108 protein-coding genes and 1 tRNA gene (2 of these 109 only partly in view) are annotated in these 112,929 nt (G+C 67.5%); 57 read left to right on the top strand and 52 right to left on the bottom strand.

Translation table 11 applies throughout. The features are described 5' to 3' along the window. From dgcN to coaA, 5 genes are all read left to right on the top strand, one after another. Positions 1-145 carry the end of an N-acetyltransferase DgcN gene (gene dgcN, locus A3OK_RS0113875; protein WP_019905488.1) on the top strand. It extends 878 nt beyond the left edge of the window, so 145 of the gene's 1,023 nt are visible here — the last part of the coding sequence; the start codon falls outside the window, past its left edge; it ends in the stop codon at positions 143-145. Continuing rightward, complete coding sequence (dgcA, locus tag A3OK_RS0113870) at positions 142-1,131, top strand: N-acetyl-D-Glu racemase DgcA (protein ID WP_019905487.1); 990 nt, start codon at positions 142-144, stop codon at positions 1,129-1,131. Before dgcN ends, dgcA begins: the two co-directional genes overlap by 4 nt. 191 nt (positions 1,132-1,322) lie before the next feature. Further along, entirely contained in the window at positions 1,323-2,099 is a 777-nt protein-coding gene (hisF, locus tag A3OK_RS0113865; protein ID WP_026597267.1) for an imidazole glycerol phosphate synthase subunit HisF, read from the top strand. Positions 2,100-2,217: 118 nt separating this feature from the next. Then, positions 2,218-2,541 (top strand): phosphoribosyl-ATP diphosphatase, encoded by a 324-nt coding sequence (locus A3OK_RS0113860; protein ID WP_019905485.1) that lies wholly within the window; start codon positions 2,218-2,220, stop codon positions 2,539-2,541. Positions 2,542-2,606: 65 nt separating this feature from the next. Then, complete coding sequence (gene coaA, locus A3OK_RS0113855; protein WP_026597266.1) at positions 2,607-3,596, top strand: type I pantothenate kinase; 990 nt, start codon at positions 2,607-2,609, stop codon at positions 3,594-3,596. Between the two features lie 6 nt (positions 3,597-3,602). Here coaA and A3OK_RS0113850 read toward each other — a convergent pair whose 3' ends face one another. From A3OK_RS0113850 to A3OK_RS0113840, 3 genes are all read right to left on the bottom strand, one after another. Further along, positions 3,603-4,151, bottom strand: a complete 549-nt coding sequence (locus A3OK_RS0113850; protein ID WP_019905483.1) for a c-type cytochrome, methanol metabolism-related — start codon at positions 4,149-4,151, stop codon at positions 3,603-3,605. Between the two features lie 78 nt (positions 4,152-4,229). Next, positions 4,230-4,772 carry an RNA 2',3'-cyclic phosphodiesterase gene (gene thpR / locus A3OK_RS0113845; protein WP_019905482.1) on the bottom strand — a complete coding sequence of 181 codons (543 nt, stop codon included), beginning with the start codon at positions 4,770-4,772 and terminating at the stop codon, positions 4,230-4,232. A gap of 4 nt (positions 4,773-4,776) precedes the next feature. Then, complete coding sequence (locus tag A3OK_RS0113840) at positions 4,777-5,400, bottom strand: arylesterase (protein WP_026597265.1); 624 nt, start codon at positions 5,398-5,400, stop codon at positions 4,777-4,779. 150 nt (positions 5,401-5,550) lie between these two features. On the opposite strand from A3OK_RS0113840, the gene A3OK_RS0113835 reads away from it, so the two are divergent. The 4 genes from A3OK_RS0113835 (at position 5,551) to A3OK_RS0113820 (ending at position 10,358) form a co-directional block, all read left to right on the top strand. Beyond that, complete coding sequence (locus A3OK_RS0113835) at positions 5,551-6,246, top strand: ABC transporter ATP-binding protein (RefSeq protein WP_019905480.1); 696 nt, start codon at positions 5,551-5,553, stop codon at positions 6,244-6,246. A 93-nt stretch (positions 6,247-6,339) separates the two neighbouring features. Continuing rightward, entirely contained in the window at positions 6,340-8,916 is a 2,577-nt protein-coding gene (locus tag A3OK_RS0113830; RefSeq protein WP_019905479.1) for an ABC transporter permease, read from the top strand. A gap of 326 nt (positions 8,917-9,242) precedes the next feature. Continuing rightward, positions 9,243-10,010: a Bax inhibitor-1/YccA family protein gene (locus tag A3OK_RS0113825; RefSeq protein ID WP_019905478.1), complete on the top strand. Its 768-nt coding sequence runs from the start codon at positions 9,243-9,245 to the stop codon at positions 10,008-10,010. A 90-nt stretch (positions 10,011-10,100) separates the two neighbouring features. Continuing rightward, positions 10,101-10,358, top strand: coding sequence for a hypothetical protein (locus tag A3OK_RS0113820; RefSeq protein ID WP_155912021.1), 258 nt, complete (start codon positions 10,101-10,103; stop codon positions 10,356-10,358). A gap of 9 nt (positions 10,359-10,367) precedes the next feature. Here A3OK_RS0113820 and A3OK_RS0113815 read toward each other — a convergent pair whose 3' ends face one another. Then, positions 10,368-10,742, bottom strand: coding sequence for a DUF2794 domain-containing protein (locus tag A3OK_RS0113815; RefSeq protein WP_019905476.1), 375 nt, complete (start codon positions 10,740-10,742; stop codon positions 10,368-10,370). Positions 10,743-11,341: 599 nt separating this feature from the next. On the opposite strand from A3OK_RS0113815, the gene bluB reads away from it, so the two are divergent. Both bluB and A3OK_RS0113805 read left to right on the top strand, forming a co-directional pair. Further along, positions 11,342-11,968: a 5,6-dimethylbenzimidazole synthase gene (gene bluB, locus A3OK_RS0113810; RefSeq protein ID WP_245259357.1), complete on the top strand. Its 627-nt coding sequence runs from the start codon at positions 11,342-11,344 to the stop codon at positions 11,966-11,968. 188 nt (positions 11,969-12,156) lie between these two features. Then, a complete protein-coding gene (locus A3OK_RS0113805; protein ID WP_019905474.1) occupies positions 12,157-12,672 on the top strand; it encodes a L,D-transpeptidase in 516 nt (171 codons plus the stop codon). Between the two features lie 8 nt (positions 12,673-12,680). Here the strand turns inward: A3OK_RS0113805 and A3OK_RS0113800 are convergent, their stop codons facing one another. After that, on the bottom strand, positions 12,681-12,899 hold the full coding sequence (locus tag A3OK_RS0113800; protein ID WP_019905473.1) for a DUF1674 domain-containing protein: 219 nt from the start codon (positions 12,897-12,899) through the stop codon (positions 12,681-12,683). An 86-nt stretch (positions 12,900-12,985) separates the two neighbouring features. Between A3OK_RS0113800 and A3OK_RS0113795 the strand changes: the two genes are divergently transcribed. Beyond that, entirely contained in the window at positions 12,986-14,383 is a 1,398-nt protein-coding gene (locus A3OK_RS0113795) for an RsmB/NOP family class I SAM-dependent RNA methyltransferase (RefSeq protein ID WP_019905472.1), read from the top strand. 8 nt (positions 14,384-14,391) lie between these two features. Next, positions 14,392-15,534 (top strand): hypothetical protein, encoded by a 1,143-nt coding sequence (locus A3OK_RS0113790; RefSeq protein ID WP_155912156.1) that lies wholly within the window; start codon positions 14,392-14,394, stop codon positions 15,532-15,534. A 24-nt stretch (positions 15,535-15,558) separates the two neighbouring features. On the opposite strand, the gene A3OK_RS0113785 is transcribed toward A3OK_RS0113790, so the two are convergent. Next, entirely contained in the window at positions 15,559-16,083 is a 525-nt protein-coding gene (locus tag A3OK_RS0113785; protein WP_019905470.1) for a hypothetical protein, read from the bottom strand. 399 nt (positions 16,084-16,482) lie between these two features. On the opposite strand from A3OK_RS0113785, the gene A3OK_RS0113780 reads away from it, so the two are divergent. The 3 genes from A3OK_RS0113780 (at position 16,483) to A3OK_RS0113770 (ending at position 21,368) form a co-directional block, all read left to right on the top strand. Next, positions 16,483-18,267, top strand: coding sequence for a heparinase II/III family protein (locus tag A3OK_RS0113780; protein ID WP_019905469.1), 1,785 nt, complete (start codon positions 16,483-16,485; stop codon positions 18,265-18,267). 74 nt (positions 18,268-18,341) lie between these two features. Then, positions 18,342-19,940, top strand: coding sequence for a bifunctional phosphoribosylaminoimidazolecarboxamide formyltransferase/IMP cyclohydrolase (gene purH / locus A3OK_RS0113775; RefSeq protein ID WP_019905468.1), 1,599 nt, complete (start codon positions 18,342-18,344; stop codon positions 19,938-19,940). 72 nt (positions 19,941-20,012) lie between these two features. Then, complete coding sequence (locus A3OK_RS0113770) at positions 20,013-21,368, top strand: DUF2252 domain-containing protein (protein WP_245259356.1); 1,356 nt, start codon at positions 20,013-20,015, stop codon at positions 21,366-21,368. 202 nt (positions 21,369-21,570) lie between these two features. Here A3OK_RS0113770 and A3OK_RS0113765 read toward each other — a convergent pair whose 3' ends face one another. The 7 genes from A3OK_RS0113765 to A3OK_RS0113735 all read right to left on the bottom strand — a co-directional run bounded on the left by A3OK_RS0113765 (position 21,571) and on the right by A3OK_RS0113735 (position 32,731). Next, positions 21,571-23,358, bottom strand: coding sequence for an MFS transporter (locus A3OK_RS0113765; RefSeq protein WP_051092926.1), 1,788 nt, complete (start codon positions 23,356-23,358; stop codon positions 21,571-21,573). A 335-nt stretch (positions 23,359-23,693) separates the two neighbouring features. Then, complete coding sequence (locus A3OK_RS0113760) at positions 23,694-25,388, bottom strand: cation acetate symporter (protein ID WP_019905465.1); 1,695 nt, start codon at positions 25,386-25,388, stop codon at positions 23,694-23,696. Then, positions 25,385-25,693 carry a DUF485 domain-containing protein gene (locus A3OK_RS0113755; RefSeq protein WP_019905464.1) on the bottom strand — a complete coding sequence of 103 codons (309 nt, stop codon included), beginning with the start codon at positions 25,691-25,693 and terminating at the stop codon, positions 25,385-25,387. Before A3OK_RS0113755 ends, A3OK_RS0113760 begins: the two co-directional genes overlap by 4 nt. Positions 25,694-25,930: 237 nt before the next feature. Then, complete coding sequence (acs, locus tag A3OK_RS0113750; protein ID WP_019905463.1) at positions 25,931-27,880, bottom strand: acetate--CoA ligase; 1,950 nt, start codon at positions 27,878-27,880, stop codon at positions 25,931-25,933. Positions 27,881-28,049: 169 nt separating this feature from the next. Then, positions 28,050-28,340, bottom strand: a complete 291-nt coding sequence (locus A3OK_RS0113745) for a hypothetical protein (protein WP_019905462.1) — start codon at positions 28,338-28,340, stop codon at positions 28,050-28,052. Between the two features lie 98 nt (positions 28,341-28,438). Next, positions 28,439-29,740 (bottom strand): ABC transporter substrate-binding protein, encoded by a 1,302-nt coding sequence (locus A3OK_RS0113740; protein WP_245259355.1) that lies wholly within the window; start codon positions 29,738-29,740, stop codon positions 28,439-28,441. 156 nt (positions 29,741-29,896) lie between these two features. After that, positions 29,897-32,731 carry a histidine kinase dimerization/phospho-acceptor domain-containing protein gene (locus A3OK_RS0113735; protein ID WP_196805438.1) on the bottom strand — a complete coding sequence of 945 codons (2,835 nt, stop codon included), beginning with the start codon at positions 32,729-32,731 and terminating at the stop codon, positions 29,897-29,899. A gap of 301 nt (positions 32,732-33,032) precedes the next feature. Here A3OK_RS0113735 and A3OK_RS0113730 point away from each other — a divergent pair, with 301 nt between their 5' ends. From A3OK_RS0113730 to A3OK_RS0113720, 3 genes are all read left to right on the top strand, one after another. Continuing rightward, entirely contained in the window at positions 33,033-33,521 is a 489-nt protein-coding gene (locus tag A3OK_RS0113730) for a phasin (RefSeq protein WP_019905459.1), read from the top strand. Positions 33,522-33,957: 436 nt separating this feature from the next. Beyond that, on the top strand, positions 33,958-34,113 hold the full coding sequence (locus tag A3OK_RS24340) for a hypothetical protein (protein WP_196805497.1): 156 nt from the start codon (positions 33,958-33,960) through the stop codon (positions 34,111-34,113). Between the two features lie 194 nt (positions 34,114-34,307). After that, entirely contained in the window at positions 34,308-34,601 is a 294-nt protein-coding gene (locus A3OK_RS0113720; RefSeq protein WP_081631252.1) for a hypothetical protein, read from the top strand. A gap of 95 nt (positions 34,602-34,696) precedes the next feature. On the opposite strand, the gene A3OK_RS0113715 is transcribed toward A3OK_RS0113720, so the two are convergent. The 6 genes from A3OK_RS0113715 to A3OK_RS0113690 all read right to left on the bottom strand — a co-directional run bounded on the left by A3OK_RS0113715 (position 34,697) and on the right by A3OK_RS0113690 (position 39,770). Then, positions 34,697-35,350, bottom strand: coding sequence for a L,D-transpeptidase (locus tag A3OK_RS0113715; protein WP_026597258.1), 654 nt, complete (start codon positions 35,348-35,350; stop codon positions 34,697-34,699). A gap of 110 nt (positions 35,351-35,460) precedes the next feature. Then, positions 35,461-36,267: a transglutaminase family protein gene (locus A3OK_RS0113710; protein ID WP_026597257.1), complete on the bottom strand. Its 807-nt coding sequence runs from the start codon at positions 36,265-36,267 to the stop codon at positions 35,461-35,463. A gap of 71 nt (positions 36,268-36,338) precedes the next feature. Beyond that, entirely contained in the window at positions 36,339-37,259 is a 921-nt protein-coding gene (locus tag A3OK_RS0113705; protein WP_036302835.1) for a transglutaminase family protein, read from the bottom strand. A gap of 122 nt (positions 37,260-37,381) precedes the next feature. Continuing rightward, a complete protein-coding gene (locus tag A3OK_RS0113700; protein ID WP_081631251.1) occupies positions 37,382-37,981 on the bottom strand; it encodes a response regulator in 600 nt (199 codons plus the stop codon). 234 nt (positions 37,982-38,215) lie between these two features. Continuing rightward, the gene (locus A3OK_RS0113695; RefSeq protein ID WP_019905452.1) at positions 38,216-39,361 is read right to left on the bottom strand and encodes a transglycosylase SLT domain-containing protein; all 1,146 of its coding nucleotides are present in this window, start codon (positions 39,359-39,361) and stop codon (positions 38,216-38,218) included. Positions 39,362-39,693: 332 nt separating this feature from the next. After that, positions 39,694-39,770 (bottom strand) — tRNA-His (locus A3OK_RS0113690). 259 nt (positions 39,771-40,029) lie between these two features. Between A3OK_RS0113690 and A3OK_RS0113685 the strand changes: the two genes are divergently transcribed. Next, on the top strand, positions 40,030-41,829 hold the full coding sequence (locus A3OK_RS0113685; protein WP_245259437.1) for a chloride channel protein: 1,800 nt from the start codon (positions 40,030-40,032) through the stop codon (positions 41,827-41,829). A 98-nt stretch (positions 41,830-41,927) separates the two neighbouring features. Here A3OK_RS0113685 and A3OK_RS0113680 read toward each other — a convergent pair whose 3' ends face one another. Beyond that, positions 41,928-43,289, bottom strand: a complete 1,362-nt coding sequence (locus A3OK_RS0113680) for an MFS family transporter (protein WP_019905450.1) — start codon at positions 43,287-43,289, stop codon at positions 41,928-41,930. A 438-nt stretch (positions 43,290-43,727) separates the two neighbouring features. Here A3OK_RS0113680 and A3OK_RS24800 point away from each other — a divergent pair, with 438 nt between their 5' ends. After that, entirely contained in the window at positions 43,728-44,192 is a 465-nt protein-coding gene (locus A3OK_RS24800) for a hypothetical protein (RefSeq protein WP_019905449.1), read from the top strand. Then, entirely contained in the window at positions 44,159-44,575 is a 417-nt protein-coding gene (locus A3OK_RS24795) for a DUF1236 domain-containing protein (RefSeq protein ID WP_019905448.1), read from the top strand. The genes A3OK_RS24800 and A3OK_RS24795 overlap by 34 nt, the downstream gene beginning before the upstream one ends. Positions 44,576-44,805: 230 nt before the next feature. On the opposite strand, the gene A3OK_RS0113670 is transcribed toward A3OK_RS24795, so the two are convergent. Further along, positions 44,806-45,096 carry a hypothetical protein gene (locus tag A3OK_RS0113670; RefSeq protein WP_019905447.1) on the bottom strand — a complete coding sequence of 97 codons (291 nt, stop codon included), beginning with the start codon at positions 45,094-45,096 and terminating at the stop codon, positions 44,806-44,808. Between the two features lie 207 nt (positions 45,097-45,303). Between A3OK_RS0113670 and A3OK_RS0113665 the strand changes: the two genes are divergently transcribed. Beyond that, a complete protein-coding gene (locus A3OK_RS0113665) occupies positions 45,304-46,320 on the top strand; it encodes a helix-turn-helix domain-containing protein (RefSeq protein ID WP_019905446.1) in 1,017 nt (338 codons plus the stop codon). 56 nt (positions 46,321-46,376) lie between these two features. Here A3OK_RS0113665 and hrcA read toward each other — a convergent pair whose 3' ends face one another. Continuing rightward, positions 46,377-47,474 carry a heat-inducible transcriptional repressor HrcA gene (gene hrcA / locus A3OK_RS0113660; protein ID WP_019905445.1) on the bottom strand — a complete coding sequence of 366 codons (1,098 nt, stop codon included), beginning with the start codon at positions 47,472-47,474 and terminating at the stop codon, positions 46,377-46,379. 269 nt (positions 47,475-47,743) lie between these two features. Between hrcA and A3OK_RS0113655 the strand changes: the two genes are divergently transcribed. Beyond that, positions 47,744-48,673, top strand: a complete 930-nt coding sequence (locus A3OK_RS0113655) for a glutaminase (protein WP_026597254.1) — start codon at positions 47,744-47,746, stop codon at positions 48,671-48,673. A 10-nt stretch (positions 48,674-48,683) separates the two neighbouring features. On the opposite strand, the gene A3OK_RS0113650 is transcribed toward A3OK_RS0113655, so the two are convergent. Then, on the bottom strand, positions 48,684-49,409 hold the full coding sequence (locus A3OK_RS0113650; RefSeq protein ID WP_026597253.1) for a YafY family protein: 726 nt from the start codon (positions 49,407-49,409) through the stop codon (positions 48,684-48,686). Between the two features lie 76 nt (positions 49,410-49,485). On the opposite strand from A3OK_RS0113650, the gene A3OK_RS0113645 reads away from it, so the two are divergent. Further along, entirely contained in the window at positions 49,486-50,088 is a 603-nt protein-coding gene (locus A3OK_RS0113645) for a glutathione S-transferase family protein (RefSeq protein ID WP_026597252.1), read from the top strand. Positions 50,089-50,214: 126 nt separating this feature from the next. Here the strand turns inward: A3OK_RS0113645 and A3OK_RS0113640 are convergent, their stop codons facing one another. Then, on the bottom strand, positions 50,215-51,255 hold the full coding sequence (locus A3OK_RS0113640; RefSeq protein WP_019905441.1) for a glutamine synthetase beta-grasp domain-containing protein: 1,041 nt from the start codon (positions 51,253-51,255) through the stop codon (positions 50,215-50,217). Between the two features lie 495 nt (positions 51,256-51,750). Between A3OK_RS0113640 and A3OK_RS22750 the strand changes: the two genes are divergently transcribed. From A3OK_RS22750 to A3OK_RS0113615, 5 genes are all read left to right on the top strand, one after another. Continuing rightward, positions 51,751-52,068 carry a hypothetical protein gene (locus A3OK_RS22750; protein WP_019905440.1) on the top strand — a complete coding sequence of 106 codons (318 nt, stop codon included), beginning with the start codon at positions 51,751-51,753 and terminating at the stop codon, positions 52,066-52,068. Positions 52,069-52,189: 121 nt separating this feature from the next. Then, positions 52,190-52,903 (top strand): ribonuclease PH, encoded by a 714-nt coding sequence (gene rph, locus A3OK_RS0113630; protein WP_019905439.1) that lies wholly within the window; start codon positions 52,190-52,192, stop codon positions 52,901-52,903. Continuing rightward, a complete protein-coding gene (rdgB, locus tag A3OK_RS0113625; protein WP_019905438.1) occupies positions 52,900-53,535 on the top strand; it encodes an RdgB/HAM1 family non-canonical purine NTP pyrophosphatase in 636 nt (211 codons plus the stop codon). Before rph ends, rdgB begins: the two co-directional genes overlap by 4 nt. 184 nt (positions 53,536-53,719) lie before the next feature. Further along, a complete protein-coding gene (gene hemW, locus A3OK_RS0113620) occupies positions 53,720-54,898 on the top strand; it encodes a radical SAM family heme chaperone HemW (protein WP_026597251.1) in 1,179 nt (392 codons plus the stop codon). Positions 54,899-54,914: 16 nt separating this feature from the next. Then, on the top strand, positions 54,915-55,745 hold the full coding sequence (locus tag A3OK_RS0113615; RefSeq protein ID WP_019905436.1) for a DMT family transporter: 831 nt from the start codon (positions 54,915-54,917) through the stop codon (positions 55,743-55,745). 12 nt (positions 55,746-55,757) lie between these two features. Here the strand turns inward: A3OK_RS0113615 and A3OK_RS0113610 are convergent, their stop codons facing one another. Beyond that, a complete protein-coding gene (locus A3OK_RS0113610) occupies positions 55,758-56,960 on the bottom strand; it encodes a penicillin-binding protein activator (protein ID WP_019905435.1) in 1,203 nt (400 codons plus the stop codon). Positions 56,961-57,188: 228 nt separating this feature from the next. Here A3OK_RS0113610 and rsmI point away from each other — a divergent pair, with 228 nt between their 5' ends. Together rsmI and A3OK_RS0113600 are read left to right on the top strand one after the other, a co-directional pair. Then, positions 57,189-58,151 (top strand): 16S rRNA (cytidine(1402)-2'-O)-methyltransferase, encoded by a 963-nt coding sequence (gene rsmI / locus A3OK_RS0113605; protein ID WP_019905434.1) that lies wholly within the window; start codon positions 57,189-57,191, stop codon positions 58,149-58,151. Next, positions 58,138-58,530, top strand: a complete 393-nt coding sequence (locus A3OK_RS0113600) for a YraN family protein (RefSeq protein ID WP_026597250.1) — start codon at positions 58,138-58,140, stop codon at positions 58,528-58,530. Before rsmI ends, A3OK_RS0113600 begins: the two co-directional genes overlap by 14 nt. A gap of 74 nt (positions 58,531-58,604) precedes the next feature. Here the strand turns inward: A3OK_RS0113600 and A3OK_RS0113595 are convergent, their stop codons facing one another. Continuing rightward, positions 58,605-58,994, bottom strand: coding sequence for a response regulator (locus A3OK_RS0113595; protein WP_026597249.1), 390 nt, complete (start codon positions 58,992-58,994; stop codon positions 58,605-58,607). Positions 58,995-59,286: 292 nt separating this feature from the next. On the opposite strand from A3OK_RS0113595, the gene A3OK_RS0113590 reads away from it, so the two are divergent. Genes A3OK_RS0113590 through A3OK_RS0113580 form a run of 3 tightly spaced genes read left to right on the top strand, consistent with a single transcriptional unit; the run spans position 59,287 to position 62,077 of the window. Beyond that, a complete protein-coding gene (locus A3OK_RS0113590) occupies positions 59,287-60,174 on the top strand; it encodes a glycine betaine ABC transporter substrate-binding protein (protein ID WP_019905431.1) in 888 nt (295 codons plus the stop codon). Positions 60,175-60,227: 53 nt separating this feature from the next. Then, positions 60,228-61,355, top strand: a complete 1,128-nt coding sequence (locus A3OK_RS0113585) for an ABC transporter permease subunit (protein ID WP_019905430.1) — start codon at positions 60,228-60,230, stop codon at positions 61,353-61,355. After that, positions 61,352-62,077, top strand: coding sequence for an ABC transporter permease subunit (locus A3OK_RS0113580; protein WP_155912020.1), 726 nt, complete (start codon positions 61,352-61,354; stop codon positions 62,075-62,077). The genes A3OK_RS0113585 and A3OK_RS0113580 overlap by 4 nt, the downstream gene beginning before the upstream one ends. Before the next feature lie 4 nt (positions 62,078-62,081). On the opposite strand, the gene A3OK_RS0113575 is transcribed toward A3OK_RS0113580, so the two are convergent. The 6 genes from A3OK_RS0113575 to A3OK_RS0113550 all read right to left on the bottom strand — a co-directional run bounded on the left by A3OK_RS0113575 (position 62,082) and on the right by A3OK_RS0113550 (position 67,585). Then, positions 62,082-63,302, bottom strand: coding sequence for a L,D-transpeptidase (locus A3OK_RS0113575; protein WP_019905428.1), 1,221 nt, complete (start codon positions 63,300-63,302; stop codon positions 62,082-62,084). Between the two features lie 113 nt (positions 63,303-63,415). After that, positions 63,416-64,258 carry an extensin family protein gene (locus tag A3OK_RS0113570; RefSeq protein ID WP_036302829.1) on the bottom strand — a complete coding sequence of 281 codons (843 nt, stop codon included), beginning with the start codon at positions 64,256-64,258 and terminating at the stop codon, positions 63,416-63,418. Between the two features lie 178 nt (positions 64,259-64,436). Further along, entirely contained in the window at positions 64,437-64,628 is a 192-nt protein-coding gene (locus tag A3OK_RS0113565; RefSeq protein WP_019905426.1) for a hypothetical protein, read from the bottom strand. Positions 64,629-64,750: 122 nt separating this feature from the next. Beyond that, positions 64,751-66,076 (bottom strand): ATP-binding protein, encoded by a 1,326-nt coding sequence (locus tag A3OK_RS0113560; protein ID WP_245259435.1) that lies wholly within the window; start codon positions 66,074-66,076, stop codon positions 64,751-64,753. Positions 66,077-66,228: 152 nt separating this feature from the next. After that, positions 66,229-66,954, bottom strand: a complete 726-nt coding sequence (locus A3OK_RS0113555) for a response regulator (protein ID WP_019905424.1) — start codon at positions 66,952-66,954, stop codon at positions 66,229-66,231. Position 66,955: 1 nt separating this feature from the next. Next, positions 66,956-67,585 carry a helix-turn-helix domain-containing protein gene (locus tag A3OK_RS0113550; RefSeq protein ID WP_245259354.1) on the bottom strand — a complete coding sequence of 210 codons (630 nt, stop codon included), beginning with the start codon at positions 67,583-67,585 and terminating at the stop codon, positions 66,956-66,958. Positions 67,586-67,794: 209 nt separating this feature from the next. Between A3OK_RS0113550 and A3OK_RS0113545 the strand changes: the two genes are divergently transcribed. The 3 genes from A3OK_RS0113545 to A3OK_RS0113535 all read left to right on the top strand — a co-directional run bounded on the left by A3OK_RS0113545 (position 67,795) and on the right by A3OK_RS0113535 (position 69,570). Further along, positions 67,795-68,682 carry a branched-chain amino acid aminotransferase gene (locus A3OK_RS0113545; RefSeq protein WP_019905422.1) on the top strand — a complete coding sequence of 296 codons (888 nt, stop codon included), beginning with the start codon at positions 67,795-67,797 and terminating at the stop codon, positions 68,680-68,682. Positions 68,683-68,780: 98 nt separating this feature from the next. Beyond that, positions 68,781-69,026 carry a DUF3072 domain-containing protein gene (locus tag A3OK_RS0113540; RefSeq protein WP_019905421.1) on the top strand — a complete coding sequence of 82 codons (246 nt, stop codon included), beginning with the start codon at positions 68,781-68,783 and terminating at the stop codon, positions 69,024-69,026. Between the two features lie 292 nt (positions 69,027-69,318). After that, positions 69,319-69,570 carry a Flp family type IVb pilin gene (locus tag A3OK_RS0113535; RefSeq protein WP_155912019.1) on the top strand — a complete coding sequence of 84 codons (252 nt, stop codon included), beginning with the start codon at positions 69,319-69,321 and terminating at the stop codon, positions 69,568-69,570. A 37-nt stretch (positions 69,571-69,607) separates the two neighbouring features. Here A3OK_RS0113535 and A3OK_RS22745 read toward each other — a convergent pair whose 3' ends face one another. The 5 genes from A3OK_RS22745 to A3OK_RS0113510 all read right to left on the bottom strand — a co-directional run bounded on the left by A3OK_RS22745 (position 69,608) and on the right by A3OK_RS0113510 (position 74,881). Further along, positions 69,608-70,447 (bottom strand): DUF937 domain-containing protein, encoded by an 840-nt coding sequence (locus tag A3OK_RS22745; RefSeq protein ID WP_019905419.1) that lies wholly within the window; start codon positions 70,445-70,447, stop codon positions 69,608-69,610. Positions 70,448-70,565: 118 nt separating this feature from the next. After that, the gene (locus A3OK_RS0113525) at positions 70,566-72,023 is read right to left on the bottom strand and encodes an MATE family efflux transporter (RefSeq protein ID WP_019905418.1); all 1,458 of its coding nucleotides are present in this window, start codon (positions 72,021-72,023) and stop codon (positions 70,566-70,568) included. Next, complete coding sequence (locus A3OK_RS0113520) at positions 72,016-73,908, bottom strand: monovalent cation:proton antiporter-2 (CPA2) family protein (RefSeq protein ID WP_019905417.1); 1,893 nt, start codon at positions 73,906-73,908, stop codon at positions 72,016-72,018. Before A3OK_RS0113520 ends, A3OK_RS0113525 begins: the two co-directional genes overlap by 8 nt. Positions 73,909-74,063: 155 nt before the next feature. Then, entirely contained in the window at positions 74,064-74,354 is a 291-nt protein-coding gene (locus tag A3OK_RS0113515) for a DUF1127 domain-containing protein (RefSeq protein ID WP_019905416.1), read from the bottom strand. 233 nt (positions 74,355-74,587) lie between these two features. Beyond that, positions 74,588-74,881 carry a DUF1127 domain-containing protein gene (locus A3OK_RS0113510; RefSeq protein ID WP_019905415.1) on the bottom strand — a complete coding sequence of 98 codons (294 nt, stop codon included), beginning with the start codon at positions 74,879-74,881 and terminating at the stop codon, positions 74,588-74,590. A 155-nt stretch (positions 74,882-75,036) separates the two neighbouring features. Here A3OK_RS0113510 and A3OK_RS0113505 point away from each other — a divergent pair, with 155 nt between their 5' ends. Beyond that, positions 75,037-76,434, top strand: a complete 1,398-nt coding sequence (locus tag A3OK_RS0113505; RefSeq protein ID WP_019905414.1) for a PLP-dependent aminotransferase family protein — start codon at positions 75,037-75,039, stop codon at positions 76,432-76,434. A gap of 94 nt (positions 76,435-76,528) precedes the next feature. Beyond that, the gene (locus A3OK_RS0113500) at positions 76,529-77,755 is read left to right on the top strand and encodes an acyl-CoA dehydrogenase family protein (protein WP_019905413.1); all 1,227 of its coding nucleotides are present in this window, start codon (positions 76,529-76,531) and stop codon (positions 77,753-77,755) included. A 76-nt stretch (positions 77,756-77,831) separates the two neighbouring features. On the opposite strand, the gene A3OK_RS0113495 is transcribed toward A3OK_RS0113500, so the two are convergent. Then, positions 77,832-80,309, bottom strand: coding sequence for a TonB-dependent receptor (locus A3OK_RS0113495; RefSeq protein ID WP_026597245.1), 2,478 nt, complete (start codon positions 80,307-80,309; stop codon positions 77,832-77,834). Between the two features lie 493 nt (positions 80,310-80,802). Between A3OK_RS0113495 and ispH the strand changes: the two genes are divergently transcribed. Then, a complete protein-coding gene (gene ispH, locus A3OK_RS0113490; protein WP_019905411.1) occupies positions 80,803-81,795 on the top strand; it encodes a 4-hydroxy-3-methylbut-2-enyl diphosphate reductase in 993 nt (330 codons plus the stop codon). Positions 81,796-81,874: 79 nt separating this feature from the next. Next, the gene (locus A3OK_RS0113485) at positions 81,875-82,840 is read left to right on the top strand and encodes a homoserine kinase (RefSeq protein ID WP_019905410.1); all 966 of its coding nucleotides are present in this window, start codon (positions 81,875-81,877) and stop codon (positions 82,838-82,840) included. 137 nt (positions 82,841-82,977) lie between these two features. On the opposite strand, the gene adh is transcribed toward A3OK_RS0113485, so the two are convergent. Both adh and A3OK_RS0113475 read right to left on the bottom strand, forming a co-directional pair. Next, positions 82,978-84,498 (bottom strand): aldehyde dehydrogenase, encoded by a 1,521-nt coding sequence (gene adh / locus A3OK_RS0113480; protein WP_019905409.1) that lies wholly within the window; start codon positions 84,496-84,498, stop codon positions 82,978-82,980. A gap of 199 nt (positions 84,499-84,697) precedes the next feature. After that, the gene (locus A3OK_RS0113475; RefSeq protein ID WP_019905408.1) at positions 84,698-86,137 is read right to left on the bottom strand and encodes a serine hydrolase; all 1,440 of its coding nucleotides are present in this window, start codon (positions 86,135-86,137) and stop codon (positions 84,698-84,700) included. 297 nt (positions 86,138-86,434) lie between these two features. Here A3OK_RS0113475 and A3OK_RS0113470 point away from each other — a divergent pair, with 297 nt between their 5' ends. From A3OK_RS0113470 to A3OK_RS0113460, 3 genes are all read left to right on the top strand, one after another. Then, a complete protein-coding gene (locus tag A3OK_RS0113470; RefSeq protein ID WP_019905407.1) occupies positions 86,435-87,022 on the top strand; it encodes a hypothetical protein in 588 nt (195 codons plus the stop codon). 297 nt (positions 87,023-87,319) lie between these two features. Further along, complete coding sequence (locus A3OK_RS0113465; protein ID WP_245259434.1) at positions 87,320-88,489, top strand: multidrug effflux MFS transporter; 1,170 nt, start codon at positions 87,320-87,322, stop codon at positions 88,487-88,489. Between the two features lie 227 nt (positions 88,490-88,716). Further along, positions 88,717-89,241 carry a DoxX family protein gene (locus A3OK_RS0113460; RefSeq protein ID WP_026597244.1) on the top strand — a complete coding sequence of 175 codons (525 nt, stop codon included), beginning with the start codon at positions 88,717-88,719 and terminating at the stop codon, positions 89,239-89,241. A gap of 10 nt (positions 89,242-89,251) precedes the next feature. On the opposite strand, the gene A3OK_RS0113455 is transcribed toward A3OK_RS0113460, so the two are convergent. Continuing rightward, positions 89,252-90,652 carry an MFS transporter gene (locus tag A3OK_RS0113455; RefSeq protein WP_019905404.1) on the bottom strand — a complete coding sequence of 467 codons (1,401 nt, stop codon included), beginning with the start codon at positions 90,650-90,652 and terminating at the stop codon, positions 89,252-89,254. A 302-nt stretch (positions 90,653-90,954) separates the two neighbouring features. Here A3OK_RS0113455 and A3OK_RS0113450 point away from each other — a divergent pair, with 302 nt between their 5' ends. The 5 genes from A3OK_RS0113450 (at position 90,955) to panE (ending at position 95,425) form a co-directional block, all read left to right on the top strand. After that, positions 90,955-91,839 carry a DUF3313 domain-containing protein gene (locus A3OK_RS0113450; RefSeq protein WP_019905403.1) on the top strand — a complete coding sequence of 295 codons (885 nt, stop codon included), beginning with the start codon at positions 90,955-90,957 and terminating at the stop codon, positions 91,837-91,839. A 131-nt stretch (positions 91,840-91,970) separates the two neighbouring features. Next, a complete protein-coding gene (gene guaB, locus A3OK_RS0113445; protein ID WP_019905402.1) occupies positions 91,971-93,464 on the top strand; it encodes an IMP dehydrogenase in 1,494 nt (497 codons plus the stop codon). Positions 93,465-93,474: 10 nt separating this feature from the next. Beyond that, a complete protein-coding gene (locus A3OK_RS0113440; protein WP_019905401.1) occupies positions 93,475-93,894 on the top strand; it encodes an MAPEG family protein in 420 nt (139 codons plus the stop codon). Between the two features lie 25 nt (positions 93,895-93,919). Continuing rightward, positions 93,920-94,351: an MAPEG family protein gene (locus tag A3OK_RS0113435; RefSeq protein ID WP_019905400.1), complete on the top strand. Its 432-nt coding sequence runs from the start codon at positions 93,920-93,922 to the stop codon at positions 94,349-94,351. 135 nt (positions 94,352-94,486) lie between these two features. Continuing rightward, the gene (gene panE, locus A3OK_RS0113430; RefSeq protein WP_019905399.1) at positions 94,487-95,425 is read left to right on the top strand and encodes a 2-dehydropantoate 2-reductase; all 939 of its coding nucleotides are present in this window, start codon (positions 94,487-94,489) and stop codon (positions 95,423-95,425) included. 27 nt (positions 95,426-95,452) lie between these two features. Here panE and A3OK_RS24335 read toward each other — a convergent pair whose 3' ends face one another. Further along, entirely contained in the window at positions 95,453-95,623 is a 171-nt protein-coding gene (locus tag A3OK_RS24335; protein WP_019905398.1) for a hypothetical protein, read from the bottom strand. A 123-nt stretch (positions 95,624-95,746) separates the two neighbouring features. Between A3OK_RS24335 and A3OK_RS0113420 the strand changes: the two genes are divergently transcribed. The 3 genes from A3OK_RS0113420 to guaA all read left to right on the top strand — a co-directional run bounded on the left by A3OK_RS0113420 (position 95,747) and on the right by guaA (position 99,758). Then, a complete protein-coding gene (locus A3OK_RS0113420; protein WP_026597243.1) occupies positions 95,747-97,123 on the top strand; it encodes an RsmB/NOP family class I SAM-dependent RNA methyltransferase in 1,377 nt (458 codons plus the stop codon). After that, positions 97,123-98,082, top strand: a complete 960-nt coding sequence (locus A3OK_RS0113415) for an alpha/beta hydrolase (RefSeq protein WP_019905396.1) — start codon at positions 97,123-97,125, stop codon at positions 98,080-98,082. The genes A3OK_RS0113420 and A3OK_RS0113415 overlap by 1 nt, the downstream gene beginning before the upstream one ends. A 119-nt stretch (positions 98,083-98,201) precedes the next feature. After that, positions 98,202-99,758 (top strand): glutamine-hydrolyzing GMP synthase, encoded by a 1,557-nt coding sequence (gene guaA / locus A3OK_RS0113410; RefSeq protein ID WP_019905395.1) that lies wholly within the window; start codon positions 98,202-98,204, stop codon positions 99,756-99,758. 68 nt (positions 99,759-99,826) lie between these two features. Here guaA and A3OK_RS0113405 read toward each other — a convergent pair whose 3' ends face one another. After that, entirely contained in the window at positions 99,827-100,810 is a 984-nt protein-coding gene (locus A3OK_RS0113405) for an aldo/keto reductase (protein WP_019905394.1), read from the bottom strand. A gap of 98 nt (positions 100,811-100,908) precedes the next feature. Here A3OK_RS0113405 and A3OK_RS0113400 point away from each other — a divergent pair, with 98 nt between their 5' ends. Further along, positions 100,909-101,805, top strand: coding sequence for a LysR family transcriptional regulator (locus A3OK_RS0113400; protein WP_019905393.1), 897 nt, complete (start codon positions 100,909-100,911; stop codon positions 101,803-101,805). A gap of 128 nt (positions 101,806-101,933) precedes the next feature. On the opposite strand, the gene A3OK_RS24600 is transcribed toward A3OK_RS0113400, so the two are convergent. Together A3OK_RS24600 and A3OK_RS0113390 are read right to left on the bottom strand one after the other, a co-directional pair. Continuing rightward, positions 101,934-102,143: a hypothetical protein gene (locus A3OK_RS24600; protein WP_019905391.1), complete on the bottom strand. Its 210-nt coding sequence runs from the start codon at positions 102,141-102,143 to the stop codon at positions 101,934-101,936. A gap of 39 nt (positions 102,144-102,182) precedes the next feature. Next, positions 102,183-103,352 carry a hypothetical protein gene (locus A3OK_RS0113390; RefSeq protein WP_019905390.1) on the bottom strand — a complete coding sequence of 390 codons (1,170 nt, stop codon included), beginning with the start codon at positions 103,350-103,352 and terminating at the stop codon, positions 102,183-102,185. Between the two features lie 108 nt (positions 103,353-103,460). Here A3OK_RS0113390 and A3OK_RS0113385 point away from each other — a divergent pair, with 108 nt between their 5' ends. The 3 genes from A3OK_RS0113385 (at position 103,461) to der (ending at position 106,307) form a co-directional block, all read left to right on the top strand. Next, positions 103,461-104,066, top strand: a complete 606-nt coding sequence (locus A3OK_RS0113385) for an NnrU family protein (RefSeq protein WP_019905389.1) — start codon at positions 103,461-103,463, stop codon at positions 104,064-104,066. A gap of 103 nt (positions 104,067-104,169) precedes the next feature. Continuing rightward, positions 104,170-104,883: a tetratricopeptide repeat protein gene (locus A3OK_RS0113380; RefSeq protein WP_019905388.1), complete on the top strand. Its 714-nt coding sequence runs from the start codon at positions 104,170-104,172 to the stop codon at positions 104,881-104,883. A 65-nt stretch (positions 104,884-104,948) separates the two neighbouring features. Beyond that, positions 104,949-106,307, top strand: coding sequence for a ribosome biogenesis GTPase Der (gene der, locus A3OK_RS0113375; protein WP_019905387.1), 1,359 nt, complete (start codon positions 104,949-104,951; stop codon positions 106,305-106,307). A 3-nt stretch (positions 106,308-106,310) separates the two neighbouring features. Here der and A3OK_RS0113370 read toward each other — a convergent pair whose 3' ends face one another. The 7 genes from A3OK_RS0113370 to alr form a co-directional block, all read right to left on the bottom strand. Further along, complete coding sequence (locus A3OK_RS0113370; protein WP_019905386.1) at positions 106,311-107,435, bottom strand: carboxylate-amine ligase; 1,125 nt, start codon at positions 107,433-107,435, stop codon at positions 106,311-106,313. A gap of 110 nt (positions 107,436-107,545) precedes the next feature. Continuing rightward, on the bottom strand, positions 107,546-107,953 hold the full coding sequence (locus A3OK_RS0113365) for a dihydrofolate reductase (RefSeq protein ID WP_019905385.1): 408 nt from the start codon (positions 107,951-107,953) through the stop codon (positions 107,546-107,548). Positions 107,954-108,066: 113 nt separating this feature from the next. Continuing rightward, positions 108,067-108,810 (bottom strand): SDR family NAD(P)-dependent oxidoreductase, encoded by a 744-nt coding sequence (locus tag A3OK_RS0113360; RefSeq protein ID WP_019905384.1) that lies wholly within the window; start codon positions 108,808-108,810, stop codon positions 108,067-108,069. A gap of 8 nt (positions 108,811-108,818) precedes the next feature. Continuing rightward, the gene (gene purF / locus A3OK_RS0113355) at positions 108,819-110,309 is read right to left on the bottom strand and encodes an amidophosphoribosyltransferase (RefSeq protein ID WP_019905383.1); all 1,491 of its coding nucleotides are present in this window, start codon (positions 110,307-110,309) and stop codon (positions 108,819-108,821) included. Between the two features lie 179 nt (positions 110,310-110,488). Next, the gene (locus A3OK_RS0113350) at positions 110,489-111,088 is read right to left on the bottom strand and encodes a CvpA family protein (RefSeq protein WP_019905382.1); all 600 of its coding nucleotides are present in this window, start codon (positions 111,086-111,088) and stop codon (positions 110,489-110,491) included. Positions 111,089-111,267: 179 nt separating this feature from the next. Next, the gene (gene radA / locus A3OK_RS0113345; protein ID WP_019905381.1) at positions 111,268-112,698 is read right to left on the bottom strand and encodes a DNA repair protein RadA; all 1,431 of its coding nucleotides are present in this window, start codon (positions 112,696-112,698) and stop codon (positions 111,268-111,270) included. Positions 112,699-112,836: 138 nt separating this feature from the next. After that, positions 112,837-112,929, bottom strand: partial view of an alanine racemase gene (alr, locus tag A3OK_RS0113340; RefSeq protein ID WP_081631249.1) — the 3' portion only. Its footprint extends 1,017 nt past the window's final position; only the last 93 of its 1,110 coding nucleotides appear in the window; its start codon lies beyond the right edge, outside the window; the stop codon is at positions 112,837-112,839.

The raw sequence follows: 112,929 nt of genomic DNA, 5'->3' as shown, positions 1-112,929 counted from the left end.
ATCGCTCGGCGAGGACGAGGCGCGGACCCTGCTCCAGGACCTCACCCGCGAGCATGGGCTGCCCACCACCGATCCGGTGCGTTTCGGCGTCGACGGGATCATCGACCGGATGCTGGCGGAGTTTCCCGCCGGGAGCGCCGCATGACCCGCCGCCTCACCGTCGCGGTGGAGCGCTTCCCGATCGCGGGCGCCTTCACCATTGCCCGCGGCAGCCGCACGGAAGCGGTGGTGGTGCTCGCCACCATCGCGGACGAGGCGGACGGCCATGTGGGACGCGGCGAATGCGTGCCTTATCCGCGCTACGGCGAATCCCCGGAGAGTGTCTGCGCCCTGATCTCCGAACAGGCCGGTGCCATCGCGTCCGGCGCCACCCGCACCGACCTGCTGACGCTGATGAAGGCGGGCGCCGCCCGCAACGCCCTCGACTGCGCCCTGCTCGACCTCGAGGCCAAGCAGCTCGGCCGTCCGGCCTGGGAGATCGCGGGCCTCAGCCCGCCGCAGGTCGCGACCACGGCCTACACGCTGAGCCTCGGCACGCCCGAGAGCATGGAGGACGCCGCCCGTTCCGCCGCCCATCGTCCGCTGCTCAAGGTCAAGCTCGGCGGTGAGGGCGACCCGGCGCGCATCGCCGCCGTGAGGCGCGGCGCGCCGGATTCACGCCTCATCGTCGATGCCAACGAGGCGTGGCGGGCGGAGACCATCGAGGCGAACCTCGCCGCCTGCGTGGCGGCGGGCGTCGGCCTGATCGAGCAGCCGCTCCCCGCCGGGGAGGACGACCTCCTCGCGCACATCCCCCGGCCGATCCCGATCTGCGCCGATGAGAGCCTGCATGACCGTGCCGGTCTCGACGCCCTGAGCGACCGCTACGACGCCATCAACATCAAGCTCGACAAGGCCGGTGGCCTCACCGAGGCGGTGATGCTGGCGCACGAGGCCAAGGCGCGGGGTCTCTCGCTGATGATCGGCTGCATGGTCGGCACCTCGCTCGCCATGGCCCCGGCGATGCTGCTCGCCCATCACGCCGATTACGTCGACCTCGACGGCCCCCTGCTGCTGGCGCGGGACCGCGAACCGGCCCTGCGCTTCGACGGCAGCCTGATCCATCCGCCGACGCCGGACCTGTGGGGGTAGGACGGCGACCGATGGCGGAGCCGACGGGTTCCGGGGAGAGCCCCCCTTACGCCCCGCCTGCCTTTCAAATCGGCCGAGTTGATCCGGCAAAATGGTGCCGATCGGCCCTGTCGAGTTGACGGAATGGTGCCGGGGCGGGCATGGCCCGATGCCTGCGACCCGTGTTCGGCCGCAAGCGTGACAGGTCCACCATGTTGAAGACCCGTATCATCCCCTGCCTCGACGTGAAGGACGGACGCGTCGTCAAGGGCGTCCAGTTCCTGGAACTGCGCGATGCCGGCGATCCGGTGGAGGCGGCCAAGGCCTACGATGCGGCCGGGGCGGACGAACTCTGCTTTCTCGACATCACCGCGAGCCACGAGGCACGCGGCACCCTGCTCGACGTGGTGAGCCGCACGGCCGAGGCCTGCTTCATGCCGCTCACCGTGGGCGGGGGCGTGCGCACGGTGGAGGACATCCGCACGCTTCTGCTTGCCGGGGCCGACAAGGTCTCGATCAACACGGCGGCAGTGAACGACCCGTCCTTCGTCGAGCGCGGCGCCCTCAAATTCGGCAGTCAGTGCATCGTCGTCGCCATCGACGCCAAGCGCACCTCCGCTCCGGGCGAACCCGATGCCTGGCAGATCTTCACCCATGGCGGCCGAACGCCGACCGGGCTCGACGCCATCGCGTTCGCCCGCACGGTGGCCGCGCGCGGCGCCGGCGAACTCCTCGTCACCTCCATGGATCGGGACGGGATGCGCTCGGGATACGACATCGCGCTGACGCGGGCGATCTCGGACGCCGTCTCGGTGCCGGTTATCGCCTCCGGCGGCGTCGGCGGCCTCGACGATCTCGTGGCCGGCGTACGAGACGGCGGCGCCAGTGCCGTCCTCGCCGCCTCGATCTTCCATTTCGGACAGCACACCATCGCCGAGGCCAAGGCGCATATGGCGGCGGCCGGCTTGCGCATGCGGCTCGATCCGTGACGCGTTCGACCCCGCCGCGCCCTCGTCCCCCGCGCCCACGCTTGCCCAATTCCGCCTTGTGCCGCAGGCTCCGCACCGTCGCGCGTGAGGCCCCGCTCGCCAACGTCCCTAGGATCGCATGACCGATTTCAGCTTGAGCGACCTGGAGGCCTTGGTGGCCGACCGGGCCGCGGCGCCTCCGGACCAGTCCTACACCGCCAAGCTCCTCGCGGGCGGCCCGGCCAAGGCCGCCAAGAAGCTCGGTGAGGAAGCCGTGGAGGCGGCGATCGCGGCCGTCCAGGGCGACCGTGCCGGCCTGGTGAGCGAGGCGGCCGACGTGCTCTACCACCTCCTCGTGGTGCTGCGCTCCGGCGGCATCGGCCTGCCCGAGGTGATGGCGGAACTCCAGCGCCGCACGGCGCAGAGCGGCATCGCCGAGAAGGCGGCCCGGAGGCAGACGTGACCATCGAGCCGCAACGACCCATCGCCGCCGTGTCGGGGCATGAGCCGGTCCTGCGCGACCCCGTCATGACCCGCGACCTGGCCCTCGGCCAGGACCCGGTGACCGGGATCGGGCCGGAGCGGCTGTCGCCCTATCGGCTGTTCCCCCGCGAGGAATGGGCGCAGTTGCGCGCCGAGACCCCGCTCACCCTCACCAGCGACGACGTCGCCCGCCTGCAATCGCTGAACGACCCGATCTCCATCGAGGAGGTGGTGGCGATCTACCTGCCGCTGTCGCGCCTGCTCTCGCTCTACGTCGCGGCGACGCAGGGGCTGTTCAAGGCGACCCAGCGCTTCCTCCTCGCCGAACACGAGGCCAAGGTTCCCTACATCATCGGCGTCGCCGGATCGGTGGCGGTGGGCAAATCCACCTCCGCCCGTGTCCTCAAGGCGCTGCTCGCCCGCTGGCCCAACACGCCGAAGGTCGATCTCGTCACCACGGACGGGTTCCTGCTGTCCAATGCCGAGCTGAAGCGCATGGGCGCGATGGAGCGAAAGGGCTTCCCCGAGAGCTACGACACGGCGGCCCTCCTGCGCTTCCTCACCGACATCAAGGCCGGCAAGAAACGGGTCGCCGCGCCGCTCTATTCCCACCTCGTCTACGACGTCGTGCCGGGCGAGGAGCGGGTCATCGAATCCCCCGACATCCTCATCGTCGAGGGACTCAACGTCCTTCAGCCGGCGCGTTTGCCCCGCGACGGCACCGCGATTCCGTTCGTCTCCGACTTCTTCGACTTCTCGATCTACCTCGACGGGCACGAGGACGACCTTCACCGCTGGTACGTCAACCGCTTCCTGCGCCTGCGCCAGACCGCCTTCCGCGACCCGCTCTCCTACTTCCGCAAATATGCCGAGGTGACGGAGGCCGAGGCGCTCGACATCGCCGATACCCTCTGGACCACGATCAACCTGCCGAACCTGCGCGACAATATCCTGCCGACGCGCCAGCGGGCGAGCCTGATCCTGGCCAAGGGCGCGAGCCACCGGATCGAGAGCGTGGCGCTCAGGCGGCTGTGAGCGCCTTCAGCCCATGCAGGCATCCTCCTTCTTCTCGAAGGCTTCTGACTTTGGCTCGTGCTCGCCCGGCCGGCCACGGCCGATGACTCCGTCGGACCGGGCGCGCAGATAGACGTAGACGTCGTCGATGTAGCACATGACGTTCCTGTCCTCGCCGAAAGCCGGCATAACCAGCTGCTCGGAGGCGTTCACGTCCTTCTTGCCGCCGACGACGATCCCCACGAAGGTCGCGTAATCGTCGTGCTTCAAGGCGTCGACGAGGGAGGGGGCGTAGGTCGAGCCCGCCCCATCCGGGCCGTGGCAGACGATGCAATTGGCGTTGTAGCGCAGGTAGCCCACCATCGAGCTCCAATCGACCCGCTTGCCGCCATCGCTGACGCGGTAGGTCGGAACGCCGTCCTTATCGAGGTAGCGGATGCCGTCGAACCGTGTCGGCCGGACCGGGCCTTCGCTCGTCAGGGCGGCCGGCGGCATGGGATCGGCCCTGACGCTCGACGATGTCGGCACCGCGCCCAGGCAGAGGAGGGCCAAGCCAATCAGCGAGATGCAGCGCACGGGAATTCTCCGATCCGTCCTGGGACCGGACAACGTTGCCACAGGTGGCACGGCTTTGCAGCCGGTGCCCGCTGGACGTCACCCCATCGGATACGCCGCCTCCGCCACATAAGGCCCGCCGCCCCGCGACTCCCGCGCCGAGAACAGCGCCACGCGCGTCGCGGTGAACCTCAACGTCGGGAACAGCCCCATCTCCGCGAGGTAGTCGGCCACGTCCGGTGCGCCGGCCTCGCGCCGGTTGAGGCGGGCGAGGGTCACGTGCGGCGTGAACTTGCGCCGTTCCGGTTCGGCGCCGGCGGTGCGGGCGAGGCGCTCGTGCTCCTCCTGCAGGTCGAGGAGGTCGGCGCCGGGATGCACGCTGGCGATGATCGCGCGGGGCCTGTCGCCGCCGAACGCGTCGAGGCCGCCGAGTGTCACCTCGAACGGCGCGCGCCGGCGCGCCTCGACCAGCCCCGCATGGAACGCTCCGGCCACATCCTCGTCGACGTCGCCGAGGAAGCGCAGGGTGATGTGGAGGTCGCCGCGCTCGATCCAGCGCGCGCCGCGAAGGCCGCATTGATGGCGCGCCAGCGCGTCCGCGATGGGGGCCGGGATCTCCAGGGCGGTGAAAAGGCGGGGCATCGGGTTATTTCGGGGCCGGACTGAGCTGGTCGAGGAAAGTCTCGACGGTGGGCAGGATGCCGGCGACGATGGTCTCGACGCCCTTCACGTTGGGGTGGAGCCCGTCCTCCAGGTTGAAGCGCCGGTCGCCGAGGATGCCTTCAAGGAAGAACGGATAGAGGATGAGCCCGTAGCGCGCGGCGAGATCCGGATAGATCGCGTCGAACCGCGCGACGTAATCCGGGCCGAGATTGGTCGAGGCTTTCATGCCGGCGAGCAGAACCGGGATGTTGCGGGCCTTGAGGCGCGAGACGATGGTGTCGAGCGCCTTGCGCGTCACGGCGGGATCGGTGCCGCGCAACATGTCGTTGGCGCCGAGTTCGAGGATCACGCCATCCGTCCCGTCGGGGACAGACCAGTCGAGCCGGTCGAGGCCGCCGGTGCTGGTATCGCCGGAAACCCCAGCATTGGCGATCGACACGGCGCGGCCCCTGGTCTTGAGCTCGCGCTCCAGTACGCTGGGGAAGGCCGCCGCCGAGGGCAGGCGGTACCCGGCGGTGAGGCTATCGCCGAAGGCCACGAGGTTGAGCGGCCGGGACGCAGCATGTCCGATGCCCGTCCCGGCTCCCAGTGCGGCAAAGAGAGCCATCGTCAGGGCCGCCCGGCGCGTATGCTGGCGCGGGCGGCCTCCACCAACCATATCGACGCCGATGCGTGACGTATGACACAGACCCATTCCCGCACAGCCCCGACCTATGGTGTTCATGACGATGGTCTCACACAGATCGGTTCTGCCTTGATGCCCGGCAAGGTCCAGAGCCCGGCGATCGCCCTGTCGCGGATCGATCTCAGCCTCGGGCGGGGCGCGGCCCGGGTGCATGTCCTGCGCGGTATCTCCCTTGACGTGGCGCGCGGTGAAGCGGTGGGCCTCGTCGGCCCCTCGGGGTCCGGCAAGTCGACCCTTCTCATGGTGATGGCCGGTCTGGAACGGCCGGAATCCGGTCGCATTGAGGTGGAAGGCACCGATCTCGGAGCCCTCGACGAGGATGCGCTGGCGCGGTTTCGCGGCCGACGTATCGGCATCGTGTTCCAGGCGTTCCATCTTGTGCCGACGATGACGGCGCTGGAAAACGTCGCGCTTCCCCTCGAACTCGCCGACAAGCCCGATGCGCATCAGCGAGCGAGGGCCGAACTCGACGCGGTCGGTCTCGGCCACCGCCTGCACCATTACCCGGCCCAGCTCTCCGGCGGCGAGCAGCAGCGCGTCGCCATCGCCCGCGCTATCGCCCCGGACCCGGCGATCCTGGTGGCCGACGAGCCCACCGGCAATCTCGACGAGGCGACGGGGCGCCAGATCGTCGATCTGTTGTTCGCCCTGAAGCGCGACCGGGGCGCGACCCTCGTCCTCGTCACCCACGATCCCGGCCTCGCCCGGCTCTGCGACCGGACGGTTCGCCTGCGCTCGGGTTTGGTGGACGAGACGGTGGCGGCGTGAGGATGGATGGTCCTGGCGCATCCATCCTTCCCGCAGAGGCGGGGAGGTCGCCCGCGCGGACGTCTCGTCCGCTTGCGGCCGAGGGCCTGACCCATGCACGGTAGCCTGCCTCAGGCCATTCCGACCCCGCGCCCCAGTCGCGTCCCGCTCACCCTCCGCCTCGCCTTGCGCGAGTTGCGCGGCGGCCTGTCGGGCTTTGCGGTGTTCCTCGCCTGCATCGCGCTCGGCGTCGCCGCGATCTCCGGCGTGGCTTCGATCTCGCGCTCACTCACCGACGGTCTCGGCCGTGAGGGGAAGCGCATCCTCGGCGGCGACGTGACCTACAGCCTCATCAACCGCGAGGCGACGCCGGACGAGCGGGCCGCGCTCGATGCGCAGGGCAAGGTCTCGGTGCTGACGACCCTGCGTGCCATGGCGTTGGCCGGGGACAAGGGCGCGGCCCTGGTGGAGTTGAAGGCCGTGGACGGCGCCTATCCCGCCGCCGGAGACCTCGTCACCGATCCGGCCTTGCCGCTCGCGGATCTTCTGGCCGAGAAGGACGGCGCGTTCGGCGCCGTCGCCGACCCGCTCCTGCTCACGCGCCTCGACCTCAAGGTGGGCGACCGGATCGAGATCGCCGGCAAGGCGATCGCGATCCGTGCCACCCTGGTCTCCGAGCCCGACAAGATCGCCAACGGCATCGGCTTCGGCCCCCGCCTGCTGGTCTCCGCCGCGACGCTCCGGGCGACGGGCCTGATCCGGCCGGGCAGCCTCAACCGCTGGAGCTACCGCATCCAGGCGCCCGAGGCCGACGATGCCGAGTTGGAGCGGCGGACGGCCGCAATCGCCAAGGCGGCCCCGGATGCCGGCTGGGAGATGCGCTCCCGCTCCAATGCCGACCCGCGCTTCGCCAAGAGCGTCGAGCGCTTCACCCAGTTCCTCACTCTCGTCGGACTCACGGCCCTGATCGTCGGCGGGGTCGGCGTGGCGAATGCCGTGAACGCCTTCGTGGCGCGCAAGCGCGGATCCATCGCCACCCTGAAGTGCGTCGGCGCGCCGGGGGGGCAGGTGGTCGGCCTCTACCTGACGCAGGTGATGCTCATCGCCGGCCTCGGCACCGCGATCGGACTCGTCATCGGCGCGGGCCTGCCCTTCCTCCTCGACGCCCTGTTCCACGATGCGCTGCCGCTGCCGCTGAACCCGACCCTGGCGCCTGTGGAATTGCTGCTCGCGGCCGCCTACGGGCTCCTCACGGCGCTCGCCTTCGCCATCATTCCGCTCGGCCATGCCCATGACGTGCCGGTCTCGGGCCTGTTCCGCGATGTGGTCGATCCCGATACCCGCAAGACGCGGCTGCGCTACCGGCTCATCCTCGTCGCGGCGCTCGCTTCCCTGGTGGCGCTGGCCCTCGCCACCGCCTTCGACCGCAGGGTGGCGCTGATGTTCATCGTGGCGGCCGGCCTCGCCTTTGGCCTGCTGCGGCTGGTCGCTCTCGGTCTCATGGCCCTGGCGCGGCGTCTTCCGCGTCCGCGCTCCGCCGCGCCGCGCATGGCGCTTGCCAATCTCCACCGCCCCGGCGCGCTGACGCCGGCCATCGTCCTGTCGCTCGGGCTCGGCGTCACGCTGCTGGTGACGTTGAGTCTGATCGACGCGAATGTGCGGCGGACGCTGACGAGTTCGCTGCCGGCCCGCGCGCCGAATCTGTTCTTCCTCGACATCCCGGCGGCCGAGGCTGACGGTTTCCACACGGCCCTCGGCACGCTCGCGCCCGGCGCCAAGATCGAGCGCGTGCCGATGATGCGCGGGCGGATCGTCGCCATCAACGGCGTTCCGGCGGCCGAGATCAAACCGCCGGAGGATGCCGCCTGGGTGCTCGATGGCGACCGCGGCATCACCTATTCCGAGGATCTGCCCGAGGGCTCGAATCTCGTCGCCGGCGCGTGGTGGAGCGCGGAGGAGGGGGCAAAACCCCTCGTCTCGTTCGATTCTGAACTCGCGCGCGGCCTCAACCTCGGTGTCGGCGGCACCGTCACGGTCAACGTGCTCGGGCGCAACCTCACGGCCACGGTCGCCAACCTGCGCAAGGTCGAGTGGCGCAATCTCGGCATCAACTTCGTCATGGTGTTCTCGCCCGGCACGTTCCGGGGCGCGCCGCATTCGGACCTCGCCACCCTGACGCTGGCCGGCGGGCCGGACGCCAAGGCCGAGGCCGTGATCCTGCGCGACGTCGCCCGCGCCTTCCCGTCGGTGACCAGCGTGCGGGTGAAGGACGCCCTCGACACGGTCAACGACATCGTCGGCAAGCTGGTCCTGGCGATCCGCGGCGCCAGCGGCGTCGCCGTGGTGGCGAGCCTGTTCGTGCTTGCCGGCGCCATCGCCGCCGGTCATCGCGCCAGGCTCTACGATGCCGTGGTGCTCAAGACATTGGGCGCCACGCGCGGGCGCCTGCTCCTGGCCTATGCGCTGGAATACGGTGCCTTGGGGCTCGCGACGGCCGTGTTCGGGCTCCTGGCCGGGACGCTCGCGGGCTGGGTCATCGTCACCCGCGTGATGAAGCTCGACTTCGCCCTCGATCTGTCCGGTGCTCTTCTCGCATCCACCCTCGCGGTGGTGTTCTCGATTCTCCTCGGCCTTGCCGGGACGTGGCGGATCCTCGGGCAGAAGCCGGCTCCCTATCTCCGTCAGTTCTGAGCCGGGCGGACATTCGGCCGGCCGGTCGGTCGACACCGAGGCGGCATCCCCGGCCGGGTCGAGAGGAGGCCGGAAGTCATGGTTTATGTCTCGTCACCACAAATTCGCGCCGCCGCGAAGATGAAGACCGAGATTTAATCCGTGATTGTCCAAATAAAGATCGCGCTCAATGACCTCGATTCTTGGCCCACAAAGCTCGGCCGCCCCCTTGTGCAGAGCGGCATGACGGAACATATTTCGGCCAAGGCGCGGTGTCGCGCCAGAGGTCATGTGCGTGAGCCTCGGTTCCAAATCACACGCTGAGAGAGCTTCCAAGGGAAACTCCCATGGCATTCGATAATAGCCCCTTCCGCTACGGCGCCCAGCCTCAGGGCTATGCCGGCTCCCAGGTCGATGTCGACCAGGGCCTGCGCGCCTTCATGCTCGGCGTCTACAACAACATGGTCATCGGCCTCGGGATTTCCGGCCTGGTGGCGCTCGGCCTGAACATGGCCGCGACCGCGCAGACGGCGACGGGCAAGCTCGCCCTGACCCCGTTCGGCCAGATGCTCTACACCAGCCCGCTCAAGTGGGTGCTGATGCTCGCTCCGCTCGCGTTCATCTTCATCTTCACGATGCGGATGGACAAGATGTCCGCCTCCTCGGCACGCATGACCTTCTTCGCCTTCGCGGCGGTGATGGGCGCATCAATGTCGACGCTGCTCCTCGTCTTCACGGGCGCCAGCGTGGTCCGGGTCTTTTTCATCACGGCGGCCACGTTCGGCGGTCTCAGCCTCTACGGCTACACCACCAAGCGCAGCCTCTCCGGGATGGGGTCGTTCCTGATCATGGGCGTGATCGGCATCCTGATCGCTTCGGTCGTGAACATCTTCCTAGCCTCGAGCGCGCTTCAGTTCGCGATCTCGGTGCTCGGTGTCCTGATCTTCGCGGGCCTTACCGCCTACGACACGCAGAAGCTCAAGGAGATGTTCCTCTACAGCGGTGCCGATGCCGAGGGCGCGGCCAAGCTGTCGGTGAACGGCGCTCTGACCCTGTACCTGGACTTCATCAACATGTTCCAGTTCTTGCTCCAGCTCCTCGGCGACCGCCGCTAAGCGAGCTTTCAGGACACGGATCGAAAGGCTCCGTCGGAAACGCCGGGGCCTTTTGCATTTCAACAACGGCGGTGATGCGAGGATAGCGCGTTGGGTAGGCCGGTAGTACCGCAGATCGGGCTCGGCCCGGGACGGGATACGCCGCCGCCGAGCGACGTGCCGACCTACCTCGTCGTCGGGGCGAGCGTCGCCGCCGCGATCAGTGCCGGCGCATGGGCGGGTCTGGGAGCCGCGATCGTCGCGGGCGTCGTCGCGCTGGTCGTATTCGGCAGCCTGTATTCCATCGCCGCGCGGAAATGGGGCTGGCCTCCGATCCGGTGGGACGCGATCCCGTTCATCATCCCCTGATGCCGGCGATCACACCACGCGAAGGGGCTTCTCCAGAGCCACCAGGACGCGGGCGAGGTCGTGGCCGCGTTTGAGCACGGTGCCGGCGGCCGAGATCACCGCGAAGGCGCCCTGGCGCCGGGCGAGTTTCGGGTCCTTCTCGACCCGGAACAGCGGGGTCTCGGACGAGCGTCGGTAGATCGAGAACACCGCCTTGTCGCGGCGAAAGTCGAGGGCGTAGTCGCGCCACTCGCCGGCCGAGACCATCCTGCCGTAGAGGTTGAACAGGGTCCTGAGCTCGCTGCGGTCGAAGGCGACCTGTGGCACCACCGGGGCCGTCGGGAAGGGCACCACGCGGCCGCTGGAATCCTGCGATCGCGGCTCGGCTCCGGTCCTCTCGTCCATCCTCGCTCCTCGGTTTAGCATTGAGCCCCGTCGACCGTAACCGGGACGACGCCCCCGGACGCACGTGCGATTTCGGCATTCCCGGACGCGACGTCGCCGTCCCGGCCCGATGCCATGGCGGATCACGGCGGGCGCCGGCTCCGGGATGATGGGCCTCCACCCGAAGGGCCGCAAGCCCGGCGCGCCTCGAACGTCGCCTGTCTCGCGCCGGCTCACGACGGCGAGGCGAGACACCGAACGGCAACACATCATCACGATTTCGCCGCCAAACCGCCCATCGTCGGCCTTGATAGAAGATGATACCTGTGGCCGAACCTCGTCGGTTCCGTGCTCGGTCGGGCGACCGATATCCATGCTCCCCAGCTTTCGGGAGCCTGCCGATGTCACGGAGGCGACACTCCAGAGGTTTCGAGACCCAAGGACTTCAGGCCGCCTCTTCGGAGTGCGGCCTTTTTTTCTGCCATGCCGGCGCTCCGTGGTCTAAAATCATCCCTCGCGGCGATGGATCGCTCGTTTCCTTCCTCTCACCGCCCTTGAGGCCGGTGGTCGAGGACGGGATCGAACCGGCCGGTCATGTCAGTGAGGGGCGGCAGGTTGTGGTGAGTTTCGATCCCGGCTTTCGCGAGACGCTCGGCGACCTGTTGGCCTGGCGTCGCGACGTGCGCCGCTTTCAGAGCCAGCCGGTCGATGAAGCCCTGCTGCGGCATTGCCTCGCCCTGGCCCGGCTCAGCCCGTCCGTCGGCAACAGCCAACCCTGGCGCTTCGTCCGGGTCGCCGACCCGGCCCGGCGCAAGGCGGTGATCGCCAGTTTCGAGCGCTGCAACGGGGCGGCGGCCGGAACCTACGATGCGGAGCGCCGGGAGACCTATCTCCGCCTGAAGCTCGCGGGATTGCGCGAGGCACCGATCCATCTCGCGGTGTTCTGCGACGAGGCCACGGAGGACGGCCATGGCCTCGGCCGCGCCACCATGCCGGAAATGCTGCGCTATTCGGTCGTGACGGCGGTGCACGCCTTCTGGCTCGCCGCGCGGGCGCACGGCCTCGGTGTCGGCTGGGTCTCGATCATCGAGCCCGAATGCGTCGCGTCGCATCTCGACGTGCCGGCGGAATGGCGCCTCGTCGCCTATCTCTGCGTCGGTCACCCGGTGGAGGAGCATGACGACCCCGAACTCGTCCGGCACGGCTGGCAGCAGCGGGATGCGGCGGCGGCGCTGCTGGAGCGCTGACCGGCGTCGTCCTTAATCAAAGCTTGGGCACGTCGCTCGCATTTATCGCGAGAGCCATGGGCTGTACTTAACTGCACTCCACGATTTCAGTGCGTATCCGACAGATGAACCTCGCCGGTAACCGGAACGGCAACGTCGACAGCGGCTTATCGTGAAGCTCACGGTCACGCTTTCGAGGATGACGACAGATGTTTGCGCGGAATGGTTTCACTGCTTTCTTGACGGGTACGGTCCTGAGCGCCGGTCTGGCGGCGACACCGGCCGCATCGCGCGAACTCGTGGCCTTCGATCAGGCCGCCATGCCCGGCACGGTCGTGATCCGCACCTCGGAGCGCCGGCTCTATCTCGTGAACGGCGACGGCACCGCGATCCGCTATCCCGTGGCGGTGGGCAAGCCCGGCAAGCAATGGACCGGTGCCACACAGATCGACGGCAAGTATGTGGAGCCGGCCTGGTCGCCCCCGCGTGAGGTGAAGCGCGACAACCCGCGCCTCCCCGACGTGATCGCGGGCGGTTCGCCGCACAACCCGATGGGCGCTGCGGCGATGACGCTGTCGGGCGGCGAATACGCCATCCACGGCACCAACCGCCCGAACTCGGTCGGCACCTACGCCTCCTACGGCTGCATCCGTATGTACAACCAGGATGTGGTCGATCTCTACGAGCGCGTCAGGGTGGGCACGCAGGTCTACGTTACACGGTAGAGGCGGTCTCAGAAATCAACGGCGATGCCTTTGACTTCCCAATCGTCGTAGCGGACGGGCTCCAGGCCGCCGCGACCCTGGCGCTCGCGGGCGGCGGAGATCTCCGCCGCCTTCGCGTCGATGGCGCTCCGGCGCTCGGCGGCCTCGGCCAAGGCCCGTGTCGCGGCCGGGGTGAGGGTGGGCCGGGGCGTGATCACGGCGTTTTCCGCGTCGTCGGGCGTCGTCATGGCTTGCATCTCGATGGGCCGGATGGGAGGGCATCCGTTGGGAACGGCTCCGGGTGACCGGGCCTCTGATACGGAAAGTGGCACTCATGGCGACACGCCGCAACGCGGATGGGCCGACGACGACGATCGACCGCACGGTTCCGGGCCTCGCCGCCCGACAGGTGGCACATGCCGCCGTGGCCGATCTCCTCGTGCAGGGCCGCGCCTTCGCCCTGGAGGACGCCCTCGCCCAGGCGGGCCGCGACGCCGGGTTGGATGCCGCCGATGCCTCGCTGGCGCGCGCCATCGCCACCGCCACCTTCCGCCGCCTCGGTTTCCTGCGCCGGATGCTGGCCGCGCGGATGAACCAGGGCCTGCCGCCGGACCAGCCCCGGCTCGTGGCCCTGCTCGTCACGGGCGCGGTCCAGATCCTCGATCTCAACGTGCCCGACCACGCCGCCGTCGATCTCTCGGTCCGTCTCGCCAAGGGCGACCCCTACCTGCAGCACACGCCCGGCCTCGTGAACGCCATCCTGCGCCGGGTCATCCGCGAGCGGGAGGCCATCGCGGCCGAGGCATCCGATCCCCTGGCGCAGAACACGCCGGACTGGCTCGCCGCGCGCTGGGCCTCCGCCTACGGGCCTGAGACGGCACGGGCCATCGCCTCCGCCCATCTGTCGGGGGCCTCCCTCGACATCACACCGCGCGGATCGGCCGAGGAATGGGCCGGGCGCCTGGGCGGCGTCGCCCTGCCCACCGGCAGCATCCGTTTGCACGAGGTCCGCTCGGCGGTCTCCGAACTGCCCGGCTATGACGAAGGCGCGTGGTGGGTCCAGGACGCCGCCGCCGCCATCCCGGCGCGCCTCCTCGCCGTGAAGCCCGGCGAGCGCGTCGCCGATCTCTGCGCGGCCCCAGGCGGCAAGACCGCCCAGCTCGCCGCCGCGGGCGCCGACGTGGTCGCGGTCGATCGCTCGGCCCAGCGCCTCGAACGGCTCGGTGAGAATCTCGGCCGCCTCGGTCTGACGGCGGAGATCCGCGTCGGCGATGCGACCCAGCTTCCGGAGACGGATGCCGAGACGTTCGACGCCGTGCTCCTCGATGCGCCGTGCTCGGCCACCGGCACCATCCGCCGCCATCCGGACGTCGCCTGGACCAAGGCCGGGGGCGATGTCGGGCGCCTCGCCGGTCTGCAGCGCCGTCTGCTCGACCGTGCCGCGACCCTGGTGAAGCCGGGCGGCCGCCTCGTCTACTGCACCTGTTCCCTGGAGCCGGAAGAGGGGGAGGGTCAGATCGCCGCCTTCCTCGCCCGCAATCCCGCTTTCGAGCGCGCTCCCATCCGGCCCGATGAGGTCGGTGGGCTCGCCGAACTCGTCAACGGCGACGGCGACTTGCGGACGCTCCCGTCGCATCTGAGCGGCGAAGCGGTCGCCGGCGAGGTGACGCCGCCACCGGTCCGCGGCGGAATCGACGGGTTCTTCGCGAGCCGCCTGGTCCGGAAGGGTTAGGCCGCTTGGTGCATCCCGCCTGCCGTGCCATTGCCAGGCTGGCCGGGGCCCTGTCCCTCGTCGGCCCGGCCCCGGCCGACGAGGTCGACCGTCGCATCCTGCCGGCGCAGCCGGCCTATCTCCGCAATCCCGGCTGCGCCCCGGTCGCGGCCACCATCCCCTTCGAGATCCATACCGGCACCCGCGATGTGGGGATCTCGCCCGCGCCCAGCGAGCTACCCCTGAACCAGGGCGAGAGCGCCATCTGTTTCGCCTACGCCACCGCGGACATGATCTCGCACCGGATCGGCAAGCCGGTCTCGCCCCTCGACGTGGCGACGAAATTCTATTTCGCCGACCCGGCAAAACTGCCCGCAATCCCGGTCCCGCACCTGAAACGGCATCTGAAGGCGCATCCGGCCTACCGTGCCGACATCGCCTGGAGCCGCAACAGCGCTGAGGTCACCAAGGACGGCAACCCGGCCCTGGAACCGTATTTCGACAAGATCGAGGGCGGCGAGGAGGATACGGCGGCGCTCCTCTACAATATCGGCGGGTTCTGTGAGGACCGCGACCTGCCGTCCAACGACGGCTACCGCTACGTGATGCCGGTCTTGCGATCGTTGCGCTACCGGACGCGCCTGCATGCCACGAAGCAGAGCTACCGCTCGGTCGCCGCCACCGCCGCGCATCTGCGCAGCCGGCGGGCCGATCCGTTCAACGCGGCCTGGATCGCCCATGTGGAGACGGTGTGCCGACGCGCGCCGTTGCCGGTGCCGCTCCTGCCGGTCTCCTACCGCGTCGCCGCGAGCCAAGCCGATTTCGCCGACATGCTCGAATCCGGCCGCCATCCGAGCAGGGCCAAGCTCGACCGCATCCTCGCCATGGTCGATTACGCCCTGGACAATGGCCGCGTCCCGACCGTTGGCTACAGTTGGTACCTGCTCGAGGCCCGCGATCCGAAGGACCCCGACCTGTTCGCCGACCATGCGAGCCCGGTCATCGGTCGCCGCAAGGCGGGGAATGCCTGCCAGTACCGCATCCAGGACAATACCGGCGAGTATTGCGGGCGGTTACGCGACGGCATCCGGGAACGCTGCGACAATGGCCGGATCTGGGTAACCGAGGACGAGTTGCGCCGGACTTTGTACAGCGTCACCTACCTCAGATAGTCATCATCGGGGGAGACTTCGTCTCTAGGGCGTGATGATCCGCATGGAGACGGTCTGGACCCCGCCTTCGGCCTGGAGACCCGTCTGCGGGGTCGATGTTTTCAGACGCGCCATGAACTTGCGCACCTCGTCCGGCGGCAGCGCGCCGACCGGGGCGATCATCATCGACAGCAGCGCTTTGGTCTTGCGGTCAACCATGGCGGAGCGGCTCACCGGTTCGAAATCCCGGACACTGTGAGTCTTGTCCTCGTTGCCGGTGAAGACGCGGGCGCCGTCCTTTAGCACGACGATGTCGCCGGGCCGGAGGGTCGGGTCCTTCAGCAGGGCCGTCATCGGCCCGGAGGAAATGGAAATCGGTGTCTGGCGGTCGCCGACATGCAGTTGCAGTGGCTCGCTCTTCGGCAGGGCCGCGTAGCGGATCTTCAGGCGAGGGCGGCTCGCTTCGCGCCGTGACGGAAGCCTCTGCTCGATCGCCAAAGCGGGCGAGACCGGCTGCGCTTCGACCACGGGACGTGCCGGAGAAAACAGAGCCTCGAAGAGACCGCCCAATCCACGGTCTCCGGAGCTCTGCGCCATCGCCGCGCTGGTACTGCACAATAACGCAGCAGCGGAAACTAAGATTCCAGCCCGCTTGAGAACGCTGATGACAGTCATAGGCACGCTGCCATTGCTGGATGCTGCAGGAACGACGCTCGGTCGGCGCTGTGTATAACCTGTGCAGCATTCAAGCGTTCCGGCCGCGCTTGGTGAAAAATACACTTTGCCGGCCTGCGCCTTCTATGCGCCTTGCAGCGAACGAGGGCGGGAAAACGCGAGCCCGATGACGATGATGCCGTCCGACGAGTGTCGGCATCCTTAATTGTTGGTTAATAGGCACAGCCTAGCTTCGGACTGGGCGACATCCGGCATCATGCCCATACGGGTCGATGGGCTGGAGGAAAGGCGTGCGTGGGTTGGGGGGCTGATCGCTGGCGATTCTATCGGCTCGTCGGGCGCGAGATCGCGCGCTCGGCGCGCGGCGTGTCCGCACGCCTGACCGCGAGCCCGGATCTTCTCGCCCGCGCACGGGTCAGCGCCCTGGTCATCGCCCCGCACGATCTGCGTACCAGCGATGCCACCTTCGCCGACGACATCTATGCCGGCCTGTTCGTCTTCGCTGGACGCTCGCTCTCGGTGAGCGGTCGGTCGCCGTTCGATTACGCACCGCCTTCGCCGGAATGGGCGGATGCGTTCTACGGATTTGGCTGGCTGCGCCATCTCCGTGCCGCCGACACGGCATTGGCCAGGGCCAATGCCCGCGCCTTCGTGGCGGATTTCATCACCGGCCGTGGCGACGCGACCCTGGCCGAGCCGGTGCCCGTGGCGGCACGGCGGCTGATCTCGTTCCTGTGCCAGTCGCCGCTGGTTCTGGAAGGAGCGGACCACGCCTTCTATCAGGCCTTCCTCAAGGCGGTGGGCCGCGGCGCCCGCGACCTCGAACGCTCCCTTCGACGGGGCCTGCCGCCGCAATCGCGTCTCCTGGCGGTGGTGGCACTCTGCTATGCCGGCCTGTGCTGCGAGGGCGTCCAGCCAATCCTGCGTCGGGCCACCCGCATCCTGTCGCGAGAACTCGATCGGCAGATCATGGCCGATGGCGGCCATCGCAGCCGCGATCCGCGCTTCGCGATGGAATTGCTGCTCGATCTCTTGCCCCTGCGCCAGAGCTTCCTCAGCCGCAGCCTCGATCCGCCGGAAGCCCTGCTCCACGCGATCGACCGGATGCTGCCGCTCCTGCGTCTCCTGCGCCATGGCGATGCGTCCCTGAGCCATTTCAACGGCATGGGTGCCACGGCGGCGGATCATCTCGCCACGCTGCTGGTCTATGACGGTGCCATGGCGCAGCCGATGATGCATGCGCCGAATTCGGGCTACGAGCGGCTGGAAAGCGGGCGCGTCGTCGTCGTCGCCGATGTCGGCGCGCCGCCGCCCTTGCCCTATTCGATGAATGCCGGGGCCGGCTGCCTCTCCTTCGAGATGTCAAGCGGCCCACAGCGGGTGGTGATCAATTGCGGCCTGCCGGCGAGCGGTCCGGAATTGCGCCGCCTCGCCCGCAGCACCGCCGCGCATTCCACCGCCACGGTGGGAGATTCCTCGTCCTGCCGCTTCCTCGGCGCCGCCGAGGGGTTGGGCAGCCGCCTGGCCGCCGACTGGCTCATCGGGCGGATCGGGCCCGTGCTCGTGCGTGGGCCGCGCGCGGTGAAATCCGAGCGGACCAGCGAGGCCGGCGCATCGATCCTCGCCGGACGCCATGACGGCTATGTCGTCGAGTTCGGGATCGTCCACGAGCGCCGCTGGCGCCTCCTGCCCGATGGGGCGGGCCTCGAGGGCGAGGACGCCTTCGTGCCGGTGGCCACCAAGGGCAACCGCATCCGTCTGCGTCCGCCGGAGGCGGCGATCCGCTTCCACCTGCACCCCGCCATCGCCGCCACCGCCGCCGAGGGCGGGGGGATCGATCTGGCATCCCCGCTGGGGGAGGTCTGGCGCTTCGAAGCCGTGGGAGCTGCCGTCGCCCTCGAGGAGAGTGTGTATTTCGCGGGCCTCACCGGCGCGCGGCGGACCGACCAGATCGTCCTCTACGTCACGGCCGGGGAGGGCGCGCGGGTCCGCTGGCGGTTCCTGCACCTCGCCCAGGCTCCGAGCCGGAGCGAGCCCGCCAGACTCGAGACTCCCGTGGCCGATGATGCGGCGCGGTAGCCGATAGGGCCGCATCTGTGATACCGGGCGCGCTTGAAGGGCAGGATCTGCCCTGTCCCGGACGGTTTACGACGATGTCGCATGATCAGGTGCGGGTTAGCCGCGCGCTTCTTTCCGTTTCCGACAAGACGGGCCTCGTGGACTTCGCCCGTTCGTTGTCCGAGCGCGGCGTCGCCCTGGTCTCCACCGGCGGCACCCATCGGGCGCTCAGCGAGGCGGGATTGCCCGTCACGGAAGTGGCCGAGATCACCGGCTTTCCCGAGATGATGGACGGGCGGGTGAAGACCCTGCACCCTGCGGTGCATGGCGGCCTCCTCGCGGTGCGCGACGACCCGCAGCATCAGGCGGCGCTCGCCGCCCACGGCATCGGCGCCATCGATCTCCTCGTGGTCAATCTCTACCCGTTCGAGGCGACGATCGCGAAGCCGTGCGCCTATGACGATGCGGTGGAGAATATCGATGTCGGCGGCCCGGCCATGATCCGCGCTGCGGCGAAGAACCATGCCGACGTGGCGGTGGTGGTGGACGTGGCCGATTACGGCGCCGTCCTCTCCGAACTCGAAGCCGGCAACGGCATGCTCGGTGCGGCGACCCGCAAGCGCCTGGCGCAGAAGGCCTTCGCCCGCACCGCCACCTACGATTCCGCCATTGCCTCCTGGCTCGCCGACCATGTGGAGATGGAGGAGGCGCCCGCTTTCCGCGCCTTCGGCGGCACCCTCGCCCAGTCCCTACGCTACGGCGAGAACCCGCACCAATCGGCGGCCTTCTATCGGACGCCCGGCTCGACCCGGCCCGGCGTGGCGACGGTGCGCCAGCTCCAGGGCAAGGAGCTGTCCTTCAACAATCTCAACGACACCGACGCGGCCTATGAATGCGTCGCCGAGTTCGATCCGGCCCGCGCCGCCGCGGTGGCGATCATCAAGCACGCCAATCCTTGCGGCGTCGCCGAGGGTGCGAGCCTCGCGGAGGCCTATGAGCGGGCACTCGCCTGCGACCCGACATCGGCCTTCGGCGGCATCGTCGCGCTGAACCGTACCCTGGATGCCGAATCGGCCGCTCGCATCGTCGAGATCTTCACAGAGGTGATCATCGCGCCGGACGCCACCGAGGAGGCGATCGCCATCGTCGCCGCCAAGAAGAACCTGCGCCTGCTTCTCGCGGGCGGTCTTCCCGACCCGCGCGCCAAGGGCTTCGCCATGCGCAACCTCGCCGGCGGCATCCTGGTCCAGGGCCGCGACGCGGCTGTCATCGACGACATGGCGCTGAAGGTGGTCACCAAGCGCGAGCCTTCCGCGCAGGAATACGCGGATCTGCGCTTCGCCTACCGCGTCGCCAAGCACGTCAAGTCGAACGCCATCGTCTATGCCCGCGACGGCGCCACCGTGGGCATCGGCGCCGGGCAGATGTCGCGGGTCGATTCCTCGCGCATCGCTGCCTGGAAGGCGGCGGAGGGCGCCAAGCGCATCGGCGCGGCCGAGAGCCTCGCCAAGGGCTCGGTGGTGGCCTCGGACGCGTTCTTCCCCTTCGCCGATGGCCTGATCGCGGCGGCCGAGGCCGGCGCCACGGCGGTGATCCAGCCCGGTGGGTCGATGCGTGACGTCGACGTGATCAAGGCCGCCGACGAGGCCGGCCTCGCGATGGTGTTTACAGGGCATCGCCACTTCCGGCACTGATGCCGCGCGGTGCGCGGCGGACGACCTGCGCGCATCGCCCTGTCGAGGCTTTCTTCCATGACCAACACTCACATGTCTTCCGATCGCGCCCAGCGCCGAGCGGCCGGCAAGCGCCTGCGCGATTCGGTGCCGCGGGAATCCCACGCCGATTGGCATCCGGCGGAGGGCCGCGATCCGTTCGCGATCCTGCACGCCAACGATGTCGGCCGGCTGATCGAACTGATCCCCCTGCGTTACGAGCGGATGCGGGCGAACCCGTTCGCCTTCCTGCGCGGGGCCGCCGCGATCATGGCCGCCGACCTCGTCGGCGTTCCGGTTCCGGGCATTCCGGTCCAGGCCTGCGGCGACTGCCACATCGGCAATTTCGGCGTGTATCGCAGCGCCGAAGGTCAGACCCTGTTCGACATCAACGATTTCGACGAGACGCTCTGGAACGTCGATTTCACCGTCGACGTGAAACGTCTCGCCGCCAGTGTCGCCGTCGCCGCCATGGCGCAGGGCGAGGACAAGGCCCATCGCGCGGCCCGGGCGAGTGTCTGCGCCTATCGTGAGCACATGCGCGAGCTGTCGCATCTCTCGCCGCTGGCGATCTGGCACAGCCGGATCGATCTCGATCACGAGATCGGTCGTCTCGGCGACGGGGACCTGTGCCGGCGTCTCCTGGCCGACGCTGCCTCCGAGACCGCCGGCGGTCTGAGCCACGGCGACGCCCCCGACCTCGATCCGGACAGCTTCCATTCCGATCCGGCCCAGTGGCGCATCGCGGACAAGGCCCCGACGATCTTCCATGACGGGCCGAACGGACTGACCGAGGCGGTGCAGGAAGCCGCCGCGGCGCTGCTGGCCTATCCGCAGAGCCTCCAGGCCGACCGCAACCTGCTGGCCCTGCGCTACGTGCAGCGCGATGTCGCCTTCAAGGTCGTCGGGATCGGCTCGGTGGGCACGGTCTGCGCCGTGGGGCTCTACACCGATGCGGATGGCGCGCCGCTCTTCCTGCAGATCAAGGAAGCCCGGCCTTCGGTTCTCGCTCCGCTCGCCCTGAGCCCGTTCTTCCTCGCATCCGAGGGCCAGCGCGCGATCGACGGGCAGCGCATCATGCAGGCGGCGAGCGACATGTTTCTGGGAACCGCCTATTCCGAGGTCAGCGGGCGTTCCTTCTACGTTCGCCAGTTGAAGAATAAGAAGCTCTCGGCGGTCGGCGAGATCCTCTCCGAGAGTGGCCCCAAGGCCTATGCCCGTCTGTGCGGCACCACGCTCGCCCGCGCCCATGCCCGCTCCGGAGATGCGGCGATGATCGCCGGCTACCTCGGCAAGGGTGACGCATTCGACGAGGCCGTCGCCGAATTCGCGATGCGCTATGCCCGGCAGACGAAGTCCGATCACGCCATGCTGCTGGAGGCGTATGAGGACCAGGCCCAGCCCGAATGACGAGGGGCCGACGATAATCCTTCGAGGCAAGGCAGTGCCGACATGGAAAGGGCCCCGTCGCGAGATGGGGCCCTTTCCATTTCACCCTCCCGCTCGCCGCCTGCGGAAAGCGGGAGCGAATGGTCGTGGAAACCGAGGCTTCCGCGACCGGTGCCGGCATCGGACCGGATCGACAATCCCGTCCGACGCCGACGTCCCGCGATTACCGCGCCGGGCGGTCGTCCCAGGTGAAGATGTCGCGATCCTTGGTCTCCGGGATGAACAATGCACCGATGATCGCGGTCGCGATGGCGATGACGATCGGGTACCAGAGGCCGAAATAGATGTCGCCGGTCTGCGCCACCATGGCGAAGGCCGTCGCCGGCAGGAGGCCGCCGAACCAGCCGTTGCCGATATGGTAGGGCAGCGACATCGAGGTGTAGCGGATACGCGTCGGGAACAGTTCGACGAGGGCCGCCGCGATCGGGCCGTAGACCATCGTCACGTAGAGGACGAGGATCGTCAGGATGCCGATGATCGTCAGTTTCTGCACCGAGAAGATATCGATCATCTTGGCGAGGTTCGACAGGCCGTCCTTCGGTTCGATGACGATCTTCACGATGCTCGGATTGGCGGCTGTGGGGTAGCCGGCGGAGGTGAGCGCCGCGCCGATATCCTTGGCGAAGGTCGGGTCGGCGGCGGCGAACTCCTTGCCGGCGACGGTGACGGTGGCCTTGGTGCCGGGAGCGGCCGGCTCGGTGGTGTAGTTCACCGCGGACCGGGCGAGCAGCGCCTTGGCGATGTCGCAGGAATTGGTGAACTTGGCCGTTCCAACCGGATTGAACTGGAACGAGCAATCCGCCGGGTCGGCCTTGACCACCACCTGCGTGCTCTGCTGAGCCGCGTGCAGGGCCGGATTGGCCGCAGCGGTCAGCGCCTTGAACAGCGGGAAGAAGGTCAGCGCCGCGATCACGCAACCGCCGAGGATGATCGGCTTGCGGCCGATCTTGTCGGAGAGCGCGCCGAAGAACAGGAACCCGCCGGTGCCGAGGATCAGCGACCAGGCGATGAGCACGTTGGCCGTGAACTGATCGACCTTCAGGATCGTCTGCAGGAAGAACAGAGCGTAGAACTGGCCGGTATACCAGACGACGGCCTGGCCGGCGGTGAGGCCGAGCAGGGCGAGAAGCGCCCACTTGGCGTTGCGCCACTGGCCGAAAGCCTCCGAGAGCGGCGCCTTCGAGCCGGTGCCCTCGTCCTTCATCTTCTTGAAGGCCGGGCTCTCCTGCATCTGCAGCCGGATCCAGACCGAGACGCCGAGCAGCACGATCGAGACCAGGAACGGAATGCGCCAGCCCCAGGCGGCGAAGGGCGTGATCGTGCCGGCCGAGCCATCGGCGAGGGTGGTGGCGACGGGCGCGTAGTTCGCGTTGACGTAGATCTGGGTGAACAGGATCACCATCAGCGAGAGCAGGAGGCCCAGCGTCGCCGTGGTCTGGATGAAGGCGGTGTAGAAACCGCGCCGGCCGCGAGGAGCGTGCTCGGCCACGTAGACCGCCGCGCCGCCGTACTCACCGCCGAGGGCCAGGCCCTGGAGCATGCGCAAGGCGAGCAGAGCAACGGGGGCGATCCAGCCGACGCCGTACTCGTTCATCGTCGCGTAGGAGGGCAGCAGGCCGACCACGAAGGTGGAGATGCCCATGATCAGGATGGTGATGAGGAAGGTGTACTTGCGTCCCACCAAGTCGCCGAGGCGTCCGAACACGAGCGCGCCGAAGGGGCGGACGAGGAAGCCGGCGGCGAAGGCGAGCAGGGCGAAAATGTTGCGCGTGGCTTCCGGGTAGGCCGAGAAGAACTGGGCGCCGATGATCGCGGCGAGCGATCCGTAGAGATAGAAATCGTACCACTCGAACACGGTGCCGAGCGATGAGGCCAGGATGACCTTCTTCTCGCCCGCACTCATCGGCCGGGCGGCTTCCGTCGGTAATGGCACTGCTGACGACGCAGACATGGAAACTCCTCCAGATTTTTTTACTTCCAGGCTTTTACAGGCCTGGCTTCCATCACGTCGAAGACACGGCCGCTGCGGTGGCGTTCGCAGTTGGCTAAGTCCCGGCGCGCATTGGTCTTCACGCTCACATGAATGAGAGCGGTCGACGCTACCTCACGCCTTGATTTCGCCCAAGAGTGAAAACGCTGCGCGAGTGCACGGTGCTCACGTTTTTGTGTGCAGATGTCTCTTTCTAGTCTCTAAGCGAACTTGTCCCGCGGATGAGTACTGAGAACGGGAAAGGGCGCGGCTCGCGCCGCGCCCTTTCAGGGACTCGATGGGGGGGCTCGGAGGGTTCAGTGGGCGTTGGCGCCCGACGCGCCGATGCCGGTCTCCGACCGCACGAACTGCGCATCGAACAGCGCCCGCTCACGCTTGGCCCTGGCGGTGTTGTCGAGTTTCGACACGACGTAGATCGTGAGGAAGGCGAGCGGCATCGAGAACAGGGCCGGGTTGTCGTAGGGGAAGATCGCCACCGGATTGCCGAAGGTCGTCACCCACACCGCCTTCGACAGGATCACCATCCCGACGGCCGCGGTGAGACCGACGAAGCCGCCGATGAGTGCGCCCCAGGTGGTCGTGCCCCGCCACAGGATCGACATGGTGAGGATGGGGAAGTTGCAGCTCGCCGCCACCGAGAACGCGAGGCCGACCATGAAGGCGACGTTCTGGTTCTCGAAGACGTAGCCGAGATAGATCGCCACGATGCCGATGACGACCGCCGAGATCTTGGAGAGCCGGACCTCCGAGGCTTCGTTGGTGCGCCCGCGGGCGATGACGCTGGCATAGAGATCGTGGCTGACGGCCGAGGCGCCGGCGAGCGTCAGGCCGGCCACTACCGCGAGGATGGTCGCGAAGGCCACCGCCGAGATGAAGCCGAGGAAGTAGGGACCGCCGACGGCGTTGGCGAGGTTCACCGCGACCATGTTGGTGCCGCCGACCATGCCCTTGAGCTTGTCGAAGGCGCCCGCCGCGTCGAGCTTGAAATAGGCCGGGTCGGACATCAGCAGGGCGATGCCGCCGAAGCCGATGATGAAAGTGAGGATGTAGAAGTAGCCGATCAGGCCGGTGGCGTAGAACACCGACTTGCGGGCTGCCTGGGCATCGGAAACGGTGAAGAAGCGCATCAGGATGTGCGGCAGACCGGCGGTGCCGAACATCAGGCCGACGCCGAGCGAGATCGCCTCGATCGGGTTCGAGACGAGGCCGCCCGGCGCCATGATGGAATCGCCCTTCGGGTGGGTCGCGACGGCCGCCGAGAACAGCGCCTCGGGATTGAAGCCGTACTTGTACAGCACCGCGCCGGCCATGAAGGTGGCGCCGCCGAGAAGCAGGCAGGCCTTGATCACCTGGACCCAGGTGGTGGCCTTCATGCCGCCGAACGCCACGTAGACGATCATCAGCACGCCGACGATCACCACGGCATAGAGGTATTCGAGGCCGAACAGGAGCTGGATCAGCTTCCCCGCGCCGACCATCTGGGCGATTAGGTAGAAGGCCACGACGACGAGGGTGCCCACCGCCGAGATGATGCGGATCGAGGTCTGGTCGAGGCGGAACGAGGCCACGTCGGCGAAGGTGAACTTGCCGAGGTTGCGCAAGCGTTCGGCAATGAGGAACAGCACGATGGGCCAGCCGACGAGGAAGCCGGTGGAGTAGATCAGGCCGTCGAAGCCCGACGTGTAGACGAGGCCCGAGATGCCGAGGAACGAGGCCGCCGACATGTAGTCGCCGGCGATCGCCAGCGAGTTGGTGCCGGCCGAGATGCCGCCGCCCGCGGCGTAGAAGTCGGAGGCCGACTTTGTGCCCTTGGCGGCTTTGTAGGTAATGCCGAGGGTGAAGAGCACGAAGAACGCGAACATGCCGATGGCCGGCCAGTTCGTCGGTGCCTTCGTGACGGCACCGATATCCGGGCCGGCGGCATAGGCCGCACCGGCGAGGATCACGGCGAGGGTGGTGCCGAGAGCGATGGGATGCGCTGAGCGGATCATCGGCCGAGGTCTCGCTTGAGCGCGGCGGTCAGATCGTCGAAGCGGCCGTTGGCGCGCTGGACGTAGATGCCGGTGAGAATGAAGGCGAAGACGATCACGGCGACGCCGAGGACCAGGCCGAGGGAGGCGGTGCCGCCGCCGATCTTCACCGCCAGCAGCGACTTGTCGAAGGCGATGAGACCGATGAAGCCGAAATAGACGAGCAGCATCAGGATCGTCAGCGTCCAGCCGAACCGCGTGCGCTCGTGGACGAGCTCCTTGAAATGCGGGTTCTGCGCGATCCGCGCAGTCTCGATATCAGACATGGCGTTACCTTCCCTAAATGCCGTTGCTCTTCTGAGCGGAGCTTTCGGCTTGAGTTGTCGTGTGATGATGGGGGCGAATGCGATCGATGCGGCTCAAAACGGTCCCGTGTCCCAAGTCCCTTTGACGCAGGCATCGGGACACACGAAACGGCCGAGGCGATCATTCGAAGTTGGAATAAGCGATCGTCCGGCGCACCCCATGCGAGGCGCGCCGGTTCGTTGCGGAAAACGCTGCGTTCAGGATGCGCGGTTCTGACGGTTCTCGATCAGATCCTCGACCACGGCCGGCTCGGCCAGGGTCGAGGTGTCGCCGAGCGAGGAGAACTCGTCCTCCGCGATCTTGCGCAGGATGCGTCGCATGATCTTGCCCGAGCGGGTCTTGGGCAGGCCGGGCGCGAACTGGATCAGGTCCGGCGAGGCGATGGGGCCGATATCCTTGCGGACCCAGGCCACCAGTTCCTTCCGCAGTTCGTCCGAGCCGTCCTCGCCCTCCATCAGGGTGACGTAGGCATAGATGCCCTGTCCCTTCATGGAATGGGGGTAGCCGACGACGGCCGCTTCCGAGACCTTCGGATGGGCGACCAGGGAGGATTCGACCTCAGCGGTGCCCATGCGGTGGCCCGAGACGTTGATGACGTCGTCGACGCGGCCGGTGATCCAGTAATAGCCGTCCTCATCCCGGCGGCAGCCGTCGCCGGTGAAGTAGAGGTTCGGGTAGGTGGAGAAGTAGGTCTGTTCGAACCGCTCGTGGTCGCCGTAGACCGTGCGCATCTGGCCCGGCCAGGAATCCTTGATGCAGAGGTTACCCTCGCACGGACCGTCGAGCTCCTTGCCCTCGGCATCGACGATCAGCGGCTGCACCCCGAAGAACGGCCGCGTGGCCGAGCCGGGCTTCAGCTTGGTGGCGCCGGGCAGCGGGGTGATGAGGATGCCGCCGGTCTCGGTCTGCCACCAGGTATCGACGATGGGGCAGCGGCTGTCGCCGACCACGCGGTAGTACCAGTCCCACGCTTCCGGGTTGATCGGTTCGCCGACGGAGCCGAGGATGCGGAGCGAGGCGCGCGAGGTCTTCTTCACCGGGCCTTCGCCGCCGCCCATGAGCGAGCGGATCGCGGTGGGCGCGGTGTAGAAGATGTTGACCTTGTGCTTGTCCACCACGTCCCAGAACCGCGAGGTGGACGGATAGGTCGGGATGCCCTCGAACATCAGGGTCGTCGCGCCGTTGGCGAGGGGGCCGTAGACGATGTAGCTGTGCCCGGTGACCCAGCCGACATCGGCCGTGCACCAGTAGACCTCGCCTTCGCGGTAATCGAAGACGTATTGGTGGGTCATCGACGCGTAGACGAGATAACCGCCGGTGGTGTGGACCACGCCCTTCGGCTGGCCGGTCGAGCCGGACGTGTAGAGGATGAAGAGCGGGTGCTCCGCCTCCACGGCCAAGGCCGGGCAGTCGTCGGTGACCTGGGCGGCGGCCTCGTCATAATAGACGTCGCGGCCGGGCTCCATCGGCACGCTCGTGCCGGTGCGGCGCACCACGACGACGTGATCCACGGCGTCCTTGCCGAGCCGCGCGATCGCGGCATCCACATTCGCCTTCAGCGCGACCTTGCGGCCGCCGCGCAGGCCTTCGTCGGCGGTGATGACGAGCTTGGAGGCGCAGCCCTCGATGCGGCCGGCCAGGGAGTCCGGGGAGAAGCCGCCGAAGACGATGGAATGGACCGCGCCGAGCCGGGCGCAGGCCAGCATGGCATAGGCGGCTTCCGGGATCATCGGCAGGTAGAGCGTGACGCGATCACCCTTGCCGACGCCGCGATTGCGCAGCACGTTGGCCATGCGGCCGACTTCCGAATGAAGCTGGCGATAGGTGATGTGCTTGGATTCGTTGGGGTCGTCGCCTTCCCAGATGATCGCCACCTGGTCGCCGCGCGTCGCGAGATGACGGTCGATGCAGTTGTAAGCGACGTTGGTCTTGCCGTCCTCGAACCATTTGATCGAGACTTTGCCGGGAGCGAAGCTGGTGTTCTTCACGGTCGAGTAGGGTGTCGACCAGTCGATCCGCTTGCCGTGCTCACCCCAGAAGGCAGCAGGGTCGTCCACCGAGGACTTGTACATCGCCTGATATCCGGCGTCGTCTACATGCGCACCGTCGATCCAGGCCGCGCGAACGTCGACCACCTTCTCGCTCATGACGTTTTCCCTGTTGGTGACCGATCGTATCGCGAGAACCGCGCAGCCGGGACTTCCAATCTGTTCTTAGGCGCAGGGACAGACGGATCGCAAGCGCGAAGGGGACGGATGCACCGGCGCCTGTACCCCCCTTTTGGGGGAATACTCCTCGGCATCGCCGGCGCAAGGATCAGTTGCAGCCGATGCAGATCCCCTTGATCCCGGAACCTTCGGTCTTACGCTGCTTGCGGCGCTCGGCCGGCTTCAGCGGCGTGTCGGCCGCGGCCGCCGCACCCGGGGGCTTGGTGACGCCGGTGGGGGCGATGTTTCGAAATTGGCCGGCGGATTCGACGTTGCCGCCGGAGGGCTGCGACGTGCCGGCGCCCTGGGCGTAGGCGGCGGTGCCGCTGAGGGACAGGCCCGTCGCCGAAAGCCCGGTCACGGCAAGGGCCGATACGAGGGCGAGGATGGACGCACGCATGGACGTTCTCCTGAAGTTCTTCGCAAGTATGGACAGAAGAACGGGTGCGGGCGTTCCCGGTTGCCTGTGCTCCTCGCTTCCCGGAATCGCCACAGAATTCAAGGTGGCGGCGCGCAGGGTTCGGTCCTGGCCGGCCAGTCCGGGTTTGCGGTGCGGAAATCGGCCACCACCGCATCGAGGCGGGCTTCCACCAGATCGTTCATCTGCGGCACGGCCCCCGCTGCCCGAAGCCATTTGGCGCCGTCCCAGACCTGTATGAAGCCGGCCGGGCGGCCGCCATGGTCGCGGCAGGTGAGGGTGACGGAATGGGCGAAGCCCGCCAGCCCGAACACCTTCCAGCGGCTTTCGTCCACGGACAGGCTCTCGAAGCTGCGGCGAACGTCCTCGCCGCGCACCGGCGCGCCGCGCCGCGCTCTCTGAGCCTCGGCGATCGCTTCGGCGGCCAGCACGGCGTTGTAGACGCCACGGTTGTAGTGGGTTTCGCCCGAGCCGTCCTTCGGCGTCGAGGACAGCCCGCGATCGGTGACGAAGAGGTCGATGGCGTCGAAAGCCGGAAAGGCATCGCCGAAAGCGTGGCGGCTGACCTCCTTGAAGCCTCGACTCGCCGACCCCGTGCGGCGGATGCCATCCTGGTCGGGCCAGCGCAGGGCGATCATCCGATCCGGCGGGAAGCCGACCTTGAGGGCCTCCTCGACGGAGGCGCCGCTCTGCGTCCCTTGTCCGAGCAGCAGGATGTGGTCGGGGGGCGAGGCGGCGATGCGCGTCCACAAGGCGGCCTTGCCGGCTTCGGTCTCGTCATCCGCGAAGAGAGGCGTCGAGAAGCCGTAGCGCGTGGCCAGCTCCCGCAGGACGGCGAGGGCGGAAGGGTCGGCGCGCGCGTCGCTGTAGACGAGGCCGATGGAGAGGCCTTGCAACTCGGACAGACCTCCGAGCCTGTTCGCGAGATATCGGATGGCGATCGTCATGCCGCCGAGCACGGTGGCGGAGGGGTTGAACACCCATGGGAGGAGGTCGCCGCGCGTGCCGGCAGGGAAACCGTCGGCGAGGGACAGGATCGGGATCCGGTCGCGCGAGGACGGCTGCAGCAACGCCAAGGTGACGCCCCTGTCGGGCGTGGTGATCAGGACCGACCCGGCCTCCCGGGCCGCGGCATAGCAGTTGCGGGCGCGTTCGACGTCCGAGGCCACCTCGCATTCCTCGACCAGGATCGGCACAGAGCCGATCCCGCCGTCGCGCTGGTTCAGCAACTCCAGATAATCGTGCATGCCGTTGGCGACTCGAGCGCCGATGGCGGAGTTGGGGCCGGTGCGATTGGTGAGGAGGGTCACGCGGACGGGCTCGGCCGCCGCGGCCGGCAGGCAGAGCGTGGAGAGCAGGGCCGCAACGGCCAACGGCCGCAATCGGTGCCTCGTCATGGGTGCTGCATCGTGGCCGCTCCTCGATGGCCGCATGGTCGGCCCCCATCGATCGCGCGATGCGCCGCACGATGCACTGCGCATGCCCGCCGGATGATGCCAGATGCAAGGCCGTGAGACGAGCCGGGCTCGTCTCTTAAATCACGCGGTTTTCGTCACTGCCTGCGGCGGGAACAGCATCTCGACCAGGGTGCCTTCGTCCTTCCGGCTCTCGATCCGGAAGCGCCCGTGATTGGCCTCGACCAAGGCCTTCGTCAGAGGCAGGCCGAGGCCTGTCCCCGCGCTTCGCCCGTCCGGCCTTCCCTTGGCCGGCCCCGATACGGCGATCTGCCGGAACGGTTCGAGGGCGGTCTCGACCTCGTCCGGCGTCATTCCGATCCCGGTGTCGCGCACCCTGAGGGCGATCTCGCCCCGGTCGGCCAAGGTGGTGGAGACGATGACCTGTCCGCCGGCCTCGGTGAAGGCGATTGCGTTGGCGATGATGTTGAGCGCAGCCTGCCGCACCGAGCGCTCGTCAGCGACGAGGATCGGAAGGTCGTTGGAGAAGCTCGTGCGCACGACGATCCGGTCGCGCAACGCCTGGGGCTGCAACATCGCGACGCAATGCGTGACCACGTCGTTCAGAGGCACTTCCGCGAAAGTCAGGTCGAGGCGTCCCGCCTCGATCTTGGCGAGGTCGAGGAGATCGTTGACGAGACTGAGCACGTGCTTGCCCGAGGCGTGGATGTCGCCGAGATAGTCGCGGTAACGCTCGTTGCCGATCGGTCCGAACGGCTCGGCGAGCATCATGTCGGCGAAGCCGAGGATGCCGTTCATCGGCGTGCGGATTTCGTGGCTGATCCGGGCGAGGAAGTCGGATTTGCGCGCGCTCGCATATTCCGCCGCGCGCCGAGCGCTCGAGGCCTCGGCGGCGACGCTTCTCGCGACGCGGACATCCCGGACCGTCATGGCCATTCGGCCATCGTCGCGCCCTGCGAGCGGGGCGACCCTGATCACCATCGGCAGCATGCCGGCGGCCGTGCAGCCGATGACATCGGGAGTGGTGTGCGCGCCAACGTCCCGGTCCGGGCCGGCGACGCCGTGAATGCTGGCGAGCACGTCGACGGCGCTCTCCGGCGCGAACAGGCTGAGGATGCCGGCGCCGACGATCTCGCGCGGATCGAGACCGAAGGTGGTCGCCGCGCTGCGGTTGAGCCCGATGATCCTCGCATTCCGGTCGAGCGTGATGATGGCATCGTCGAGGCTGTCGAGCACCGCCTGCGCGTCGGCGGCACGGGCTCCGGCGAAGGCATCGGCGATCTGTAGCGCGACCCGTTCGCGGGCGGGTTCGCTCGCGGCCGCGTCGCGGATGAGGAGGAGTTGGGCAGGCGTGCCGCCCCAATCAAGCTCGGAGGCCTGCATGTCGACGCTCAGGCGACTGCCTGCCGCCGTCGTGAGGATGGCAGGCGCACCGCTCACGGTGCGCTCGTGCGGGACGAGCCCCCCGAACAGCCTGCCGATGCCGCCGGACGCCGCGAGGTCGGCAAGCTCGGCAAACCCCGCCATCGTGAGCAATCGGCGGTTGGCGAACAGGACGCTGGACCCGCGATAGACCATCACGCCATCGGGCAGCCGCTCCAGCGTCGCCGCCACGGCCATCGTGGGGTCGTCGGATGCCGGCTCGGCAGAGCGCGCCATCATGGTCGGGAACGGAGTCACCGATCCGCTCGCCACGCGCTCGTCGCCCGACTTCACCGCTGCGGACGGCTCGTCGGTTTCGGCATCGCCGGCAAAGCGTGCACCGAGGGCGCGGGCGATCTCGCGGAACGCAGCATGCTCGTGGCTGGACAGGTGAGGGTCCTGGAACGCCGTCCAGCCGCCGTCCTGCGAGGGCGCCACATCCTGAGAAAGAACCGGGGAGGACTCTGTTGCGAAGCCGTTCTCGTCCAGGGGCTTTTCGGACGCTGCGACGATGGGCTCTCGGGCTGGCACATTGTCCTTCGACGGGGCCGCATCCGCATGAGGGGTGACGAACTCATTCCAGTTTTCGGCCACCGGCAGGAAAACCGCCTCCGGCGTCGCTTCCGTCCTGGGAAATTCAGAGGCTTCGGAGGCCGGCGCGCGCGAGGAGTCCGGCGCCTTGCCCGCATCCGCCTCGGCAATGCCGTGCGCATCGCGCTCCCGCTCAACCTGAGGCGGATTGGTTGGGCTGTTGCTGGCGGAGTCCTCGGGGGCCTCTCGTTCTTGCTGCGTCTCCGGCTCCTGTGCCGGTGGCGCGAGCGATAGGCGCACCAGGGCAAAACCGTTGAAGCCGCTGAAATCGGCGCCCGGACGCTGGATCGGCGTGCCCGAGATGTCGAGGTCCAGCGCGCCCGGGGCACCATCGGTCCGCAGGGTGACGGAGATCGCGCGGAAGGTGCGGCGCTGGGCGAGGGCGAGCAGGAGCCCTTCGGCGTCGAGCAGCGCGCGGGTCTGGGACAGGGCGGCCCATGTCTTGCCGATCAAGGCCGGCCTGATGGAAGCGGCGGCGGCGCCTGAAATGTCGGTCAGCCTGTCGTCGGCGTCGCTTTTCCAGACGACGCGGCCGGTCGGAGACGGCAGGTTCTCGAGGAGGGGAGTCTCGATCGGCGCCGTGGCCTCCGTCTGCGGCATGTCCGGCTCGGCGACGGCTTTGGGAGCCAGTGCGCGGAGACCCGGCACGCGGTCGAGGGGCGCGAGGATGAGCAGATTGCGCCCCGACCCGTCCTTGGTCCGCAGAACCAGGCATGTCGTGGCCGGCCCGAGACGGCGTGATTCGAAACGCAGCTTCACCAAGGTCGGCTTATCGAGCGACAGGCCGCGCGGGCGAATCTGCTCGGCCAGACGAATCACCTCGGCAATCCGACCCGAATCATCGGTGGCGATCGCCCGCTGAAGCCGCTCCGCCGCGGCCGATGCCAGCAGAATCCGCTCGCCTGTTCCATCCAGAACAAGCCAAGTGGCGTCTGCCGCGCTCAAGCGGGGGCCGAACCGCGAATCACGGCTCCAGTCCAGGACAAGCTTGCCGAGGTCCGGTTCAGAGTCAGAGGTCGGCTTTTCAGTCCCTTTTTCGAACATTCGCACTCGTTTCGCGTGACACGCCGGTGATTCGCGCCCTTTTTTAACCGCAACGCACCGCCGATGTGGACACCAAGCGTCTCCGGTGCGCGTTTACCTTTTGTCATCCTTAATGCCACGCCCGAGGGTGGCATAGGGCGGGCGGTGTGTTATTGTGCAGCGCACAACAAACGATCAACAAGCAAGTTCAGAGGAGACGGATATGAGCAATACCCCGAACTATGAAGTGCCTGCCGAGATGCGTGATTTCGCCGAGAAGAGCGTCGACCAGGCGCGCAAGGCCTTCGATTCGTTCATCGGCGCCGCTCGCAAAACCGCCGACACCGTCCAGGGCTCGGCCGAGACGGCCCGCACCAGCGCGCATGACGTCTCCGCCCGCGGCTTCGAGTTCGCCGAGCAGAACGTGAACGCCGCTTTCGATCTGGCCCAGAAGCTGGTTCGCTCGCGCGACCTGCAGGAAGCCATGCAGCATCAGGCCGAGTTCGTTCGCAGCCAGTTCGCCGCGATCCAGGCCCAGGCCAAGGAGTTCGGCGGCCTCGCACAGAGTGCGATGCAGCAAGGCGCCGAGAAGGCCAAGGCCGCCATGCAGGAGGGCGCCGAGAACACCCGCAAGGCGATGGAGCAGGGTACGGAAGCGGCTCGCAAGGCCGGCGCCGATGCCGAGCAGGCCATCCGCAACGCAAACAACTGAGTCTTGCGACTCGGTTCTGATCTTGTCCCGGCGGGCTCCCTGTCCGTCCGCTGAAAGAGCCCGTCCCGCCGTCAAGGCGGGGCGGGTTTTTTGTTGCACCGCGTTCGAGAGCGGGAGGGTCCGCGATGCCGTGTCGACTCGTCCGCCCGCGAACGCGCCACTGAAGCGGCGCTGACGAAGCTGGCTGGCCTATCCCGACGCCCAGCCAGTCGCTTGGGATGCCACTACTTCTGTCGATGACGATGACTTCGTAGGCGTGTCGGTGAGGGCGGCCTGAGGCGTTGGGCATCGACGGCCCGTTCCCGACGAACGATCTCAGAGCTGCATCACGGTAGCCCCCGACATCGGCTGTCCGGGGTAGGATTGGCAAAGACCCGGCATCTGTGGTTCGAGGAAACGAGGACAGCGAGGGACGAGACGATCCGTGGATATCAAAGTGGGTGACTACGTTGCGTCGGACGACAACGAGGCGACCATGAGTGTGATCGGGATCGAGGGCGACAGAGCCCTGTGCCGCTGGTTCGTGGATGGCGATGTCGATGGCGAGGAGCGGCAAGCGTGGCTGCCGGTTGCGTCGCTGACGGTCCTGTAGCGGCCGACGGCCGGACACGAGGTCGTGTCTTCTTACCCCCGCGCCTTGCCGGCGGCGGCGGACGTGCGACGACACGCTTGCACCGCGAGGGCCGGTCTCATAACCCTGGCGCCCCGCCCGGATTTCGGGCTCGTCGAAGAGGGCGATCCTTCATGCGACCTGGTTTCACGCGCTCCGCCCAGCGTCTCGGCCTGATGGCCCTCGCACTGGCCGGCGTCCTTTCCGCAGGCGCCGCCAGCGCGCAATATGACGATGACGGCTACGATCGGCCGCCGCCCCGTCGCGGCTATTACGACGATCGTGGCCCGCCGCCGCCCCGCCGGGCCGTCGGCCTGAATTGCGATGCGGTGCAATCCGGCTTCAGCGGGCCTCAGCCCTATTCCTGTCCGCTGCCCGGGCCCCGCCCTCTGGGCGCCCGCTGCTTCTGCGACCTGCCGCTCGCGCCGTTCAGCCCGGCACAGACGGCAGTGGGCCGCGTCGTCCCGTAAACGGACGTCGGACGCTATATCTCATCGACGCCGAACGACGACGCCGCACCATCGTGAGATGGCGCGGCGTCGTCGGTTATCGATCGATGTAGGGCTCAGTTCAGGACGACGACCTTGGCGCCGACCTTCACGCGCTCGTAGAGATCCGTGACGTCGTCATTGGTCATCCGGATGCAACCGGAGGAGACGGCCTGGCCGATCGTGTCGGGCTCGTTGGAGCCGTGAATCCGGTACTCGGTATTGCCGATATACATGGCGCGGGCGCCGAGTGGGTTCTCGACACCGCCTGCCATGTAGCGCGGCAGGTCGGGACGGCGGGCGATCATCGCGGCCGGCGGCGTCCATGACGGCCATTCGCGCTTGGCGGTGACGGTCTTGGTGCCCGACCATGTGAAGCCGGGACGGCCGACGCCGACGCCGTAGCGGATGGCCTCGCCGTTCGGCATCACGAAGTAGAGACGACGCTCGGCCGTCGAGACCACGACGGTCCCCGGCTTGTACTCGCTGCGGAAGCTCACGATCTCGCGCGGGATCGGTGCGACCTGAGCCTGGGGAGCGGCCTGTGCACCCTGACCGACCGTGCCCTGATAGCCGTAAGGATTGTACGACGGCTGGCTGTACTCGGTCTCGGGGTAGTAATCGTCGCCGCCCGTTCCGAACGGATCGTAGGAGGAGGCGGCGAGGACGGGGGTGGAAACGAGGAGGCAGGCACCCATCATGCCTGCAAATGCGGTCGCCAACGTCTTCATGGTCGGATGCCTTACCTGTGCGGTAACCTTTGCTATACAAGCGTAGGCGTAGCCCGGTGGTTCCACCCCCTTTTGCAGATTTCACGCCTCGTTAACGTGGGCCTATGAAATCAGTAAACCTCGTCGGTATGGACGTCGAAACGGGCGAGATGCGAGTAGCCGAAATTGGTGGTGATCGCGACATCGGTGGCATCGCGACCACGGGCCATGACGATACGGCCGATGCGCGGCGTGTTGTGGCGGGCGTCGAACGTGTACCAGCGGCCATCGAGATAGACCTCGAACCAGGCCGAGAAATCCATCGGGTCCGGCACGGGCGGGATGCCGATATCGCCGAGATAGCCGGTGCAGTAACGCGCCGGGATGTTCATGCAGCGGCAGAAGGCGACGGCAAGATGCGCGAAGTCGCGGCAGACGCCCTGGCGCTGCATGAAGCCGTCCCATGCCGTCCGTGTCGCGTCGGCCAACATGTAGTCGAAGCGGATGCGGTCATGGACGTAGTCGCAGATCGCCTGGACCCGCGACCATCCCGGCATCGTCCCGCCGAACAGTGACCACGCCGTCTCGGAGAGCTTGTCGGTGTCGCAATATCGGCTGCCGAGGAGGTAGACGAGCACGTCGCTCGGCAGGTTCTGCACGTCGACCTGTTGCGCGTAGGGAGCGTATTCGTCGGGCAAGCCCGTATCGTAGACCGTGAAATCCGCCGAGATGTCGAGCCGGCCCAAGGGCGTGACGATGCGGGTGCAGATGTTGTCGTAGACGTCCCGGTACTCCTGGAACGGGATCGGCGGATTGAAGGTGATGACATGCGGCGTCATCACGTCCGGCATGCGAGAGGGGTGCACGCTCAGTTCGAGGATCATGGGCGTCGGCTGAACCGATTCGAAGGCAATGTCGAACCCAGTTCTGATCTTCATCGTCATCGCCCCATATTCAAGAAGGTGTGGTCTGGACCCTGCTGCGTCAGGCGGCACGGGCCTGTTCGTCGTCAACGCACGAGCATTGGATCCGGTGTGCGGTGCTCGAGAGAACTCAGTTCGACTTCGTCGACCTCGACGCTGACGGACATGCCGAGATCGTCCGCCGGAAATCCGAAGAAGGAGCCATGCAGCGGCACCGCCTGGCGCGGGTCGCGCGCGACGGCGACGCGGATGAGGTCGCGGTTGCCGACGATGCCGTTGGTGGGATCGAATTCGATCCATCCCGCGCCGGGCAGGTAGACCTGAACCCAGGCATGGGTCGAGCCGCCGCCGACATGGCGGTCGCGGTCGCCGCGCGGGTTGTAGAGGTAGCCGGAGACGAAACGGGCGGCCATGCCGAGGGCGCGGACCGCCTCGATCATCAGCACCGCGAAATCACGACAGCTTCCGCGCTTGAGGCGCAGGGTGGTGACGGGATCCTGCACGCCCTTCTCGGAGCGGGCGAGGTAGGCGAAGTTACGCCGGACATGCCGGGTCATGTCCGCCAGCAGCTCCTGCGTGCTGATGCGGCCGGCCGGCGGAATGAAGCTGCGCGCCCAGGTATCGACCTCGTTCTTCGGGTCGCGATGCTCTCGCTCGATGGAGCGGCTGAGGTCGGGCATGTCGTCGGCGCCGTAGCCGAAGGGATAGAAGGCGGCGTGCGGTGCGATCGGGAATTCCGGCGCGAGTTCAGGCGTGTGGTCGAGGGTGATCGAGCATTCGAAGGTCAGCGAGGAGGCGCGACCTTGGAACGTGGCCACGGCGACGCAATTGCCGAACACGTCGTGCAGCCAGCGCAGGGACGAGGGTTCCGGTGTTATCTTGAGGGTCGCTGCGAGCAGGCGCTGGTCGTAGCTGTCGCGGGGACGGAACATGATCCGGTGCTCGCCCAAACCCACGGGCTGGCGATAGCGGTACGTGGTAATGTGACGGACGGACAGAATCGGCACGTTCACGGGCTCCGCGGCACCGGTCGGTACCACTCTCTCGGATCGATGCAATGCAAGAGGTGCGCCCAAGCCCCTCACGCCCCGTGATTTCGCGTCCGCTCCGCCCTAAGCGGAACCGATGTTCAGGGGACGGCGGGCGGGGGTTCGTGGGTGGCGCGCTCGGCTTCCACCAGCACGTCCTTGGGGCTCCAGGGCTTGGGGATGAAGACGACCCGCTCCGGCAGGAGGTCCGGTCGCGGTGAGCGACGGCCGGAGGTGACGATCATGTGCGCCGTCGGCCACAGCATGGCGACGGCGCGCGCCAACTGCAGGCCGTCCATGACCCCGGAAAGCTGGATATCGGCGAAGACGAGGGCGACGTCGCCGCCCCGGTCCCGCATCACCGCGAGGGCCTCTTCCGCCGAATCGCAGCCGATGGCCTCGAGCTCGGTCTCATCCAGCAGCGAGACCGCCAGTCGCTGCGTCGTCGCTTCGTCCTCGACCACGAGGGCGAGACGGCCGGATTTTCGGACGGGCATCGGTACGACGGGATCGGGCTCGCTCACGGGCTCCGGCGTGTGGACCTGGCGGACGAGGGCGGCGAGGTTCTCCGGAATGCCCTCGGCGATCAGGTCGTCGTAGAAGGAGGCGAGCGCTTCGCCGATCTGGTCCAGGGCGAGACCGGGGGCGAGCGTATCGTGGCCGGCATGCCTGCCGGATGCATCGATTGCCCGCGCATCCATCGACCCCGCCTTCTTCAAGGCAATGGGCGAACGATGGTTCGACGGGCCTTTTGGATCGAGCACGTCATCCCTCCGACTTTCAATAGTTCGCGACCGCACCACGATGTGCGGCTGCAAGTTCAACGTCGGGACTTCGGCGTCAGTTGCTCTCGGCGGTCAATACGTGCGGGGTGAAGGGGGCGATCGACCCGGCCTCGGGCTTCACGCAGCGCGGAAAGGATTGGCGTCGCGCGCTTATTCCGCAGACGCGTCGGCATAGGCCATGACGCCCGAGAGCGAGCGGACGTCGCGGTAGCGGGCGCCGCGGGTGCTCATCATGGTCTCGAACTTCTCGTGGACCTGGGCCACCGACAGGCTCGCCGCCTTGCGACGACCGCGCTGTGCCGCGAAGAAGATGGTGCGGTTGGCGCGCGCCGGACCCGGCAGCATCTGGGCCGCGGCGGATTTCGGCTTGTCGACCACGCTGGCGAGGAACTCCTCGGCATCGTCCGGGCCGAGGAAGTGAGCGAGGTAGACTTCGCCGAGGGTGAGTTCGCGGCCGATGCGGAGTGCGATGCGGGCCGCATCGCGCTTGAGCATCTCGCCCGCCATCAGGGCGGCGAGATAGGGGTCGCGACGCAATTCGAGGATGCGGGTCCGCTCGGCGGCGTCCGTGATCGACGGCTTGCCGTTGTCGCCGGAGACAACGAGGGCGGCTTCCTGTGTCAGGCCGTATTTCGGGCCGAAATCGCGCACGACGCCGAGCCAGGTCCGCTCGATGAACTGGAACAGCCCGGTCGCCGAAGAGGTCTTGGCCTGCACCTCGGTGATGAAGCTCGATTCCTTGTCGGCCACCGCCATCAGCAGGACCGGGTCGGTCTGCACCGCCTGAGCGGCGCGGACGATCTTCTGAACCAGGTGGCGACGGATCTTCATCGGCCCGAATTCGAGGATGTCGTTCGGATCGCCGACGGCGCTCTCGGTCAGCAGGTAATCGTAGGACACCCGATCGACGGCATTCGAGCCGATTTCGGTGTCGAGGTCGTGGATCGGGGCGAAGGCCGAGGAGGCCGTGAGGACGGTCGGCGCCGCGTCGAGGACCGCCGGTACCGCCGAGTGAATCCTGGGCTTGGGCATCGACAACTCGGTCATCGCCTGAGCCGATTGCACTACGGAGCCGAAGCTGCCGGTGCCGCTGCCGTTGAGGACGACGGCGCTCAGGCCGCCCGCGACCAGCATCATCGCGAAGACCGAGCGGGTGAGGGCAGGGCGGCTGCCATGGTCGCGCCCGACCCGATTCGTCAGAGTCAGGGCATCGGAGGATTTCGCCGCATCACCGCCGGCGCCGAAGCGGCGCGAGGGAGGGGCAATCCGTGATGATCCGACCTTCTGAACCCGCATGTGATCGACTCGTCTCCGTGTGGTGGCGCACATCGGCATTTGCGAGGACAGATGTGGCGACAAAACGGCTAGGCTTGTGATCATCCCGTGACGCCGATGGCTGCTTTGAGGCAGCTTGGCCGTTTCGGTGCGGCAAAACGTCGGTTTTGACCGGCCGGAGGAGTTGCCTCCGCCACATCGGCGACGCTCATGTCGCGCCAGTTACAGGATCGTCAGGAGATCACCTTAGCCCGCACGACCTCGACGCTCGAGAGTGTCGGATCGATGGAGCGTGTCCGGTTGGTCGAAAACCGGTTGCCATGAAGCGTCGCGACGGACGCTTGAGGACTGAATGGTACCACTGCCCCGGCTCGAACGGGGGACCTCTTGATCCACAATCAAGCGCTCTAACCAACTGAGCTACAGCGGCACTCGGGCTGCGATGTATCCTGAGGCCGCGGGCATTTCAAGCGTCAGCGGCCTCAGGAATGCAGAATGGGGAAAACTCACCCGCGAGGCGATGCGACCGGGTGCCGAAATCCGGTCGACGGCCGTCGCCTCTCGACCCTAGAGTGCCGCCTGTTTTCCTGTCCCAGTTTATCCTCCGGTCGATGAAGCCATTGAGCGCGCAGCGGCGCGAGTCCCCAGCCGGCCAGGTGCTGGTTCATGTGCCCGGTCGCCTGCGGGCCATGGTGCGCGGCAGCGAGCTCGGCCTCGTGATGCTGGCTGCCTGTGTCGGCGCCGTTGCCGGAATCGCGGTCTCCGTCATGAGCCTCACGACGCAGGCTCTGCGCGAAATCCTCTACCACCTGCCGCACGGGGCTCGCCTCAGCGCATCGACGGATGTGGCGCCGCTCCTCATCCTGTTCGGCCCGGCCGTGGGTGGGCTCGTCCTCGGCCTGATCGCCTTCGGACTCGCCCGCTGGCGCGGCAGGCCGCAGCGGCCCATCGTCGACCCGATCGAGGCCAACGCCCTGCATGGCGGACGGCTCTCGGTGAGGGGGTCGTTCGCCGTCTCGGCCCAGAATGTGATCTCCAACGGAAGCGGCGCCTCGGTCGGTCTCGAGGCCGGCTATACCCAGATCTGCGCCGGCATCGCCTCACGGCTCGGCCTCGCTTTCGAACTGCGCCGGTCGGATCTGCGTACCCTGGTGGGCTGCGGATCGGCGGCCGCCATCGCCGCCGCCTTCGGTGCGCCGCTCACCGGGGCATTCTACGCCTTCGAGCTGATCATCGGCACCTATTCCATCGCGACCCTGACGCCGGTGGTGGTGGCCGCCCTATGCGGGAGCCTCGTCGCCAAGGCGCTGGTGACGCAAAATCCCCTCGTCACCGCCAACGGGCTCGACGCCCTGACGACCGGGCCGATCACGGGCATCGACACATTGCCGAGCCTCGCCCTCGGCCTCGCCTGCGCCGGGCTCGGCATCCTGATCATGCGCGGCGTCACGCTGGTGGAGCAGGGGGTGCGGGCGAGCCATCTGCCGTCCTTTCTCGCTCCGGCCTTCGGTGGCCTCTGCGTCGGCGCCCTGGCGCTGGAAGTCTCGCCGCAGATTCTCTCCGGCGGACACGGCGCCCTCCACCTCCATCTCGATGCGGAGATGCCCGCCATGGGGATCGGAGCCCTGGCGCTGCTCTTCCTGGCCAAGGCCTCGGCTTCGGCGATCTCCATCGGATCGGGCTTTCGCGGTGGGTTGTTCTTCGCCTCCCTGTTCCTCGGCGCACTGGCGGGGAAGCTCTTCGCCGCGCTGATGGCGGAAGCGATCCCCGGCCTTTCCGGGCTCCACGGACTTTCGGGTCTGCAAGGCCTGACCGTCTTCGGCCTGACGCCGCTCGCCTATGCCGTGATCGGCATGAGCGCGCTCGCGGTGGCGGTGATCGGCGGCCCGCTGACGATGACCTTCCTCGCTCTCGAACTCACCGGCAGCTTTCCCATCACCGGCCTCGTCCTCGTGGCGGTGATCGCCTCGTCGATCACCGTGCGGAAGACGTTCGGCTATTCCTTCGCCACTTGGCGCTTTCATCTGCGCGGCGAGAGCATTCGTAGCGCGCACGATATCGGCTGGATCCGGTCCCTCAGCGTCGGGGCGCTGATGCGCCGCGAGGTCGAGACCATGCGGGTCGACATGCCGCTCTGCGATTTTCTCGCCGCGCATCCGCTCGGTTCACCCTCGCGCGTGGTGCTGGTCGACGGGGAGGGCCGCTATGCCGGGATCGTGCTGGTGCCCGAGGCTCATGCCCTGGCAACGGCCAATGGCGAGGCCGCGCTGGCGGAGGCGATGCGCTACGCCGATGTCTTTCTCACCACGGAGATGAACGCCAAGCAGGCAGCCTCCGCCTTCGACGGTGCCGAGAGCGAAGCGTTGGCCGTCGTGGATCATCCGGTCTCGCGCCGGGTGGTCGGGCTGCTCACCGAGAGCCACACCCTCAAGCGCTACAGCGAGGAACTCGACCGGCAGCGGCGGTCGATCATGGGCGAAGCCGCCTGAGCGCACCGCCCTCACAAAACGAAGGCCTCGAAGGATGGCTCCTTCGAGGCCGGTTTCGGCGTCCGGGGAGAGGCGGTGGACGCCTCTCCGATCCGACTTCAGGCCGGCACCACCCGGCGCGACTTGCGCATCAGCGCCTCCTCGACCGTGCCGTCGCCGTCGAGATAGCCGTGCCGCTTCGGGTTCGGCATGATCAGCGAGCCGATGAAGGCGATGCCGAGCATGACGGTGACGTACCAGAAGAAGCTGCTCTCCGAGCCGATCTGCTTCAGGTACAGGGCCACCGCCTCGGCCGTCCCGCCGAACAGCGAGTTCGCCACCGCGTAGGAGAGCCCGACCCCGAGCGCGCGGACCTGGGTGGGGAACAGCTCGGCTTTCACGATGCCGCTGATGCCGGTGTAGAAGCTGATCACCGTCAGGCCGATCATGATCAGGCCGAACGAGACATACGGGTTCGTGGTCGAGCCGATGGCGGTCATCAGCGGCACCACCATCAACGTGCCGAGGCCGCTATAGAGCAGCATGTTGGTCTTGCGGCCGATCCTGTCCGAGAGCCAGCCGAAGAAAGGCTGGATGATCATGTAGACGAGGAGCGCCGCCGTGGAGATCTGCGAGGCGGTGATCTTGTCGATATGCGCCGTGTTGAAGAGATATTTCGGCATGTAGGTGGTGAAGGTGTAGAAGCTCAGGGAGCCGCCCGCGGTATAGGCCAGCACCACGCAGAACGCGCGCCAATGCTTGAACAGGGCGGAAAAGGTGCCGGATTCCTTGTTCGCCATGTCCTCCTTGGTCGCCGTCTCGGCGAGCGACGAGCGCAGGAACAGAGCGACCACGGCCGCCAGAGCCCCGATGACGAACGGGATGCGCCAGCCCCAGGCGGTGAGCTGCTGCGCGGTGAGGAAGCTCTGCAGGATGATCAGGACCAGCGAGGCGAGGAGCTGGCCGCCGATGAGCGTGACGTACTGGAACGAGGCGAAGAAGCCGCGCTGACCCTTGAGGGCGATCTCGCTCATGTAGGTGGCGCTGGTGCCGTACTCGCCGCCCACCGACAATCCCTGGATCATGCGGGCGAGCAGAAGCAGGGCGGGGGCCCAGTGCCCGACGCTGGCATAGGTCGGCAGCAATGCGATCATCAGCGATCCGCCGCACATCATCAGCACGGAGATCATCATCGAGGTCTTGCGCCCGAGCCGGTCGGCGATGCGGCCGAACAGCCAGCCGCCGATGGGACGCATGAAGAACCCGACCGCGAACACCGCCGCGGATTTCAGGAGCTGGCTGGTGTCGTCGCCCTCGGGAAAGAAGACCGGCGCGAAGTAGAGCGCGAAGAAGGCGTAGCAATAGAAGTCGAACCACTCGACGAGATTGCCCGACGACGAGCCGACGATGGCGAAGATGCGCCGGCGGCGATCCTCCGCATCGTCAGGCCTTGGGGGATCGATCGCGATAGCGTCGGACATAAGGACTCCCAACCATTCTCACCGGGACCCTGTCGGGCCTCTTGGTCGGCGACGTTAAGCAGCGATCCGAAATTCACAAGGGGTTGGATGCGGCTTTCCTACAGAGCGCCGAAAATGTCAGCCGCTCGCCTCGCTGGAAACGGGCGGCCTCTGTGGTTGGAAGATGCCGGGACGGTGAGCCCCAGTGAAAATCCATCTTCTTCAAGCTTGAGCATGATGGGTCTCAGCAGATGTCGTGTTGACGAACGACATCATCGGAATTTGAGGAACGGTTTTGCCGGTGTTTCCGTTTGGGCTTCGCGTCGGCGCCTCGTGGCGTCAGTGTTCAACATGAAAATGGACTGAGCGACATGAGCAAGCTCTTGCGGAGTACGGTGACGGCTGCCGTCCTGGTCGTCGGCGCGGCAACGGCCTTCGCCCAAGGCGGACCGGGCGCCGGTGGCGGACCCGGCGGTGGCGGCGGTGCGGGTGGCGGCGCAGCGGGCGGTGCGGCCGGAGCCGGGGGTGGACCCGGCGGCGGTGGCGGCATGCGCGGCGGCGCTGGCGGCGCTGGCGGCGCTGAACGCGGCGGAGCCGGCGGCGGAATGGAACGTGGTGGTGCCGGCGGCGGAATGGAACGTGGTGGTGCCGGGGCCGAGCGTGGTGGTGCCGGGGCCGAGCGAGGCGGACCGGCGGGAGAGCGCGGCGGGGCCGCTGGCATGGGACGCGGCGGCGATGATTCCGGCGGTGAGCGGGGTGGCCGCATGGATCGTGGCGATCGCCCCGATGCGGGTGGCAAGGCCGATCGGGACGGAAAGGCGGATCGCGGTGATAAGTCCGATCGGGACGGGAAGGCTGATCGCGGCGATAAGTCCGATCGCGGTGACCGCATGGACCGTGACGGCAAGGGCGACCGCGATATGAAGCGCGGTTCCGATGGCAAGGCCGATCGGGGCGACCGCATGGAGCGTGACAAGGGAGATCGGGGAGACAAGGTCGGGCGTGGCGAACGAGGCGGACGCGGTGACCGCGGCGCGGTGCGTGGTGCTTACGGACGGCTCGGTGCTCCCCAGCGTACGGAATTCCGCCAGAGCGTGTTCCGTCGCGGCATCCCGCGTCTCGCCGCCGGTGTCTTCGCTCTCAGTGTGGGCACCGCCATCGCCCGCAGCTACACGCTGTACGACCTGCCGCCGGACATCGTTCGGATCGCGCCGGAATACGAGGATTATCGCTATGTCCTCGTCGACGACGACATCGTCATCGTCGATCCGGATACTTACGAGATCGTCGACGTCATCCGCGGCTGATCCAGCACGTCGGTGAGGCAATGGCTCAATGCCTCACCGATGACAGTGCTTCTTCGGGTGCCGAGAGATCGCGGTGAAGTAAATCTCTCGACGCAAAGTCATCTCAAAGACCATTTTTGCAGAATCGGGCCGAAGTTCATCTTCGGCCCGATTTCTTGTCGAAATCGGAGCATCGACGTCGGTTGTTTGGTGCGCAATCGAACGGCCACGAACGTAAACAGCATGGCTGTCTATTTACCGGATTTCATCTCCTGGCTCACTGTTTCCGCAGCCCGTATGGCCTGATCTTGAACGAAGATCTTGATCTTATGCGGTGTCACCGCCCATGCCGCAGACATCAGAAATGTTACGGCCGCTAATCCGTAAGCAAATCCCTGCATGATGCTGAGCCATCCGAGCAGCAATGGAATCAAGCTGATGACCAGGGCTGCGCTGAAACTCTTTGTAAGATAGTAGACAGAGACGGCGCATATGACAGCCAAAGCGATCGGCTTAAAAAATCTGACGATGTAGTTTTCCACAATCCGAGCTTTCTAAGCAAAATACTTACCGAGGAGCTAATGTTTTGGCCTCAAGCCTTGCATTGTAAGGCGCTTCACTGACTTGACTGATGAGGTTCTATCCGACGAATCGTCAATGCCTCCTGTGGTCGACCGGACAAAACGACTTGTTATCTCGATAAATTGGGACAAATTGTCCGAAAGTCGTTTGAACGAGATAACGCGCCCATGACGTCGGCCACGGTCAGGCATTCCATCCGGTTATCCGACGGCGATGCCGCCTATCGGGTCGCTGCCTGGCAGGAACTGATGGTGACGTCGGGTGAGATACGCGTCACGCCCGCGGAAGCGGAGCGATTCACGTGTGAATCATCTTGGCGTCGTCTTGGGCCGGTGATGGTCGGACGCATCAGGGCGACGGATTTCGACTTGGTTCGTAGCAATGAGAGCGCCGCGCGTGCCGGGCTCGACCATGTCTTCTTCAACGCTTTCGAAGCCGGCCGAGGTCACGGTGTCTGCGGCCGGCGGCAGATGGTCTTCGAGGTCGGCGCCCTCTCGATCACGACGATCTCCAGCGCGGCCGCTTACCGGCTGGAAGACATCACCTTTACCGCTCTCGTCGTGCCGCGCAGGCTTCTCGAAGCCGCGATGGGCCCGGTCGATCCGATCGACGGGCTCGTCTTCAAACCGGAAACTCCGGAGGCGCTGATCGTCAGCGCGCATATCCGCACCCTTCTCGACCTGCCGGAACTGCTCACATCCGCCAAAGCCGCGCTGGCCGGACGGAGCAGCCTTCAACTCCTCGCGGCCTGCTTCAGCAAGACCGCTCCGAACCTCGCCATCGGGGTCGATCTCGATGCCGAGATCGCCAAGGAGATCCGGCGCTATATCGAGGATCACCTCGCCGATCCCGACTTGGACGCCGCCCTGATCTGTCGGCATTTCGGCCTGTCCCGCTCGCGGCTCTACCGGGTGATGAGCGCGACGGGCGATGTCGCTGCCGTTATCCGACGGCTGCGCCTGGCGCGTGCGCATCGCGAGATCGCCGCGCGACGGAAGACCGATATCCCGATGACCGAGATCGCGGCGTGTTTCGGTTTCAAACAGGAGCGCAGCTTCCGCAGGGCCTTCCAGCAGGCCTTCGGTTACTCACCCACCGACCTTCGCGGACGGGTGCGCAACGGCGCTTCGACCTCGCTCCCCGAAGCCGGCGCCGTCATCGATGACTGGTTCAACGATCTCTAGGCCGAGGCGAGGCGATCGGCACCACCTCGCTCAAGCAAGTGCTGCAGCGACGCTTCTCAGCGCCCGCCGCGATCCAGCATCCGCGAGACCACCCGCGCCGTGTAATCCACCATCGGCACGATCCGCGCGTAATTGAGCCGCGTCGGCCCGATGACGCCGACGACGCCGACGATCTTCTGGGAGCCGTCGCGGAACGGTGCCGCGATCATCGAGGAACCGGAGAGCGAGAACAGCTTGTTCTCCGAGCCGATGAAGATGCGCACGCCCTCGCCGCCCTCGGCGCGGGAAAGGAGTTCGATCACGTCCTTCTGCGTCTCGAGGTCGTTGAAGAGCAGGCGGATCCGTTCGAGATCTTCCACCGCACGCAGGTCGTCGAGCAGGTTGGCCTGACCGCGCACGATGAGCTGGCGCGCATCCGACGGCCCGACCGTGGTGGCGAGGCCCGCATCGACCAGACGCTCGGTGATGGCGTCGAGCTCGCGCTTCATCGCCTCGCGGCCCGCCTCGATCTCCGCCCGCAGGTTCCCGAGGGTGCGCCCCTGGAGGCGGGCATTGAGGTAATTCGAGGCTTCCTGAAGGGCGCTGGCCGGAAGGCCTGGTGGAAGATCGAGGATGCGGTTCTCCACCGAGCCGTCATCGGAGACCAGCACGACGAGGGCGCGGGCGGGGTCGAGACGAACGAACTCGATGTGCTTCAGATGCACGTTGGTCTTGGTGGTGAGCACCACACCGGCCCCGCGCGAGATACCCGACAGCAAGGTCGAGGCTTCGGCGAGGGCACTCTCGAAAGTATGGCCCGAGGCGGCGGCGCGCATTTGCGCCTCGATCCGCTCCTGCTCCTCGCGGCCGACATCGCCGATCTCCAACATCGCGTCGACGAAGAAGCGAAGGCCCATCTCGGTGGGCAGGCGGCCGGCGGAGGTATGGGGGGCGTAGATCAGCCCGGAATGCTCCAGGTCCGCCATGACGTTGCGGATCGAGGCGGGCGACAGCGCCATCGGCAGGATGCGGGCGAGATTGCGCGAGCCCACCGGCTCGCCGGTCGTGAGGTAGCTCTCGACGATCTGCCGGAAGATCTCGCGGGTGCGATCGTTCAGGGCCGCGAGGGCCTGAAGTTGCTGCTGTGACGAGAAGGGGCGCGCGCGTTCGGTCAATGGGTTCTTCCTGAAGCGCGATTGTGTCCGGCTCCGCGTCTGCGCACAACCTTTACCGCCGCGGCATCGACGTTGTCCTCGTCCGAGGCGGGGTGTTCGACGAAGCCGCGACCCTTTCGGCGAGCCATCTCGCCCAAGCGGAATGCCCTTTGCGTTGCGCTGCCGCCCGTTGCCAAACGCTGCCGCCCTTCGGCATGTGCCGCGACGAGGTTCCGCGGGTCTGGCGAAGGCCCGCATCGTGAACGTTCCCCTCGGAGATGAGCGACGCCGTGCCCGACCTCGATAGTGTCGTCAGAGAGATCGCCGAGGAGATGGCCGACCGGCAGGACCGGGGGGATGTCGCCACCTACATCCCCGAACTCGCCAGGGTCGATCCGAAGGGCTTCGGGATCGTGGTGATCGATGCCGATGGGCATGTGGCGGCGGGGGGCGACAGCGATACGCCGTTCTCGATCCAGAGCATCTCGAAGGTCTTCACACTGACCCTCGCACTCGGCATGGCCGGCGACAGGCTGTGGCGGAGAGTCGGGCGCGAGCCCTCGGGCAGTCCCTTCAACTCCATCGTCCAGCTTGAGCGCGAGCGCGGCATCCCGCGCAATCCCTTCATCAATGCCGGCGCCATCGCGGTCACCGACGTGATCCTGTCGGGGCACCAGCCGCGCGAGGCGCTCGGCGAAATCCTGCGCTTCATGCAGTTCCTCGCCCAGGACCCGACCATCACCATCGACGAGGCGGTCGCGGCCTCCGAGCTGCGCACGGGCTTTCGCAACATCGCGCTGGCCAACTACATGAAATCCTTCGGCGTCATCGACAATCCGGTCGATTTCACCCTCGGCGTCTATTTCCACCACTGCGCCATCAGCATGTCGTGCCGGCAACTCGCCACGGCGAGCCGTTTCCTCGCGCATTCCGGCCGCAACCCGCTGACCGGGCATTCCGTCGTCTCGCCCGAGCGCGCCAAGCGCATCAACGCGGTGATGCTCACCTGCGGGCATTACGACGGTTCGGGCGAGTTCGCCTATCGCGTCGGCCTGCCCGGCAAGAGCGGCGTCGGCGGCGGCATCATCGCCGTAGCGCCGGAGACGGCGTCGATCGCGGTCTGGTCGCCTGGGCTCGATGCGTCGGGCAATTCGCATCTTGGCCGGATCGCCCTCGAAATGCTGACGAAGCGCCTCGGCTGGTCGATCTTCGGCGCATGATCGGCGCCCATCAGGTCCCGCCCTGAGGTCGGCCCGGCTCCGGCGCGGTCGAGGCCCCGCGCCTCAACTGGCCGAGATAATCGCGGAGCAGCGCGACCCGCCTCGGCCGGAAGCTCGTGCCGGCCAGTTCGGCGGCGACGATACGGTCGGCGCGGAACATCCGGTGCGCCTCGCGCAGGCAGCACCAGGCGAGGACGACCAGCTTGCGGTCGAGATAGACGATCGCGAGCGGCCAGATCGTCCGATCCGTGCTGCATTCGTCCTTGTCGGTGTAGCGGATCGTCAACGCTTCCTCGCGCCAGCAGCCTTCGCGGAGGGTCGCCATGCCGAAGGATGGCACATAGCGATCCTCGAACCGGCGGACCTGAGAGACCGCATGGAGAAGGTGCTGCTGGCTCGCATCCGGCAGGGTCGCCGCCACCTTGGCCAGCACTGCGGCAGCCGCCTTCGCTAGTGCCGGATCGCCCATATGCGCGACCTCGGACAGACCGAGCACCAGGGCTTCGATCTCGATCCGGTCGAACATCTGCGGCGGCAACGCGCCGTCCTCGATCAGGCGATAGCCGTAGCCGCGCTCGCCCTCGATATGGGCTCCGGCCGCCCGCAGACCGTCGATGTCGCGGTAGAGCGAACGGAGGGACACGCCGGTTTCCTCCGCCAGCCGAGCCGCCGTCACCGGCGCCGGAAGCATGCGCAGGGCCTGCAGCAATCGGAAAAGACGGTCCGTCCGGGGCATCGTTCAACTGACGCAAAGTGGCAGTTGCCCTACGCTATAAGCGGCGACGTCGACCCCGCCAACAGGAATGCCGCCGATGCTGACCCTCTATCATTCGCCGAAAAGCCGCTCGACCCGGATCGTCGCGCTGCTTCGCGAACTCGATGCTCTCGACGAGGTGACGATCGAGATCGTCACCATCCCGCGCCAGGACGGCTCCGGTCACCGCGATGCCGGCAACCTGCATCCCGAAGGCAAGGTCCCGTACCTCGTCCATGACGGCGTCGCGATCTGGGAGAGCAGCGCGATCATGCTGTATCTGGCCGACCTCTTCCCGAAAGCGGGGCTCGGCATCCCGCCGGGGCATCCGCAGCGCGGCGCCTATCTGAGCTGGTTCGCGTGGTATTCCGGGGTGGTCGAGCCGGTCATGCTGCTGGAAGCGATCGGGGTTTCGCATCCCGCCATCGCGTCGACGTTTCGAAGCGGTGCGGAGGTCAGGCGACGACTCGCTGCGGCGCTCGCCGAGGGGCCTTTCCTGTTCGGCGATCGCTTCACCGCGGCGGACATGCTGCTTCACTCGCCCTATGCCTGGTTCGGCAAGCCCGGCGAGCCGATCCTCGATGCATGGATCGAGCGCTGCATGGCCCGTCCCGGCCCGGCCTTCGCCGCGGAGTTCGACGCTGGACACGCGCTCTCATGATCTGAGACCGTAGGGCCCGGCGAAGCCTTGGGTGCTCGGAAGCGAGGCAAAAAGAAAGCCTGCCGCAGGTTTTGCGGCAGGCTTCGATGAAAATATGGGCAGATTGCCCGCCGTTGAGCCTAAAACTTAGGCCGCAGCCTTCGCCTCATCGGAGGTCGGGACCGACGCGACGGTCTTCAGGATCTGCGAAGCGATCTGGTAGGGGTCCCCTTGGCTGTTGGGACGGCGGTCTTCCAGATAGCCCTTGTACTCGTTGTTGACGAAGCTGTGGGGCACGCGGATCGAGGCGCCGCGATCGGCGACACCGTAGCTGAACTCGTTGATCGCTGCGGTCTCGTGCTTGCCGGTCAGACGCATGTGGTTGTCCGGGCCGTAGACGGCGATGTGGTCTTCGAGGTTGTCCTTGAAGGCGGCCATGAGCGCCTCGAAATAGGCCTTGCCGCCCACCGTCCGGAGGTGATCCGTCGAGAAGTTGGCGTGCATGCCCGAGCCGTTCCAATCGGTCGCGCCGAGCGGCTTGCAATGGTATTCGACGTCGATCTCGTAGGTCTCGCACAGGCGCTGCAGCAGGTAGCGGGCGACCCACATCTCGTCGGCGGCCCGCTTGGAGCCCTTGCCGAAGATCTGGAATTCCCACTGGCCCTTGGCCACTTCGGCATTGATGCCTTCGTGGTTGATGCCGGCGTCGAGACAGAGGTCGAGATGCTCTTCGACGATCTTGCGGGCGATGCTGCCGACTTCCTTGTAGCCGACGCCGCAATAATACGGACCCTGAGGGGCGGGGTAGCCGGTGGCGGGGAAGCCGAGCGGGCGACCGTCCTTGTAGAAGAAGTATTCCTGCTCGAAGCCGAACCAGGCGCCGTCGTCATCGAGGATGGTGGCGCGCTTGTTGGACGCGTGCGGGGTGACGCCATCCGGCATCATCACTTCGCACAGGACCAGCACGCCGTTCTTGCGGGTGCTGTCGGGGAAATGGCGCACGGGCTTCAGCATGCAGTCGGAGCTTCCGCCCTCCGCCTGCAGCGTCGAGCTGCCGTCGAAACCCCACAGCGGAAGCTGCTCGAGGGTCGGGAAGCCGTCGAATTCCTTGATCTGGGTCTTGCCACGCAGGTTCGGCACCGGCGTGTATCCGTCGAGCCATAGATACTCGAGCTTATATTTCGTCATTTCGAGCCTCTCGTCCCTCAAGCGATACGACGGCCGGGATCCCCCTCACATCGTTCGCGGCCGTTCGTAGCCGGAATCGCCGTTAGCATATCGTGTGCCACCGAAGTCATCGGTCCCGCCTCCGATCCGGCAACTCCGACGATAGGACGATCCGCATGCCGGTGGTCGGACGTCTTGCGCGATCCCGGCGACAGGTTGATCGCCTAGGAGGCAGACATCGCCGGCTGGGTGCAGGGAGGAATGAATGGCACCGGGCGCGGCTGCACAATCTCCCGGCAACGTTCCAAGCGCGCGTTGACCTTGGCTAAAGACCGAGCAGATTCATCGCCCTTTGGGCATCGTGCAGGCGGCGCACCTGCCCATGTGCTTAATCCCAAAACAAATAATAAAAATTCGGGGCAGCACGTGCGGCTTTTCTCGGCAGACATGCGTTGCATGGCCTCCGCTCCCCTGCGGTCGGTCACACCAACAACTCACGGAACGGAGTCCGTCCTGATGAAGAACCCAACCCTCTCCGCCATGGCGAAGACCTTCGCCATCATGCTCGCCCTGGTGGGCGCGATGATCCTCGGCGCCCCGCGCAGCGCGGATGCCGCGCCGATGGCGGTCACGAGTGAGGTCGCCGGCTCGGTCAACACCGCTGCCACGCAGGTCCAGTACGGCGGTGGCCATTGGCGCCATCACGGCCGTCATCACCGCCGTCACTTCGGCCACCATCGCGGTCGCCACTTCGGCCATCACCATGGCCGTCGCTTCGGTCACCACCATCACCACCGCCGTGGCGTCTATCATGGCCGCACCTACCGCTACTGAGACGTGATGCAGGGGCGCGCCGCATGGCGCGCCCCTCTCTCATGGCTGCGCTTGCCGGTGGACGAGCCGGAGCCTAAGAGCCCGGACAACCAATCCGGAACTCGATCTGAGGAGAGCGCCCATGCGGCCCTCGAAGCGCGCGAACGACGAACTGCGCAACGTCACCCTGGAGCGCGCCGTCGCCCGCTATGCAGAGGGCTCCTGCCTCGTCACCTTCGGCCAGACCAAGGTGCTCTGCACCGCCTCCCTCGAAGAGCGCGGCCCGCCCTGGCTCCGCGGCTCGGGGAAGGGTTGGGTCACAGCCGAGTATTCGATGCTGCCGCGCGCCACGCATGAGCGGACCCGCCGCGAGGTGAATTCCGGCAAGCCTTCCGGGCGCACGCAGGAAATCCAGCGCCTCATCGGCCGCTCGCTCCGCGCGGTCACCAATCTTCCCGCCATCGGCGAGCGCCAGATCACCGTCGATTGCGACGTGATCCAGGCGGATGGCGGCACCCGCACCGCCGCGATCACCGGAGCCTGGGTCGCCTTGCACGATTGCTTCGCCTGGATGCGGGGCCGCTCCATCATCTCCGTCGATCCCCTGCGCGAGCACGTTGCCGCCATTTCCTGCGGCATCTACAAGGGCACCCCGGTGCTCGATCTCGAATATGCGGAGGATTCCGCTGCGGAAACCGACGCGAATTTCGTCATGACCGGCTCGGGTGGCCTCGTCGAAGTCCAGGGCACCGCCGAGGGCAAGCCCTTCTCGGAGGCCGAACTGATCGAGCTGCTGCGCCTCGCGCGCGGCGGCGTCGAGCAGCTCGTTACCCTGCAAAAGCAGGCCATCGCGTGAGCGAGCCCCGCATCCTCACCGGGCGGGTCGTCATCGCCACCCACAATGCCGGCAAACTCGTCGAGATGCGCGAGCTCCTGGCGCCGTTCGGCGTCGAGGCGGTCTCGGCCGGCGAGCTCGACCTCCCCGAGCCCGACGAGACCGGGACGATGTTCTCCGAGAACGCGGCGATCAAGGCCATCGCCGCGGCACAGGCCTCGGGCCTGCCGGCTTTCGCCGACGATTCCGGCCTCTGCGTCAACGCCCTCGACGGCGCTCCCGGATTGTTCTCCGCGCGCTGGGCCGGTCCGAACAAGGACTTCTCCGGCGCGATGTCCCGCATCATGGCCGAGCTCGACAAGCGCGAGGCGACGACCCGCCGGGCTCACTTCGTATCCGCCCTCGTCATCGCCTGGCCCGATGGGCACACCGAAACCTTCGAGGGCCGCGTCTTCGGGGAGCTCGTGGAGCCGCGCGGCTCCCAGGGCTTCGGCTACGACCCGATGTTCCTGCCCGACGGCTACGACCGCACCTTCGGCGAGATCTCGTCGGAGGAGAAACACGGCGTGGATTGGCAGAGCGGGAACGCCCTGTCGCACCGGGCCCGCGCCTTCGTGGTGTTGGCGCGGAACTGCCTGCGCCGGCCCGGCTGAAGGCTTCCTCGGCTCCCCGTGATCCGGGCGCCTCGTAAGGGGCCCCCGGAACCAGGGCCGACGGTTCTCGATGTTGCGACCTGGCCCGAGTGCCTGGACCACGAGGGCGTCTCCGGCGCTCGCGGATGACCGGTTGAGTGGATCGGCCATTGCCAAAATCCCCAACCGCGCGCACATCCGCCCGATGACCGACCGTTCAGGCCCGGATCACCCAACCCGCGATGCCGGGTTCGGTGTCTATGTCCATTGGCCCTTCTGCGCCTCGAAGTGCCCCTATTGCGACTTCAACAGCCATGTCCGTCACGCGCCCGTGGACGAGGGCCGCTTCCTGGCGGCATTCCGGGCCGAGATCGCCCATGTGGCCGCGCGGATTCCGGGGCGGACCGTCTCCAGCATCTTCCTCGGCGGGGGCACTCCGTCGCTGATGCAGCCGGCCACCGTGGCGGGGCTGCTCGATGCCATCGGCGAGGCCTGGGGCACTGTCCCCGATGTCGAGGTAACGCTGGAGGCTAACCCGACGAGCGTCGAGGCCGGCCGTTTCCGTGGCTATCGGGCGGCGGGGGTCAACCGCGTCTCGCTCGGTGTCCAGGCGATGGACGACGCCTCCCTAAAAGCCCTCGGTCGGCTTCATACGGCGGCCGAGGCGATGGCGGCGGTGGAGACGGCGGCCGCGCATTTCGAGCGCTATTCCTTCGACCTCATCTACGCCCGGCCGAACCAGACCGCGTCGGCATGGCGGGCCGAGCTGACGGAGGCCATCGCGCGGGCGGCCGAGCATTTGTCGCTCTACCAGCTGACCATCGAGCCGGGGACACCGTTCTTCGGCCTCCATGCCGCCGGCAAGCTCGTCCCGCCGGATAACGACATGGCGCGGGCGCTCTACGACGTGACGCAGGACGTCTGCGACGCGGCCGGCCTCTCCTCCTACGAGATCTCCAACCACGCACGCCCCGGCGCGCAATCGCGCCACAACCTGCTGTACTGGCGCTACGGCGAATATGCCGGAATCGGTCCCGGTGCGCATGGACGGCTGGTGACCGGCGAGGGGCGGATCGGCACTGTCACGGAGCGGATGCCGGAGGCGTGGCTCGCGCGGGTCGAGCGCGACGGCCACGGCATCGTCGAGACCGAAACCCTCTCGGCGGCCGACCAGGGCGACGAATTCCTGATGATGGGCCTGCGCCTCCGGGAGGGCGTCGACCCGGCCCGCTACGCGATCCTCAAGGGCCGGCCCCTCGATCCGGCCCGTATCGAGGCCCTGATCGGCGATGGGCTCGTCGCGCGGCTGGATGGGGGGCGCATCGCCGCCACCGCGCGTGGCGCGCCTGTGCTGAACGCCGTCGTGGCGGAACTCGCGGCCTGATGCAGGGTCCTCTGCCGTGACCGCGCCGGTCGTCGCCCTCGTCTTGGTCGCGGCGTTCCTTCATGCCGCCTGGAACACGCTGCTGCGCGGCGGCACCGACCGGCTCTGGTCGATGAGTGTGATGAACCTCGCCGTGGGTGGGCTCGGCTTGGCGGGCATGGTCGCCTTCGGCCTGCCGAACCTGGCGAGCTGGCCCTACGCGGTCGCCTCGGGCCTGATCCACATCGCCTACAACGCCCTGCTGCTGGTGACCTATCGCAGCGGCGATCTCGGCCAGACCTATCCGATCGCCCGAGGGTCATCGCCGGCCATGGTCGCCCTCGGTGCCGCCGTGTTCGCGCGCGAATATCCCGACGCCTGGGGGGCAGCCGGCATCGCCCTGGTCTGCGGTGGCATCCTCGCTTTGGCCCTGGCGAAAGGCGGGGTCGGGCGTGCCCAGCTCATCGCCGCCCTCGGCACGGGCGCGACGATCGCCGCCTACACCCTGGTCGATGGGATCGGCGTGCGGGTGTCGGGCGATTGGCTCGCCTACACGGCTGCGATGTTCTGCTTCCATCTTTCCTTCCCGATCTGGCTCGTCGCCATGCGCGGGGCACGCGTGCTCGATGCCCGGCCGTTCGAGATCGCCAAGGCGCTCGCCGGCGGGGTGATCTCCCTCGTCGCCTATGCCGTCGTGATCTGGGCCATGCGTCTCGGGGCGATGGGCGCGGTGTCGGCCCTGCGCGAGACCAGCGTGGTGTTCGCAGCCCTTCTCGGACGGACCTTCCTCGCCGAACGGCTCACGGCCGGGCGGATCGCCGCGTGCCTCGTCATCGCCCTCGGCGCGGCCCTCCTCGGTCACACCTGAAACGCAGGCGGATCAGGTACCGGAGGGACCGAGGGTGCGCGGGGCCGGGCTGACGATGGTCGGCGCGCCGCTGCGGATCTCGTAGACGGCGAGCGCCCTGTCGCTCAGGCCCTCGGGCCGAAACCGGAAGGTGCCGTCGATCCCGGAAAAACCTGCCTGCGCGGTCAAGGTCGGGTCGGCGAAGCGCTGCGATCCGTATTGCCGGGTCAGCGCCGCCATCAGCGATACGGCGTCGTAGGCCAAGGTCGCCACGCGCGGTGGCACCGAGCCGAAGCGCGCCTGATATCGCTGCGAGAATCCGTTGAACCCGGCCGCATCCGCGGCGGCGAACCAGCCGCCCTGCAGGGCGGGGAGGGCGTAGACGCGCGGATCGTTCCAGACCGCCGTGCCGATGGGCTTGACCCGGCCGGGCGAGAATCCCGCCTTGGTCAGTGCCGGCGCGACGGTGGCCAGTCCCTCCGGGCTCTCGGGTAGGAACAGGGCATCGGCCTGGGCGCCCGGACCGTTGATCAGTCCGGCGAGGCGGGAGATGGCCGGAGCGGGTGCGCCCGGTGGGTAGCGCTCGACCGCGACCAGTCGGGCTCCCTTCCGGGCCACGGCCTCGCGGAATTGCGCCTCCACGGCATTGCCGTAGCTGCTCTCCGGGATCAGCGCAGCGAAGGAGCGGCGGCCCGCCGCCACCGACTCGTCGACGACGCGGTCCACCTCCGTCTGCGGCAGGAAGCTGAGGAGGTAGACGCTGCGCGACGCGACGCTCGCATCGGTGGAGAAGGCGATGATCGGCTTGCCGGCACCCCGCGCCACACCCGCCGCGGCCTGGACATTGGCCGCGAAGAGCGGGCCGAGCACCAGCTCCGCGCCCTCGCCGACGGCGGCCTGCGCTGCCTCGCGGGCACCATCGGGCGAGCCGTGATCGTCATTCACCAGGATCTGCAGATCGGGTTTCTGAAAGTCCTCGATCGCGAGTTCGGCCGCATTGCGCATCGCCGCGCCGACGGTGGAGCCGGGGCCGGTCAGCGGCAGGATGAGGGCGATCTTGACCGAACCGGCGCCGATCTTGGTGGCGCCGGGCGAAGTCGCCTGCGGATCGGCGGCGGTCGCCTCCGCGATCGGGGCGCCTCTCGTGGCGCGCGGGCCGCCATCCGGGCCGCCGATGCAGGCGCCGAGCCCTCCGGCGATCAGGAGAACCGATGCCGCTTTCACCCAGCGTGACATGGCTGGACCGGGGCCCGTTGCAAGGCTCCCCTCCAGTACAGGGCGTTTCCCCAATTCAGGGCTCTTCCCCATGGCAAGGCACTCCTCGTCGCCAGCATGCGGCCCAATCGTGGAGCCTGCACGGTTAAAGCCTGGATAGGAAAAGTAAATGTGCCGACACCCCCGGCGCGGGCATTCCTCCGCCCTGTGTCTCCGTGGCAAGGTCGAGGTCAGGACAAGGTCGGGACCATGACTCAAAGAATCGACAACCGGACGCGGCGCTCGAAAGCGGGACACGACCCGGCCAAGCCGGTTTCCACCTTCACGGCCTTCGGGCTGGCGGCGGAGGCGCAACCGCTCGATCCCGGCCTCCACGTGGTCGCGACCCCGATCGGCAACCTCAAGGACGTGTCGTTCCGCGCGCTGGCGACCCTCGCGGCGGCCGACACCGTGCTCGCCGAGGATACCCGCGTCACCCGTACCCTGCTGATGCATTACGGCATCACGACCCCGCTGGTCGCCTATCACGAGCATTCGAACGCGGCGGTACGCGAGCGGATGATCGCGCGGATGCAGAACGGCGAGGCCCTGGCCCTGGTCTCGGATGCCGGCACGCCACTCGTCTCCGATCCCGGCTTCAAGCTCGTCCAGGCGGCGATCGAGGCAGGCATCGCGGTGACCCCGATTCCCGGCCCGTCGGCGGTCATGACCGCCATCGTCGCGGCGGGCCTGCCCACCGACCGGTTCTTTTTCGAGGGGTTCCTGCCCCAGAAATCCGGTGCCCGGCGCAACCGGCTCGCGGCGCTGGGGCAGATTCCGGGCACGCTCGTCCTGTTCGAGTCGCCGCATCGCCTGCCCGAGATGCTGGTCGATGCCGCGGCAATCCTCGGAGGAAACCGGCCGGCGGCGGTCGCGCGCGAACTCACCAAGCTCTACGAGACGATCCGGCGCGGCACCCTCGCCACCCTCGCCGAGACGTTCGCCGAGGAGGGAGCGCCCAAGGGCGAGGTGGTGGTGGTGATCGGCACAAACCCCGAGGAGCCTCCGGAGGAGGAGGTCGAGGCCGGCCTCGACGCGGCGATCGAGGCGGCGCTCACCCGTCACTCGATCAAGGATGCCGCCGCTCTCGTGTCCGATGCCACCGGCCAGCCGCGCCGCGTGGTCTATGCCCGCGCCCTCGTCCTCGCCCGGCGCAACGATGCGGACGTCTAAGCTCGTCGATGCGAAGGGACGGCGTCGCGCCACCTACCTGCGCGGCCATTCGGGCGAAACCCTCGCGCTGATCGCGATGATGGTGAAGGGGTATCGCCCCCTGGCCCGACGCTTCAGCGCGGGGGGCGGCGAGATCGATCTGATCCTACGACGGGGGGACACCATCGCCTTCGTGGAGGTGAAGGCGAGGGCGACGCTCGATGCCGCCCTGGTCGCCATCGATGCCAAGAAGCGCGCCCGGTTTTCTCGGGCGGTCCGCGCCTGGATCGCGCGCAACCCGCGTCATGGGACCATGACGTTCAGGGCGGACGCGGTGTTCGTGGCGCCCCGTACCTGGCCTCGCCACCTGCCCGATGCTTTCGCAATCGAGGGAATGTGAGCGGAAACGCTTCGCGGCGTCTCGATCTCCATTCCGACGGGAATGGCCGACATCTCCTGATCCGAACGAGAAGCCTACTTCTTCACCGCCGCAAGGGCTGCGATCAGCGTGCGCTTCAGATCGGCCTGGCTGAACGGTTTCTGGACCACGGGGCGATCGCGGAACGGCTCACGAATCCCCGCGCCGCCGTAGCCCGTCGAGAAGACGATGGGCAAATCACGCTCGGTGATCGCCTCGGCAACCGGATAGATCGGCTCGCCGGCGACGTTGACGTCGAGGATCGCGACCTCGAAGGTCTCGGTCCGGGCCATCTCCAGGGCTGTCGCAAGACGCGCCGCGGGCCCGACGACGGTGCACCCGAAATCGAGCAGCATGTCCTCGAGCAACATCGAAATGGCCGCTTCGTCTTCGACCACCAGAACTCTGGCACCGTCGAGGAGAGTGTCGTTCTGTTCAGCACTCACGCTGGGGATTCTTCCCTTCGATTCATTCCTGCCCGGAACGGTGCCGTCATTTGTACCCTTACAGGCTTGCCACCCATCGGATCGGCATGAATGACGGAGAGCGTTCGCGGCAACGGTCGAGCCGTCGCCCGTTCCGCTTGGCGTGTCAAGGCGAAGAAATCAGTCACGGAGGTTCAGGATCGGGTTAATGTTATCGCACGATACATTTTCGCGCTCGGGGCCGCTGCCTGCGACATCGGAGGCGGGAGACCGGCACGGTTCCGGGGCTTCGAGCCGGCGCCGCGTCCTGGCGATGCTGGCGGCATCCGCGCTTGCGCCGGGTGTTTCCGCATGGGCGGACCGTCCCCTCGTCGTCGCGTCGAAGAGCGATACCGAGGGCGCGCTGACGGGTGCGATGATCGCACTGGCGCTGGAGCATCTCGGCGTGCCGGTCACGCGAAAGCTCGGGCTCGGCCCCACCCTGATCGTCCGCAGCGCATTGCTCTCGGGTGAGGTGGACATTTACCCGGAATATACCGGCAACGGCGCCTTCTTCACCGGGACCGAGACCGATCCGGCCTGGAAGATACCGCAAGCGGCCTACGACACCATTCGGCTCAAGGACGCCGAACGGGGGCTGGTTTGGCTCGCCCGGGCGCCCGCCAACAATACCTGGCTCATCGCCGTCAACGGCGCTTTCGCGCGAAAGCGGCGTCTGGCCACGATGGCTGATTTCGCCGGGGTCGCGAATAACGGCCTCGTCACCCTCGCGGCCTCGACCGAGTTCGTGGACAGCCCGGCGGCACTTCCGTCCTTCGAGGCGGCTTATCGGTTCAGCCTGCCGCTCGACCGCATCATCAGCCTTCCCGGCGGGGATACGGCGGTGACGGCCCGGGCCGCGGCGCAGGGGATCAGCGGGGTCAATGCGGGCATGGTCTACGGCACCGACGGGGCACTCTCCGCCCTCGACCTCGTGGTGATGAGCGATCCGCTCGGCGCCCAGATCGTCTACGAGGTGACGCCGGTCATCCGCGTCTCCGCGCTCGAGCGGTATCCCGCGATCCGACCGGCTCTGGAGCGGATCTTCGTCGGCCTCGACGCTCCGACTCTGCGCGCGCTCAACGCCCGGATTACGGTCGAGGGTGAGGTCGCGGATCGGGTCGCGCGGCGCTACCTCACCGAGCGCGGGCTGATCGGGTGAGGACGGAGGCAACGGCGACGTCCACGCTTCGAACCCTCGTCTCCCCCGCTGCGATGGCCGGGATCCTGGCGGCTGGCCCGCTCCTCGCCGGGCTTCACGGCCTGCCGCTCCTGAACCTCGCTGCCAACCGCCTCCTGCCCGGCGATCCGGTCTACGCCTGGGCTTTCGCGAACCCGTCGATCGGTCTCGTCTCGGCCCTCTCTCTCGCGGGGCTCGGAGCTCTCGTGTTGCCGCCGCGGCGCATCGGCGGCGTGCTCGCGTCGGGCCTCGTCCTGGCGGCCTGGGCCGTGCTCCTGCTCGGCCTCAATGCGCAGGCGGCACATCTCCTCGCGACCCAGCCGCCGGCGGCGAGGGCCAGTCTCGGTTCGGGGTTCTGGATCGCCTCGGTCTGTCTTCTGGCCCTGGCGGGAACCGGCATCGGACATGCGCAGCGTCGTGGCCTCGGTCCGCTCCTGGTGATCGGCGGCCTGGGCTTTCTGATCGTTGCAGGACAACGCGGCGCTCTGGATCACCTGTCGCTGGCGGTGGAATATGCCGGGCGGCAGGCGGCTTTGCAGGATGCCATCGCCGAACACCTGCTCCTTTCCGGCGGCGCGGTCGTCCTCGCCATCCTCTCGGCCATCACCCTGTCGCTCTGGCGATCAGGCCAGGGCATCGTCGGCCTCTTCGTCAGCGGTGTGCAGGTCATTCCCGCCGTCGCCTTGTTCGGCGGCCTTGTCGCCCTCGTCTCCGGGTTGCTTCGGGCCATGCCGACGCTGCGCGATCTCGGACTCTCCGCGCTCGGGCCATGGCCCGCCCTTGTCGGCATCGCCGCCTACCTGCTGCTTCCCCTGTGGCGCGGGATCGGCACGGCCCTGCGCTCGGCCGATCCCGCATCCATCGACGCTGCCGAAGCCCTCGGCCTGACGAAGCTGCAGATCCTCGGGCAGGTCAGGCTACCGCTCGGCGCGCCTGTGCTCGTCGGGGCGTTGAGGGTCGCCGTCGTCCAGAGCCTCGGCCTCGCGACCCTCGGCGCCCTCATCGGCGCGGGCGGCCTCGGGCGGATCGTCTTCGACGGTATGGCGCAGTTCGCGCCCGACCTGATCCTGCTCGGCGCCATTCCCATCGTCGTCCTGTCGCTCGCGGCCGAATGGCTCTTGAGTGCCGTCGAGGCACGCTGCCGGGTCCGGTGGCGCGCATGAGCGCGGGCTATCGCCAAGCCATCGCCGTCGGCCTCGTCGGAGCGGGACTCGCCGTGACGAGCCATCCGACCGTCGCCGCCTGGATCGTCGCCGGCCTCGGCGAGGAACCGCGACGCGGCCTGAACCTCGACCGGTTGCTGGCCCTTGCCATGCACCACCTCGCCCTCGCCGGGGCCGGCCTCGCCCTGGTGGCGGTTCTCGGCCTCGGTCTCGGCATCCTCGTCACGCGCACCTTCGCCGCGCCGCTCCGTGGCGGCATCGATGCCATCGCCGCTGCCGCGCAGGCGGTGCCGCCGGTGGTGATGGTGGCCCTCGCCCTGCCGGTCCTCGGATTCGGAGGCCCGCCGACATTGCTGGCGCTCGTCGCCTACGGCATCATGCCGGTCCTGCGCGGCACGGTCGGCGCCTTGGAATCGGTGTCGCCGGAGGCGCGCGAAGCGGCGCAGGCACTCGGCTTCACTCAGGCGCAGATCCTGCTGCGGGTGGAGCTGCCCTTGGCGATGCCCGGCCTCGTCGACGCCCTGCGCACGGCGCTGATCCTGGCGATCGCCACCACGGCGGTCGGGGCCCTTGCCGGCGCATCGACGCTCGGCACGCCGATCGTCGCCGGGCTGCAGAACCAGAACGTCCTGCCGATGCTGCAGGGCGCCCTCGCCACCGCCGCGCTGGCCTTCCTCTGCGATGCAGCGATGCTGGCGCTGGCGGGTCTCGCGCGGCGCTGACGCTTCATTCGTCCTTGAACGTCACCTTGGCTCCGCGCTCGACGCGGCTGGCCAGGTCGCGGGCATCCCAGTTGGTCAGGCGGATGCAGCCATGCGATTCGGTCTTGCCGACCTTCTCCGGTTCGGGCGTGCCGTGGATGCCGTAGGAGGGGATCGACAGGTCGATCCAGACGATGCCGACGGGGTTGTTCGGGCCGGGATGAATCGAGAATCTCGTCTTGGCGCTCACGCCCTTGAAGCGGTATTTCGGATTGTAGGTGTACCAGGGTGAGAAGGCGACGCCCTTCACCTTCGCCTCGCCGGAGGGGGCTGGCTTTTCCTCACTGCCGATGGAGGCGGGGTAATAGGCACGCAGGGTGCCATCCTCACCGAAGCCGCGCACATGGCGCGTCACCTTGTCGACCTCGATTCGGGCGATGTCCTTCTTCTGCGTATCCTTGGAATCCCCGGCGCCCGACTTGCGGCCCGACTTGGCCTTGGCCTCCACTGGCGGCGTCGGCTTGCCGGTTTCCAGCGGCGGGACCGCCGCCACGGTGACGACGGTGCCCGACTTGTCGAGGGCGGCGTCGGGGTTCAGGGCGGAGACGAGGTCGCGCGACATGTGGAACCGTTCGGCCAGCATCTCGCGCGGATTGGTGTAGCTCATCGCTTCGAGATCGGCCTGCTCCTCCATCTTGGGAGGAATTTTCTCGACGAAGGGGCCGGCAACGTCGGCATCGGTGACGGTGTAGGACGTGACCACCGGCTCGCTGCTCGATGCGGCCAGCTTGTCGAAGAGCTCCCGGTTCAACGCCTTGGTGGGCGGCAATCCCTGGGCTACGGCGAAGGCCGAGAGCGCGCCCCTCATGTTCTCGCCATCGAGCCCGTCGATGGCGCCCGGCGAGAAATGGGCCCGGTCGAGCAGCACCTGCACCTTCACTAGGAGCGGCTGCGGACGTTTGTCGGATTTGTCCGTGGCCGCCTTGGGCTTGTCTGTCTTCCTGCGCTTGGGCGGTTTCGTATTCTTGGCTGTCCTGGCGTCTGTGGTTTTCTCGCCCTCCGACGCCGTCTTGGAACCTGCCTTCTCGCTCTCGACCGACGTCTCTGGGGCCGTGAACGTCGCCCCGTTGATCGCCTCGATCGTCAGCGCCTCGGTGGCGATGCCCTTGCTCGGTTCCGAGGTCGGCGGTTCCCCCTGCTTTCCGTCCGCCGCCCCGGCCGGTACGGCCAGACACAACAGAGCCATGAGCGCGCAAGCGCTCGGCGGGGGCAAATGGGACATCGTGGGTTCAACTCTCGCCGGTGGATCGACAGGTCCGCCTGATCAAGCCGAACCGGGCCATCGGCGTTCCACGCCTCCTACTGGCAGAGGCGATGCCCTGCATTCCGCTCGCGCTCGTCGAGATGGAGGTGGTTGCCATGGGCCGCATCGGACCCCGGTCCGAGCACGGTGCGGAAGAAGAGGCATGCCTTCGCGCGGACGGCCGCCTGGAACGTCGCCTCCGGAGCGCCGTCGAGACCGGCGCCGATCTGGATCGGCCCGTGGCCATCGAAGCCGAAGCCCATCACGTCGACGCCATTGGCGAAACTGTGCTCGCTGAGCTTGGCATCCGGATCGTGGTTCTGGCCGCGGCACTCATAGGTCGAGCCGATGGACAGGCTCTTGATCGGCGCCTTCAGGACCTGCTCGGCGGTTTCCTGTGCCTCGGTCGTCCAGCGCGCCAGCGCCTCGGCGGTGCCGCAGACGAGGGTGGCGGCCGGGTTGAGCACCACGCCGCCGGAAAGGCGCGAGAGCTTCAACGGCTTCTCCGCGCCGCACTGACCGTTCGAAATCGGTGGCAATGGCTCGAACGTCGCCCCCAGGCGTTCGAGCCGCTTGCGGCAGGCGGTGTCGTCGGCCGGCGTCACCGTCAGCGCGAGCGCAGGCGTGGTCGGAGGCGATGGGGAGAGATCGGTGGGGCGAGGCGGCGGGACCGGCATTTCGGAAGCCGGGCCGGGCTCGGGTGCGGTCGGCGTGGCGGGTGTCAGTTCCGCGGGTCGTTCCGGCGGCGTCGGAGCATCCGGCAGAGCCGGTGCCGTCGCGGGCATCGGCGGGGGCTCGGGCTTCAACTCGACGGGACGGATCGGCGGCTCGGGCATCACCGAAGGGGTGGTGGCCGGGCGATCCTCGGCGGACAGAGCCGGATGGCTCGCCAGCGCCATCGCCAGGACGGCCGCAGCAAGGCTGAAGCCGGCGAACGGCCGCGTCCCCCGTCGTATGGGATGCCGGCAAGGCGCGGGATATCGAGCGAGGGCGGCCATCATGTCGTCCTCGATCCCATCACTGCCGACGCGTCGACGGAAGGCCGGCCCCGCGATGGAGCGGCCCCCGTGCGTGGGCTCAGCCTTCCGAGCGTGCCGCGAGGCGGCTGGCGCCGTAAGACAGGATTCCGGCGATCACGAACAGGGCGACGAAGGTCTTCACCGTCGCGGTGAACAGCGCCGGCTCGATACCGGTATCGGTGTAGAGCAGGACGCCGATGGCTGAGATCGGGATGAGCAGGACGATCAGGACGGGACCCAGCGGGTTCATGGCGTACTCGCGTTTGTCGGGACCGAGATTCGGCCCTTCTCTCTGAAGCGGCACCGGTCATAGCACCGCCGCGCGCATGTGGGGACACCCCGCACGCAACAAATTTTACCGGAGCCCGGCACTTACGCCGGGATGCGCACCGTGGCGCGCAATCCTCCAAGCGGGCTGTCGTGGAGGCTGACATCGCCGCCATGGGCGCGGGCGATGTCGCGGGCGATGGCGAGACCGAGGCCCGAACCGCCGGCATCCTGGCGCGCATCGTCGAGGCGGACGAAGGGCTTGAACACCTCCTCGCGGCTTTCGATGGCGATGCCGGGACCATCGTCATCGATGGAGACGAGGAAGGAGCGCGCCTCGGTGCGACCGCGGATCGCCACCGTGTCGCCGTAGCAGGCCGCGTTGGCGGCGAGGTTGAAGAGGCATCGACGGAACGCATCGGGTCGTAGCGTCACGGTGACCCGGCCATCGAGTTCGACCTCGGTCACATGGGCGCCGAGGCGCTCCACATCGGTGCGCAGATCCTCCAGCATCGCCCGCATGTCGGTGGGCACGGCGGTCTCGCCGGAATCACCGCGCGCGAAGGCGAGATAGGCTTCCAGCATCCGGCTCATCTCGTCGACGTCGCGCTGGAGGTCTTCCACCTCCGCAGTCTGATCGACCAGGGCGAGGGAGAGCTTGAACCGCGTGATGATGGTGCGCAGGTCGTGGCTCACGCCGTTGAGCATGGTGGTGCGCTGTTCCATCGCCCGCTCGATGCGCCGCTTCATCTCGATGAAGGCGTGGCCGGCCTGACGTACCTCGCGGGCGCCGCGCGGGCGGAATTCGATCTCGCGGCCCTTGCCGAAGCTCTCGGCCACGGCTGCGAGCCGCAGGATCGGCTTGATCTGGTTGCGCAGGAACAGGATCGCGACGCCGAGCAGGACGAGGGACGAGCCGCTCATCCAGAGCAGGAAGATATGCGAGTTCGAGGCATAGGCCATGCTCCGCCGCGCCATCACCCGCAGCACCCCGTCCGGAATCTCGACGCGGATCTCGATGAGGCTGGAGCGGCCGACCGTGTCGATCCAGAACGGCCGGCCGATCTGCTTGGCGAGTTCCTCCGAGAGCGCCTCGTCGAGGATCGAGAAGAACGGGCGTGGCCCCGGCAGCGGAAGCTTGGCCCCCTTGAGGATATCGAGGTCGAGGTTCAGCCGCGTGCCCGCGATGCGGGTGAGCGTGTCGGCGTCCTTGTCCTGCGGATAGCTCTCGTAGATGTCGATCAGGGCCGCCACGTCGGAAGTCACGGCCGCCGAGAGGCGGCGGGTCACGAGCTGCCAGTGCCGCTCCATGAAGGTGTAGGCGATGACCGATTGCAGCAGCACCACCGGCGCGATGATGATGATCAGCGAGCGGGCATAGAGGCCCTTCGGCAGAGCGTTTCCGATGGCGCGCGCCACCGCTTTCCACATCCGGCGTGGTTTCGGGCGCGCCCGCCACGTGGCGGCGATGCTTCGCTTCAACTCCGACAGGGTCAAGCCGGCCAGCGCCATGGCGTGATCCACGTCTCTGTGATCGCGTGACGGTGTCTGGGAAGCCGGACGCCACTTTTCCGCATCATGCTCTAATCGATCGCGAGGCGGTAGCCGATGCCGCGAACCGTCTGGAGGAAGAGGGGGTTGCCGGGATCGACCTCGGTCTTGCGGCGCAGGCGGTTGATCTGCACGTCGATGGTGCGCTCGGCCGCCAAGCCGCCATTCCCGGCCAGCACATCGCGGTCGACATTGCCGCCCTTGGCTTCCGCCAGGATGGTGAGGATCTCGCGTTCGCGCTCGGTGATGCGGATGGTCTCGTCGTCGCGGCGCAACTCACCCCGGTCGATCCGGTAGGAGAAGGGGCCGAACGTCACCGTCGCGATGGTGCGGTCGGACGGCGGCGCGCCTTCGGGGCGGCGCTTGATGATGTTGTTCAGGCGCAGGATCAGCTCGCGCGGCTCGAACGGCTTGGGCAGGTAGTCGTCGGCCCCGATCTCGAGCCCCATGACCCGGTCGTTCGGGTTGGATCGCGCGGTGAGCATCAGAATCGGCACCCGCGAGGTCTCGCGCACCTGCCGGGCATAATCGAAACCGTTCTCGCCGGGCATCATCACGTCGAGGACGAGGGCGTCGAAGACGAAGCTCTGTGCCCGCTGCCGCGCTTCCTCGACATTGCCGGCGGCGGTGACGCGAAAACCTTGTTCGTAGAGGTAGCGCGATAGCAATTCGCGCACACGCCGGTCGTCGTCGACCACGAGGATGTGGGGCGCGTGGTCGGGAAGCTCGACGCGAACCTTCAGGTCTGATGACACCATGTCAGCCGCGGTCCCGGCCGCGCCGGGCCATCAGGCTGCGCACGGCTGCGCGCTCTTCGGGTTCGATCATCGCCATGAGAAACCCTTGTGCTGCGGCATGGGCGCCCTTCGGTTCGTCCGCGACCGGATCGGCGATGGCGCGGGCGACGCGCCGCACCTGGACCCGTGTCAGCTCCGCCGTGAGCGTCGCGCCGGTCTCCGAGCAGAAGAGCAGCCGCTGGCGGCGGTCGCTCCGGCCGGTCTTCTGCACGATGTAGCCCTGTTCGATCAAATCCTTGAGAACCCGGTTCAGACTCTGCTTCGTGATCCGCAGGATGTCGAGGAGTTCGGCGATGGTCAGGCCCGGGTAGTGATAGACGAAATGGAGCACCCGGTGATGCGCCCGGCCGAAGCTGTATTCCGCCAGCATCCGGTCCGGGTCGCCGACGAAGTCGCGATAGGCGAAGAAGAGAAGCTCGACGAGATCGTTGGTCACGCTTTCATCGGTCGTCGGCCCGCCCTCCGGCCCGACGACGGCGTCCGCCCTCGCGCTACCGTCGTCGGGTACGGGAATGAGGGCTGAGCCCATTGCCACGGTCGATTGGCGCGTCACGTCCGGCGAAGCCCTCAAATACGTCAGTGATGTTGACATATCTCAGGGCCGTTGCTAACCGTCAAGCCTCGCTGGCGCTGGCTCCGCTGTGTGACAGGTCTTCAGGACCTTGAACCTTGCGGATAGCGAGCCTTGCAGACCTCCGACCTCGCGGATATTGCGCGAGGCAGTGCCCGGCCATCGAGCCAACCCGATCGATCGACCCCGCAGGCGCGATTCAGCGAGCCGGCGGATTCAAGGAAGTCGTCATGTCCGTGATCCCGTTCGACGAACGCGAGGGCACCATCTGGTTCGACGGCGTGCTGGTGCCGTGGCGCGAGGCCAAGATCCACGTGCTCAGCCACGGCCTGCATTACGGCTCGGCGGTGTTCGAGGGCGAGCGCGCCTATGGCGGACACATCTTCAAGAGCCATGAGCATGCCATGCGCCTGCTGCGCTCGGCGGAGTTCCTCGACTTCACGATTCCCTACAGCGCCGCCGAGATCGAGGCGGCCAAGGACCTCGTGCTCAAGACCAGCGGCCTCGCCGACGCCTACCTGCGCCCCGTCGCTTGGCGCGGTTCGGAGATGATGGGCGTCTCGGCGCAGAACAACACCATCCACCTCGCCATCGCCGCCTGGGAATGGCCGAGCTACTTCGATCCCGAGACCAAGATGAAGGGCATCCGCCTCGACATGGCCGATTACCGTCGGCCCGATCCGCGGACCATCCCCTCCGCCTCCAAGGCGGCCGGCCTCTACATGATCTGCACGATCTCGAAGCATCGGGCCGAGAACAAAGGCTATGCCGATGCGCTGATGCTCGATTGGGAGGACAATGTCGCCGAATGCACCGGCGCGAACGTCTTCTTCATCAAGGACGGCGTGATCCACACGCCGCTCGCCGACCGTTTCCTCAACGGCATCACCCGCCAGACCATCATCGACCTCGCCCGCCGCCGCGGCTTCGAGGTGGTCGAGCGGCGGATCAGGCCGGACGAGATGGAGGGCTTCTCGGAGTGCTTCATCACAGGCTCGGCGGCCGAAGTGACGCCGGTCTCCGAGATCGGCCCCTATCGCTTCACGCCGGCCGCCATGACGAAGACGCTCATGGACGATTACACGGCCGAGGTTCAGCCGAAGGCGGTCGCCGCGTAGTACGGACGAACCATCGCCCCGGTCTCGGGGCGATGGTTTGGAACCTGCCGGACCACCACCCGTTTATGAAGAGAACAATTCATGAACGAGGTTGCGCGATGACGAAGAAGCAGGCTGCGGAAGAGCATCAGAATCCGAAGACGGTCGGTGACGATAGCTCGAACCGGATCAAAGATCCGAGCGAGTGGACCACCGGCGACGAGCCGATGACCGGCGCGCAGGCCTCCTACCTCAAGACCCTGTCGGAGGAGGCGAAGTCACCGGACTCGTTCGAGCCCGGTCTCGACAAGGCCGAGGCATCGAAGCGTATCGACGCCCTGCGCAAGGAAGCGGGTCGGGATTGATCGTTCATGGCCGGGACGGGGGCCGCTGGCGTTCCCGAACCGGCTGTCAAAGAAGGGACGGACCCGAGAAGGAACGCCGATCCGGTGACGAGCCCGCACCGGCCGGCGACCCGAAGTCTCGGTTCGGATCCGCGACCCGGCTTCTTGAACAGTGACGCCGATCTTCAATCTGCGTCGCCACCCCCTCCGCCTGAGCGTTGGCCTAGTGATTGCGGGAATTGATTAAACGGTCGGCAACGATTTTCGGTGCAAGGATGCTGACGGCGACTTCGTCGAGGATCACTTCACCCCCATGACGAGCCCCGCGCGGAAAAAGTGGACAGGCGTGATCCGGCAGGCGGCCGGGGGTCGCTTCGCGACGGAGACCGGCTCGACCAGACTCGGCAGACGATTTGCCCGGAACACCGATGGTGCGACCGCGATAGAATATGCGTTGATCGCCGGACTGGTCTTCCTGGCAATTGCCGGTGCGCTTCGCCTTTATGCCGATCGCGTCGGGACGATGTATCAGAACATCGGCACCGCTGTCGCCAAGAACACTTGACCGGGCGGGCGGCCCAACCCGCACGACCGGACGACGCTCAGCGTCGCGCCGGTCCAGGCTTGTTCGATGCAGGCCTCGTCGTCTTCGATGGGTCCATGGCGGTCATGCCATCGCGCCACAGACTGTCGAACAGGCTCTGCATGGTCTTGGCATTCTCCTGCTGAGCTTCCATCCCCGATTGAAACATCTGCTGCAGCATATCGAACGGATTCAGCTCGGAGGATTGCGATCCGCTAACCGCGGCCGGCTTGGATTCCAGAGCCGGCTTGGATTCCAGTGTCGATACGTGATCGGAGAAGTATCGTGTCTGCTGCAGGCTCTTCTGGCTCGAGGGTCCGCGTGCGGACGAGGCGTTCTGTATCGGCGGAGACATCATGGAGCCGCTCGCGGCCATGAACGTGTTCATCATCTCGGTCCAATAGGGGTTGGCCGGAATTCCGAACGGTGAAGGCGAAGGCGGCGCCGGAGTAGGGGCGGCCGGTCCCGGGTTCATCATCACGTGGACGATCCCCGCCACCACCATGCCGGCCATGACCGGCAGCATCTGTCGCAGCGCGGGCGTCGCCACGCCGCTGACCGCGGCCGCCTGCTGCAACACAGCCTGGCTGAGATGCTGTGAGCCGAAGAGCTGGCGGACCATCGCATCCATCTGCGACTTGCCCTGCGACGAGCCGGACGATGCCGGATCCATGAAATTGAACATCTGGGTGAAGCCGGTGGGATCGGCGGCGGCGTTACGCTGGAGGCCGAGGGTCAGGGCCGGCATCAGCGCGTCCATGGCCCGCCGGGTCTGGTCCGGCGACAGGCCGAATTGCTGACCGAAACCGTTGGGGCCCATGCCGCCCTGCGCCTGCATGAGATCGAACAGGTTGAACATGGCGGCGGCCTCATGATCCCATCATGGGCAGGTCGGAATTCTCCAGCCCGCCATCGAGATGCGAACTCTGTCGCATCGCCGCCGGACTTACCAGCCCGCTATCGTACTCATACCGGCCCTATACCAATGCGTTCGGCCTCTCCGAGGCGGGAATATCACCGCCATGGGCCTCCGCATCGGCCTCGGGAGAGGGTTTCGGTGCGGCGAGGGTCGCCCGGCGCTCCAGCGTCGACACGGTTCGGAAGGCCAGGGCGATCCCGATGGCGCCGAAGGCGACCGAACCAAAGCCGACACCGGCGATGACGCCTTTCGGGCCGTAGAGATGGGCTCCGAGGAGGGCCGGCGGTACGGTCCCGATCGTCGCGCGCCCCCAATTGAGGATCGTCGACAGGAACGGGAAGCCGAGATTGTTGAAGGAGGCGTTGGCGAGAAACAGCAGCCCGGTGAAGAACCACACGCCGCCGCTCACGAAGCAGAAGAAGACGAACAGGTCGGCGGCGGTGCCGGTCAGCTCGAACAGGCCCGTCAGCGGCCCGCGCAGGGCGATCAGCGCGGCCCAGATCACCACGACATAGACGGCCGTCACCAGCGCGCCGTCCCGCAAGACGCCGCGCATCCGGTCGAACCGCCCCGCGCCCCAGTTCTGGCCGAGGATGGGGCCGATGGAGCCGGACAGGGCGAAGAGACCGCCGAAGGCCACCGGGGTCAGCCGGTCGATCACCACGTTGCCGGCGACCGCGACCGCACCGAATTTGGCGAGCGAATGGGCGATGAAGGCGCTGGCCACCGAAGGCGCCAGATTGGTGAGCACGGCGGGCAGTGCGATCCTGAAGACGATGGGAGCATCGGAGATCGCGTCCGCAAGGCGCGGCATGGCGAGCATCCGAAATTTCCGGACGCCCCACAGGCCGATCAGCGCGAAAGTCGCGCGGGCGACGCAGGTCGTGATCGCCGCCCCGTCGATCCCGAGCCCTGCCGTGAAGATGAGCAGAGGATCGAGACCGGCCGTGACGATGGCACCGCCCAGGGTCACGTACATGGCCTGCCGCGCCGCTCCGACGGCGCGCAACAGGCCCGAGAACATCATGCCCGGCCCCATGAGCAGGTTGGAGGGCAGGGCGATCCAGAGGAAGCGCTCGGCGATGGGCAATGTCTCGGCATCGGCGCCGATCCAGGACAGGATCGTAGGCAGGAACGGCAGCATCGCGAGGACGAGGAAGCCCGACACGATGATGCCGTGGATCGAGGCGGAGGTGGCCAGACGCCTCGCGCCCGCCTCGTCGCCGGCCCCGATCGCCCGCGAGACCAGGGCACCCGCCGCGATCATCAACCCGATATTGATGGCGATGGCGAAGAACTGGACGATGGTGGCAAAGCCCACCGCCGCCGTCAGCTTCGGGTCGCCGAGCTTCGAGACGTAGATCAGCGAGAGCAGGTCGACGACGAAGATCGCCATCAGCCCGATCGAGCCGGTCCCGCTCATCACCACCACGTGCCGCAGGATCGAGCCGGTGACGAACCGGCCCGCTTCCCGTCGGGAGGCAGGGTTCACTGCCGCCGCGCTCGTCTCACGCATCCGACTGTGTATCCTGCGGTTGCAGCGTACGGGTCGCGGCCTCGCGCCGCTCCAGGCCGATGATGTCCCGCGTCTCGGCGCTGAGCGCCCGCGACGGTCTCTGCGGCAGGGTCAGCGGTTCGGGTTTGATTTCCGGGCCGCCGCCGATGTAGCGCGATTCCTCCGGCAGGGCACCGGCCTGCTGCAGCACGAGGCGGGCGACGTCGCGCTTGCGGACGTCCTGCGCCGTGGCGGCCGCGGCCTCGGCCGAGATGCCGAGCCCTTCGAGGGTGGCGCGCCCGAAGGCGATGGCCGATTCCACGGTCTCGCGGAGCTGGTAATCCACGTCCCGGTTCATCAGCTCCACGGAATGCATGCGGTCGTAGGCGCGGACATAGGTGCGCACGCCCCTGAATTCCTCGTGGACGATGTCGACGATCTTCAGCGCCGCCTGAGGATCGTCGACGCAGATGCACAGCAACTCGACGCGGCCGATGCCGGCCGCGCGCAGCACGTCGAGGCGGGTGCCGTCCCCGTAATAGATGCGGAAACCGAAGCGCGAGGCGCTACGGATCTGCTCCACGTCCTTGTCGATGACCGTGACGCTGATGCCCTCGGCGAGGAGGACCTGGGTCAGGATCTGGCCGAAACGGCCGAAGCCGACCACGAGGACGCGGGCCTCGGTGTTCTCGATCTGGTCGGGCGCCTGTTCCGCCCCCTCCACCGGCCGGCGGGACAGGAACCCGTCGAGGGCCTTGGCGGCGACGGGGCCGACGAGCATGGTCAGGGCGGCGAGTGCCACTGCGAAGCGGGTGGAGGATTGGTCGATCAGGCCGAGTTCGGAACCCGCCGGCAGGAGAACGAAGGCGAATTCGCCGGCCGGCGCGAGGATCGCCGCGCCGCGCACCGCATCGAGCCAGGGCGACCCGAACAGGCGGAACAGGCCGGCGACGAGGGCGACCTTGATGAGGATGGCCGCCGCCGTCGCGCCGAGCAGGGCGGGCCACGCGTTTCTCAGCAGGCCGCCATCGATGGACATGCCCACGCTCATGAAGAACAGGCCGAGGAGCATGCCGCGGAACGGCTCGATATCCGCTTCCAGCTGATGCCGGAAGTTCGATTCCGCGAGCAGCACCCCGGCGAGGAAGGCGCCCATCGCCATCGACAGGCCGACATGCTCCATCAGCATCGCGGTGCCGAGCACGACGAGAAGGGCCGCGGCGGTCATCACCTCGCGCGCGCCGCTGGCCGCGAGCATGCTGAAGAACGGGTTGAGGCCGTAGCGCCCCACCAGCACCACGGCGACGATCGCCGCCACCACCGTTCCGGTCGATTGCAGCGCCTGGCCGAGCCATGCGTCGTTGCCGGTGCTGCCGGTGGAGGCGAGAAGCGGCATCAGGGCGAGGATCGCGACGACGGAGATGTCCTGCAACAGGAGCACCGCGAAAGCCCGGCCGCCATAGGGCGTGCCGAGGTCTCCGCGCTCCTCGAGAAGCTGCAGTGCGACCGCGGTCGCGGACAAGGCGAGGGCGACGCCGATGACGATGCTCGCCGCCGGGGTCAGCCCGAACAGGGCGCCCGCGCTGGCGAGCACGATCGTGCACAGAACCAGTTGCGCCGTGCCGAGCCCGAAGATGTCGCGCCGCATCGAGATCAGCCGCGAGATCTCGAGTTCGAGTCCGACGATGAAGAGAAGCAGGACGACGCCGAGTTCGGCGACGCTCGCCGCGGTCTCCGGCTCGGCGATGAGCGAGAAGCCGAATGGGCCGATCACCACGCCGGCGACGAGGTATCCGAGCACCGCGCTCTGCCCGATGAGGCGGAAGATCGGCACGCCGATCACCGCTGCCGACAGAAAGGTCAGCACCGGTGGCAGGAAGCTCACATGGGTGGAGGCGCTCGCCATGTCGATCCAGGCTATGAGGAGTGGGGTCGCCCACGGACGGTGCCGCAGGCGTGTCGCCGCGCTCTTCTCTTAGCCCAGGGTCATCGCCCCCGCCACGCCCGCGCTGAGCGGACGATGTCCGTCAGGCGCGTCGCTCGTGCGGATCGGCACGCGGTTCAGGCGAGGCGGCGCGACACCTGCCGCACGGCGCGGTGCGCCAGGATGATTTTCGACGCTTCCGCCGGCGAGGTCGCTTCCGCGGCGTCGAGCACGTCCCAGCGGGTGAGGCCGATATCGTTGAGCTCGCGCTCGGACAGGGAGCCGAGTTCGCCGAGGCCGTGCCGGACGTCGTCCCGGCCCGAGACGAAAGCGGTGGCTTTCGAGACGAGGCGGCCGACGAAACGGGTCGCCTGGGTGACCTGCTCGGCTGCCGCGTCGCCAGGGGTCCAGTTGAGGGTGCTGTTCATGATCGTGACTTCGTTGGTTCTCAGATGTGGTGAAGGGATGGATGTGATGTGCGCCCCCTTCGCCTGGAAAGACGTGCGATTGGACACTTAGCCTAGTCAGACTTGCGATGCCTGCAGGTCTGCTAGAACCCGACCGCAGTTAAACCTCAATCTTGCGTGGGATGATGACTTCGATGGCATGATGAAACGGAAGTCATGACCCATAGTGCACGTTTTGCCATCTTGATCGTCGATTAAGGAATCTTGATGCGGCGCGCACCGCGTCTCTCATCGCGCCGGACCATCAGAAGCTCCGAGGCATCGTCGGCGCTTGTGACCGCATCCATCACGTCCTGCCGGATGAGGCCGATATCCTTCAGTTCGCGATCGGTCATGACGCTGAGCTTGCGCACGACGCGACGGTTGATGGCCTGGCGCGACACTCCCTCGGCTGCTTCGGTGAGCAGGCGGCCGACCGCGAGGGATAGGCGCTTGACGATCTCCGGTATCCGCGTGGCGCGCCGGTGCTGCTGCACGATCGTGGTCATGGTCCGTCCTCGTCGTTCGCCGTTGGTCGTTGTTCGCGGCTCATCGCCAAGCGGCCGTCATGGGCCCGGAGGTCTGGCGAAGACAGGGACAGTCCAGTACGCTTCCGTCGAATTGTCCGGGCGATCGTTCGGTACAGATGACGGGATCGGTACAGATGGCGGGATCGGCACGAACGACGCAGACGCTGGTGGAGTCGGTGTCATCGGCGATCATGGAGCGGATCGCCGGTCGCCAACTCATGCCCGGCGCCAGGCTCCCCTCCGTGCGGGCCTTCGCCGAGCACATGCGCGTGTCGAAATCGACGGTGGTGGAGGCCTATGAGCGTCTCGGTGCCGATGGGACCATCGTCGCGCGCAGGGGCTCGGGTTTCTACGTCGCGGCCAAGACCCGGCCCCTCTGCCTGAAGGAGGTCGGTCCGCAGCTCGACCGCGCGGTCGATCCGCTCTGGATCACGCGGCAATCGATGCAGGCGGGGCCGCATCTGCTGAAGCCCGGTTCCGGTTGGCTGCCGGCGTCATGGATGCCCGAGGAGGCGATCCGGCGCGGCTTGCGCCAACTGGCGCGCGAGCCCGAATCGGACCTCACCTGCTACGATCTGCCCCTCGGATTTCCGCCTTTGCGCGCCCAGATCGCCCGCAGGCTGGCGGAGAAGGGCGTCGAGGCGGAGGCTGACCAGATCGTGCTCGTCGATTCCGCGACCCAGGCCCTGGACCTGATCTGCCGCTTCCTGCTCGATCCCGGCGACACCGTCCTCGTCGACGATCCCTGCTATTTCAACTTCCATGCCCTGCTACGGGCGAACCGGGCCAAGGTCGTCGGCGTCCCCTTCACGCCCGCAGGACCCGATATTGCCGCGCTGGAGCGGCTGATCGTGCAGCACCGGCCGCGCTTCTACCTCACCAATTCGGCGCTCCATAACCCGACCGGCGCCACCCTTGCCCCGGCCGTGGCGCATCGCGTGCTGAAGCTGGCGGAGGCGCATGACACGCTGATCGTCGAAGACGATATCTTCGGCGATCTCGAACCGGATCCGGCGCCGCGTCTCGCCGGATTCGACGGGCTCGACCGGGTGCTCGCGGTCGGCAGCTTCTCGAAGACGCTCTCCGCCTCGATCCGCTGCGGCTACATCGCCCTGCGGCCCGATTGGGTCGAAGGGCTGATCGACCTGAAGCTTGCCTTGAGTCTCGGCAGCGGGCACCTCTCGGCGACGCTGATGCACCGTCTCATCACCGATGGCGCCTATCGCCGTCACCTCGCTGAAATCCGCGAGAAGCTCGCCCGCGCCATGGGCCAGACCGCGAGACGGCTGGAAGCCTGCGGCCTGACGATCTGGACCGAGCCGCGCGGCGGCCTGTTCCTGTGGGCACGACTGCCCGACGGGCTCGATTCCGGAGATGTCGCCCGTCACGCCCTGGCGCGGGACGTGGTGCTGGCGCCCGGCGCCGCCTTCAGCGCGGGGACGAGCGGCCGCGAGTTCCTGCGTTTCAACGTGGCTCATTGCGCCGATCCCAGGATGTTTCGCGTGCTCCAGGATTCCATGGCGGCGGTCTGACGACACGCGCCGCACCACCGGACGTGGAACCCCCGGCCCGCAGCGGAGCTTTGCTCAGTCACGGCAAAGCTCAAGATTGTCCTCGGGAGGAACCATGTCGAAGCCGGAGTTGAAACAGCCGCGTTCCCCAGAGCTGTTCTCGCCCTGGCGCACCGAAGCGCGGGCCAAGCTCCAGCAGGAGGCGCGCGACTTCGCCCGCGACGTCGTGCTGCCGCTCGCCGACGAGCTCGACCGGCAGAAGGCCGAGATGCCGCGCTCCCTCATCGACCAGATGGCGGCGAAGGGCTGGTTCGGCATCACGATCCCCACCGAGCATGGCGGCCTCGGCCTCGGCGTGTTCGAATATTGCCTCGTCTCGGAAGAGCTCGCCCGTGCCTGGCTCTCCGTCGGCAGCATCCTGGCGCGAGGGCAGGGGCTCGGCACTCAGACCCTCGACGACGAGCGCCGCCGCACGCTGCTCCGCAAATCCGCGCGCGGCGAGTGGATCGGCGGCATCGCCCTGTCCGAGCCCACGGCCGGATCCGACCTCGCCGGGGTCCAGACCCGCGCCGTGCGCGAGGGCGACGAATGGGTCCTCACCGGAACCAAGCGCTGGGCCGGCTTCGCGCTCGCCGCCGATTTCGTCGAGGTCCTGGCGCGCACCCGCGAACCGGAGGAGGGCGAGCCGCGCTCGGCCGGGCTGGAGCCGTTCCTCGTGGTCAAGACGCCCGGCACCTTCCCCGAGGGCATGACCGGGCATGTCATCGACAAGATCGGCTATCACGGTTTCCTCACCTTCGAGCTCGCCCTCGACGGCGTCCGCGTGCCCGAGGGCGACCGCCTCACGGGCCTCTACGGCGATGGCGGGGCGGATGCGGATTCCGGTGGCTTCGCCTCGGTGCAGCGCGGCCTCAACATCGCCCGCGTCCATACCGCGGCCCGCGCCGTGGGCGTCGCCCGCGCGGCGGTGGAGGATTGTCAGCTCTACCTGCAGGAGCGCGAGCAGTTCGGCCATCCGATCGGCGAGTTCCAGGCCCTGCGCTTCGCATTGGCCGACATGTCGGCGGAGGTCGATCAGGCCCGCGCCTATTGGCAGCAGGTCGCCCACCTCCTCGACGAGGGCGAGCCGGCCGAGGGCGAATCCGCCAAGGTGAAGCTCCTCGCCACCGAGATGGCGGTCCGGGTGACCAACCAGGCGATGCAGCTCCATGGCGGCAACGGCTACACCACCGAGCGACGGGTGGAGCGCTACTGGCGCGACGCGCGGCTGACGACGATCTTCGAGGGCACCAGCGAGATCCAGCGGAGGATCATCAGCGACCGCATGCTGCCGAAAGGGTGATGCGCGCGATCGGGAGCGCGGCGGCGCTCCATCGCCATTGGAATCCGCGCTCGCGGGGGTTGGGTCCTCGCGAAGCTCAGTATTTGCGGAGGATGGGCTCCGCCATCGGCGCGGGTTCGGCACCGAAGGCGTAGCGGATGCCGCCATAGATCGAGAGCGGCTGGGCCAGGGTCGTCGTACGCGGCTCGTTGATGGTGAGGTTTGCCACGACGGTGCCGGGTTCGGCGAAGGTGCCGAAGGTGGCGTATTTGTTGTTCGTCAGGTTGGTGATCAGGCCGAAGACCTGCAGGTTCTTGGTGACCTGATAGCTCGTGTTGAGCCCGAGAACGTAATAGGCGGGTAGCTTGCGGTTCAGGTTGGAATCGTCGCCGCGATAATAGGACGACGAGAACGCCTGAAGGTTCATGCCGAGCCGCCAGCCCGGCAGCACCAGATAGTCGAAGCCGACCTTGAACTGGTGGTTGGGGACCAGCGGCACCTGGTTGCCGGGCCGCACCGTGATGGCGCCGTCATCGGCCAGCGGATTGTTCGGCGAGGAGAGCGTTCCCCTGAACTGGTACGTGGCATCGATCAGCGCGTAATTCGCATAGACCGACAGGCGTTCGGCCGTGTACTCGCCGCCGATCTCGATGCCCTGGCGCTGGGTGGCGGGCACGTTGACGTAGTAGCCGCGGGCCGCATTGCCGGGGGTCGCGAGCTGGATGATGTCGTTGGTGAGGTCGGTGCGGAATGCCCCGATCTTATAGGTCAAGAGGCCGCCATCGTAGACATCCGGCACGTTGCCGCGAAAGCCCATCTCGTAGGTGCGGCCGGTCACCTGCTTCAGCGGCGGGTCCGCCACCAGCGAGTTCGGCAGCAGGCAGGGGCGGTCGGGGTTGGCACAGGCCAGTTCGAGCGGCGTCGGTGCGCGGTTCGATTCCGAATAGCCGCCATAGAGCGAGAGGCCGGGGGTGAACCGGTAGGTCAGGCCGGCGACCGGATTGATCTTGCTGAAATAATGCGTGCCGGTGACGTCCGGCGAGTAGCCGGTCTGATCCTGGGTCGTGACACGGGCGAAGTTGAGCCGTGCCCCGGCCGTGAGCGAGAGGGAGTCGGTCAGGTCGAACGTGTCCGTGGCGTAGAGACCCATATACAGGTTCGAACCGATCACCGAACTCGGCGCGATGCCCAGGGCCGCCGCGGTGCGCAGGTCGGTCGTGCCGAGGCCGGGGATGGTGCCGTAGAACGGGTTGTTGGGATCGGTCGTGACTGACAGATCGGGGTTGATCACCCCGAGCGTGCTCGACGATTTGAAGCTGTAATCGGCCGCGTCGATGCTGCCGCCGACGACGAAACGGTTTCCGTAACCGCCGATCTTGTCGCTGTTGGTGGCCTGGAGCGATCCGCCATAGCCGGTGGCCTCGGTCTTGGTCACGTCGATCGTGCCGTAGGGCACGTTGTCGGTGTAGGGGATGCGCTGGCCGTTCACCCCCAGGATCGTGAACTGGTCGAGGAAGGCGCGCCGCGTCTGACCGGCCGACCGCGCGAAGCCGTCATTCTCGAAGCAGAGGAAGCCGGCATTGGACGAACGGCGGCCGCACTCCTCGAAGTTGCCGTCGTTGCCGTCGACATAGGTCTGGCTGAAGCGGCGGAAATAGGCGTTGCCGGCCAGTTCCCAACTCGGGCTGACGTCGACGCGACCGGTGAGCTGGATCGTGCCCATCTCCGTGGTCGAGGTCTGCGGATAGGTGAAGATCGCGCGCGGATTGTTGCGGGTGAAGTCGACGGGGGCAGCGCCTGCGGCACCGAAGAAGGTGCGCGCGCCCGCCGCGATGAGGTGGAACTCCGAATCCGGGGCGCGGTAGCCGAGATCGGCATAGAGGCGGCCGATCGTGCTCGGGCTCTCGTAGCGCCAGCCGCGGTCGTTGAGACCGTCTCCGTTGAAGTAGAAGCTCCACGGCCCGATGACCTTGCCGTATTCGAGCGAGCCCCCGATGCGCGCGTCGGAACCGCCGAGCGCGGTGATCTCGGTGCCCTGCCAGGTGAAACCGTTCTTCATCTGGATGTTGACCGCGCCCCCGAGCGCGTTCAGTCCGAAGACCGGATTGCCGGTGACGACATCGATCCGCTGGATCGCCGATGGCGGGATCAGGTCGAACTGGATGGTGTCGCCGAAGGCTTCGTTGATGCGCACGCCGTTCTGGTAGACGGCGAGACCCTGGGGAACGCCCTGGACCGGGGATGCGGTGAACCCGCGATAGGTGATGTCGACGCGGCCCGCACTGCCCTGGGAATCCGAGAGGTTGAGGCCGGGCGTCTTGCGGGCGAGCGTCGTCACCGCGTTGAAGGTGCCGCGATCCGCATCGAGATCCGCCGCCGTCACCGTCTCCACCGTGCTGGGGATCTTGTAGAGCGGCAGGGCGCGACCGCCGCCGCCGGCTGCGCTGACCGGACTCGTGGCGACGACGTCGAGTTCCGGCAACGTCACGGCCTGCTGCGCCGTCTGGGCCGACGCCGCGCAGGGCAGGAGCGCCACTGTCGCGAGAAGACTGCCGCGCAGGCTGCCTTTGGTCATCGAACGCTCCCCGGAGATGTCAGGCCTGTAGGCGAGATCTGGCTGCTCCGCGTTGAAGCCGCGGTGTCCGGCTTTCTTGGGCGCATGCGCGGTCGCGGGCAATCCGTCCCACGCATCGGCCGCCAGCTTAATCCCATCCGACCGGGACAAGTGGATTTTAGTCGATCCGCGTCGCGTCTCTGCAACAGATTTGGTCAGGAGCGGCAGCGAGTTAGGGATGAAGCGGCAATGGTTCCGGGAGGTTTAGGCAATCTGCTTGCGTGTGATCGCGCGGGGGGGCGATTCCGGGGCGCTGATGCCGGGCATGGGAGGCTTGGCCAGGATGGAGCCGTGATCGGCCCCGACCTGTGTTCCGCGGTCCGCGCGGCGGCGACCAGCCCGCCCCGGCGCGACGGCGCCGGTCAGGTGTGCCCCGGCTGCCCTGACAGCGGATCGCATTTTGCGCTATAGGAGGTTGACAGGGGCGGCATCGCCTCGCCACATCCCGGCTATCATGAGCGATATACCTTCGACGACCCTGCCCGCCGGCGCCAAGCCGCCGCTGGAGATCCTGCTCTGCGCACCGCGCGGGTTCTGCGCCGGTGTGGTTCGCGCCATCGACGTGGTGGAGCGGGCGCTGGCGATCTACGGACCTCCGGTCTACGTGCGCCACGAGATCGTCCACAACAAATACGTGGTCGAGAGCCTGAAGCGGAAGGGCGCCGTGTTCGTGCGTGAGCTCGACGAGGTGCCGGACGGTAACGCCCCGGTGATCTTCTCGGCCCACGGCGTCGCCAAGACGGTGCCGGCCAATGCCGACAATCGCGGCCTCGTCACCATCGACGCCACCTGTCCGCTGGTGACCAAGGTCCATCGCGAGGCCGAGATCCACCACAAGCGCGGCCGCCACGTGCTGCTTGTCGGCCATTCCGGTCATCCCGAAGTGGTCGGCACCATGGGGCAGCTGCCCAAGGGCTCGATCACCCTGGTGGAGGATCTGGAGCAGATCGCCGCTCTGGAGCCGGAGAACCGGGACAACCTCGCCTGGGTGACGCAGACGACTTTGTCGGTGGACGATACCCGCCACATCGTCGCCGCGCTGAAGCAGAAATTCCCGACCATCACCGGACCGCACAAGGACGACATCTGCTACGCCACCACCAACCGCCAGGAGGCGGTGAAGCAGGTGGCGCCGCTGGTGGATGCGGTCATCGTCGTCGGCTCCTCGAACTCCTCCAACTCGCAGCGCCTGCGCGAGGTCGCCGAGCGCGTCGGTTGCCCGATCACCCGCCTCGTGCTGCGGGCGGAAGAGATCGACTGGCCGGCCTTCGAGGGAATCCGCAAGCTCGGCCTCACGGCCGGCGCCTCGGCACCCGAGGTGCTAGTGGAAGAGATCATCGACGCCTTCGCCGCCCGCTACGACGTCACCGTCGATACGGTCTCGACGGTGGTGGAGGACATGTCCTTCCCGCTGCCGCGCGAATTGCGCAGCGAAGCGGCCGAATAGTCCGCTCGTCCGGCCATTCTCTCCGGGGGCGCCGTTGGGCGCCCCTTCTCATTTCTGCCCTCGAACCTCAGCGAAGCCCGTGGCCGTCTATACCGAGGTCTCCGACGAGGCGCTGACCGCCTTCCTCTCCGAATACGAGATCGGCACGCTGCTCTCCTACAAGGGCATCGCCGAGGGCGTCGAGAATACCAATTTCTTCCTGCACACCACGGCGGGCTCCTACATCCTCACCCTCTATGAGAAGCGGGTGGATGCGGGCGACCTGCCTTTCTTCCTCAACCTCATGCAGCACCTCGCCGCCCGCGGCCTCGCCTGCCCGCAGCCCATCGCCAAGCGCGACGGCGTGGCTCTGGGCACGCTTTGCGGCCGGCCGGCGGTGATCGTGAGTTTCCTCGAGGGCGTATCGGTCAAGCGCCCCAATGCGGACCATTGCCGGGCGCTCGGCGTCGCCCTCGCGGGGCTGCATCGGGCCGGCAGCGATTTCGGCATGGCCCGCGCCAACAACCTCTCGGTGGAATCCTGGGAGCCGCTCTTCCTGGCCGCCGGACCTGCCGCGGACACGGTCTCGGCCGGGCTGGCGGACCGCGTGCGCGCCGATCTCTCGATTTTGCAGTCCGGCTGGCCGCGCGGCCTGCCGTCCGGCGTGATCCATGCCGATTTGTTCACCGACAACGTGTTCTTCATCGGCGACGATCTCTCGGGCCTGATCGACTTCTACTTCGCCTGCACCGATGCCTTCGCCTACGATCTCGCCATCTGCCTCAACGCCTGGTGCTTCGCGCCGGACGGAACATTCTTCCCTGACAAGGGCGAAGCGATGATCGCCGGCTACCAATCCGTCCGGCGCCTGCAGGAGGACGAGGTCGAGGCGTTGCCGATCCTGTGCCGGGGCGCGGCCCTGCGCTTCATGCTGACCCGGCTGGTGGACTGGCTCAACGTTCCCCCCGGCGCCCTGGTGCAGCCGAAGGACCCGCTGGAATACGACCGCAGGCTGGTGTTCCACTGGGCGGCGACGCATGCGCGGGATTACGGCTGGCAAGGCTGATACCAGACCTCAATGAACATGCCTCACATTTGGGGGCGGCTCACGGAGACTGGGTACAAGCCCTCGCGAAACCCGTCGAGGCATGAAAAAGCCCCGGCCGTTTCCAGCCGGGGCAAGGTGGTCTCGTTCGTGAAGGCCTAGAAGAAGCCGAGCTTCTTGGCCGAGTAGCTGACCAGCATGTTCTTGGTCTGCTGGTAATGGTCGAGCATCATCTTGTGGTTCTCACGGCCGATGCCGGACTGCTTGTAGCCACCGAAGGCCGCATGGGCTGGGTAGGCGTGATAGCAGTTGGTCCAGACGCGGCCGGCCTGGATGGCGCGGCCGAAGCGGTAGGCGCGAGTCCCGTCGCGGGTCCAGACGCCGGCGCCGAGGCCGTAGAGCGTGTCGTTGGCGATGGAGAGCGCGTCGGCATCGTCCTTGAAGGTCGTGACCGAGAGGACCGGTCCGAAGATCTCCTCCTGGAAGATGCGCATCTTGTTGTGGCCCTGGAACACGGTCGGCTTCACGTAGAAGCCTTCCGCCAGATCGCCGTCCATGGTGTTGCGCTCGCCGCCGGTCAGCACCTTGGCGCCTTCCTGCTTGCCGATATCGATGTAGCTCAGGATCTTCTCGAGCTGCTCGCCCGAGGCCTGGGCGCCGATCATCGTCGACGGATCGAGCGGCGAGCCCTGGACGATTGCCTCGACGCGCTTGATCGCCCGCTCCATGAAGCGGTCGTAGATCGACTCGTGCACCAGCGCGCGGCTCGGGCAGGTGCAGACCTCGCCCTGGTTGAGGGCGAACATGGTGAAGCCTTCGAGCGCCTTGTCGAAGAAATCGTCATCCTCGTTGGCGACGTCGGCGAAGAAGATGTTCGGCGACTTGCCGCCGAGTTCCAGCGTCACCGGGATCAGGTTCTGCGAGGCGTATTGCATGATCAGACGACCCGTCGTCGTCTCGCCGGTGAAGGCGATCTTGGCGATGCGGGGCGAGGAAGCGAGAGGCTTGCCGCATTCCAGGCCGAAGCCGTTGACGATGTTCAGCGTGCCGGGCGGCAGCAGGTCGGCGATCAGTTCGGCGACGACGAGGATCGAGGCCGGGGTCTGCTCGGCAGGCTTGAGCACCACGCAATTGCCGGCGGCGAGCGCAGGCGCCAGCTTCCACACCGCCATCAGGATGGGGAAGTTCCACGGAATGATCTGTCCGACGACGCCGAGGGGCTCGTGGAAATGGTAGGCCACCGTATCGTGGTCGATCTCGGAGATCGAACCTTCCTGGGCGCGGACGCAACCGGCGAAATAGCGGAAATGGTCGATGGCGAGCGGGATGTCGGCATGGGTCGTCTCGCGGATCGGCTTGCCGTTGTCCCAGGTCTCGGCGCGCGCGATCAGATCGAGATTGTCCTCCATCCGGTCGGCGATCTTGTTCAGGATCAGGGCGCGCTCGCCCGGCGAGGTACGGCCCCAGGCATCCTTGGCAGCATGCGCGGCGTCGAGGGCCTTGTCGACATCCTGCGCGTCCGAGCGGGCGACTTCACAGATCACGCGGCCGGTGACCGGCGACGTATTCTCGAAGTACCGGCCGGCCACGGGAGCGACCCACTGGCCGCCGATGAAATTCTCATAGCGCGCCGAGAACGGCGACTTGGCGGCCGTGGACAGAAATTCCGGCTTGTTCATGAGCGTATCCTCCGTGTTGTTCTTGTGTGCGGCAGACAAGGCCGGACGGGTTGCCAAATCAAGATAGACTTTTGGCCAAACCAGTTCGGAACCACGTTCTCGAGCCGGTCGGCGGGTGGCCCTGCTTCTTTGGCAGGTGCCGACGCGCGAAGGCGAGCCTAGCGCCGATCCGCCAGCCTGGCGATGCCGGGCAGGCTTTTTATTGCCCGGTCGGCAGTCGTGCGAAGCGGCGCGCCGTGATCCGACGGGCCATGAAACGGTCGATCCTCGGGCCTGCCCGCTCGATGCCGTCGCGATGGATCATCACGCCCGTCGGGCGTCCGTCCGGCTCGATGTCGAACGCCACGTGGATCGCACCATCCTGAGCGACGAAGGCCCTGTCGCTCTCGGAAATGAGGGTGATGCGGGGTTCGCCCGATCCCTGTCCGGCGCCTTGAGCCGTCAGACGATCGCCGTCCCTGATGATGCTGAGGATCGAGCGCGGGCCTGTCCGGTAGAAGCCGACATAGCGGTCGAGGACAGTCTGATCGACGCTGATCTGCGTCCGCGCCGGGGTGCCGAGATAGAGCGCCGCGAGTTCACGCGAGAGCGCCTGGGCCGGCACGATCTCGGAATTGCCGAGCACCACGATGGTGAGTCCGAGATCGGGATAGGAATCCTTGATCGCGCTGAACCCGCTGATGAAGCCGCCATGCGACCAGAGCCGGCGGCCGTAAGCCAAGCCGATGTACCAGCCGAGCCCGTAGCCATGGCCGTAATCGGTGAACATCGCCCGCCGAGACGCCGCCGAGAGGATGCGGCCGGAGAACAGCGCCCTGTCCCAGGCGACGAGGTCGTCCAGCGTAGAGGCGAGCATGCCCGCTCCCGATGGCGCGCTGGCGGCCAGCGGCAGGGCGTTGCGCCACTCGCCCGAGACCCGGCGATAGCCGCTCGCGCGTTGCGGAAGGATCGCGCCCGGATCGGCGTCACGGGTCGAGTCCAGGCCGGCCGGAGCCAGGATCGCGTCGCTCAGGTAGCGCTCGAAGGTCTGACCGGTGATGCGTTCGATGAGACCCGCCAGAAGGATATAGCCGGTATTGCTGTATTCGTGGCCCGTCCCAGGCGGAAACAGCAGCTCCTCGCGGTAGAGCAGCGCCACCGTCTCCATCGGCGTCCGCTCGACGCGGCCGAGACTCGTCGCATAGCCGGGAAGCGCCGTGACGTTGGGCAGGCCCGAACTGTGGTTGAGGAGCATGCGGATCGTCATCGGCGCCCATGCGGGCGGCAATTCCGGCAGGCGGCGGATGACGGGATCGTCCAGGGACAAGGAGCCGGCTTCAGCCAACTTCAGAATCGCGGCCGCGGTGAACTGCTTCGTGATCGAGCCGATGCGGAACAGCGTCTCAGGCGTATTGGGGATCGCCCATTCGCGGTCGGCGATCCCATAGGCGCGACGGAAGACGGGGATTCCATCGCGCGCGACGATCACCGCCCCCGAGAAGACGCTGCCTTCGGCATGGGATTCCAGCAGCGCGGAGGCCTTGCGCATGAAGGCATCGGTCCCGCCGTCGGCGTCTCCGCCGAGATCCCGGCTCTGCGCGGCGGCTGCAGAGACCAGAATCAGCAGGGCGGCGGCGCGGGCGAGAAAGCGTGTGAGCATGAGGCGCGATGATCCGGCCGGGGTGTCCGAGGCAAGGTCTCGGAGGCAAGGTCTTGAACGCAATGTCGCGGAGGAATGTGGCGTGGTTGGGCAAGGGCGCCACCTCATGCCCGCATCATCGGCATTCCCGCGAAACCGTGATCCGCTTCGGGCCCGAGATCACGGTTTCGCCCCGAAGCTCCGCAACATGGCCCGCCTCCGTGCCCGCGGTCCCCGCTGTCCAGCCAACCAACCAGGGGCCGGACCCGATCCGCCGATGGCGGTATTTTCCATGACGCAACAGGAAGAGAAAGATCCATGAGCCGCACCACTCGCGCCATGCTGGCCGCTTCCCTCGCCCTCGGAGCCTCCGCCCTGGCTTCCGGGGTCAGCTTCGCCCAAGCGCCGCAGAAGGCCCCGGCGCCCGCCAAGGCTGCTCCCGCCGCTCCGGCCCCTGCGCCCCAGGCCGAGGAGCAGAAGGAGATCGCGCTCACCCAGGCGCAGATCGATGGCCTCGTCGCCGCTCAGCCCGAATTGTCCAAGCTCAATGGCGGGAACACGGCGAAGCCCGATCCGAAGATCCAGGCCAAGGCCGAGGCGATCGCGAAGAAAAGCGGCTTTGCCGGCGTTGACGAGTTGCAGGACGTGGCCGACAGCGTCGAGTCGGTGCTGGAAGGGGTCGATTCCGAGACCAAGACCTATGTCGGCGTCGTGCCGCTGATGAAGAAGCAGGTCGCCGCCATCGAGGCCGACACGAAGATGCCGGCCAAGGACAAGGCCGCCGCTTTGAAGGAGCTCAACGAGGCAATCGCCGCCGGTGAGCCGACCAAGCCGTCGGACGGCAACATCGCCCTCGTCACCAAGAACATCGACAAGCTCGGGCAGTTGGCCGGCGGCGGTCAGTAGCCTCGGTCCAAAAGGCGACCGGCGACGATCAGGCGAGAGACGATCGTCGCCGGTCGCGCGAAACCGGTCGGTCGCGCGTGCATCGATGCGTGGGTCGGCAAGATTTCCCATCAGGACATCGCTGCCCGCAGAGGCAGGCGATCGGCGCGAGGCTGAAGGCGAGTGACTGCACCATTGAGGCCCGTTCCGCCGAGCGGAGAACCGGTATCGGAACGGCCCGATTGTCCCGTGGGTCCCGACCTCAGACCGGCATGGAACGGGCCGGGATTCGGCGAGTTCGTCGGCATCGTCGCGCTGATGATGGCGGTGACCGCCATCTCCATCGACAATCTGCTGCCGGCCTTCCCCGCCATCCAAGCGCGGTTCGCCGTCGCCGATCCCAATGCGCTGCAGCTTCTCGTCTATGTCTACATGATCGGTTTCGGCGTGGCGCAGATCGTCTACGGGCCGGTCTCGGACGCGCTCGGGCGCCGTCGCGTGCTCCTCGTCAGTCTCGCGATCTACGCCGCCGGCACGGTGCTCGCCATGGTGGCGCCTTCGTTCGCATGGCTGCTCGCCGCCCGCATCATCCAGGGGATCGGTGCCGCGGGCGGACGCGTCCTCTCCACCGCCATCGTCCGCGACCGCTATTCGGGACGCGAGATGGCCAGCGTCATGTCGTTGATCATGATGGTGTTTCTCATCGTGCCGATGATCGCCCCCGCCATCGGCGGAGCGATGCTGCTCCTCGGATCCTGGCACTACGTCTTCGTGTCGATGCTGGTGCTGGCCGGCATTCTCTCCCTGTGGTTTTCCTGGCGCATGCCGGAGACACTGCATTCCGAGTTTCGGCGCCCGCTCTCGCTGCGGTCGATCGGCCAGGCCGTCGCCCTGACCTTCCGCACCCGCGTGGCCGTGGGCTACGCCACCGCGCTGGGGCTGCTGACCGGCTGCATCATGGGCTATGTCGGCTCGGCCCAGCAGGTGTTCGACACCGGGCTCTACAAGCTCGGAGCCCTGTTTCCGCTTGCCTTCGGGCTGGTTGCCGCCGCCATGGGCGCGGCGACCCTCGTCAATGCCCGCTTGGTGCGGCGGCTCGGAATGCGGCCGCTGTCGCATGTGGGCCTGACCCTGTTCGTGGCGGTGGCACTCGTCCAGATCGGAATCGGCCTCGCCTATGGCGGGCATCCGCCGCTGTGGCTGTTCCTGACGGTGTTGGCCTGCAACCAGTTCATGATCAGCTTCGCCATGCCGAACTTCAACGCCCTGGCGTTGCAGCCCCTGGGCGAGATCGCCGGCACGGCCTCGTCCTTCCTCGGCTTCTACACGACGATCCTCGGCGCCTTCTGCGGCTTCGTCATCGGACACGCCTTCGACGGTACGGTCCTGCCCATCGGCCTCGGCTATGCCGGCCTCGGCGGCTCGGCGCTGCTCGTCGTCGCCTGGACCGAGCGCGGGCGCCTGTTCAGGGGCGGGGTGTCGGGGTGATACGCTGCCCCGGTCGCCGGCTTCCTCTGCAGGGACGTGAATGCCTGGGCATCGGCCGGGATGATCGAGAACGTCGCGGGCGCGTTCGTTCGGTTCCAAGAGCGCTCGCTCGGGAGAGCGGGACGACGATCCGCAGGCGGGTGTGCACGCCCGCCCAACCTTAACGCCGTCTTCAGCCGACCCTGACCAACCTCTCTTTCTCGATGGATCAGGGACGGAGTTCGCGCGTGTTCGGTCGTAGCCAGGACGGGATACTCCTCGCATCGCGCCTCTTGCTGGCGGCGGCCTTGCTGCCGACGGGCATCGCTCGTGCGCTCAACGTGTCGGGCTTCGCCCTGTCCCTGGCGGGAACCGGGATGCCGTATCCCAATGCCATCGCCACCGCGGCCGTCGTCGTCCAGGTCTTCGGCCCCCTGGCGCTGATCCTCGGTGTGCTGCCCCGCCTCACCGGGTTCGCGATGGCGGCCTTTGCCGTGACGATGGCGGTCCTGCTGCACGGGTTCTGGGCCTATGCCGGAGCGGCAGCAGTGACGGAGCGCACCCTGTTCCTGGCCGATCTCGGCCTTGCCGGCGGCTTCCTGATCTATGCCCTGACTGGGCCGGGCGCCTGGAGCTGGCAGGGGTGGCGCCAATCGACCCGCGAGGCGCCGCTGCGCGCTCCCGCCAAGCCGCAATCCGCCAATGCCAACGCGAAATCGACGAAGGGGCCGAAGCGCAGCCCCGCCCGCCCGTCGACCCGCGCGGCCGCCTGAGAGCGGGAGCCTACACGCCCTTCGACGCCAGCCGCTGACCCGAGACCTCCGCGCCGGCATCGGGCTTCAGCCGGAGGAAGGCGAAGAGCGAAGCGAAAGAGATCAGCGCCACGGTGAGGAAGGCCGGCCAGAAATCGCCCGCCTCGATCGCCGTGCGGCCATGCCGGGCGGCGGCTGTCTCGAGAGCCAGGGCGCCGATGGAGACGCCGAGGCTGAGCGACAATTGCTGGGCGACGCTCGCGAGGCTGGTGGCCGAACTCATCTCCCGCGTCTCCAGTTCGGCATAGGCGATGGCGTTGACGCAGGTGAACTGGAGCGAGCGGACGCAACCTCCGACGAGCAGGATCCCGACGATCAGCCAATGCGGCGTCTGCGCCGTGAACAGCCCGTTCACGGCGAGGAATCCCGAGGCGATCACGGCGTTGAACAGCATCACCCGGCGGAAACCGTAGGCGCGCAGGATGCGCGGTCCGATGATCTTGATCAGCAGAGCCCCCGCCGCCGCCGCGAAGGTGAGAAGCCCCGATTGCAGCGGATCGAGGCCGAAGCCGATCTGCAGCAACAGCGGCAGCAGGAAGGGAATCGCCCCGGTGCCGATGCGGAACAGGCTGCCGCCGGTCACCGCGGCGCGAAAGGTCGGGTATTTCAGCAGATCGAGCCGGATCACCGGATGCGCCACCCGGCGCGAATGCACGAAGTACAGCGCAAGCAGGATCGCACCACCGCCGAGGCAGCCCCACGAGACGTAGTCCGGCAGGAGGTGGCGTCCCAGCGAGGCGAGACCGAGCATCAGCGTGGCGAGGCCGGCCCCGGACAGCAGGAAGCCGATGACGTCGAGCGGTGGCCGCGAGAGCTCGCGAACGTTCTCGAAGTAGATCGTCGAGAGCACGATCCCCACAAGCCCGATCGGGATGTTGATGAAGAAGATCCAGCGCCAGTCGAGATAAGTGGTGATCAATCCGCCGAGCGGTGGTCCCATGATCGGACCGATCAGGGCGGGGATCGTCAGGTAGGCGAGGGCGCTGACGAGCTCGCTCTTCGGCACCGCCCGTAGGATGACGAGGCGGCCCACCGGCACCATCATCGCGCCGCCGATACCCTGAAACGCGCGGGCGGCGACGAAGGCGCTGAGCGAGTCGGACGCGGCGCAGGCCAGCGATCCCGCCATGAACACGACGAGGGCCGTGCGAAAGATCGTTCGCGCGCCGTAGCGGTCGGCCATCCAGCCGCTGATCGGAATGAAGATCGCCAGGCTCACGAGGTAGGCGGTGAGCGCGAGTTTCAGCGCGATCGGATCCTCGTTGAGGCTCCTCGCGATGGCCGGCAAGGCGGTGGCGATCACCGTGGAATCGGTGTTCTCCATGAACAGGGCAGTGGCGACGACGAGGGGGACAATCTGTGATGCGCGCATGAGGCTCGGGTCAGCAGCGCAGTCGAGGCGCCGGTTCCGGAAAGCTTTCGGATTGCGCTCAAACCCGATCCTTACGCAACAGCCTGCGAATTTTACCGTCGCTGTGGATGAAGGGTGTGAAGTCGCACGTGGTCTGCAACCGTGACACGTGGGCCACAGGTGGCGGCTACGAGCCCCTGAGCCGGCAGGGCCGCCTTTCGGGGGGGCGGATACGCCCTTAAGCTCAGCAATACATCCGGCTGTCCCGCCTCGCACCAGCCGAACGGGACCTCGCCGACGCCATTCCGCATGAAAGTCATCGAATGCCCTCGCGGTTCGAAACCTGTCGACGCTCGCCCCTGCTCGGAGGAGCTCTGGGCCTCCTCCTGACGGTCGCCGGATGCGGCACCGTCCTCCTCAACGAAACCGGATCCCTCACCCGCTACGATCGCCTCGCCGTCAGTGACGAAGTGGCGACCAAGGCGAAGCTCTATGCCGATCCGGCGGCGCTCGCCGCGACCCGGACCGTCCGCATCGTTCCGACCCGGTTTCCGGAATCGATTTCCGGGCCCGGTCTCAACGACATCGAACGCCGTCTGATCGCGAATGCCGCCGACCGCGCGCTCTGCTATGAGTTGTCGCTGCGATACGACGTGGTCTCCACCAAGAAGGCGGACCTGACGGTTCGCTCCGCGGTCACCCGCGTCGACCTCACCAACGTGCCGGCTGCAGGTGCGACGATCGCCACTTCGGCCGGAATCACCGTGGCGTCCCAGCTCGGCGTCGGCTTCGCCACGGCGGTGGGCCGCGTGCCGATCCCGCGCATCCCCATCGGTCTCGGCAGCATCACCGTCGAGGCCGAAGCTCTCGACGGCCGCCACCAGCAGCGGGCGGCGATGGTCTGGGCGGGCGGTGCCAACGCCTTCACCAACCAGGCCCGCTTCTCGTCGGCCGGCGATGCCTACGATCTAGCGGGCGAATTCGGCCAGGATTTCGGCACGCTTCTCGTGACCGGGCGCGACCCGTTCAAGGAACCGCTGGCGATTCCCAATTGGAACCGCATCCGCGTCACCACCCTCGGCGAGGCGCCGCTCGACCCGGATTGCGAGCAGTTCGGACGGGCGCCGGGCATCGACGGAATGATCGGCGATTACATCGGCCTGCCGCCGGATTGGACCGACAAGGGCCCCCGCGACGCCATCAACTGAGTTTTCCTGTTGCGATGCCGTGATCCTGCCTTTGCGCAGGGTCCGGCCCCATGATACTGCGCCGTGCCAACGCATTCGGCGCCGATAGCTGTTTCCAGCCCGGCGCCTCTCACCCGTTCGGGAGTTGGCACATGGCTCGTATCACCGCGGATTCCATCATCGAGGGCCTGACCTTCGATGACGTGCTCCTTCGTCCCGCCGCATCCTCGGTGATGCCCACCGAGGTCAGCGTCGCGACGCGCCTGACCCGCTCGATCCACCTCAACATGCCGATCTTGGCCTCGGCCATGGATACCGTGACCGAAGCGCCCATGGCCATCGCCATGGCGCAGAACGGTGGCATGGGCGTCATCCACCGCAATCTCGAGCCCGACGAGCAGGCCGAGCAGGTCCGTCTCGTCAAGAAGTACGAGTCGGGCATGGTGCTCAACCCGATCACCATCCACCCCGACGAGACCCTTGCGGACGCGTTCTCGCTGATGAAGCAGAACCGCATCTCCGGAATCCCGGTGGTGGAGCGCGGCCCGAACGGCTCCCGCGGCAAGCTCGTCGGCATCCTCACCAACCGCGACGTGCGCTTCGCGACGAATTCCTCCGAGACCGTCGCCGAGCTCATGACGCGCGACCGGCTCATCACCGTGCGCGAGGGCGTGAACCAGGAGGAGGCCAAGCGGCTGCTTCACCAGTTCCGCATCGAGAAGCTTCTCGTCGTCGACGACCATTACCGCTGCATCGGCCTGATCACGGTGAAGGATATCGAGAAGCAGGTCGCCTATCCCGGCGCGGTCAAGGACGAGCAGGGCCGCCTCCGGGTCGCCGCCGCCACCACCACCGGCGATAGCGGGTTCGAGCGGGCCGAGCGCCTCATCGATGCCGGCTGCGACGTGATCGTGGTCGATACCGCGCATGGCCACTCGATCAAGGTGCTCGATGCCGTGCGCCGGGTGAAGCAGCTCTCCAATGCCGTGCAGGTCGTGGCAGGCAACGTCGCCACCCGCGATGGGGCGCAGGCCCTCATCGATGCCGGCGCGGACGCGATCAAGGTCGGCATCGGCCCGGGCTCGATCTGCACCACCCGCATCGTGGCCGGCGTCGGCGTGCCTCAGCTCACCGCCCTGATGGAGGCGGTCGAGGCCGCAGACCGGGCCGACGTGCCGGTCATCGCGGATGGCGGCATCAAGTTCTCGGGCGATCTCGCCAAGGCGATCGCGGCCGGCGCCTCCGTGGCGATGCTGGGCTCGCTTCTCGCCGGGACCGACGAGGCGCCGGGCGAAGTGTTCCTGCACCAGGGCCGCTCCTACAAGAGCTACCGTGGCATGGGCTCCGTGGGCGCCATGGCCCGCGGCTCGGCCGACCGCTATTTCCAGGCCGAGGTCAGCGACACCCATAAGCTCGTGCCCGAGGGTATCGAGGGCCAGGTCCCCTACAAGGGGCCGGTGGCGGCGGTGCTGCACCAGCTCGCCGGCGGCCTGCGTGCCGCCATGGGCTATGTCGGCGCGCCGACCATCCCCGAGTTCCAGGACAAGGCTCAGTTCGTGCGCATCACCAATGCGGGCCTGCGCGAGAGCCACGTCCACGACGTGACCATCACCCGCGAGAGCCCGAACTATCCGAGCCGCGCCTGAGGGCGACCCGATGACCGATCCGCGTCACCTCCTGCTCTGGCCGGTGCTGGCGCAGATCGGTCTCACCTTTGGCCTCTATGTCTGGCTCTCCGTGGCGCGGCTCTTGGCGGTGCGTCGCGGCGAGGTGCAGTTCGGTTGTTTCGAGTTCGGCCGCGACGAGCCGGCGCCGATCGCCCGCATCACCCGCAACCTCTCCAACCAGTTCGAACTCCCCGTCATCGTCTTCGCCTGCGTCGCCTTGTTGATCGCCTTCGACCGGGTGACCTGGATCGACGTGTCCGCTGCCTGGCTCTTCTTCGCGGGCCGGGTGATCCATACCGGAATCCAGACGCTCACCGACGACGTGCGTCTCCGGGGCCGGGTCTTCGTCGTCAACTTTCTCGGCTGCGCCATCCTCGTCGCGCATCTCGGCCTCGTCGCACTGAGTTAGCGAAGCGGCAGCATCAGGAAATGCCATGACCGTCCAGGCCATCCTCGCTCCCGTCTTCGCGCAGGTGCTGCTGATCTTCGTGCTGATGCTCTGGCTCGGGCGCGTGCGCCTCAGCGAGGTCAGAGCGGGCTCCGTGAAGGCCGGCGACGTTTCGATGGGCCAGCGCAATTGGCCGCCCCGCGCCCAGCAGGCGGCGAATGCGTTCTCGAACCAATTCGAACTGCCGATGCTGTTCTTCGCCCTGGTGCCGCTGGCGCTCTACACGAAGAAGGCCGACCTCCTCTTCGTCGTCCTGTCCTGGATCTTCGTCGCGACGCGCGCCGTCCATGCGGGCGTCTATGTCACCTCGAACCACGTTCCCTATCGTTTCCAGGCCTATGCGGCCGGTGCTCTGGTGCTCCTGGCGATGTGGATCATCTTCGCAGTGCGGATCGTCGTCGCCCCCATTGGAATTTGAGCTCACGTTTGGCCGCGTTCGAAGTCACTTTTGGCCGAGTTTGAAGTCACGTCCGGCGGAATTCGAACTCACGCCTGGAAAGTCGCCGCCCTCATCCGATAAAGAGGAAGGCTCATTGAGGTTGAGGATCGTCCCATGCGCGTACTCGTCGTCGGCGCCGGTGCCACAGGCGGTTATTTCGGAGCGCGCCTCGCGGAGGTGGGACGGGACGTGACCTTCCTCGTCCGTCCGGCCAGGGCCGAGAAACTGGCCGCGTCAGGCCTCAGCGTCAGAAGCCCGGTGGGCGACGTTCACCTCGCCGAACCCGCGACGGTCACGGCTTCCGACCTCGCCGCGAATGAGGGCGACGGCTTCGACCTCGTCCTGTTGAGCTGCAAGGCCTACGATCTCGATGCCGCCATCGCGGACGTGGCGCCGGCGCTCGGCCCGACGACGATGGTGCTGCCCGTGCTGAACGGCATGCGCCATCTCGATGCGCTCGATGCCGCTTTCGGGCCGGAGCGTGTCCTCGGTGGATCCTGCGCCATCGCGGCGACGGTGGCGGCCAATGGCGAGATCCATCAAATGAGTCCGCTCCACACCTTCACCTATGGCGAGCGGAGCGGTGGCCGGTCGGAGCGCGTCGAGCGGATCGAGGCGCTCATGCAGGGCGTCAAATTCCAGCCGCGCCTCAGCGAGACGATGGTGCTGGAGATGTGGGAAAAATGGTCGTTCCTGGCGACGCTGGCCGGCTCGACCTGCCTGATGCGTGCCACCATCGGGGATATCGTCGCCGCACCGGGCGGTCTCGCCTTCATCCAGGCCCTGATGGAGGAGTGCCGCAGGATCGCGGAAGATGCCGGTAACGCGCCGCGGGACAAGGTGATGCAGAACACGAGCACCACCCTGACGGCCGAGGGGTCCGCCTTCACCGCCTCGATGCTGCGCGACATCGAGAACAAGGCACGGATCGAGGCCGATCACATCATCGGCGATCTCATCGCCCGCAGCCGGGACGGCGCGCACCCGATGCTCGACCGGGTCTACACGCATCTCAAGGCCTACGAGAACCGTCGCGCCCGTGAGGCCGCCTGAGCGGCGGCCTCCGTCGGCACCGGACGATCAGTAACGCGGAGCGGGCGGCGGCGGAGGCCGATTGCCGTATTCGAGCTGCGTCTTGGCATCGTAGGGACGCTGGGGCGGAGGCGTCAGATCGACGGCGGGCGCGGTGGAGCAGGCGGCGACGCTGAGCAGGACGAGGCCCGCGAGGGCCAGATGAATGATGGGGGACATGACGATTGCGAAGCTCCGGACGTTGACGCAGCGGGCTCGGGCGCAGCAAGGGCACGAGACAGTTCTGGCGCCATGCCGTTTTGACGACGGATCGCGCCGGAAGCTCGGCTGTATTGTGTTCGGCTGCGGATCAAAGCGTGGCCGTATCGCGGCAACGTTTCCGCTCGGTCACGCTTCCCTAACCCTGAGGATTTCGTCCTGACCCCTCCCGCTCGTCTCTCCGCCGCCATCGAGGTGCTCGCCGACATCGCCGGCCGCCGCCGTCCGGCCGCCGATGCCCTCAAGGATTGGGGCCTCGCCCACCGTTTCGCCGGCTCCGGCGACCGTGCCGCCATCGCGAGCCTCGTCTACGACGCCCTGCGCCGTCGCGCCTCCGCCGCCTGGGTGATGGGAGAGGAGACGCCGCGCGCCATCCTCATCGGCATGCTGCGGCTGCAGCATGGACTTGCCGCGCCGACCATCGCCGGCCTGTTCTCCGGCGAGCGCTTCGCGCCCGATCCCCTGACCGATGCCGAGCGGACGGCCATTGCCGAGGGCTCCCTGTCCGATGCGCCGGCGCATGTGGCCGGCGACGTGCCGGACTGGATCCTGCCTTCGCTGGAACACCTGTTCGGCGACGCTCTGCTGGAGGAACTGCGTGCGCTGGCCCGTCGTGCCCCCCTCGACATCCGCGTCAACACCTTGAAGCGCGACCGCGAGACGGCATTGGCCGGCCTCGCCCATCTGGCACCGGAGCCGACGCCCCACGCGCCCAACGGCCTGCGCATTCCCCTGGGCGAGGACGGGCGCGGCCCCGCTCTGCATGTGGAGCCGGAATTCCTCGACGGGTGGTACGAGATCCAGGACGAAGGGTCCCAGATCGCCGGTATCCTGAGCGGTGCGCGCCCCGGCGAGACCGTGGTCGATCTCTGCGCCGGCGGCGGCGGCAAGACCCTCGCTCTGGCGGCGATGATGCAGAACCGGGGCCGGCTCATCGCCACCGACGACGACCCGCGCCGTCTCGCACCGATCCACGATCGCCTGCGCCGAGCCGGCGTCGAGGCCGAAATCCGCACGCCGCGCGGCGGCCGCGCCAGGGCCGACGTCCTCGGCGATCTCGACGGCACCGTCGATCGGGTCGTGGTCGACGCGCCCTGCACCGGCACGGGAACCTGGCGGCGTAATCCCGACGCCAAATGGCGCCTGCGCCCAGGTTCCCTCAGCGCGCGCGTCGCCGACCAGGCCGAAGTGCTCGACCGGGCCTTGCGCCTGGTACGGCCGGGTGGACGGATCACCTACATCACCTGCTCCCTGCTGAGGGAGGAGAACGACGCCGCCGTCGACGGCATCCTGGCACGTGCCGATGGCGGGCTGACGATCCTGCCGGCGGAGACGATCCTCGCCGACCATGTTCCCGGACTCGCGGAGGTGGTCCGGCTCACCGAGCACGGCCTGCAGATGAGTCCGGCGCTTACGGGGACCGACGGGTTCTACGTCGCCACCCTGGAACGGCGCGGCTGATGCGCCTCGACCGCCGGACATTGTTCGCCGCAGCCGCGGCGATGCTGTCCGGCGGTACGGAGGCCCGTGCCGAGGCGATTCCGGCTCCCGGCACCAACCTCGATGTGATCGACCTCTGGCCCGGCCTTCCGCCAGGAGGCGGTGGCCCCATCGCGGCCGATGGGCGTTTCGACGAGAGCCGCGATGGGGTGATCAGCAACGTCGCGCGGCCCTGTTTGCTGGTGATGCGTGCGCCGAAACCCAACGGCGCGGCCATGGTGGTGGCGGCGGGCGGGGGCTACCGCCGCATCGACATCGGCAATGAGGGAATCCCGGTGGCGCGATGGCTCGCCGGCGTCGGTATCACCGCCTTCGTCCTGATCTACCGCCTGCCCGGCGAGGGCTGGGCGGCCGGCCCCGACGCACCGCTTCAGGACGTGCAGCGGGCGCTCCGGCTGGTTCGGGCGGGGGCCGTGAGCTACGGCGTCGACCCCGAGCGGATCGGCGTCCTCGGCTTCTCCGCCGGCGGCCACCTGATGGGGGAGGCGGCCACGCGCGCCACGGCGGAAACCTATGCCGCGCTCGATGCGAGCGATGCGCTCTCGGCGCGGCCCGAGCTCGCCGGCCTGATCTACCCGGTCATCACCTTGCGACCGCCTTTCGATCGCACCTCCACGCGCCGTATCCTCGCGGGCGACCCGCCCGATCCGGTGAAGGCGTCGGTTTATTCGGTGGATACTCATGTGCGCGAGAAGGCGCCGCCGACCTTCCTCGCCCAGGCGGCCGACGATCCGATCGCGGTCGTAGACAACAGCCTGCTGATGTACTCGGCCCTGCGCGGTGCCCTGGTGCCGACGGAGCTGCACCTGTTCGAGCGCGGCGGCCACGGCTTCGGCCTCGGCGTGCCGGGCTCTCCGGCCGCGGCATGGTCCGGGCTGTTCCTCACCTGGATGCGCCGGCGCGGCTTCCTGCGGGCGTGACCGGACCGCATCCGGCGGAGCCTCCCCTGATGTGCGGGCGCGCCCAACGCATGTGGGCAGAGCGCGCCCTGCGGAACCTGCGCGTTGCACGGGGGCAGGGGCTCGTCTAACTCCGATGCATGAATACCGACCACGACAAGATCCTCATCGTCGATTTCGGCAGCCAGGTGACCCAGCTCATCGCACGGCGCGTGCGTGAGGAGGGGGTCTATTGCGAGATCGTCCCCTTCACCAAGGCGGCGGAGGCCTTCGCCGAGACCAAGCCCAAGGGCGTGATCCTCTCCGGCGGCCCCGAATCGGTCACGAGCGACGCCTCGCCCCGCACGCCACAGGTCGTGTTCGATTCGGGCGTGCCGGTCTTCGGCATCTGCTACGGCCAGCAGACCATGGCCGCCCAGCTCGGCGGCGAGGTCGAGGGTGGCCACCATGCCGAGTTCGGCCGCGCCGAGATCGAGATCCTGGCCGATTGCCCGCTGTTCAAGGGCGTCTGGCACGTGGGCGAGCATTACCCGGTCTGGATGAGCCACGGTGACCGCGTCACCAAGCTGCCCAACGGCTTCACCACCGTCGCCATCTCCAAGAACGCCCCCTTCGCCGCCGTCGCCGACGAAGCGCGCAACTATTATGCGGTCCAGTTCCACCCGGAGGTGGCGCATACCCCGCACGGGGCGCTTCTGATCCGCAACTTCGTGCGCGACATCGCCGGCTGTACCGGCGACTGGACCATGGGGGCCTACCGCGAAGAGGCGATCGCCAAGATCCGTGAGCAGGTCGGCAAGGAGCGGGTGATCTGCGGCCTGTCGGGCGGTGTCGACTCGTCGGTGGCGGCCGTGCTGATCCACGAGGCGATCGGCGATCAGCTCACCTGCGTTTTCGTCGATCACGGCCTGCTCCGCCTCGGCGAGGCCGACGAGGTCGTGCGGCTGTTCCGCGATCACTACAACATCCCCTTGATCCATGTTCAGGCGCAGGAGCTGTTCCTCGGACAGTTGGAGGGCGTCAGCGACCCGGAGATCAAGCGCAAGACCATCGGCCGCCTGTTCATCGACGTGTTCGACGAGGAGGCGAAGAAGATCGGCGGCGCGGCCTTCCTCGCGCAGGGCACGCTCTATCCGGACGTGATCGAGAGCGTCTCGTTCACCGGCGGCCCCTCGGTGACGATCAAGAGCCACCACAATGTCGGCGGCCTGCCCGAGCGCATGAACATGCAGCTGGTGGAGCCCCTGCGCGAATTGTTCAAGGACGAGGTCCGGGTCCTCGGCAAGGAACTCGGCCTGCCGGAGGCTTTCGTCGGCCGCCATCCGTTCCCCGGCCCGGGCCTTGCCATCCGCTGCCCCGGCACCATCACCGCCGAGAAGCTGGAGGCCCTGCGCAAGGCCGACGCGATCTACCTCGACGAGATCCGCAAGGCCGGGCTCTACGACACGATCTGGCAGGCTTTCGCCGTGATCCTGCCGGTGAAGACGGTGGGCGTGATGGGCGATGGCCGCACCTACGACCATGTCTGCGCGCTCCGCGCCGTCACCTCGGTCGACGGCATGACCGCCGACTTCTACCCCTTCGACATGGCCTTCCTCGGCCGCGTCGCCACCCGCATCATCAACGAGGTCAAGGGCATCAACCGGGTGACCTACGACATCACCTCGAAGCCGCCCGGCACGATCGAGTGGGAGTGAGGCGCGAACTCTCGGTCTGACGCGGTCTGACGCGGGCCGGCGCCAGCGAGCGCCCGCGCGCATCCGGGTCAGATGACCTCGATACCGGCCGTTCCGCCGGCCGCGTAGCGTGCGCCCGCCACCGCATCCCGCGCGAACAGGGTGTCGAGTTCCGCCACATCCCCTGTCGACAGTGCGAGGTCGACGCCCGCCGCGTTCTCAGCGAGCCGGGTCGCACGGCGGGCGCCGGGGATTGGCACCACGTTCGGTGCTTTGGTCACGAGCCAGGCCAGGGCCACCTGTGCCGCGGTGACACCGCGAGCTGTCGCGAAGGTGCCGAGCGTGTCGGCGAGGCGCCGGTTCTGCGCCAGGGCCGGCCCCTGGAAACGCGGGTTGCCCTTGCGGAAGTCGCCCTCGCTCAGCGCCTCCGGATCGATAGCCCCGGTGAGGAAGCCGCGCCCGAGGGGCGAATAGGCCACGAAGGTCACGCCGAGTTCGGCGCAGGTCTCCAGCATCCCGTCCTCCGGCTCCCGGCTCCACAGCGAATACTCGCTCTGGACCGCCGCGATGGGATGGAGGGCATGCGCGGCCCGCAACGTCGCCGGGGATACCTCCGAGAGGCCGAGCGCCCGAACCTTGCCCGCCGCCACCAGCTTCGCCATGGCGCCGATGGTCTCTTCCAGCGGCGTCTCGGGATTGCGGCGGTGGCAATAGTACAGGTCGATCGTCTCGATGCGCAGGCGCTTCAGCGATGCGTCGCAGGCCGCCGCGACATAGGCGGGCGTGTTGTCGATCCGGCGCGATCCGGCCGCATCGCGCACGATGCCGAACTTGGTGGCGAGGACGATCCCGTCGCGGCGATGCTTCAGGAAGGTGCCGAGCAGCTCCTCGTTATGGCCGAGACCGTACGTGTCGGCGGTGTCGAGGAAGTCGTAGCCGATATCGAGGGCCGCGCTCAGCGTCGCCAGCGAGGCGGTATCCTCCGTCGGCCCGTAGAATTCGGACATGCCCATGCAGCCGAGGCCGGGGGCGGAGATGGTGAGACCGGTGGTGCCGAGGGGCCGCTTTTGCATGGGACACATCCTGTTCATCGTGGACGCGATCTCTGACAGGGTGCGCTTCCTCCCATAAGCTGGGCAATCCTGAATGAGCTGCTGAGCGAGCTTCATCAATGCAGCGCGCCGACCTGTCGGATCTCGCCGCCTTCGCGTCCGTCGCGACCCATCGCAGCTTTCGCAAAGCCGCTGCGGAGCTTGGCGTCTCGCCGTCGGCCCTGAGCCATGCCCTGCGTGGTCTCGAAGCGCGGATGGGCGTGCGGTTGCTCCATCGCACCACCCGCAGCGTCGCCATGACGGAAGCCGGGGCGGCCCTCCTCGCGCGGCTCGGTCCCGCCCTGGCCGAGATCGGGGACGCCGTGGACGCCACGCGTCTGTTTGGCGACGACGTCACCGGTCATCTCAGGATCAACGCCCCGCACGCGGCGTGCCGGCTCATTCTCCTGCCGCTGGTGGCGCGGTTCCTGGCACGTCATCCCGGCGTCGCCATCGAGATCACCGGCGACAACGTGCTGACCGATGTGGTGGCCGAAGGGTTCGATGCGGGCATCCGCATGGGCGACCGCGTGGCGAAGGACATGATCGCCCTGCCCATCGGCGGCTCACAGCGTTTCGCCGTCGTCGGTTCTCCCGCTTATCTCGATCGGCACGGGTCTCCGCGCAGCCCACAGGATCTCGCCGTCCACGCGTGCATCCGACAGCGCTTTCCCGATGGCCGCATGTTCGATTGGGAATTCGAGAAGGACGGCGAGCCCTGCGACCTTGCCGTGGAGGGAAAACTGACGTTCGGCGATCAGGAATTGATGGTCGAGGCCGCGATCCAGGGCATCGGCCTCGCCTTCGTGTTCGAGGGCTATGCGGTGGAGGCTCTGGCGCAGGGCAAGGTGGTGCGGCTGCTGGAGGAATGGTGCCCGGCGTTTCCCGGTTTCCACCTGTATTATTCCGGCCGCCGCCACGTGCCGTCCGCCCTGCGGGCCTTTATCGTCCTGATGCGCGAGGAACAGCTGCGGTAAGACCGCTTAGGCAAAGCGTGAGTGCGACAACGGGGCGAGGTTGAGCTCCACCAGCACCGTATCGGTGACGAATTCGGCGGCGTGCCAGATCTCGGGAAGGACGTGGAACACGCTTCCCGGCCCGAACGCTACGGTCTCCTTTTCCGTCTCGATGATGCCGGCCCCTTCAGCACCTGGACGAACTGCTCGTGCGAGTGGCTGTGCCGCCCGGCCATCGTCCCGCCAGGAATGACGACGCGCACGAGGCTCGCGCCTTCGCCGTGCAGACTGCGCTTGGCGACGCCGTTCGGAGCCGTGGTTTCGGTCTGATCCGCCCAGGTGCCGCAAGGCTCGGTCATGGCGCGGTTTCATCCCATCGAGAGGGGGAAAGGGAGGCCTCAAGGCCAGACCTTGATCGACAGCGGCCTGCGGAGGAGGTCGCGGTCCGACGTCACGGTACAGCCCTCCCGGCGCAGCGTGACGTAGGTGAGAAGCGCGCTGTCGCCGACATCGTCGAAGTTGCGGCCCGTCGCCGTCGGGTCGAGGATCGAGGGATAGGCGATGAGATCGCCCTTTGCCGTGCATGGATCGTCGTAGAGCGTGGACCCGGCCAACAGCAGGCGCGGCTGATCCCAGGTCAGCAGATCCCGCGACGTCGTCCAGTAGAACCCGGATTCCGCGAAGCGTCCGCCGGCCTTGGCCATGAACACGGCGATCCACGCACCCGTCCCGCGATGGCGCACCATCGCGCCGACAGGGGCGGGGAACGGCTCCAGCGGCTTGCACGTCTCTGAGAGCAGAGGTTGTTTGATGTAGGGATCGGGAAAGGCCGCGGTGAAGCCGAGACCGGTCCAGGCGCGCCAGCGCGTCGGATCGGAGGGCCTGTCGGTGCGGAACAGGCAGACGCCGGCGGATTGGTCGTTGCCGCCCGTGGACCACCCTGTTGTGCCGACGAGGACATAGCGCCAGCGCCCGTCACCGACGATGTTCGAGGGGTTGAAGAAGCCGCGCTGGCGCCCTTGGCCGACCTCCTGGCGGAACGGCGCTCCGGCGACCACCAACGGAGGCGTGGCACGGGTGAAGTTGCGCCCGCCATCGCCGGAGGAGGCCGCCACGACCGTATTGTACCAGCACGCGAGATAGGCCTTCGCGCTGCAGCGTCCCTCGTGCTCGTTGGCCTGATACTCGTGATGGACGAGGGCTGCGACGGCCTTGCCGTCGTCGGTCCAGGTGGCGGTGATCCACGAGCGATCGTCATAGGCGGCCGGGTCGGCCTTCTCACCGGAATCGAGGACGATGGTGCAGTCGAGCTTGAGCTGGTCGAGGTTCGGCCCACGCATGGCCCGGTTGCGGTAATGCATGCCGAACAGGGCGACGCTGCCCGAGGCATCGCGAAACGCGCGCGCCGAGGCGTCGGGCACGTCCGCGCCATCGCAGGCATCGCGGCCGGCCTTGAAGATCGTCGTCGGCGACCCGACGACCGTCAGAGCCGACAATGGCGGCTCCGACCGTGCCTCGACGGCGTCGGAGACCAGGACGAGAAGGAGGAGAGCGAGGAGCCGCGTCATCGGGTGAGCCTGGACATCCGTCCGAGTTTGGGTTTTGAACCATTACAGTCTGCTTCACCCGGCCTGGATAGGCTCCATCGATCCACAGGCACGATTCGAAGGCCCTTCATGCTCATCCTGATCCTCGGCCTCGTGCTGTTCCTCGGCACGCACGCCTTCTCCATGCTGAGGGCCAAGCGCGCCGGCGTCATCGATGAGGTGGGCGAGAGCCGGTACAAGCTCGGCTATACCCTCCTGTCGGTGCTCGGCATCGTCCTCATCGCCTACGGGTTCGGCCAATACCGCGCCCATGGCTATATCGAGGTGTGGAACCCGCCGGTCTGGACGCGTCATCTCGCGCTGTTGCTCACGCTCCTCGCCTTCATCGCCATGGCGTCCGCGTTCCTACCCGGCCACATCCGGGCACGGGCCAAGCACCCGATGCTGCTCGCGGTGAAGATCTGGGCGACGGCCCACCTTCTCGCCAACGGCGATCTCGGCTCGATCCTGCTGTTCGGCAGCTTCCTCGCCTGGGCGGTCATCGCACGTATCAGCGCCAAGCGTCGGGCCCGCTCGGCGGGTGCCGTGGCGGCCCAGCACGGCGTGGTCGCGCAGCCGGCCGGCTGGCGCAACGATGCGATCGCGGTGATCGTCGGCTTCGTCGTCTGGTTCGCCTTCGCGAAATATCTACATCCGCTCCTCATCGGCGTGGCTGCTTGGCCGGGCCAGGCCTGAGGCCTGTCGCACGTGCCAGTCGCCAAGCCGGCCGGGCTGTGCTAGGCGCCGGGCTTGCTTTTCCTCAAGGCCGTCGATCGTATCGCGGTCGGCGTGAGACGACATGGCCGAGAACAACGAGTTCATCCGCGAGGTCAACGAAGACTATCGCCGCGATCAGGTCGCCCAGATCTGGAAGCGCTATAGCGGCCTGATCATCGCCGTGGCGATTCTCGTCGTGGCCGGCGTCGGCGGCTATCGCTATTGGCAGCACGACCAGCGGATGCGCGCGGAAGCGGCTTCCGAGAAGTTCGAAGCCGCCAACCGCCTCGCCAAGGACGGCAAGAGCCTGGAGGCCGACAAGGCTTTCGAGGCGCTGGAGGGCGATGCCCCGGGCGGCTACCGGATGCTGGCCCGCTTCCGCTCGGCCACCGAGACCGCCAAACGCGATCCTTCCGCCGGTGCGACCGAGTACGATGCGCTCGCCGCCGATACGAAGCTCAATGACGGCCTGCGCGACCTAGCCCGCCTCCGCTCAGCGTTGATCCGCCTCGACCAGCCGAACCCCGATCCGGCGCTCGCCAGCCTTCAGGGCCTCGCTGCGCCGACCGGCGCGTTCCGCCACACCGCCCGCGAGATGCTGGGCCTCGTGGCGCTGAAGCGCGGCGAGTACGATGCGGCCGGGCGCTGGTTCGACCAGATCATCGCCGATCCGCAGACGCCGGCGAACCTGCGCCAGCGCATCGAAGTCTATGCCGCCCTCGTCGCCGGCGGCCCGGTCACCGTGACCGCTGCGCCTGCGGCCGAGCCCGCCGCACCCCCGCCCGTGACGCGCTGAGCCGACTTCCGGCACGCCGCCTGCACGACGAATTTTCTTTGTACGACGACTGAATCGAGACCACCATGGACATGCCGACCGTCGCTATCGTCGGACGGCCGAATGTCGGCAAGTCGACCCTCTTCAACCGTCTGGTGGGCAAGAAGCTCGCCCTCGTGGATGACCGCCCCGGCGTGACCCGCGACCGGCGCGAGGGCGACGTCAACTTCGGCGGATTGGTGTTTCGCGTCATCGATACCGCGGGCCTCGAACAGGCCGACGCGGATTCGCTGCTCGGCCGCATGCGTGCGCAGACCGAGACCGCGATTCTCGAGGCCGACGTGGTGCTGTTCGTCATCGACGCCCGCGCCGGCATCCTGCCCGCCGATCAGCCCTTCGCCGAACTCGTTCGCCGTGCCGGTTGCCCCGTGGTGCTCATCGCCAACAAGGCGGAGGGCGGCACCGGCCTCTCGGGCGCCTACGAGGCGTTCTCGCTCGGCCTCGGCGACCCGATCCCGTTCTCGGCCGAACACGGCGAGGGCATCGGCGAGCTGCACGATGCGCTCATCGAAGCTCTGCCCAAGCTCGACGACGAGGACGAGGAATACGACGACGATCCGTCGAACCGCTCGCTGAAGGTCGCCATCGTCGGCCGCCCCAATGCCGGCAAGTCGACCCTGATCAACCGGATGCTCGGCGAGGAGCGCCTGCTCGTCGGTCCCGAGGCCGGTATCACGCGTGATTCGATCTCCCTCGACTGGGAATGGCGCGGCCGCCGCATCAAGCTCCACGACACCGCCGGCATGCGCCGCAAGGCGCGCATCGACGACAAGCTGGAAAAGCTCGCTGTGTCGGATGGCCTGCGCGCCGTGCGCTTCGCCGAAGTGGTGGTGGTGCTCCTCGACGCGACGATCCCGTTCGAGAAGCAGGACCTGACCATCATCGATCTCATCGAGAGCGAGGGCAGGGCGGTGGTCATCGGCCTCAACAAGTGGGATCTGGTGGCGGATCAGCCCGGCCTGCTGAAGAAGCTGCGCGAGGATTGCACCCGCCTGCTGCCGCAGGTTCGCGGCGTCTCCGTGGTGCCGCTCTCGGGGCTCGCCGGCGACGGCATCGATGCACTGATGAAGGCCGTGACCGAGACCTTCGAGGTCTGGAACCGCCGCGTCTCCACCTCGAAGATCAACGATTGGCTGAGTGCCGCGACCCAGCGCAACCCGCCTCCGGCGGTGGCCGGCCGCCGCATCAAGATCCGCTATGCCACCCAGGTGAAGAGCCGCCCGCCGCACTTCGCCCTGTTCGGCAACCAGCTCGACGGCCTGCCGAAATCCTACACGCGCTACCTCGTCAACAACCTGCGCGAAGCCTTCGACCTGCCCGGCGTGCCGATCCGGCTCTCGCTCCGGACGTCGAAGAACCCGTTCGACAAGGAGAATAAGGGCTGAGCCCTACGACCCGCAGGTGGTTTCGCTGAGCCAATCCACCACGTCGTCCAGTCCCTGGCGATTGGTGCGCCCGTTCTCGCGGGCGGCTTCGAACACCGCGATCTGCCGGTCGGCGCTGGTACCCTCGGCCAGGATGGTTCGTGCCCGCTCGACTTCCTCGCCACAGCCGAGGGCGTCGGCGTCCGGGTCGAGGAGGGCCAGAACCTTGTCGAGGGCGTCGGCGAAGGGGAGGGCGTCCTCGCTGGCCTCGTCGATCATCTCGGCTTCCGTGCCGCTGCGCTGTGCGCGCCAGAGGTTCTCCTCGGCCAGCGCCCGCGAGACGCCGTCGAGATCGGCATTGAGCTCCGGCAGACGGATGACGCAGCGCACGAGGCAGCGGAAGAGCGCCGCCACGGTGAGCGCATCCTCCAGCCGGGTGCAGGAATCGGCCACGCGCAGTTCCAGCGTCGGGAACTTGATCGACGGGCGCAGGGACCACCACAGGAAGCTCGCATCCTGGATCGAGCCGGCCCTGGTCATGATCCGCAGGTAGCGCTCATAGGCCTCGGGGCCGGAGAAGAGCTGCGGCAGACCCGTCCTCGGCAACTCGCCGAAGGCACTGAGGCGGTAGGCGGTGAGGCCCGTCGGCTTGCCCTGCCAGAACGGAGACGAGGCCGAGAGCGCGAACAGCAGGGGCTGGAACGGCAGCAGCCGGTTCATCAGGTCGATGCGGGCCTCCGGGTCGGGCACCTCCACATGGACATGCATGCCGCAGATCAGGCTGCGCCGTCCGGCAAGGCCCACATCCCGGAGGATGCCGCGATAGCGCTCGCCTTTCGTGGGCAATTGCCGAGCCCAGTCGGCGACCGGATGCGTGCCGGCGGCAAAGACCAGCAATTCGTGTTTCCTGGCGAGCCTGCCGAGGGCCTCGCGCTGCCCGGCCAGGACCGTTCGCGCCTCGCTGAAATCGGTGGAGGGCGGGGTGCAGACCTCCACCTGACATTGCAGCATCTCGCGCCCGATCTCGGGCAGACGCTCGGAGGCCTCCGTGTGGAACGGCTTCACCGACCGCCGCGGCGTCCCTCGCGTTTCGGCATCGGCCAGGAAGTACTCTTCCTCGATGCCGAAACGGTAGCTGTGGGCGGTCATGCAATCTTCCTGCGAGCGACTTCCCTCAACTCCCGAAGCCGAGGGTCGTTGCTCCTCCTACCCAGTCTCGATGAGCCTGCCGCATAGGTTAGGTTCATAGAGGTCCGGTATCAGCTCCGCAGAGCGCCGCCCACGAGCCAGGCCGGATCGAACCAGCGGTCGGCCTCGCCGTCATAGGGGAGGCGGGTGACGTCCCAGTTCTGGATGTACTTCGCGTAGACGTTCCAGACGGTGATGCCGCCGCCGACGAAGATGCGCCGGCCGGGATAGCGCTTGAGCACCTCTTCCGGATCCTCGTGGCTGCGGATGACGTCGATGGTCCGGTCCTTGAACGCGAAGTCCGGCACGGAGGCCACGGTCTTCGGCCCCGCGATCAGCACATGCCCCATGGTCAATGCGAAGAACCGCGTCACGTCCTCGACGAAGAGGGGATCGGTGTTGCCCTCCCAGGGCAGATGTCCGTTGAGGCCCAGCTGGCCACGCAGGCCGATGGCGCAGATGCAGCGAACGTCGATCATGGTCGGCCCTTGTGGATGATGTCGGTCGACCCACCCCACCACCTGATCCTTCGAGGCCCGCGCTTCGCGTCGGAACCTCGGGACGGGGTGAGGAACGGGACGATGGCGGCGCTCTAAGCCGCCATCTGCGGCGTGAGCACGCGGTCGCTGGGGAAGTCGTAGATTCGGCCCGACTGATCCCAGTCCGGGCTGGCGAGGCGCACGAAATGCGGCGCGAGGTCGTCCGGGGTCTTGAGGATCGTCTCGTCCTCGCCCGGCATCGCCGCCTTGCGCATCGAGGTGCGCAAGGGGCCGGGGTTCAGGAGCATCGCCTTGATCGGCGTGGTCTCGGTCTCGGCGGCATAGGTGCGCACCAGGGCGTCGAGCGCCGCCTTCGAGACCGAATACGGTCCCCAATAGGCACGGCATTTCTGCGCGGCACCGGAGGTGACGAAGATCGCGCGGCCGGCATCCGACATCCGCAGCAGAGGGTCGACCGAGCGCAGCAGGCGCCAATTGGCGGTGACGTTGATGTCCATCACCTGGGCCCAGGTCTTGGGCGTCACGTGGCCCAGCGGGGTCAGGTTGCCGAGGATGCCGGCATTGCCCACCACCACGTCGAGCTTCTTCCAACGCTCGTGGATGCTCAGGCCCAGCCGGTCGATCGCGTCGAAATCGGTGAGGTCGAGGGGGACGAGGGTCGCGCTCGATCCGGCGATCCGGATCGCGTCGTCGAGTTCCTCCAGCGCCCCTTGCGTCCTGGCGACGGCGATGATGTGGGCTCCGGCCTCGGCCAGGGCCAGGGCCGCCGCGCGGCCGATGCCGCGCGAGCAGCCGGTGACCAGGGCGATGCGGCCGTCGAGAGGCTTCGTCGTCATGCGTCGGATCAATCCGCTTCGGCGAGCATCGCGAGGCGCTTCGGACCGGCGATGGCGAGATCGGTCAGGCCGGTCGGGTAGTCGCCGGTGAAGCAATGGTCGGTATATTGCGGGCAGGCCTCGTTCCGGCTCTCCTCGCCCATGGCCTTGTAGAGCCCCCCGATCGAGAGGAAGGCCAAGGAATCCGCTCCGATGTAGCGGCGCATGCCTTCGAGATCGTGGGTCGCGGCCAGCAGCTTCTCGCGCTCGGGCGTGTCGATCCCGTAGAAATCCGGATAGGTGATCGGCGGCGAGGCGATGCGGAAATGCACTTCCCTGGCGCCGGCTTCGCGCATCATCCGCACGATCTTCACCGAAGTGGTGCCGCGCACGAGGCTGTCGTCGACGAGGACGATGCGCTTGCCTTCCACCACGGCGCGGTTGGCCGAATGTTTCATCCGGACGCCGAGTTCACGCACGGATTGCGTCGGCTGGATGAAGGTGCGCCCGACATAATGATTGCGGATGATGCCCATCTCGAAGGGCAGTCCGGTCTCCTGTGCGAAGCCGAGCGCCGCGGGCACGCCCGAATCCGGCACGGGGATCACCACGTCGGCCGCAGTGGCGGATTCGCGGGCGAGCTCGTGGCCGATATTCTTGCGGACGGCATAGACGCTCTTGCCGTTCACCACCGAATCCGGCCGGGCGAAGTAGATGTACTCGAAGATGCAGGGGCGCATGGCTTGCGCCGGTGCGAACCGGATCGACTCGATTCCGTCTTCGGAAATGACGACGATCTCGCCGTTCTCCACGTCGCGGATGAACTTCGCGCCGATGATGTCGAGGGCACAGGTTTCGGAGGCGAGGATGTAGCGGCCGTCGAGCTCGCCGATGACCAGCGGCCGGATGCCGAGCGGATCGCGGGCGCCGATGAGCTTCTTGTTGGTGAGCGCAACGATGGCATAGGCGCCCTGGACCTGACGCAACGCTTCCGTGAAGCGCTCGACGATGAGCGGCGCGCGGCTGCGGGCCGCGAGGTGCAGGATCACCTCGGTATCGGAGGTCGACTGCGTGATCGCACCGTCACGGACGAGATCGCGGCGGATCGAGAGCGCGTTGGTCAGATTGCCGTTATGGGCCACCGCGAGGCCGCCGCTGGCGAGTTCGGCGAAGAGCGGCTGGACGTTGCGCAGGATCGTGCCGCCGGTCGTCGAGTAGCGCACGTGGCCAATGGCGGCCGAGCCTTCGAGATGCTCGATCGTCGACCGGTCGGAGAACGAGTCCCCGACGAGGCCGGGGCGGCGTTCGGAATGGAAGATGTGGCCGTCGAACGAGACGATGCCCGCCGCTTCCTGGCCTCGATGCTGGAGGGCATGAAGGCCGAGTGCCACGATCGCCGAAGCGTCCGGATGGCCGAAGATGCCGAAGACGCCGCACTCCTCGCGTAGCGTGTCTCCGTCCCGGTCCAGCCCATCCACCACGTCGACCGAATGGCGGGCGCTCGCGCTGCGTGCTGACATCTGGTTCTGCGATCCTAAGGTTGCCCGCCGTTGCCGAGTTCGGCATCGCCACGGACCGGCTTGCATCGTGCGACCGTTTTACGACGACGGCCGCCGACTGCAAGAAGCCGTCATTTAGTCGGCCTTCGTCCCGTAACCAAGCGGCGTGCCACGCAGATCAGACTCGCTGCGTGAGAAGGTCAGCGCCGAGCCGGTGCCTCCGACCGGCGTTGGGCAGGTGCCGCATCGCCTTCGCCGACCGGCTCGACAGGGTCCACCGGTGCGTCGGCCTTCGGCCTCTTGAGCTGCTTCAGGAACCCTTCCGGGTTTTCCGGCAGCTGAGCCACCAGCGCATCTCCCGACTTTTCGAGCATCGGGCGAGTGCGCGCCTGGGCTGCCCAATCCGGCATCTTGCCCTGGACGAGCCAGGCCAGGAAAACCCAGCCGATCACGCAGATGAGAAAGCCGCGCCCTGCACCGAAGACGAAACCGAGGGACCGGTCGATCGCGCCGATGCGCGAGTCGAGGATCATGTCGGAGACCTTCACGGTGATGATCGACACGACGATCAGCGTACCGAGGAAGATGGTGGCGATCGAGGCCACCAGCGCAACGGTGGCGTTGGAGACGTGCTGGCTCACCGTCGGCAGCAGCAGGGGGTAGAGCTTCCAGGCGACCGCGGCGGCGGCGACCCAGGCGACGATGGCGAGAACCTCGCGCGTCGCTCCACGGACGGCCGCCAACAGGGCCGAAATGACGACGATGCCGAGAACGGCCAGATCGAGAACGGAAAACGGCATAGAGCGCTACGGTCGCACGGGGCAGAGGGGCTGATTATGGCCTGCTCGTGCGGCTCCCCCTCGCCGCCGCGCCTGTATATCGTGCGGAAACTCGGCCGTCACCCTCCGGTACGCGGGACTTGAATCGTGGACGGACCAGGACCGGCACGATCCTCCGTAGCCGGTCTGCCGATCTCGCTTCACTCGTCGTCCTCGTAGCGCGGCGGATTGCGCTCCGGCCGTCCGCGTTTCGGTGCATTGCTGGCGATGCCGGCCACGAGGTCGGCGATATGGCGCAGGGCCTCCGTCGGCAGGGAGCCGTCGCCGCTCTCGTTGCGCCCCTGCGGCGTGACGGCCTTGGCGAAGCCGAGCTTCAGGGCTTCCTTCAACCGCGACGGCGCCTGTGCCACCGGGCGGATCGCGCCGGAGAGGCCGATCTCGCCGAAATAGACCGTCTCGGCCGGCAGCGCCGCGCCCGAGAGCGACGAGACCAGGGCGGCCGCCACCGCGAGGTCGGCCGCCGGTTCGCCGATGCGCAGGCCCCCGGCGACGTTGAGATAGACGTCGTGGGTGCCGAGGCGGATGCCGCCATGCGCCTCGAGGACGGCGAGCACCATCGACAGGCGGTTGGGGTCCCAGCCGACCACCGCACGGCGCGGCGTGCCCAGCGACGACGGTGCCACCAGTGCCTGGATCTCGACCAGCAGCGGACGGGTGCCTTCCATGCCGGCGAACACGGCCGTGCCCGGGGCGGCATGATCGCGGCCGGCGAGGAAGAGGGCGGAGGGGTTCGGCACCTCAGCGAGACCGCGATCGGTCATCTCGAACACGCCGATCTCGTCGGTGGGGCCGAAGCGGTTCTTCACCGCGCGCAGGATGCGGAAATGATGGCCCTGGTCGCCCTCGAAGGACGCGACGGCATCGACCATGTGCTCGACGACGCGGGGACCGGCGATCTGCCCGTCCTTCGTCACGTGCCCGACGAGGATCACCGCCGTGCCGGTGGTCTTGGCGAAACGGATCAGGGCCTGGGCCGAGGAGCGGACCTGCGTCACCGTACCGGGGGCCGATTCCACCGTCTCCGTCCACATGGTCTGGATCGAGTCGATGATGGCCAGGGCCGGGGGGCGGCCCTGGCTGAGAGTCTCGACGATGTCCTCGACATTGGTCTCGGCGGCCAGATCCACGGCTGCGCTCGACAGGCCGAGGCGCTCGGCCCGCAGGCGCACCTGCGCCACCGCCTCCTCGCCGGAGATGTAGACCACCCGCTCGCCGGTTCGCGCCATGGCGGCGGTGGCCTGCATCAGCAGGGTCGACTTGCCGATGCCCGGATCGCCACCGAGCAGGATCACCGAGCCGCGCACGAAGCCGCCTCCGGTCACCCGGTCGAGCTCGCCGATGCCGGAGGGGATGCGCGGCGCTTCGCGGGCTTCACCGGTCAGGCCCTCGAGCGGAAAGATCCGGCCATGTGCCCGGCTGGGTCGTGTCTTGACCGGCCCCGCCTGCGGGCCCGACGCCCCCGTCTCCTCGACGATGGTGTTCCAGCCGTTGCAGGCCTCGCAGCGACCGCGCCAGCGATTGTAGACGGCGCCGCAGGATTGGCAGACGAAGGTCTGGTGGATCTTGGCCATGTTTGCCCTGGGAAATGGATCGCCGCTCGACGAGACCGGGCAGCGTCGTTCGCCGATCCGACCTGGCTCTTTCCTGAGAAGGCCACCGACAAGGGCGTCTCGGGATCATGTGCGTCGCAGGATGACGCGTCGGTCGGTTCAGTCGATGGTCTCTACATAGTGGCGAACATAACGAGAACCAAGATTGGTCAGGATCTCGTAGCCGATCGTGCCGGCGGCTCTCCCGACGCT

Origin of the sequence: Methylobacterium sp. 77 (assembly GCF_000372825.1) — a bacterium.
Lineage (GTDB): Bacteria > Pseudomonadota > Alphaproteobacteria > Rhizobiales > Beijerinckiaceae > Methylobacterium.
This window is presented reverse-complemented; position numbering and strand designations above follow the sequence as displayed.

Bases quoted from the DNA above. Each gene is read 5' to 3' on its own strand.
- dgcA (WP_019905487.1), top strand. From the start codon at position 142: ATGACCCGCCGCCTCACCGTCGCGGTGGAGCGCTTCCCGATCGCGGGC.
- hisF (WP_026597267.1), top strand. From the start codon at position 1,323: ATGTTGAAGACCCGTATCATCCCCTGCCTCGACGTGAAGGACGGACGC.
- A3OK_RS0113860 (WP_019905485.1), top strand. From the start codon at position 2,218: ATGACCGATTTCAGCTTGAGCGACCTGGAGGCCTTGGTGGCCGACCGG.
- coaA (WP_026597266.1), top strand. From the start codon at position 2,607: ATGACCCGCGACCTGGCCCTCGGCCAGGACCCGGTGACCGGGATCGGG.
- thpR (WP_019905482.1), bottom strand. From the start codon at position 4,772: ATGCCCCGCCTTTTCACCGCCCTGGAGATCCCGGCCCCCATCGCGGAC.
- A3OK_RS0113840 (WP_026597265.1), bottom strand. From the start codon at position 5,400: ATGGCTCTCTTTGCCGCACTGGGAGCCGGGACGGGCATCGGACATGCT.
- A3OK_RS0113835 (WP_019905480.1), top strand. From the start codon at position 5,551: ATGCCCGGCAAGGTCCAGAGCCCGGCGATCGCCCTGTCGCGGATCGAT.
- A3OK_RS0113830 (WP_019905479.1), top strand. From the start codon at position 6,340: ATGCACGGTAGCCTGCCTCAGGCCATTCCGACCCCGCGCCCCAGTCGC.
- A3OK_RS0113825 (WP_019905478.1), top strand. From the start codon at position 9,243: ATGGCATTCGATAATAGCCCCTTCCGCTACGGCGCCCAGCCTCAGGGC.
- A3OK_RS0113815 (WP_019905476.1), bottom strand. From the start codon at position 10,742: ATGGACGAGAGGACCGGAGCCGAGCCGCGATCGCAGGATTCCAGCGGC.
- A3OK_RS0113805 (WP_019905474.1), top strand. From the start codon at position 12,157: ATGTTTGCGCGGAATGGTTTCACTGCTTTCTTGACGGGTACGGTCCTG.
- A3OK_RS0113800 (WP_019905473.1), bottom strand. From the start codon at position 12,899: ATGACGACGCCCGACGACGCGGAAAACGCCGTGATCACGCCCCGGCCC.
- A3OK_RS0113795 (WP_019905472.1), top strand. From the start codon at position 12,986: ATGGCGACACGCCGCAACGCGGATGGGCCGACGACGACGATCGACCGC.
- purH (WP_019905468.1), top strand. From the start codon at position 18,342: ATGTCGCATGATCAGGTGCGGGTTAGCCGCGCGCTTCTTTCCGTTTCC.
- A3OK_RS0113770 (WP_245259356.1), top strand. From the start codon at position 20,013: ATGTCTTCCGATCGCGCCCAGCGCCGAGCGGCCGGCAAGCGCCTGCGC.
- A3OK_RS0113765 (WP_051092926.1), bottom strand. From the start codon at position 23,358: ATGTCTGCGTCGTCAGCAGTGCCATTACCGACGGAAGCCGCCCGGCCG.
- A3OK_RS0113760 (WP_019905465.1), bottom strand. From the start codon at position 25,388: ATGATCCGCTCAGCGCATCCCATCGCTCTCGGCACCACCCTCGCCGTG.
- A3OK_RS0113755 (WP_019905464.1), bottom strand. From the start codon at position 25,693: ATGTCTGATATCGAGACTGCGCGGATCGCGCAGAACCCGCATTTCAAG.
- acs (WP_019905463.1), bottom strand. From the start codon at position 27,880: ATGAGCGAGAAGGTGGTCGACGTTCGCGCGGCCTGGATCGACGGTGCG.
- A3OK_RS0113745 (WP_019905462.1), bottom strand. From the start codon at position 28,340: ATGCGTGCGTCCATCCTCGCCCTCGTATCGGCCCTTGCCGTGACCGGG.
- A3OK_RS0113730 (WP_019905459.1), top strand. From the start codon at position 33,033: ATGAGCAATACCCCGAACTATGAAGTGCCTGCCGAGATGCGTGATTTC.
- A3OK_RS0113720 (WP_081631252.1), top strand. From the start codon at position 34,308: ATGGCCCTCGCACTGGCCGGCGTCCTTTCCGCAGGCGCCGCCAGCGCG.
- A3OK_RS0113715 (WP_026597258.1), bottom strand. From the start codon at position 35,350: ATGAAGACGTTGGCGACCGCATTTGCAGGCATGATGGGTGCCTGCCTC.
- A3OK_RS0113710 (WP_026597257.1), bottom strand. From the start codon at position 36,267: ATGAAGATCAGAACTGGGTTCGACATTGCCTTCGAATCGGTTCAGCCG.
- A3OK_RS0113700 (WP_081631251.1), bottom strand. From the start codon at position 37,981: ATGGATGCGCGGGCAATCGATGCATCCGGCAGGCATGCCGGCCACGAT.
- A3OK_RS0113695 (WP_019905452.1), bottom strand. From the start codon at position 39,361: ATGCGGGTTCAGAAGGTCGGATCATCACGGATTGCCCCTCCCTCGCGC.
- A3OK_RS0113685 (WP_245259437.1), top strand. From the start codon at position 40,030: ATGGTGCGCGGCAGCGAGCTCGGCCTCGTGATGCTGGCTGCCTGTGTC.
- A3OK_RS0113680 (WP_019905450.1), bottom strand. From the start codon at position 43,289: ATGTCCGACGCTATCGCGATCGATCCCCCAAGGCCTGACGATGCGGAG.
- A3OK_RS24795 (WP_019905448.1), top strand. From the start codon at position 44,159: ATGGACCGTGACGGCAAGGGCGACCGCGATATGAAGCGCGGTTCCGAT.
- A3OK_RS0113665 (WP_019905446.1), top strand. From the start codon at position 45,304: ATGACGTCGGCCACGGTCAGGCATTCCATCCGGTTATCCGACGGCGAT.
- A3OK_RS0113650 (WP_026597253.1), bottom strand. From the start codon at position 49,409: ATGCCCCGGACGGACCGTCTTTTCCGATTGCTGCAGGCCCTGCGCATG.
- A3OK_RS0113645 (WP_026597252.1), top strand. From the start codon at position 49,486: ATGCTGACCCTCTATCATTCGCCGAAAAGCCGCTCGACCCGGATCGTC.
- A3OK_RS0113640 (WP_019905441.1), bottom strand. From the start codon at position 51,255: ATGACGAAATATAAGCTCGAGTATCTATGGCTCGACGGATACACGCCG.
- A3OK_RS22750 (WP_019905440.1), top strand. From the start codon at position 51,751: ATGAAGAACCCAACCCTCTCCGCCATGGCGAAGACCTTCGCCATCATG.
- rph (WP_019905439.1), top strand. From the start codon at position 52,190: ATGCGGCCCTCGAAGCGCGCGAACGACGAACTGCGCAACGTCACCCTG.
- hemW (WP_026597251.1), top strand. From the start codon at position 53,720: ATGACCGACCGTTCAGGCCCGGATCACCCAACCCGCGATGCCGGGTTC.
- A3OK_RS0113610 (WP_019905435.1), bottom strand. From the start codon at position 56,960: ATGTCACGCTGGGTGAAAGCGGCATCGGTTCTCCTGATCGCCGGAGGG.
- rsmI (WP_019905434.1), top strand. From the start codon at position 57,189: ATGACTCAAAGAATCGACAACCGGACGCGGCGCTCGAAAGCGGGACAC.
- A3OK_RS0113600 (WP_026597250.1), top strand. From the start codon at position 58,138: ATGCGGACGTCTAAGCTCGTCGATGCGAAGGGACGGCGTCGCGCCACC.
- A3OK_RS0113590 (WP_019905431.1), top strand. From the start codon at position 59,287: ATGCTGGCGGCATCCGCGCTTGCGCCGGGTGTTTCCGCATGGGCGGAC.
- A3OK_RS0113585 (WP_019905430.1), top strand. From the start codon at position 60,228: ATGGCCGGGATCCTGGCGGCTGGCCCGCTCCTCGCCGGGCTTCACGGC.
- A3OK_RS0113580 (WP_155912020.1), top strand. From the start codon at position 61,352: ATGAGCGCGGGCTATCGCCAAGCCATCGCCGTCGGCCTCGTCGGAGCG.
- A3OK_RS0113575 (WP_019905428.1), bottom strand. From the start codon at position 63,302: ATGGCTCTGTTGTGTCTGGCCGTACCGGCCGGGGCGGCGGACGGAAAG.
- A3OK_RS0113570 (WP_036302829.1), bottom strand. From the start codon at position 64,258: ATGGCGCTGGCGAGCCATCCGGCTCTGTCCGCCGAGGATCGCCCGGCC.
- A3OK_RS0113565 (WP_019905426.1), bottom strand. From the start codon at position 64,628: ATGAACCCGCTGGGTCCCGTCCTGATCGTCCTGCTCATCCCGATCTCA.
- A3OK_RS0113560 (WP_245259435.1), bottom strand. From the start codon at position 66,076: ATGTGGAAAGCGGTGGCGCGCGCCATCGGAAACGCTCTGCCGAAGGGC.
- A3OK_RS0113555 (WP_019905424.1), bottom strand. From the start codon at position 66,954: ATGGTGTCATCAGACCTGAAGGTTCGCGTCGAGCTTCCCGACCACGCG.
- A3OK_RS0113550 (WP_245259354.1), bottom strand. From the start codon at position 67,585: ATGTCAACATCACTGACGTATTTGAGGGCTTCGCCGGACGTGACGCGC.
- A3OK_RS0113545 (WP_019905422.1), top strand. From the start codon at position 67,795: ATGTCCGTGATCCCGTTCGACGAACGCGAGGGCACCATCTGGTTCGAC.
- A3OK_RS0113540 (WP_019905421.1), top strand. From the start codon at position 68,781: ATGACGAAGAAGCAGGCTGCGGAAGAGCATCAGAATCCGAAGACGGTC.
- A3OK_RS0113535 (WP_155912019.1), top strand. From the start codon at position 69,319: ATGACGAGCCCCGCGCGGAAAAAGTGGACAGGCGTGATCCGGCAGGCG.
- A3OK_RS22745 (WP_019905419.1), bottom strand. From the start codon at position 70,447: ATGTTCAACCTGTTCGATCTCATGCAGGCGCAGGGCGGCATGGGCCCC.
- A3OK_RS0113525 (WP_019905418.1), bottom strand. From the start codon at position 72,023: ATGCGTGAGACGAGCGCGGCGGCAGTGAACCCTGCCTCCCGACGGGAA.
- A3OK_RS0113520 (WP_019905417.1), bottom strand. From the start codon at position 73,908: ATGGCGAGCGCCTCCACCCATGTGAGCTTCCTGCCACCGGTGCTGACC.
- A3OK_RS0113515 (WP_019905416.1), bottom strand. From the start codon at position 74,354: ATGAACAGCACCCTCAACTGGACCCCTGGCGACGCGGCAGCCGAGCAG.
- A3OK_RS0113510 (WP_019905415.1), bottom strand. From the start codon at position 74,881: ATGACCACGATCGTGCAGCAGCACCGGCGCGCCACGCGGATACCGGAG.
- A3OK_RS0113505 (WP_019905414.1), top strand. From the start codon at position 75,037: ATGGCGGGATCGGCACGAACGACGCAGACGCTGGTGGAGTCGGTGTCA.
- A3OK_RS0113500 (WP_019905413.1), top strand. From the start codon at position 76,529: ATGTCGAAGCCGGAGTTGAAACAGCCGCGTTCCCCAGAGCTGTTCTCG.
- A3OK_RS0113495 (WP_026597245.1), bottom strand. From the start codon at position 80,309: ATGACCAAAGGCAGCCTGCGCGGCAGTCTTCTCGCGACAGTGGCGCTC.
- ispH (WP_019905411.1), top strand. From the start codon at position 80,803: ATGAGCGATATACCTTCGACGACCCTGCCCGCCGGCGCCAAGCCGCCG.
- adh (WP_019905409.1), bottom strand. From the start codon at position 84,498: ATGAACAAGCCGGAATTTCTGTCCACGGCCGCCAAGTCGCCGTTCTCG.
- A3OK_RS0113475 (WP_019905408.1), bottom strand. From the start codon at position 86,137: ATGCTCACACGCTTTCTCGCCCGCGCCGCCGCCCTGCTGATTCTGGTC.
- A3OK_RS0113470 (WP_019905407.1), top strand. From the start codon at position 86,435: ATGAGCCGCACCACTCGCGCCATGCTGGCCGCTTCCCTCGCCCTCGGA.
- A3OK_RS0113465 (WP_245259434.1), top strand. From the start codon at position 87,320: ATGATGGCGGTGACCGCCATCTCCATCGACAATCTGCTGCCGGCCTTC.
- A3OK_RS0113455 (WP_019905404.1), bottom strand. From the start codon at position 90,652: ATGCGCGCATCACAGATTGTCCCCCTCGTCGTCGCCACTGCCCTGTTC.
- A3OK_RS0113450 (WP_019905403.1), top strand. From the start codon at position 90,955: ATGCCCTCGCGGTTCGAAACCTGTCGACGCTCGCCCCTGCTCGGAGGA.
- guaB (WP_019905402.1), top strand. From the start codon at position 91,971: ATGGCTCGTATCACCGCGGATTCCATCATCGAGGGCCTGACCTTCGAT.
- A3OK_RS0113440 (WP_019905401.1), top strand. From the start codon at position 93,475: ATGACCGATCCGCGTCACCTCCTGCTCTGGCCGGTGCTGGCGCAGATC.
- A3OK_RS0113435 (WP_019905400.1), top strand. From the start codon at position 93,920: ATGACCGTCCAGGCCATCCTCGCTCCCGTCTTCGCGCAGGTGCTGCTG.
- panE (WP_019905399.1), top strand. From the start codon at position 94,487: ATGCGCGTACTCGTCGTCGGCGCCGGTGCCACAGGCGGTTATTTCGGA.
- A3OK_RS24335 (WP_019905398.1), bottom strand. From the start codon at position 95,623: ATGTCCCCCATCATTCATCTGGCCCTCGCGGGCCTCGTCCTGCTCAGC.
- A3OK_RS0113415 (WP_019905396.1), top strand. From the start codon at position 97,123: ATGCGCCTCGACCGCCGGACATTGTTCGCCGCAGCCGCGGCGATGCTG.
- guaA (WP_019905395.1), top strand. From the start codon at position 98,202: ATGAATACCGACCACGACAAGATCCTCATCGTCGATTTCGGCAGCCAG.
- A3OK_RS0113405 (WP_019905394.1), bottom strand. From the start codon at position 100,810: ATGCAAAAGCGGCCCCTCGGCACCACCGGTCTCACCATCTCCGCCCCC.
- A3OK_RS0113400 (WP_019905393.1), top strand. From the start codon at position 100,909: ATGCAGCGCGCCGACCTGTCGGATCTCGCCGCCTTCGCGTCCGTCGCG.
- A3OK_RS24600 (WP_019905391.1), bottom strand. From the start codon at position 102,143: ATGACCGAGCCTTGCGGCACCTGGGCGGATCAGACCGAAACCACGGCT.
- A3OK_RS0113390 (WP_019905390.1), bottom strand. From the start codon at position 103,352: ATGACGCGGCTCCTCGCTCTCCTCCTTCTCGTCCTGGTCTCCGACGCC.
- A3OK_RS0113385 (WP_019905389.1), top strand. From the start codon at position 103,461: ATGCTCATCCTGATCCTCGGCCTCGTGCTGTTCCTCGGCACGCACGCC.
- A3OK_RS0113380 (WP_019905388.1), top strand. From the start codon at position 104,170: ATGGCCGAGAACAACGAGTTCATCCGCGAGGTCAACGAAGACTATCGC.
- der (WP_019905387.1), top strand. From the start codon at position 104,949: ATGGACATGCCGACCGTCGCTATCGTCGGACGGCCGAATGTCGGCAAG.
- A3OK_RS0113370 (WP_019905386.1), bottom strand. From the start codon at position 107,435: ATGACCGCCCACAGCTACCGTTTCGGCATCGAGGAAGAGTACTTCCTG.
- A3OK_RS0113365 (WP_019905385.1), bottom strand. From the start codon at position 107,953: ATGATCGACGTTCGCTGCATCTGCGCCATCGGCCTGCGTGGCCAGCTG.
- A3OK_RS0113360 (WP_019905384.1), bottom strand. From the start codon at position 108,810: ATGACGACGAAGCCTCTCGACGGCCGCATCGCCCTGGTCACCGGCTGC.
- purF (WP_019905383.1), bottom strand. From the start codon at position 110,309: ATGTCAGCACGCAGCGCGAGCGCCCGCCATTCGGTCGACGTGGTGGAT.
- A3OK_RS0113350 (WP_019905382.1), bottom strand. From the start codon at position 111,088: ATGCCGTTTTCCGTTCTCGATCTGGCCGTTCTCGGCATCGTCGTCATT.
- radA (WP_019905381.1), bottom strand. From the start codon at position 112,698: ATGGCCAAGATCCACCAGACCTTCGTCTGCCAATCCTGCGGCGCCGTC.